The 114,084-nt window shown below is 67.5% G+C and carries 106 protein-coding genes, 6 pseudogenes and 1 riboswitch (1 of these 113 only partly in view); of the genes and pseudogenes, 64 read left to right on the top strand and 48 right to left on the bottom strand.

Annotation, left to right across the window (positions count from 1 at the left end):
* On the bottom strand, window positions 1–785 hold the 5' portion of the coding sequence (locus NC4_RS24050) for an SAM-dependent methyltransferase (protein ID WP_067542259.1). It extends 13 nt beyond the left edge of the window; the window shows 785 of its 798 coding nt (coding positions 1–785); its start codon is at window positions 783–785; the stop codon falls past the left edge of the window.
* 346 nt (window positions 786–1,131) lie between these two features.
* Between NC4_RS24050 and NC4_RS24045 the strand changes: the two genes are divergently transcribed.
* Window positions 1,132–1,362, top strand: coding sequence for a DUF397 domain-containing protein (locus NC4_RS24045; RefSeq protein ID WP_067542256.1), 231 nt, complete (start codon window positions 1,132–1,134; stop codon window positions 1,360–1,362).
* 88 nt (window positions 1,363–1,450) lie between these two features.
* The gene (locus NC4_RS24040; RefSeq protein WP_067542252.1) at window positions 1,451–2,335 is read left to right on the top strand and encodes a Sco1979 family transcriptional regulator; all 885 of its coding nucleotides are present in this window, start codon (window positions 1,451–1,453) and stop codon (window positions 2,333–2,335) included.
* A gap of 95 nt (window positions 2,336–2,430) precedes the next feature.
* Here NC4_RS24040 and NC4_RS24035 read toward each other — a convergent pair whose 3' ends face one another.
* On the bottom strand, window positions 2,431–3,579 hold the full coding sequence (locus NC4_RS24035) for an NAD(P)/FAD-dependent oxidoreductase (protein WP_169814861.1): 1,149 nt from the start codon (window positions 3,577–3,579) through the stop codon (window positions 2,431–2,433).
* Window positions 3,580–3,630: 51 nt separating this feature from the next.
* Here NC4_RS24035 and NC4_RS24030 point away from each other — a divergent pair, with 51 nt between their 5' ends.
* From NC4_RS24030 to NC4_RS23995, 9 genes and pseudogenes are all read left to right on the top strand, one after another.
* Complete coding sequence (locus NC4_RS24030) at window positions 3,631–4,152, top strand: DUF6328 family protein (RefSeq protein WP_067542246.1); 522 nt, start codon at window positions 3,631–3,633, stop codon at window positions 4,150–4,152.
* Between the two features lie 86 nt (window positions 4,153–4,238).
* A complete protein-coding gene (mbp1, locus tag NC4_RS24025; protein ID WP_157555155.1) occupies window positions 4,239–4,493 on the top strand; it encodes a microaggregate-binding protein 1 in 255 nt (84 codons plus the stop codon).
* A 70-nt stretch (window positions 4,494–4,563) separates the two neighbouring features.
* Entirely contained in the window at window positions 4,564–5,136 is a 573-nt protein-coding gene (locus tag NC4_RS24020; protein ID WP_067542240.1) for a hemerythrin domain-containing protein, read from the top strand.
* A 2-nt stretch (window positions 5,137–5,138) separates the two neighbouring features.
* Window positions 5,139–5,309: pseudogene (locus tag NC4_RS45175) on the top strand (phosphoketolase family protein); the annotation flags it as partial.
* A 139-nt stretch (window positions 5,310–5,448) separates the two neighbouring features.
* Window positions 5,449–6,144 (top strand): thioesterase family protein, encoded by a 696-nt coding sequence (locus NC4_RS24015; RefSeq protein WP_067542236.1) that lies wholly within the window; start codon window positions 5,449–5,451, stop codon window positions 6,142–6,144.
* 365 nt (window positions 6,145–6,509) lie between these two features.
* The gene (locus NC4_RS24010) at window positions 6,510–6,800 is read left to right on the top strand and encodes an STAS domain-containing protein (protein ID WP_245721882.1); all 291 of its coding nucleotides are present in this window, start codon (window positions 6,510–6,512) and stop codon (window positions 6,798–6,800) included.
* Window positions 6,801–6,887: 87 nt separating this feature from the next.
* Complete coding sequence (locus NC4_RS24005; protein ID WP_067542680.1) at window positions 6,888–7,568, top strand: PAS and ANTAR domain-containing protein; 681 nt, start codon at window positions 6,888–6,890, stop codon at window positions 7,566–7,568.
* A 139-nt stretch (window positions 7,569–7,707) separates the two neighbouring features.
* Window positions 7,708–8,139 (top strand): ATP-binding protein, encoded by a 432-nt coding sequence (locus NC4_RS24000; RefSeq protein ID WP_067542677.1) that lies wholly within the window; start codon window positions 7,708–7,710, stop codon window positions 8,137–8,139.
* Window positions 8,129–8,929 carry an RNA polymerase sigma factor SigF gene (locus NC4_RS23995; protein ID WP_067542230.1) on the top strand — a complete coding sequence of 267 codons (801 nt, stop codon included), beginning with the start codon at window positions 8,129–8,131 and terminating at the stop codon, window positions 8,927–8,929. The genes NC4_RS24000 and NC4_RS23995 overlap by 11 nt, the downstream gene beginning before the upstream one ends.
* 18 nt (window positions 8,930–8,947) lie before the next feature.
* Here NC4_RS23995 and NC4_RS23990 read toward each other — a convergent pair whose 3' ends face one another.
* A complete protein-coding gene (locus NC4_RS23990) occupies window positions 8,948–9,427 on the bottom strand; it encodes a hypothetical protein (protein ID WP_067542227.1) in 480 nt (159 codons plus the stop codon).
* A gap of 28 nt (window positions 9,428–9,455) precedes the next feature.
* On the bottom strand, window positions 9,456–10,823 hold the full coding sequence (locus tag NC4_RS23985) for an ABC1 kinase family protein (protein ID WP_084529747.1): 1,368 nt from the start codon (window positions 10,821–10,823) through the stop codon (window positions 9,456–9,458).
* Between the two features lie 171 nt (window positions 10,824–10,994).
* Here NC4_RS23985 and NC4_RS23980 point away from each other — a divergent pair, with 171 nt between their 5' ends.
* A complete protein-coding gene (locus NC4_RS23980) occupies window positions 10,995–12,545 on the top strand; it encodes an acyl-CoA carboxylase subunit beta (RefSeq protein ID WP_067542222.1) in 1,551 nt (516 codons plus the stop codon).
* Between the two features lie 43 nt (window positions 12,546–12,588).
* On the opposite strand, the gene NC4_RS23975 is transcribed toward NC4_RS23980, so the two are convergent.
* Entirely contained in the window at window positions 12,589–13,938 is a 1,350-nt protein-coding gene (locus NC4_RS23975) for a lipase family protein (RefSeq protein WP_245721893.1), read from the bottom strand.
* Between the two features lie 221 nt (window positions 13,939–14,159).
* Between NC4_RS23975 and NC4_RS23970 the strand changes: the two genes are divergently transcribed.
* The 3 genes from NC4_RS23970 to NC4_RS23965 all read left to right on the top strand — a co-directional run bounded on the left by NC4_RS23970 (window position 14,160) and on the right by NC4_RS23965 (window position 16,511).
* A complete protein-coding gene (locus NC4_RS23970; RefSeq protein ID WP_157555153.1) occupies window positions 14,160–15,242 on the top strand; it encodes a baeRF2 domain-containing protein in 1,083 nt (360 codons plus the stop codon).
* 89 nt (window positions 15,243–15,331) lie between these two features.
* Entirely contained in the window at window positions 15,332–15,850 is a 519-nt protein-coding gene (locus NC4_RS39290) for a hypothetical protein (RefSeq protein WP_084529717.1), read from the top strand.
* On the top strand, window positions 15,759–16,511 hold the full coding sequence (locus NC4_RS23965) for a hypothetical protein (protein ID WP_169814860.1): 753 nt from the start codon (window positions 15,759–15,761) through the stop codon (window positions 16,509–16,511). The genes NC4_RS39290 and NC4_RS23965 overlap by 92 nt, the downstream gene beginning before the upstream one ends.
* Window positions 16,512–16,515: 4 nt before the next feature.
* On the opposite strand, the gene NC4_RS23960 is transcribed toward NC4_RS23965, so the two are convergent.
* Window positions 16,516–17,121, bottom strand: a complete 606-nt coding sequence (locus NC4_RS23960; RefSeq protein ID WP_067542674.1) for a TetR/AcrR family transcriptional regulator — start codon at window positions 17,119–17,121, stop codon at window positions 16,516–16,518.
* Between the two features lie 106 nt (window positions 17,122–17,227).
* Here NC4_RS23960 and NC4_RS23955 point away from each other — a divergent pair.
* The 15 genes and pseudogenes from NC4_RS23955 (at window position 17,228) to NC4_RS23885 (ending at window position 29,685) form a co-directional block, all read left to right on the top strand.
* Window positions 17,228–18,424 (top strand): annotated as a pseudogene (locus NC4_RS23955) (alkane 1-monooxygenase).
* Complete coding sequence (locus NC4_RS23950; RefSeq protein WP_067542213.1) at window positions 18,424–18,609, top strand: rubredoxin; 186 nt, start codon at window positions 18,424–18,426, stop codon at window positions 18,607–18,609. The pseudogene NC4_RS23955 and the gene NC4_RS23950 overlap by 1 nt, the downstream one beginning before the upstream one ends.
* On the top strand, window positions 18,606–18,791 hold the full coding sequence (locus tag NC4_RS23945) for a rubredoxin (RefSeq protein ID WP_067542209.1): 186 nt from the start codon (window positions 18,606–18,608) through the stop codon (window positions 18,789–18,791). Before NC4_RS23950 ends, NC4_RS23945 begins: the two co-directional genes overlap by 4 nt.
* A gap of 12 nt (window positions 18,792–18,803) precedes the next feature.
* Entirely contained in the window at window positions 18,804–19,490 is a 687-nt protein-coding gene (locus NC4_RS23940; protein ID WP_281186392.1) for an oxidoreductase C-terminal domain-containing protein, read from the top strand.
* A gap of 589 nt (window positions 19,491–20,079) precedes the next feature.
* A complete protein-coding gene (locus NC4_RS23935) occupies window positions 20,080–20,925 on the top strand; it encodes an MlaE family ABC transporter permease (RefSeq protein WP_169814859.1) in 846 nt (281 codons plus the stop codon).
* A pseudogene (locus NC4_RS23930) lies at window positions 20,925–21,794 on the top strand (MlaE family ABC transporter permease). The gene NC4_RS23935 and the pseudogene NC4_RS23930 overlap by 1 nt, the downstream one beginning before the upstream one ends.
* A 3-nt stretch (window positions 21,795–21,797) precedes the next feature.
* On the top strand, window positions 21,798–22,838 hold the full coding sequence (locus NC4_RS23925) for an MlaD family protein (RefSeq protein WP_067542203.1): 1,041 nt from the start codon (window positions 21,798–21,800) through the stop codon (window positions 22,836–22,838).
* A complete protein-coding gene (locus NC4_RS23920; RefSeq protein ID WP_067542200.1) occupies window positions 22,835–23,842 on the top strand; it encodes an MlaD family protein in 1,008 nt (335 codons plus the stop codon). The genes NC4_RS23925 and NC4_RS23920 overlap by 4 nt, the downstream gene beginning before the upstream one ends.
* Window positions 23,839–24,852, top strand: coding sequence for an MCE family protein (locus NC4_RS23915; RefSeq protein WP_067542196.1), 1,014 nt, complete (start codon window positions 23,839–23,841; stop codon window positions 24,850–24,852). The genes NC4_RS23920 and NC4_RS23915 overlap by 4 nt, the downstream gene beginning before the upstream one ends.
* Window positions 24,853–25,773, top strand: coding sequence for an MCE family protein (locus tag NC4_RS23910; RefSeq protein ID WP_067542193.1), 921 nt, complete (start codon window positions 24,853–24,855; stop codon window positions 25,771–25,773).
* Window positions 25,770–26,777: an MlaD family protein gene (locus NC4_RS23905; protein ID WP_067542190.1), complete on the top strand. Its 1,008-nt coding sequence runs from the start codon at window positions 25,770–25,772 to the stop codon at window positions 26,775–26,777. Before NC4_RS23910 ends, NC4_RS23905 begins: the two co-directional genes overlap by 4 nt.
* Complete coding sequence (locus NC4_RS23900; RefSeq protein ID WP_067542187.1) at window positions 26,774–27,724, top strand: MlaD family protein; 951 nt, start codon at window positions 26,774–26,776, stop codon at window positions 27,722–27,724. Before NC4_RS23905 ends, NC4_RS23900 begins: the two co-directional genes overlap by 4 nt.
* Before the next feature lie 13 nt (window positions 27,725–27,737).
* Window positions 27,738–28,409 carry a hypothetical protein gene (locus tag NC4_RS23895; RefSeq protein WP_084529715.1) on the top strand — a complete coding sequence of 224 codons (672 nt, stop codon included), beginning with the start codon at window positions 27,738–27,740 and terminating at the stop codon, window positions 28,407–28,409.
* Between the two features lie 56 nt (window positions 28,410–28,465).
* Window positions 28,466–29,050, top strand: a complete 585-nt coding sequence (locus NC4_RS23890) for a TetR/AcrR family transcriptional regulator (RefSeq protein ID WP_067542184.1) — start codon at window positions 28,466–28,468, stop codon at window positions 29,048–29,050.
* On the top strand, window positions 29,047–29,685 hold the full coding sequence (locus tag NC4_RS23885) for a TetR/AcrR family transcriptional regulator (protein WP_067542181.1): 639 nt from the start codon (window positions 29,047–29,049) through the stop codon (window positions 29,683–29,685). Before NC4_RS23890 ends, NC4_RS23885 begins: the two co-directional genes overlap by 4 nt.
* Window positions 29,686–29,698: 13 nt before the next feature.
* Here the strand turns inward: NC4_RS23885 and NC4_RS23880 are convergent, their stop codons facing one another.
* Entirely contained in the window at window positions 29,699–30,019 is a 321-nt protein-coding gene (locus tag NC4_RS23880) for a DUF6463 family protein (protein ID WP_067542177.1), read from the bottom strand.
* Window positions 30,020–30,072: 53 nt separating this feature from the next.
* On the opposite strand from NC4_RS23880, the gene NC4_RS23875 reads away from it, so the two are divergent.
* Window positions 30,073–30,666: a TetR/AcrR family transcriptional regulator gene (locus NC4_RS23875; protein ID WP_067542174.1), complete on the top strand. Its 594-nt coding sequence runs from the start codon at window positions 30,073–30,075 to the stop codon at window positions 30,664–30,666.
* Between the two features lie 13 nt (window positions 30,667–30,679).
* On the opposite strand, the gene NC4_RS23870 is transcribed toward NC4_RS23875, so the two are convergent.
* A complete protein-coding gene (locus tag NC4_RS23870; RefSeq protein ID WP_067542171.1) occupies window positions 30,680–31,459 on the bottom strand; it encodes an SDR family NAD(P)-dependent oxidoreductase in 780 nt (259 codons plus the stop codon).
* Window positions 31,456–31,896 carry a hypothetical protein gene (locus NC4_RS23865; protein ID WP_067542168.1) on the bottom strand — a complete coding sequence of 147 codons (441 nt, stop codon included), beginning with the start codon at window positions 31,894–31,896 and terminating at the stop codon, window positions 31,456–31,458. Before NC4_RS23865 ends, NC4_RS23870 begins: the two co-directional genes overlap by 4 nt.
* A gap of 696 nt (window positions 31,897–32,592) precedes the next feature.
* Here NC4_RS23865 and NC4_RS23855 point away from each other — a divergent pair.
* Both NC4_RS23855 and NC4_RS23850 read left to right on the top strand, forming a co-directional pair.
* Window positions 32,593–33,066: an NUDIX domain-containing protein gene (locus NC4_RS23855; protein ID WP_067542166.1), complete on the top strand. Its 474-nt coding sequence runs from the start codon at window positions 32,593–32,595 to the stop codon at window positions 33,064–33,066.
* Window positions 33,067–33,090: 24 nt separating this feature from the next.
* Entirely contained in the window at window positions 33,091–34,092 is a 1,002-nt protein-coding gene (locus NC4_RS23850; protein ID WP_067542163.1) for a zinc-binding alcohol dehydrogenase family protein, read from the top strand.
* Window positions 34,093–34,098: 6 nt separating this feature from the next.
* Here NC4_RS23850 and NC4_RS23845 read toward each other — a convergent pair whose 3' ends face one another.
* Complete coding sequence (locus NC4_RS23845; protein ID WP_067542159.1) at window positions 34,099–34,680, bottom strand: helix-turn-helix domain-containing protein; 582 nt, start codon at window positions 34,678–34,680, stop codon at window positions 34,099–34,101.
* Between the two features lie 83 nt (window positions 34,681–34,763).
* Between NC4_RS23845 and NC4_RS23840 the strand changes: the two genes are divergently transcribed.
* On the top strand, window positions 34,764–35,741 hold the full coding sequence (locus NC4_RS23840; RefSeq protein WP_174566884.1) for an NAD(P)/FAD-dependent oxidoreductase: 978 nt from the start codon (window positions 34,764–34,766) through the stop codon (window positions 35,739–35,741).
* Here the strand turns inward: NC4_RS23840 and NC4_RS44085 are convergent.
* Together NC4_RS44085 and NC4_RS44080 are read right to left on the bottom strand one after the other, a co-directional pair.
* On the bottom strand, window positions 35,734–36,135 hold the full coding sequence (locus tag NC4_RS44085) for a class I SAM-dependent methyltransferase (protein WP_281186391.1): 402 nt from the start codon (window positions 36,133–36,135) through the stop codon (window positions 35,734–35,736). The two genes, NC4_RS23840 and NC4_RS44085, sit on opposite strands and share 8 nt — an antisense overlap.
* Before the next feature lie 11 nt (window positions 36,136–36,146).
* A pseudogene (locus tag NC4_RS44080) lies at window positions 36,147–36,590 on the bottom strand (class I SAM-dependent methyltransferase).
* Between the two features lie 224 nt (window positions 36,591–36,814).
* Here NC4_RS44080 and NC4_RS23830 point away from each other — a divergent pair.
* Together NC4_RS23830 and NC4_RS23825 are read left to right on the top strand one after the other, a co-directional pair.
* Entirely contained in the window at window positions 36,815–37,714 is a 900-nt protein-coding gene (locus tag NC4_RS23830) for an expansin EXLX1 family cellulose-binding protein (protein ID WP_067542153.1), read from the top strand.
* A 97-nt stretch (window positions 37,715–37,811) separates the two neighbouring features.
* Complete coding sequence (locus tag NC4_RS23825; protein WP_084529714.1) at window positions 37,812–38,753, top strand: alpha/beta fold hydrolase; 942 nt, start codon at window positions 37,812–37,814, stop codon at window positions 38,751–38,753.
* On the opposite strand, the gene NC4_RS23820 is transcribed toward NC4_RS23825, so the two are convergent.
* Window positions 38,728–40,131: a WS/DGAT/MGAT family O-acyltransferase gene (locus NC4_RS23820; RefSeq protein ID WP_067542150.1), complete on the bottom strand. Its 1,404-nt coding sequence runs from the start codon at window positions 40,129–40,131 to the stop codon at window positions 38,728–38,730. The two genes, NC4_RS23825 and NC4_RS23820, sit on opposite strands and share 26 nt — an antisense overlap.
* Window positions 40,132–40,400: 269 nt before the next feature.
* On the opposite strand from NC4_RS23820, the gene NC4_RS23815 reads away from it, so the two are divergent.
* A complete protein-coding gene (locus NC4_RS23815) occupies window positions 40,401–41,048 on the top strand; it encodes a cutinase family protein (protein ID WP_067542147.1) in 648 nt (215 codons plus the stop codon).
* A gap of 135 nt (window positions 41,049–41,183) precedes the next feature.
* Here the strand turns inward: NC4_RS23815 and NC4_RS23810 are convergent, their stop codons facing one another.
* Complete coding sequence (locus NC4_RS23810) at window positions 41,184–43,211, bottom strand: SDR family oxidoreductase (RefSeq protein WP_067542144.1); 2,028 nt, start codon at window positions 43,209–43,211, stop codon at window positions 41,184–41,186.
* A gap of 429 nt (window positions 43,212–43,640) precedes the next feature.
* Here NC4_RS23810 and NC4_RS23805 point away from each other — a divergent pair, with 429 nt between their 5' ends.
* Window positions 43,641–44,192 carry a Uma2 family endonuclease gene (locus NC4_RS23805; protein WP_169814858.1) on the top strand — a complete coding sequence of 184 codons (552 nt, stop codon included), beginning with the start codon at window positions 43,641–43,643 and terminating at the stop codon, window positions 44,190–44,192.
* 23 nt (window positions 44,193–44,215) lie between these two features.
* Window positions 44,216–45,220, top strand: coding sequence for a PHP domain-containing protein (locus NC4_RS23800; protein ID WP_067542139.1), 1,005 nt, complete (start codon window positions 44,216–44,218; stop codon window positions 45,218–45,220).
* On the opposite strand, the gene NC4_RS23795 is transcribed toward NC4_RS23800, so the two are convergent.
* From NC4_RS23795 to NC4_RS23725, 15 genes and pseudogenes are all read right to left on the bottom strand, one after another.
* The gene (locus NC4_RS23795; protein WP_067542137.1) at window positions 45,213–46,106 is read right to left on the bottom strand and encodes an amidohydrolase family protein; all 894 of its coding nucleotides are present in this window, start codon (window positions 46,104–46,106) and stop codon (window positions 45,213–45,215) included. The genes NC4_RS23800 and NC4_RS23795 overlap by 8 nt on opposite strands.
* Window positions 46,107–46,120: 14 nt before the next feature.
* Window positions 46,121–46,861 carry an SDR family NAD(P)-dependent oxidoreductase gene (locus NC4_RS23790; protein WP_067542135.1) on the bottom strand — a complete coding sequence of 247 codons (741 nt, stop codon included), beginning with the start codon at window positions 46,859–46,861 and terminating at the stop codon, window positions 46,121–46,123.
* Window positions 46,862–46,910: 49 nt separating this feature from the next.
* Window positions 46,911–48,059, bottom strand: a pseudogene (locus tag NC4_RS23785) (glycosyltransferase).
* A gap of 13 nt (window positions 48,060–48,072) precedes the next feature.
* On the bottom strand, window positions 48,073–49,407 hold the full coding sequence (locus NC4_RS23780) for a glutamate-1-semialdehyde 2,1-aminomutase (RefSeq protein WP_245721880.1): 1,335 nt from the start codon (window positions 49,405–49,407) through the stop codon (window positions 48,073–48,075).
* The gene (locus tag NC4_RS23775; RefSeq protein WP_067542129.1) at window positions 49,397–49,762 is read right to left on the bottom strand and encodes a GNAT family N-acetyltransferase; all 366 of its coding nucleotides are present in this window, start codon (window positions 49,760–49,762) and stop codon (window positions 49,397–49,399) included. The genes NC4_RS23780 and NC4_RS23775 overlap by 11 nt, the downstream gene beginning before the upstream one ends.
* Window positions 49,763–49,789: 27 nt before the next feature.
* Entirely contained in the window at window positions 49,790–50,680 is an 891-nt protein-coding gene (locus tag NC4_RS41125; protein WP_067542126.1) for a GNAT family N-acetyltransferase, read from the bottom strand.
* A complete protein-coding gene (locus tag NC4_RS23765; protein ID WP_067542123.1) occupies window positions 50,677–52,056 on the bottom strand; it encodes a glycosyl hydrolase family 28-related protein in 1,380 nt (459 codons plus the stop codon). Before NC4_RS23765 ends, NC4_RS41125 begins: the two co-directional genes overlap by 4 nt.
* Window positions 52,053–53,351, bottom strand: a complete 1,299-nt coding sequence (locus tag NC4_RS23760; RefSeq protein WP_067542120.1) for a GNVR domain-containing protein — start codon at window positions 53,349–53,351, stop codon at window positions 52,053–52,055. The genes NC4_RS23765 and NC4_RS23760 overlap by 4 nt, the downstream gene beginning before the upstream one ends.
* Window positions 53,342–54,745 carry a hypothetical protein gene (locus NC4_RS23755; RefSeq protein ID WP_067542117.1) on the bottom strand — a complete coding sequence of 468 codons (1,404 nt, stop codon included), beginning with the start codon at window positions 54,743–54,745 and terminating at the stop codon, window positions 53,342–53,344. The genes NC4_RS23760 and NC4_RS23755 overlap by 10 nt, the downstream gene beginning before the upstream one ends.
* A 127-nt stretch (window positions 54,746–54,872) precedes the next feature.
* On the bottom strand, window positions 54,873–55,877 hold the full coding sequence (locus NC4_RS23750) for a CgeB family protein (protein ID WP_067542115.1): 1,005 nt from the start codon (window positions 55,875–55,877) through the stop codon (window positions 54,873–54,875).
* Entirely contained in the window at window positions 55,874–57,148 is a 1,275-nt protein-coding gene (locus NC4_RS23745; protein ID WP_067542662.1) for a lipopolysaccharide biosynthesis protein, read from the bottom strand. The genes NC4_RS23750 and NC4_RS23745 overlap by 4 nt, the downstream gene beginning before the upstream one ends.
* A 415-nt stretch (window positions 57,149–57,563) precedes the next feature.
* A complete protein-coding gene (locus NC4_RS23740; RefSeq protein WP_067542112.1) occupies window positions 57,564–58,724 on the bottom strand; it encodes a glycosyltransferase family 4 protein in 1,161 nt (386 codons plus the stop codon).
* Window positions 58,721–59,764, bottom strand: coding sequence for a glycosyltransferase family 4 protein (locus NC4_RS23735; RefSeq protein ID WP_067542109.1), 1,044 nt, complete (start codon window positions 59,762–59,764; stop codon window positions 58,721–58,723). Before NC4_RS23735 ends, NC4_RS23740 begins: the two co-directional genes overlap by 4 nt.
* A gap of 156 nt (window positions 59,765–59,920) precedes the next feature.
* Window positions 59,921–61,129, bottom strand: a complete 1,209-nt coding sequence (locus tag NC4_RS23730; RefSeq protein WP_067542106.1) for a DUF7373 family lipoprotein — start codon at window positions 61,127–61,129, stop codon at window positions 59,921–59,923.
* A 14-nt stretch (window positions 61,130–61,143) separates the two neighbouring features.
* Window positions 61,144–62,340 (bottom strand): DUF7373 family lipoprotein, encoded by a 1,197-nt coding sequence (locus NC4_RS23725; protein WP_067542659.1) that lies wholly within the window; start codon window positions 62,338–62,340, stop codon window positions 61,144–61,146.
* Window positions 62,341–62,447: 107 nt separating this feature from the next.
* Between NC4_RS23725 and NC4_RS41770 the strand changes: the two genes are divergently transcribed.
* The 5 genes from NC4_RS41770 to NC4_RS23700 all read left to right on the top strand — a co-directional run bounded on the left by NC4_RS41770 (window position 62,448) and on the right by NC4_RS23700 (window position 67,432).
* Window positions 62,448–63,173, top strand: a complete 726-nt coding sequence (locus tag NC4_RS41770; protein ID WP_067542103.1) for a serine/threonine-protein kinase — start codon at window positions 62,448–62,450, stop codon at window positions 63,171–63,173.
* Between the two features lie 6 nt (window positions 63,174–63,179).
* The gene (locus NC4_RS43090; RefSeq protein ID WP_067542100.1) at window positions 63,180–63,962 is read left to right on the top strand and encodes a serine/threonine-protein kinase; all 783 of its coding nucleotides are present in this window, start codon (window positions 63,180–63,182) and stop codon (window positions 63,960–63,962) included.
* Window positions 63,963–64,053: 91 nt separating this feature from the next.
* Complete coding sequence (locus NC4_RS23710) at window positions 64,054–65,175, top strand: serine hydrolase domain-containing protein (protein ID WP_067542096.1); 1,122 nt, start codon at window positions 64,054–64,056, stop codon at window positions 65,173–65,175.
* 76 nt (window positions 65,176–65,251) lie between these two features.
* Complete coding sequence (locus tag NC4_RS23705; RefSeq protein WP_067542656.1) at window positions 65,252–66,580, top strand: polysaccharide pyruvyl transferase family protein; 1,329 nt, start codon at window positions 65,252–65,254, stop codon at window positions 66,578–66,580.
* 15 nt (window positions 66,581–66,595) lie between these two features.
* On the top strand, window positions 66,596–67,432 hold the full coding sequence (locus NC4_RS23700) for a glycosyltransferase family 2 protein (RefSeq protein ID WP_067542093.1): 837 nt from the start codon (window positions 66,596–66,598) through the stop codon (window positions 67,430–67,432).
* On the opposite strand, the gene NC4_RS23695 is transcribed toward NC4_RS23700, so the two are convergent.
* Entirely contained in the window at window positions 67,429–68,064 is a 636-nt protein-coding gene (locus NC4_RS23695; RefSeq protein WP_084529710.1) for an MspA family porin, read from the bottom strand. The two genes, NC4_RS23700 and NC4_RS23695, sit on opposite strands and share 4 nt — an antisense overlap.
* 112 nt (window positions 68,065–68,176) lie before the next feature.
* Window positions 68,177–69,271: a transferase gene (locus tag NC4_RS23690; protein ID WP_067542090.1), complete on the bottom strand. Its 1,095-nt coding sequence runs from the start codon at window positions 69,269–69,271 to the stop codon at window positions 68,177–68,179.
* Window positions 69,272–69,285: 14 nt separating this feature from the next.
* Here NC4_RS23690 and rfbC point away from each other — a divergent pair, with 14 nt between their 5' ends.
* Window positions 69,286–69,852: a dTDP-4-dehydrorhamnose 3,5-epimerase gene (rfbC, locus tag NC4_RS23685; RefSeq protein WP_067542650.1), complete on the top strand. Its 567-nt coding sequence runs from the start codon at window positions 69,286–69,288 to the stop codon at window positions 69,850–69,852.
* Here the strand turns inward: rfbC and NC4_RS23680 are convergent.
* From NC4_RS23680 to NC4_RS23665, 4 genes are read right to left on the bottom strand one after another with little or no spacing between them, the layout of a single operon-like run.
* Window positions 69,836–70,864: an NAD-dependent epimerase/dehydratase family protein gene (locus tag NC4_RS23680; protein WP_067542644.1), complete on the bottom strand. Its 1,029-nt coding sequence runs from the start codon at window positions 70,862–70,864 to the stop codon at window positions 69,836–69,838. The genes rfbC and NC4_RS23680 overlap by 17 nt on opposite strands.
* A gap of 2 nt (window positions 70,865–70,866) precedes the next feature.
* Window positions 70,867–71,535: a PIG-L deacetylase family protein gene (locus tag NC4_RS23675; RefSeq protein WP_157555149.1), complete on the bottom strand. Its 669-nt coding sequence runs from the start codon at window positions 71,533–71,535 to the stop codon at window positions 70,867–70,869.
* A complete protein-coding gene (locus tag NC4_RS23670) occupies window positions 71,514–72,296 on the bottom strand; it encodes a glycosyltransferase family protein (protein WP_067542088.1) in 783 nt (260 codons plus the stop codon). Before NC4_RS23670 ends, NC4_RS23675 begins: the two co-directional genes overlap by 22 nt.
* A complete protein-coding gene (locus NC4_RS23665) occupies window positions 72,293–73,525 on the bottom strand; it encodes a class I SAM-dependent methyltransferase (protein ID WP_067542085.1) in 1,233 nt (410 codons plus the stop codon). The genes NC4_RS23670 and NC4_RS23665 overlap by 4 nt, the downstream gene beginning before the upstream one ends.
* A 517-nt stretch (window positions 73,526–74,042) precedes the next feature.
* Between NC4_RS23665 and NC4_RS23660 the strand changes: the two genes are divergently transcribed.
* The 5 genes from NC4_RS23660 to NC4_RS23640 all read left to right on the top strand — a co-directional run bounded on the left by NC4_RS23660 (window position 74,043) and on the right by NC4_RS23640 (window position 78,415).
* Window positions 74,043–75,554 (top strand): sugar transferase, encoded by a 1,512-nt coding sequence (locus NC4_RS23660; protein WP_067542082.1) that lies wholly within the window; start codon window positions 74,043–74,045, stop codon window positions 75,552–75,554.
* Window positions 75,555–75,646: 92 nt separating this feature from the next.
* Window positions 75,647–76,882, top strand: coding sequence for a cytochrome P450 (locus NC4_RS23655; RefSeq protein WP_067542079.1), 1,236 nt, complete (start codon window positions 75,647–75,649; stop codon window positions 76,880–76,882).
* 12 nt (window positions 76,883–76,894) lie between these two features.
* Entirely contained in the window at window positions 76,895–77,623 is a 729-nt protein-coding gene (locus NC4_RS23650) for a TetR/AcrR family transcriptional regulator (protein WP_067542076.1), read from the top strand.
* A gap of 118 nt (window positions 77,624–77,741) precedes the next feature.
* Window positions 77,742–78,005, top strand: a complete 264-nt coding sequence (locus NC4_RS23645; protein WP_067542073.1) for a hypothetical protein — start codon at window positions 77,742–77,744, stop codon at window positions 78,003–78,005.
* Window positions 78,002–78,415 (top strand): hypothetical protein, encoded by a 414-nt coding sequence (locus tag NC4_RS23640; protein ID WP_067542070.1) that lies wholly within the window; start codon window positions 78,002–78,004, stop codon window positions 78,413–78,415. The genes NC4_RS23645 and NC4_RS23640 overlap by 4 nt, the downstream gene beginning before the upstream one ends.
* A gap of 202 nt (window positions 78,416–78,617) precedes the next feature.
* Here the strand turns inward: NC4_RS23640 and NC4_RS23635 are convergent, their stop codons facing one another.
* Complete coding sequence (locus NC4_RS23635; RefSeq protein ID WP_067542641.1) at window positions 78,618–80,807, bottom strand: MMPL family transporter; 2,190 nt, start codon at window positions 80,805–80,807, stop codon at window positions 78,618–78,620.
* 91 nt (window positions 80,808–80,898) lie between these two features.
* Between NC4_RS23635 and NC4_RS23630 the strand changes: the two genes are divergently transcribed.
* Entirely contained in the window at window positions 80,899–81,297 is a 399-nt protein-coding gene (locus NC4_RS23630; protein WP_067542635.1) for a nuclear transport factor 2 family protein, read from the top strand.
* Here the strand turns inward: NC4_RS23630 and NC4_RS23625 are convergent.
* Window positions 81,274–82,671 (bottom strand): threonine/serine exporter family protein, encoded by a 1,398-nt coding sequence (locus tag NC4_RS23625; protein WP_218021280.1) that lies wholly within the window; start codon window positions 82,669–82,671, stop codon window positions 81,274–81,276. The genes NC4_RS23630 and NC4_RS23625 overlap by 24 nt on opposite strands.
* A 133-nt stretch (window positions 82,672–82,804) precedes the next feature.
* Between NC4_RS23625 and NC4_RS23620 the strand changes: the two genes are divergently transcribed.
* Both NC4_RS23620 and NC4_RS23615 read left to right on the top strand, forming a co-directional pair.
* Window positions 82,805–84,724 (top strand): acyl-CoA dehydrogenase family protein, encoded by a 1,920-nt coding sequence (locus NC4_RS23620; RefSeq protein ID WP_067542067.1) that lies wholly within the window; start codon window positions 82,805–82,807, stop codon window positions 84,722–84,724.
* Window positions 84,725–84,998: 274 nt separating this feature from the next.
* Window positions 84,999–86,276: a nitric oxide synthase oxygenase gene (locus NC4_RS23615; protein WP_084529709.1), complete on the top strand. Its 1,278-nt coding sequence runs from the start codon at window positions 84,999–85,001 to the stop codon at window positions 86,274–86,276.
* A 10-nt stretch (window positions 86,277–86,286) separates the two neighbouring features.
* On the opposite strand, the gene NC4_RS23610 is transcribed toward NC4_RS23615, so the two are convergent.
* Window positions 86,287–88,071 (bottom strand): arabinofuranosyltransferase AftB family protein, encoded by a 1,785-nt coding sequence (locus tag NC4_RS23610; protein ID WP_067542060.1) that lies wholly within the window; start codon window positions 88,069–88,071, stop codon window positions 86,287–86,289.
* A gap of 141 nt (window positions 88,072–88,212) precedes the next feature.
* Between NC4_RS23610 and NC4_RS23605 the strand changes: the two genes are divergently transcribed.
* The 4 genes from NC4_RS23605 (at window position 88,213) to NC4_RS23590 (ending at window position 95,392) form a co-directional block, all read left to right on the top strand.
* Window positions 88,213–88,848, top strand: coding sequence for a class I SAM-dependent methyltransferase (locus NC4_RS23605; protein WP_067542057.1), 636 nt, complete (start codon window positions 88,213–88,215; stop codon window positions 88,846–88,848).
* Between the two features lie 85 nt (window positions 88,849–88,933).
* On the top strand, window positions 88,934–91,033 hold the full coding sequence (locus tag NC4_RS23600; protein WP_067542054.1) for an MMPL family transporter: 2,100 nt from the start codon (window positions 88,934–88,936) through the stop codon (window positions 91,031–91,033).
* Between the two features lie 71 nt (window positions 91,034–91,104).
* Entirely contained in the window at window positions 91,105–93,738 is a 2,634-nt protein-coding gene (locus NC4_RS41765) for an ATP-binding protein (RefSeq protein WP_067542051.1), read from the top strand.
* A 1,003-nt stretch (window positions 93,739–94,741) separates the two neighbouring features.
* Window positions 94,742–95,392, top strand: a complete 651-nt coding sequence (locus NC4_RS23590; protein ID WP_157555145.1) for a phosphatase PAP2 family protein — start codon at window positions 94,742–94,744, stop codon at window positions 95,390–95,392.
* On the opposite strand, the gene NC4_RS23585 is transcribed toward NC4_RS23590, so the two are convergent.
* The 3 genes and pseudogenes from NC4_RS23585 to NC4_RS23575 form a co-directional block, all read right to left on the bottom strand.
* Window positions 95,355–96,257: an NERD domain-containing protein gene (locus NC4_RS23585; protein ID WP_067542045.1), complete on the bottom strand. Its 903-nt coding sequence runs from the start codon at window positions 96,255–96,257 to the stop codon at window positions 95,355–95,357. The two genes, NC4_RS23590 and NC4_RS23585, sit on opposite strands and share 38 nt — an antisense overlap.
* 56 nt (window positions 96,258–96,313) lie before the next feature.
* Window positions 96,314–97,690 (bottom strand): annotated as a pseudogene (locus tag NC4_RS23580) (DUF2252 domain-containing protein).
* A 47-nt stretch (window positions 97,691–97,737) separates the two neighbouring features.
* Window positions 97,738–99,438 carry a GMC oxidoreductase gene (locus tag NC4_RS23575; RefSeq protein WP_067542042.1) on the bottom strand — a complete coding sequence of 567 codons (1,701 nt, stop codon included), beginning with the start codon at window positions 99,436–99,438 and terminating at the stop codon, window positions 97,738–97,740.
* Window positions 99,439–99,600: 162 nt separating this feature from the next.
* Between NC4_RS23575 and NC4_RS23570 the strand changes: the two genes are divergently transcribed.
* The 7 genes from NC4_RS23570 to gcvP all read left to right on the top strand — a co-directional run bounded on the left by NC4_RS23570 (window position 99,601) and on the right by gcvP (window position 106,694).
* Window positions 99,601–100,218 carry a CDP-alcohol phosphatidyltransferase family protein gene (locus NC4_RS23570; protein WP_067542039.1) on the top strand — a complete coding sequence of 206 codons (618 nt, stop codon included), beginning with the start codon at window positions 99,601–99,603 and terminating at the stop codon, window positions 100,216–100,218.
* A gap of 60 nt (window positions 100,219–100,278) precedes the next feature.
* Entirely contained in the window at window positions 100,279–100,677 is a 399-nt protein-coding gene (gene gcvH / locus NC4_RS23565) for a glycine cleavage system protein GcvH (protein ID WP_067542036.1), read from the top strand.
* A gap of 185 nt (window positions 100,678–100,862) precedes the next feature.
* Window positions 100,863–101,336, top strand: coding sequence for an oxoglutarate dehydrogenase inhibitor Odhl (odhI, locus tag NC4_RS23560; RefSeq protein ID WP_067542033.1), 474 nt, complete (start codon window positions 100,863–100,865; stop codon window positions 101,334–101,336).
* 44 nt (window positions 101,337–101,380) lie between these two features.
* Complete coding sequence (gene ftsR / locus NC4_RS23555; protein ID WP_157555143.1) at window positions 101,381–102,139, top strand: transcriptional regulator FtsR; 759 nt, start codon at window positions 101,381–101,383, stop codon at window positions 102,137–102,139.
* A gap of 80 nt (window positions 102,140–102,219) precedes the next feature.
* A complete protein-coding gene (locus NC4_RS23550) occupies window positions 102,220–102,693 on the top strand; it encodes a bifunctional nuclease family protein (protein ID WP_067542632.1) in 474 nt (157 codons plus the stop codon).
* Window positions 102,694–102,912: 219 nt separating this feature from the next.
* Complete coding sequence (locus NC4_RS23545; RefSeq protein ID WP_067542027.1) at window positions 102,913–103,479, top strand: MerR family transcriptional regulator; 567 nt, start codon at window positions 102,913–102,915, stop codon at window positions 103,477–103,479.
* A 104-nt stretch (window positions 103,480–103,583) separates the two neighbouring features.
* A riboswitch (glycine riboswitch) is annotated at window positions 103,584–103,690 on the top strand.
* A gap of 166 nt (window positions 103,691–103,856) precedes the next feature.
* The gene (gene gcvP, locus NC4_RS23540) at window positions 103,857–106,694 is read left to right on the top strand and encodes an aminomethyl-transferring glycine dehydrogenase (RefSeq protein WP_174566883.1); all 2,838 of its coding nucleotides are present in this window, start codon (window positions 103,857–103,859) and stop codon (window positions 106,692–106,694) included.
* A gap of 23 nt (window positions 106,695–106,717) precedes the next feature.
* Here the strand turns inward: gcvP and NC4_RS23535 are convergent, their stop codons facing one another.
* From NC4_RS23535 to NC4_RS23500, 7 genes are all read right to left on the bottom strand, one after another.
* Window positions 106,718–108,763 (bottom strand): WD40 repeat domain-containing serine/threonine protein kinase, encoded by a 2,046-nt coding sequence (locus NC4_RS23535; protein ID WP_157555141.1) that lies wholly within the window; start codon window positions 108,761–108,763, stop codon window positions 106,718–106,720.
* Window positions 108,764–108,909: 146 nt separating this feature from the next.
* On the bottom strand, window positions 108,910–109,329 hold the full coding sequence (locus tag NC4_RS23530) for a DUF7144 family membrane protein (RefSeq protein WP_067542018.1): 420 nt from the start codon (window positions 109,327–109,329) through the stop codon (window positions 108,910–108,912).
* Between the two features lie 68 nt (window positions 109,330–109,397).
* Window positions 109,398–111,014, bottom strand: a complete 1,617-nt coding sequence (locus NC4_RS23525; protein ID WP_245721879.1) for a VWA domain-containing protein — start codon at window positions 111,012–111,014, stop codon at window positions 109,398–109,400.
* Window positions 111,015–111,197: 183 nt separating this feature from the next.
* A complete protein-coding gene (locus NC4_RS23520) occupies window positions 111,198–111,464 on the bottom strand; it encodes a WhiB family transcriptional regulator (protein WP_067542011.1) in 267 nt (88 codons plus the stop codon).
* A 38-nt stretch (window positions 111,465–111,502) separates the two neighbouring features.
* The gene (locus NC4_RS23515; protein WP_157555139.1) at window positions 111,503–112,045 is read right to left on the bottom strand and encodes an HNH endonuclease; all 543 of its coding nucleotides are present in this window, start codon (window positions 112,043–112,045) and stop codon (window positions 111,503–111,505) included.
* A 908-nt stretch (window positions 112,046–112,953) separates the two neighbouring features.
* Entirely contained in the window at window positions 112,954–113,157 is a 204-nt protein-coding gene (locus tag NC4_RS23505; RefSeq protein ID WP_067542005.1) for a hypothetical protein, read from the bottom strand.
* A gap of 136 nt (window positions 113,158–113,293) precedes the next feature.
* Window positions 113,294–114,084: aldolase/citrate lyase/malate synthase family protein (locus NC4_RS23500; protein ID WP_501193518.1), on the bottom strand; the 791-nt coding region annotated here is incomplete at its 5' end.

Genomic DNA, 114,084 nt, shown 5'->3' with positions numbered 1-114,084 from the left:
GCCACGCCACCGTAGGCCGCGATATCGGGAATGGCGCCGGGCTTGGCCAGCTCGGCCCGCCAGTGCGCGATGGGCCCGAAGCCGGGGGCGATCAATTCCAAGCCCGCGAAGGCGGCTTCGAGTTCCTCCTTGGGGCGCGGCTCATAGGGCACGCCACCGGACTTGGTGTACTCCTGGCACAGCTTTACATAGGCGTCGCTGTCGGTGGTGCCATCCCAGAAAACCAGATAGCTGCCCGAGGGTACCGCGGCCATGACGGTCCCGATGATGCGCATGGCGTCGCGGTAGCTGCGGGCGTGGCCGAGGACCCCCATAAACATGACCGCCACGGGCTGCTGGAAATCCAGGACTTTCCGGGCATCCGCGACAATCTCCTCGGGATTGTGGAAGTCGCGCTGTATATAGGTGGTGACACCTTCGTCGCTGGCGCTGGTGAGCAGAGCGCGGGCGTGCGCGAGCACCAGCGGATCATTATCGACGTAAACCACTCTTGACTCCGGCGCCACCTCGTGGGCCACCTCGTGAGTGTTCTGCATGGAGGGTAGACCCGTTCCCACGTCGAGGAACTGGCGGATGTCGCATTCGCCCGCCAGCATTCGCACTGCCCGGATCAGGAACTTGCGCGATTCGACCGCCATCGTGCTGATATCGGGATCGATCGCCAGGCTGGCGTCGCCGATCGTGCGGTCGATCTCGTAATTGTCCTTCCCGCCCATCCAGTAGTTCCAGATCCGCGCGGAGTGTGGGACATCGGTACGGATCAGCGGATTGTTCGTTTCGGACATCGCAGCTCCTCGACGACTGTGTGCGCGGCATGTTCTGACTGATATGTCCAGTGACAGTATAAGATTCTCCGGTCGTTGGCCTGACGGATGACTGTTTCCCGCCCTAGTCGACGCTAATCGGACTTACTAGTCTGTTATGTCGGGATGTGTTCGCAACTTCGCACGCCGCTCCCGCATACCCGCTGCAAAACTATTGTGTTGCAAAGAGTAAGCGCAATTGCGGGGATCGATGCGGAGCTATCCGCGTGCTATCGTTCAGGTTGCGGTTGCAACTGTAAGTACATCTGGTCGAACATTTGCAAGTACTGGACCACCGTCTGCGGGCGGTACTGGCAAGGAGTCTGAAATGACGGATACATCGGCAACCCGGATCGATCGCTCGGAACTGTCTTGGCGCAAGAGCACTTTCAGCAATCCCAGTGGTAACTGCGTCGAAGTCGCGGAACTCTCGAACGGCCTCGTGGCCATGCGGAACTCCCTGGATCCGCAAGGGTCCGTACTGGTTTACACTCGCCCCGAGATCGATGCGTTCCTGCGCGGCGCGAAGAGCGGAGAGTTCGACGACCTCGCGCGCTGAGCGGTAGCATTGGCAATCGGCGCGGTGGTTCATCCTACATTGCGGTCGTGGCCCACTGTCGGCAAACCCGAGCATCGGAGTGGACCCCATGATCGCAGTACCCGTTCCCCACGGCCGGGTGGATCCCACCGTTATCGACCGTGGTCCGACCGCCCTGCGGATCGCCGTGGGCGGGCAACTACGGAAACTGAGGGAAGCAAACGGTATTACGAGGGAACAAGCGGGTGAACACATTCGCGGTTCCCATGCCAAGATCAGTCGCCTGGAACTCGGGCGTACCGGATTCAAGGAGCGCGATGTCCGGGATCTGTTGGACCTCTATAAGGTCACCGATCCCGGCGAGCGCGAACAATTCCTGGATCTCGTACGCAAGGCCAATCAGCCGGGCTGGTGGCATCGTTACAGCGATCTGCTCCCGCAATGGTTCGAGACCTATCTAGGACTCGAGCACGCGGCGAAGTCGATCAGAACCTTTGAAGGCCAGTTGGTTCTGGGCCTGCTCCAGACCACCGACTATGCGCGTTCGATCGTTGCCCTGGGTCATGATCAGGACAGCGAACGGCGTGTATCGCTGCGCCGACGGCGTCAGGAATTGCTGACACGTCCTGAGGCGCCGAGCTTCTGGGCGGTGCTGGACGAGGCGGTACTGCATCGGCAGGTGGGCGGGGCAAGCGTGCAGCGCGCGCAGATCGAGTATCTGATCGAGGTGTCGCAGCTGGCGAATGTCACCATTCAGGTGCTGCCCTATGCGGCGGGAGGCCATGCGGCCGCGGGAAGTTCGTTCACGATGCTGCGGTTCGCCGAGCCGGAACTGCCGGACATCGTGTATCTGGAACAGCTGACGAGTGCGCTGTATCTGGACCCCAGGCAGGATCTGGAACTCTACCGCCAGGTTATGGATCAGTTGAGTGTGCAGGCAGAACCGCCCGAACGGTCCCGGAAGATGCTCGCCGAGGTGGCCGCCGCACTCTGACGGCGGCCCCGGTGGCTCCGGCCGCTCGCTATTGCCGGATGAAGCTGGAGGCGATTCGCCAGAACGCCTCCGGCTGCATGGTGTGCAGATCCCAGTCATTGACTATGGCGTGTGCGGCGGCCCTCGCCCTCGGCGGGCGCACCGGGGCCGCGCACGGCATCACGCACCGCGAATCCCAGCCAGCCGGCGGTCATGTGCAGGACCACCGGGCCATTGGTGCGCGCGATGGCCGCCGGGGAGTCGAGATCACGGAGGTTCCAGGTGGCGAACACCGGCGCCCAGTCGGGCGGCTTGCCGGTGATCCGGCCGACGAGGACATGGGCCGCGGCCACCGCATTGGCCAGCCCCCACTTGGCATAGCCGGTGGCGACGAGAACACCGTCCTGCCAAGGCAACAGCGGTCCCGCATACGGCAGCTCGCCCAGCGGGTAGTAGTCCTGGGCGGACCATCGGAACAGCGGTCGCGCGCCCGGGAAGGTGCGCTGGGTCCAGGTCACCAGATCCTCGGCGTGCGGCCCGGCGTGATCGCGCCCGACCTGGTGACCGTAGCCGCCGCGGTCCAGTACGGGTGTGCCGGTCGCGAGAATCACGGTGCGCGCGTGGAGATCTCCCTGCGTGGTCGCCAGGACCCGATCCGCGCCGGACCGATGCATCCCGCGCACCCTGGCGCCCTCGAAGATGGGCACGCCCCGGGCGTCCAGATCGCGCGCCAGCGCCGCCACCAGCTCGATGGCATGCAGCTGCGCCTGATCGTCGAGCTGGACCGCGCCGACGTTCGGGAACGGCACATTCAGCTCGTCGACGAAGCGGGTGGGCAGCCCGGCCGTGCGGGTGGCGTCGAGTTCGGCCCGCAACCGTGGCAGCCCCGCCGCGCTCTGGGCGAAGGTCAGGGCCGGGGCGCGCTGCACGGCGACATCGTGTTCGGCGCAGTAGCGCAGCAGCCACTGCTGTCCGTCCAGATTGGCGCGCACGTACTGGTGCAGCTTCGTTTCGGAATGCCGGTGCAGAATGCGCGAGGCGCGGGTGCCCTGCAGCAGACTCACCTTGCCGGTGGTGTTGCCGGTGGTGGCCGCGCCCAGGCGGACGGCCTCGACCACCGCCACCTGCACGCCCTGTTCGGCCAGCAGCAGCGCCGTCACCAGGCCGGTGAGCCCGCCGCCGACCACGACCGTGTCGAAACGCGACGCGGGTGGTAGGGGCGGCCGGGCGGGCGGGTGGAAATCGTGCATCCAGAATGACGTCATAGTGTCCGGATTGCCTGGCATAGCCGGGTGAAACACGGGTAAGGCCAGCGCATGAACCCCAAGACAGGCGGGCTGCCCGGTGCGCCCGGCGGTTCACGGGCCCGGCACGAAAACGAAGAGGAACGCTTGGACCGCAATTGGGCCAGCCTGATTCAGGAGACCCGGGTGGTGCAGACCGGAGTGCAATTGCTGACCGGGTTCCTGTTGATCCTGCCGTTCCAGCCGCGTTTCGAGACGCTGTCCGAGGGACTGCGGGTGCTGTATCTGGTGACGGTCGCGGCCTGTATCGGGGCGACCGTGTTTCTGGTGGGGCCGGTCTCGGTGCATCGAGTGCTGTTCCGGCAGCATCGTCTCGGTGATGTGGTGCTCGCCGCGCACCGGTTCGCGATCGTGGGCCTGTTACTGCTCGGGATCGCGCTCATCTGCGTGGCGGTGATCATCTTCCAGGTCGTCGCCGGCGCCGCGGCGGGCGTGATCGCCGGGATCTGCTTCACGGTGCTCTTCGGCCTGGTCTGGGTCGCGCACCCGTTGCGGCAACGTACCGGATCGTTGTATTCCCAAGAGCTGCAATGAGATTCGAATCTCCCATGTTTTGTGGCCGCACTGCCGGGTACCGCCGGACTGTCAGGTAAGACACCGACACCATGGAGGTGAATCTCTTGTCCGAGCACGAGAAGAGCGGTTTCCGCGAGGGCTTCGAAGACACGGTGGAAGACGCCAAGGGTAAGGCGAAGGAAGCCGCGGGCACCGTCTTCGGCAATGACGATCTGCGCGATGAGGGCCGGGCGCAGCAGGATCGCGCCGCGAACCAGCGCGAGGCCGCCAAGCGTGAGGCCCAGGCCGAGAAGAAACGCGCCGAAGCCGCGGCCCAGGAACAGCGCCAGAAGGCGTACCAGCGCGGCCAGCGCGACTGACCGCCACTGAGCGATGAACTGCCCGGCGAGAGACTCTCGCCGGGCAACCAACCGATGGAGGAGGAATTCCATGTCCACAGAGCAGGACCAGGACGTCGTCGAACTATTGATGGCGCAGCACAATCGGATTCGCGCGCTGATCGAGCAGGTGAACATCGCGCCCGGTCAGGCCAAACGGCCGCCGTTCGAAGAACTCGTCCGATTGCTGGCCGTGCACGAGACCGCCGAGGAGGAAGTGGTGCACCCGGCCGCGCGGCAACTGTATGTCGCCGACCAGGTCATCGACGACGCGCGACTGCAGGAGGAAGAGGAGGCCAAGGCGGCGCTGGCCGAACTGCACGACCTCGGCGTGGAACACATCGACTTCGATCGCAAGTTCCGCCTCTTCGCCGAGAAGGTGATCGAGCACTCGGATATGGAGGAGAAGGAGGAGTTCGGCATGCTGCTGCAGCACACCTCGCAAGCCGAACGCACCAGCCTCGGCACCGTAGTGCGTATAGCGGAATCGGTCGCGCCCACCCGCCCGCATCCGGGGACCGGTGAATCCGCCCTCGGGAATGTGGCCGCCGGACCGCCGCTGGCCTTGTTCGACCGCGTGCGCGACGCCCTCCGCGATTGGCGTCGCCAGGGCGCGAGCGGCTGACGCTGCTGACCGAACCGCTGCGGCCGGAGCATGTGAAAGCGCGGTTGCCCGGGCACAGCGCCGCCGGGCTGAATGCGGCCGCCTGGCTGGAGGGCGGGGAGCTCGGCTATGCGCTCGCGCACGCCACCGGTGCGGCGCTGGACAATCCGGACCTGACCGTGGCGTGCCTGATTGCGTCGATCTACCGGTCATCAGTGATTGGAGCTGGGGGAAGGGGCAGCTGTAGCTCGGGTGTGGGAAATGCCACCGGCCGCGCACAAGACCCGATATTGATACCTGTTCTAACGGTGTGTTACGTCTGGGATCAGTGGATTGATCAACCTGGACGGAACGGAGCCGTGGGCCGTGGTGGACATGTTCAGTGCGGCGCGGTTCCGGCACACGGTGACGCCGACGGTGCGGGTGCGCGACGGGAATCGGATCCGGGTCGCCGATGTGACCGTGGTGCAGGGCGGGACGGTGGCCGCGCGGGCCTCGGCGGTGCTGCTGCGGCCCTCCGAGCAGCCGCCGGGCGAGCTGTGGCGGCGGGAGCGGGAACCGCAGCCGCCGTCGCTGGATATCGCACCGCCCTGGACCGAATTGCGGCCCCCGATCTTCGACAGCGACGGCAGTGCGCAGGGCTGGTCGCTGCGGCCGACCGATCATGACAACAGCAGCCGGAAACGCACCTGGCAGAACCCGATTCGCGTGGTGACGGGGGAGGAGCTGTCGCCGTTCGTGCGCGCCGCCCTCGTCGGCGAGGCGACCAGCATGATGACCAACTGGGGTGATGCGGGCATCGGGTTCATCAATACCGATATGACGCTCGCGCTGGCGCGGATGCCCGAGGGACCGGAGATCGGCGTGGAGGCCGACAGTCACCTCAGAGAGCGCGGTATCGCGGTGGGGGTGGCCACGCTCTTCGACCGGCGCGGATCCTTCGCCAGCGCCATGGTGACCTCGGTAGCCAATGCCGGGCGGCAGATCAGCAGCGCGCAATTGGACATTGCGGTCGCCGCGCGCTTCTGAGCCGTCGCGGGTCCCGCTCGAAGATCAAGCGCCACAGCGCTTTACGTGGGGTATATGACAGATCCGCTGGTGAGTGGAACAATGTGACCAGGTTGAGACTACAGCCGACCCCGGTTCGCGCACGGTGTCGCCGCGACGGTGGGTTGAGCGTGGTATCGCCGATTCTTACGGAGTATCGCTCACCCCATATCGGCGGGCCTCGGCGCGGAACTGGAAATCCCTCTTCGAGAGGTTTAGTCATGTCCGCTATTGCCGTTCTACAGCGGGGCGTCGGCGCCGCTGCTCTTCACCTGAATGGATCCGGTCCGAGTGATCGCGGCCGCCACCCACCGCCGGGCGGCGGCGGGGAATTCACGTGCTACATCGTGCGTGTCGAAGGTGAACTGGACGCCGCCGTACTACCGGAGTTCTCCGCAGCGCTGGAGCGGGCGGTGACAGCCAGTTCCCGGGCCTTGGTCGTCGACCTGCGGCTGACCCGATTCCTGAGCATCGGCAGCGCCGCGGCGCTCGCCGCCGCCCGGGAGCGGGCCGCGCGGGACGGCGTCGATCTGCGTGTGGTCGCGTGCCGCCGGGAAATCGAGCGTGTTCTCGAGGTGACGGGCCTGCGGTCGCTGTTCCGCTACTACCCGTCGGTTCAGGATGCGTTGGAGGCGTAATTGCCGACCGAGGTCGGGTGGGGCCGAGGCGATCTCGACCCCACCGATCCGCCGTCCCGGGCCTCCGTGACAGCGGATAATCATGAGGTGACGACAGGTGACGAGCTCTCCTCGAGCGATGCCGACGCGCTGGATCAGGTGATCGGATTCGGCCGCCCCCAGACCGTGGGCGCCTTCCGTTTCTGGTTCGCCGATCAGCGGTGGGAATGGTCCGACGAAGTGGCCGCCATGCACGGCTACGCACCCGGAACGGTGCATCCCACATTGGAATTGCTGCTGGAGCACAAGCATCCCGAGGATCGCGCCCAGGTCTCCACCTCCCTTGCACGGGCCGTGGAGAACGGCGAACCGTTCTCCAGCCGGCACCGCATCGTCGACACAGGCGGAGTGGTGCACCACGTCATTGTGGTGGGTGACCACATGGTTGACGAAAAGAACAGAGTGGTCGGCACATCCGGCTACTACATCGATGTGACCGATACGCTCGCCGAACACCGGCAGGAGACCCTCGACGACGCGCTGCCCGAGCTGTACCGGGCCCGCGCGGTGATCGAACAGGCCAAGGGCGCGCTCATGCTCGTCTACGGCATCAATTCCGAGCAGGCGTTCCGGGTGCTGACCTGGCGCTCGCAGGAGACCAATACCAAATTGCGGGTGCTGGCCAGCCAGCTCGTTGCCGAGATCACCGCCATGGGCGGTGCGGCGGTCGAGCTGCGGACCCGGTTCGATCATCTGCTGTTGACGGTCCATCAGCGGCCGCAGCCGTAATAATCTGTTCCGAAGCGTGTTTCGCCGTGATCGGTCGGGGTAACGCGCCAATGACATGCGAAGCAGGAATGGATCGGACAACGGCCGGGCGTGGCGTATTCCGTCTCCGCGACCCGGTGACGGAGTGGTGGAGTTGCGCATGACCGAGTGGATGTCCCGGGCGAAGACCGATACGAGCGCGATCGGAATTCGAATACCGGCCGATGTGGAGCAGTTGACCATGCTGCGCGCGCTCGCCGAAACGGTCGCCCTGGTAGCCGATTTCGCGCTCGACGAAGTGACGGATGTCCGGGTGGCGCTGGACGAGGTGGCGACCGCGCTGATCGTCTCCGCCGTCCCTGGCAGCTGTGTGGACTGCGATTTCGGCTTCGACGAATACCGCATGCGAGTGCGGGTCGCGGCCGTGGTCATCGATAACGAGGCCATGGACAAGGCCGGATTCGGCTGGCACGTCCTACAGACCCTGACCGAATCGCTCACCGCGCAAACCGGCTCGTTCGATCCGATCTCCGGTGGTTATCCCACGGTCGTCGAATTCAGCCGGACGCGAGGGGAAAGCGATGACGGATGACCCCGAGCCCCGGCGGTCACGCAGTCGAGGCGACAGCTACGACAATATCGAACCGCTGTTCAAGGAGATCGCCGATCTCGACCCCGACGATCCCCAGCGAGATGTGCTGCGCGAGCGCCTCATCGGCCGCTGTATGCCACTGGCCGACCATATCGCCCGCCGATTCTCCGGCCGCGGCGAAACCTTCGAAGACCTGCTGCAGGTAGCCGATATCGGCCTTGTCCAAGCGGTCGACCGCTTCGATGTCACCCGCGGCTCCTCCTTCCTGTCCTTCGCCGTCCCGACCATCATGGGCGAAGTCCGCAGGCACTTCCGCGACAACACCTGGTCGGTGCGAGTTCCCCGGCGCACCAAGGAAATCCAGATCGGGCTCGGCGCGTCCATCGAACGCCTGGCCCAGCGACTGGGCCGCCTGCCCAAGGCCCGCGAAATCGCCGCGGATATGGATGTCGACCTCGTGGAGGTCACCCAGGCGCTCATTGCCGGGAACGCGTACCAGCTGACCTCCCTGGACGCGGTCACCGGCGACGACAGCGAAAGCACCCCGCTCTCCCTCATGGACGTTCTCGGCGATATCGAGCCTCGCTACGACCGGGTCGACGAATTCCTGGCGGTCAAACCCCACATCGCCGATCTCCCCGACCGCGAGAAGCGCATTCTCGTCATGCGCTTCTTCGAGTCCAAGACCCAAACCCAGATCGCCGAGGAAATGGGCATCTCTCAAATGCACGTCTCCCGAATTCTGGCCAGAACGCTCACCTGGCTGCGCGAGCAGGCGCTGAAAGACTGAGGGGCGCGGCGGCCGGACTTACCGGAAGGGCAATCCGCGCGGAACCACCCGCACGAAACTGGTATCGCTGTGGGGAATCCGCTTGTCGGGATCGGCACAGCCGATGGTCACCTCGCCCGGGGCGGCCGCGACCGTCCACATGGGCATCCAGACCCCGCCGTGCGCGGCTTCCTCGGGCTGCGCGTCCGAGGGCGGCGGCAGCAGTTCGATCGCTTCACCTGTCGCGCTGGTGGCCGTGCACTGGAGCACGGACTTGTCCCAGTCCTGCTCACCCTTGATATCCAGGACCGCGTCGGCCGGGACCGGGACGACCTTGGTCTGGCCCAGCGGGATCCGCACCCCGCCGCCGGTCTCACCCGGATCGTCGCTGGCATCGTTGACCCGTGTGGTCGGCGAGGGGCTCGCCGCAGGTTCGGACTTGGTATCACCCGAGCATCCGGCCAGGGCGACAACCGGCAGAATACCGGCTGTAACCAGGGCTTTTCTCATCATGATCATGCAAGCCTCCTCGGTTGACGCGGGTGTGTCAGTCGAGGGGCAGCTCGATGCCTTCCTCGGCGATCTTGGCCGCCACCTCGGCGGGGAAGATATTGCGGAAGAGATAGAGGTCCTTGCCGAGCTTCCAGCCCGGCGCCAGGGCCACCGCATAGCGCTCGAAATACCCTAGTTGCTTACCCATGAGAATGAGCTGTTCGGGCCCGGACGCGCCGCGCCGTTTTCCGAATTCGAGCAGGCGGGCGGCCACCACGCCGAGATCGAGTTTGTCCAGGCTGCCGGAGAGCACCGGGCCCAGCGCCACGGCGAGCTGACGGCCGATGGTGGCATCGTCGCCATTGTCGTCGGAGACCAGGTCGAGTTTGCGCAAGGCGCGGGCGACGGGGCGGAAATCGCCGTCGATGGAGCTGGCGTAGAACAGCGAGCGCACGAACTCGCGCCACTCGTTCTCCATGCGGCCGACAATGCCGAAATCGAGCATGGCCACCCGGCAGTCGTCGAGCAGCCAGAGGTTTCCGGCATGCACGTCGCCATGGAAAAGGCCGTGCACCGCAACGCTTTCCATCCACGCCTTGACCAGGCGGCGGATGAGCATCTCGGGGTCGGGGTGCACCTTGCGGATATCGTCGAACCGATCCAGCGGCATACCGCGCATGCGTTCCATGCACAGCACGCGAGGCGCGCAGTACTCCCAATACACATCGGGCACAGCGACATTCACATTGTCGCCGAAGGCGATCAGGTTCTGCCGGGCCCGCGACTGATTGTCGGCCTCGATGAGGAAGTTGAGTTCGGCCACGGTCGCCTCGTACAGATCGCGCACCACGGCCTGGGCATTGGCGACCCGCGCGTTCTCCGAGCGCTTCTCCAGCGCCCGCGCCAGCCGCATGGCCGAGCGCAGATCCACGATCATGCGCCGCGCGATCTCGGGCCGCTGCACCTTGACCACCGCGGGCCGCCCGTCGGCCAGCACGCACGCGTGCACCTGCGCGATGGAGGCCGCCGAGAGCGGCTCGTCGTCGAAGGAGCGGAACAGCTCGGCAATGGGCTTACCGAGATCGGCCTCGATAATGGCGCGCGCGTCGGTGGCCGGGAAGGGCGGCACATCGTCGAGGCAGCGCAGGCAGGCATCGGCCAGTTCCTTGGGGAAGGCGCCCGGCGAGGACGCGATCAGCTGCCCCAGCTTCACGAACATGGGCCCGAGTGTCTCGAAGCCGTCCACGACGCCCTCGGCCACGGCCCGCCGCCGCTGGGCGGGGCGCAACCCGCCGCGCAGTACGCTACGGGTGACCGATCCGCCCAGTACCGCACCCACGATCGCCGTTCGCCGCCACTCGGAGAAGCCGAACGTGTCCAAGTCCGGTCGGATCACCTCGGGCGACCCTGCGCGCACAGTCATCGGTGAGCTCACGGGCGGCAGTGTATCTCCGTCTGTGTCAGGGGTTCGACTGTGGTGGGCGGCACACGTTACCGAGGCGTTCACTGGTTAGCAGTGGGCAGTGCACGGTAGCGTGCATGGTCGGGCCGCGATCCGGCACCAATTCGTAGGCAGGAAGGCAAGACCGAAGTAATGACGGGTACAGCGGAGAAGCTGGCGGAACTGCGCAAGCTCCTGGAAATCGCCGAGGAACCTGCCGGTGAGCGCGGAATCCAGAAGCGTGTCGCGAAAGGCATCCCCAGCGCCCGGGAACGCGTGCACATGCTGCTGGACCCGAAGAGCTTCGTGGAGATGGGCTCGCTCATGCGCCAGCCCGGTGTGCCCAATGCCTTCTACGGCGACGGCGTGGTCACCGGCCGCGGCACCATCGACGGCCGCCCGGTCGTGGTCATCTCGCACGATCAGACCGTGTACGGCGGCTCGGTCTCGGAGATGTTCGGCCGCAAGGTGCGCGCCGTCATGGACTTCGCCTACAACAATGCCTGCCCGGTGGTGTGCATCAACGACTCCGGCGGCGCGCGCATTCAGGACGGCGTCGCCTCGCTGGCCTGGTATGCGCTCATGTGCAAGCTGCAGGAGGACCTGTCGGGGTACGTGCCCATGGTGGCCGTCATGCTCGGCAAGTGCGCGGCGGGCTCGGTGTACGGGCCCATCAATATGGATGTCCTTGTGGCGACCGAAGAGTCGTACATGTTCGTCACCGGTCCCGAGGTCATCAAGGCCGTCACCGGCTCCGAGGTCACCGCCGAGGAACTGGGCGGCGCGCGGGCGCTGGAGCAGAACGGCACCGTGCACCATGTCGCCAAGACCGAGCAGGCCGCCTTCGACTGGGTCCGCGACTACCTGAGCTACCTGCCGACCAGCTGCCTGGAGCAGCCGCCGATCATCAATCCGGGCCTGGAGCCCGAGCTCATCGATTCCGACCGGGAGCTGGACCGCATTATTCCGGACTCGGACAAGGTCGGCTACGACATGCACGAGATCCTACTGCGCATCTTCGACGACGGCGCCTTCCACGAGATCAGCGAGAAGACCGCGCAGAACCTCATTACCGGTTTCGCCCGGGTCGACGGCGCGCCGGTCGGCGTGATCGCCAATCAGCCCGTGGCGCTGGGTGGCGCGCTGGACGCGGCCTGCTCGGACAAGGCGGCGCACTTCATCCGGATCTGCGATGCCTTCAATGTGCCGCTGGTCTACGTGGTCGACACCCCGGGCGTGCTGCCGGGCGTGGACGAGGAGCGCAATCACGTCATCAAGCGCGGTGGCCGCATGTTCCGCGCGCTCATCGAGGCCACCGTGCCGATCGTGACCGTGGTGACCCGCAAGGCGTTCGGCGGCGGCTACGCGGTCATGGGCTGCAAGCAGCTGGGCGCGGATATCAGCCTGGCCTGGCCGACCGCGCGGCTGGCGGTCATGGGCGCGGAGTCCATGATCTCGATCGTGGGCCGCAAGCAGCTGGCGGCGGCGCCGCCGGAGCAGCGCGAGACGGTCAAGCAGCAGATGATCGACTTCTACAACGCGACCGTGGCGACGCCGTGGACGGCGGCCGAGCGCGGCTACATCGACGCGGTGATCGAGCCGTCGGCGACGCGCCTGGAGATTCGCAAGGCCCTGCAGCTGCTGCGCGACAAAGGCGCTGTGCGCAAGCCGAATCCGCGCAAGCACAACCTCTACCCGATGTGATCGGCGCGCACCCGGTCCCGTGTGCGGGACCGGGTGCGCTGCTTCAACATTCGCTGATGGCGGGCTCGCCGCGCAAACGCTCGTCCAGCCACAGCAGTGATTCCGGATATCCGGTGAACGCCGCGATGATGTGCTCTCCGAAGACATCCCGGTACACCGCGTTCACCCCCAGCGCGCATTGCTCGCGATAGAAGTTGCGCGCCCCTTCGGCCGGTACCCAGAACTCCTGCTCGCCGTTGTAGATGTACAGCGGCACAAGCGATTTCTTGCCCTCCATGCGCGTAAGCCGATAGATGTCGTGCGCCAGCGCGCTGTGCAGCGGATCCGGGATATCGGCGGCGAGCTCGATGGGCAGCATGAAGACGCCGGGCAGCGCGAAGATATCCATGCACTGGTCCTTCATGACCAGGGCGATCCACTGCGCCAGCGCGTTCATCCGATCCAGGATCTCCGGGCGCTCCCGCCCGATGGCGAAGGTGGCGGCCAGGAACACCCCCGAGGCCAGATTCCCGTTCATGCTGCTGCCCAGCAGTTCGAAATCGGCGGGGACGCCGCCCATGGCCGCGCCCACCACCACATCGGCGAGTTCCGGCGCGTACTCGGCCATCAGCTTGACCGCGCCATTGGTGGCGATGGCGCCGCCGGAATAGCCGATCATCCCGAATCGACTGTCCCCGAACTCATCCGGTAGGGCGTTGCGCACCGCGCGAATGCTGTCGAGCACCGCGTGCCCGGCCACGTACGGTTCGGCGTAGGCCATGCGCGGGCCCTCGTGATCGGTAATGAGCACGGCGTAGCCGCGCAGCGTGGCCAATTGGGTGGTGGGCGGAATGTAGTCGGTGATGTCGGCATCGCCCGCCCACCCGCGGGCCAGGGTGTAACTCGGATTGCAGTCGCGGCCCAGCCCGTTGATGGGCAGATTGTTCACCACCACCGGGCGCCGACCGGGTCCGGTCCATTCGCCGGGCGGTATCACCAGGGTCGCGACGGCATAGGAGGCGGCGTCGTGGGAGTCGGTGGTGCGGAATTTCAGTTGCAGCACCTGGCGCGCGGGCACGAGCAGCACCTGCTGTGCGGCCGCGGTGACATCGCGCCAGGCGACGATATCGCCGTTGGCGTAGTCCCCGAGCAACTCGGGCCAGGTGTCGACGAAGCCGTCGTCGATGGGCTTGGGCATGGTGGCGGCCCGCAGCGCCGCGAGTTCGAGGGACAGCCCGCCCGCGTCGACCAGCGGGGCCATGGGCGCGGCGGGCAGTACGGGCGCGGGCAGATGGGTTTCGATCCAGCGTTGCAGTGCATCGAAGTCGGAGATCGGCGCCGGACCCGGCCCCGGCTCGGGCGGTTGCGCCTGCGCATGCCCGGCCACGCACCCGAAAATCAAGGCGGCAAGCACAACTCGCAAGCAGAAGAGCACAGCACCCCCACGGCTCGGTGTTCCGGGCATCCCCTCATCTCGGACCATTCGAGCCTAATGGGGCGTCGCGCGGCCGACACCGGAGACACTTCCGGTAGTGACCACATCGAGACCGGTCAGGAACGGGCCCTGGTCAGGTGCGGTTTCCGTCCCGGGCGCGGGCGCTGATTGCCCCCGGGATGCGGGGGTATCCCATTCCTATGGTTCGAACGAGTCTCCGGGAGATGCTCGGCCGGACCGGGCCGTTCGCCTCGGTGTACTTCGACAGCTCGCACAATGCCGGGGACGCGGCCCGGCGGCTGGAGTCGCAATATCTGGCCATTCGCGGGAAGCTAACCGAGGCGGGCGCTTCCGAGCAGGTCATCGGCGCCGTGGGTATCGCGGTCGCCGCGGGCCCGCCCGCGCCCGGGAGATCCGGCCGCGCACTCATTGCCGATGCCGGGACCGTCCTGATGAACGAGCCGCTGACCGCGCCGCCGGAACGGGAGATCGTCCGCGTCTCGCCATTACCCTTCCTGCTCCCGCTGCTCGAGGAGCGGGAGCCGCACGTACCCCACGTGCTGGTGGTGGCCGACGAACTGAGCGCCCGGCTGTCGGCCGTGAACTGTTACGGCGACCGCATCGCCCGCACCGTCGACGTGCTCACCGATCCCGTCCACCGGGTCCGCCGCGGCCCCAAGGGTCATCGTCCACCCCGCGAGTGTGCGCGAATCGCGCTGCGCCGCAGCATCATCGGTGTGTCGGACGCCATCTGCACGCTGGCGGACCGGGTGGGCGCCAGCATGATCCTGCTGGCCGGTGACGCGGCCGCCCGCGCCGCCCTGCGCGCGATCCTGGAGGACCGCTACACCACCGCCGCTCGCCGCTGCCGCACGGTCGATATCGACGGCCACCGCGACGAAGTCGACGCGCAGGTCCGCGCCATCATTGCCGAGGCCGCCGACAACCGCCGCAAGGCCGTGCTCGAGCGTTACCACGCCGAATGCGCCCGCCCGGGCGGCACGGCCACCAGCGGCCTCGCCGCCACCACCACCGCCCTGCGCGCCACCACGGTCGCCCACCTGCTCGTGGACAGCGCCACCCTCGACGACCGCGAGGTCTACACGGGCGACACCCACACGGAAATAGCCACCGCCGCAGCCGAACTCACCGGCCCCGCCCGGGTGCACCGCGCCGACGAGGCGATCCCGGCGGCCGCCCTGGCGGGCGGCAGCGACATCGTGCCGGTGACCGGTCGTATCACGCTGCCCGACGGCGTCGGCGCCCTGTTGCGGCTCCGCTGAACCTGGGTCCGGATGAGTGGAACTTGTCGGTGGGGTGGGGCAGAGTGCTTGGGCGACAGGGTAATTCGAGGGATCGGGAGAAGGCTGGGATGGAGCGGGAGCAGTTCGCGGAGGCGGTGCTGGGTAGTCTGCGGGCGCGCGGGGTGACGGACGGGGAGTACGACGCGGAGGAGTTCGAGGTCCGGCACAGTGGCGGGGAGGTCATGTATCTGGGGAATGTGTTCCGGGAGCTGGCGGGGGAGTCGGTGGAGGAGATGCAGGAGCGGATCGACAATTTCGTGGCGGCGGTGACGAGCACCGATGAGCCACCGGAGGATTGGGAGTCGGCGCGGCCGCTGCTGCGGGCGGTGCTGCGGCCGGTGACGCACGGGATGGGGACCTTCGGACCGGGGGCGGAACGGTTCGTGCGGCCCGCGTTTCCGTTCGTGGACGAGGCGGTGGTGGTGGATCTGCCGCGGACCCGCAGTTATGTGACGCCGGAGATGGTGCGGGATTGGGGGGGGCACGGCCGAGGAGGTGTTCGGCGCGGCGCGGGAGAATCTCGCGGCCATGGCGCGGCCCGGCTCGCCGGAGGAGTTGCAGTTCATCCGGTTCGTCGACACCGGTGACCATTACGTCGGGTCGTGGCTGCTGGTGCCGGGGTGGCTGGCGAGTTATGGCGGTGGCGAGCAGCGGCCGGTGGCGTTCATTCCCGATAACGACACCCTGCTGCTGGTGCCCGACGATGCCGAGGTGCTGGCGGAGGTCTTCGACATGGTCGAGGAACAGTACGGGCAAGCGGCGCGGCAGATCTCACCGCAGGGGTACACCGTCGACGAGGCCGGAATGGTGGTGCCGCTCGACCATCTCGCAGCGCATCCCGCGCGGGCGCTGGCGCTGCGGGCGCGCAGCGGGCTGGCGGTCACCGAGTATTCGATCCAGACGGCTTTCCTGCACGAGGAATTCGAGGACAGCCTGGAACCGGTCCCCGGTGTGGGGCCCCTCTATGCCGGAGCGGTCCTGTTCCAGCCGACCGAGTCCGGTCCGGTCACCGTGACGATTTGGGGCGAGGATGTGGAATACCTGCTGCCCCAGGCCGATTACGTGCATTTCGTGCGCATGGACGAGGACGGCGAGGTGGACGTGGACTGCACCGTACCGTTCGACGCCGTGGTGGAGATCGTGGGCCTGGTGCCGCTGCCCGGGCTGAACCCGCCGCGCTTCGAGGCGCGGCGGTGGCCGGACGAGGCGACCCTCGCGCGGCTGCGCGAGCGCGCGGTCGAACTCTGAGCGGTTATGCGGCGGCCGCGAACGCGGTCGTGATGATCAGCTCGATCTGAGCCACGGCCCGGTCGATCGGCCCGGTCGGCTGGAACAGATGACTCAGGGCCAGGCGCACCAGGATTTCCGTGCGCGTGGCCAACTCCGCATCGGACATCTCCGCGAGCCCGTACTGCGCCCGGATCGTCGCCGTCACGGCGGTGATCGCGGGGCCCAGGACGGGCTCGGGTTCTGTCATGAGGGCGGGCAGCAGTGTGGTGTCCGGGGCCGTGCGCCCCGCCAGCACTGCCTTGAGCAGCGTATTGTCCGCGCCGGTGCGCAGCGTGTAGTCGACCGCCGCGGTCAATCCGGCTATCGGGTCCGCCGGATGCGCGGCCAGGGTGTCGGCGACGCCGACCAGGAACACTTCGAGCTCGCGGCGGATCACGACGACGGCGAGCACCTCTTTGGTGCCGATCTCCTTGTAGAGCACCGGGCGGCTGACGCCCACCTCCTTGGCCAGCCGCGACATGTTCACCGCGCCCCAGCCTTCGGTGCAGACAATGCGGCGCGCGGTATCGATCACCCGCTCCCGCAGGAGTTGGCGCATCTCGGTCTGGAAGTTCGGCGCTGCAGCCACGGCCCGATCGTACATGAGCTCGTCATCCGTCCTGACATTGACAAGAATCTGTCATGTGTATCTACTGAATACACTTCTCGATGAAGTGTATTCAAGGAGTTCGACAATGACGACGTCTCTGCCGCAATGGCGTGATCGCAAGCGCTACCTGTGGCTCTTCGGCCTGGTGGCCCCGACGGCGATATTCCTGGCGACCGGCCTGGTGTGGGCGTTCAACCGGCTGGGCTGGCAGGCCGCCGCACCCGTGTGGTGGTGGATCGGCCCGCTGCTGGTCTATGTGCTGCTGCCCCTCCTCGATCGCTTCTTCGGCCCCGACGGCCAGAACCCGCCGGAGGAGGTGATGGAGATGCTGGAGCACGACCGCTACTACCGCTACTGCGTGTACGCCTATATTCCGTTCCAGCTGCTGAGCGTGGTCTTCGCCTGCTATCTGTGGACCGCGGCCGACCTGTCCTGGCTGGGCCTCGACGGCGGCCTGGGCCTCGCGTCCACGATCGGGCTGGCGCTGAGCATCGGCGTCATGGGCGGCGTCGGCATCAATACCGCGCACGAACTCGGCCACAAGAAGGACGAACTGGAGCGCTGGCTGTCGAAAATCACGCTGGCGCAGACGTTCTACGGTCACTTCTACATCGAGCACAACCGTGGTCACCATGTGCGGGTCGCGACCCCGGAGGACCCGGCCAGCGCTCGTTTCGCGGAATCGTTCTGGAGTTTCCTGCCCCGCAGCGTCTTCGGCAGCCTGCGCTCGGCCTGGGACCTGGAGCGGACCCGGCTACAACGAATGTGCAAGCGGCCGTGGACCATTCACAATGACGTGCTCAATGCCTGGCTGATGTCGGTGGCGCTCTGGGGCGCGCTGGCCGCCGTCTTCGGCCCGGCGGTGCTGCCGTATCTCGTCATTCAGGCCGTCTACGGGTTCACCCTGCTGGAGACGGTCAACTACCTCGAACACTACGGTCTGCTGCGGCAGCGCACCCCGGGCGGCCGCTACGAACGCTGCACCCCGGCGCACAGCTGGAACTCCGATCACATCGTGACCAATATCTTCCTGTACCACCTGCAGCGCCACAGTGATCATCACGCCAATCCGACTCGGCGCTAACAGATCCTGCGCAGTATGGACGGTGCGCCGAATCTGCCCAGCGGTTACGCCAGCATGATCGGCCTGGCCTACTTCCCGCCGCTGTGGCGCAAGGTCATGGACCACCGGGTGCTCGAGCACTACCGGGGCGATATCACCCGCGTGAACATCCAGCCGCGCAGGCGGACTCGCGTGCTGGCGCAGTACGGGGCGCGCTGATGGCCGCCTACCGCTGCCCGGTCTGCGATTACGTCTACGACGAGGCCGCCGGAGCGCCCCGCGAGGGCTTCCCGGCCGGTACGCCCTTCGCGGCGGTGCCGGACGACTGGTGCTGCCCCGACTGCGGCGTCCGGGAAAAGATCGACTTCGAATCCATCTACGCCAGAACGGATCACAACCGATGACCACCGACTACAAACTCTTCCGCTGCGTGCAGTGCGGTTTCGAGTACGACGAAGCCGAGGGCTGGCCCGAGGACGGCATCGAGCCCGGCACCCGCTGGGCGGATATCTCCGAGGACTGGTCCTGCCCGGACTGCGGCGCGGCCAAATCCGATTTCGACATGGTCGAGGTCAGCCGCGCGTGAGCGGGCGCAGTCATTGGCGAATGCTATCGAGACCTGCGCAACGAGCATGGCGTCGAGCTGCGCACCGGGGTCTGTCTGAGTCGCCTCGAATCGGCTGACGGCGGGGTGGCCGCCAGTGCCGAAAGTGGTCGCCGCTGGGTCGCCCGAGCGGTGCTGGTCGCCATTGGCGCGATCCCGGATACGGAGCTCGCCGCCGCGGCCGGTCTGGATATCGGCGACAGTGTTCGCGTCGACGAGCGGTTCTGGACATCGGCTCCGGGCGTTTTCACGGCCGGTGATGTCGCCGCGCGCTTCGATCCGGAATCGGGCGCGCATCGGCGCGAGGAACACTGGGACAGCGCGCGATCGCAGGGTGCGGCCGCCGCGCGAGCCATGCTCGGAACGCCGCCCGAGCATCCGGGCGTCTCGTGGGGATGGTCCACTCGGTACGGCCTCAACCTGCAGTTCGCTGGTCGAATCGCGCCGGATGACGAACTCGTCGTGCGGGGTTCGCCGGGTGGTCGCAGCGTCACGGCGCTCGCGCTCCGCGAGGGTGTGCTGACGGGCGCGGTGGCCCTCGCCCGGCCCGCCGATATCCGCGCGGCACGCGATCTCATTGCGCGGCGCGCGCCACTGGATCCGTACTCCTGTGCCGACGAATCGGTCCCTATTGCCCGGCTTGCCGACTTTGCCGGACAGCGGCGGCCGGGTGGCGCATGATGTCGCCATGGTGTGGAACCGCTGGGGTGCCAGTCGGTATGTTTTCGGGCTTGGAGCTGTCCCAGATGTGCCGCGACCGGTCGTGCGGGAGCGTCTCGATCCGGACATGGACCTTGACTGCGACATGATCGCGGAGTTGCCGCGCCGCAGGTGGCGGAACGGCTGCTGGGCAGCCGGTTGCGGTGCAGCCGAAGGTTGTTGCGCTGGACAGCAAGGCCCTGTGCGTTGGCCCGCGCGCCGGAGCGCGCGGAAAGGCCGGGTTGCTGCGGTTGTACTGCTGCGGCCCGGAACAGGTGGTGGGACGAGGAAAACCACCAACTGTCTGGGCCGCTTCGGGCTGAACGGATGGCGAGCGAATCCCGCGCAACCTTGAAATGCAGGTAAATCAGTCGAGAATGCCGTTCTTCATTTCACATTTGCCAGTTGATTGCTAAAAGTGTTCAAGGAAAGCGAAATTCACCGAAGTCGCGCATTCTTCATCTAAAACCCCAGGTAGGTCAAGCCTTTCACTTGACCCAGTGAAGACTGACACGTCAGTCGGAAAACTGTATTACTGTGACCCAGTCGGCATTCAGCCAACAGTGGGGCAGTGGGGTGGTACGCATTGGTCGACAAGATCATTCGGGGGCCGGAGCCGTTGCTACGGCAGGCAATCGAGTTCGTTCTCTCGGGGTTGCGCACGTTCGGGCGCACCCTGAAACTCGGGGTGGCGGCATTCCGCTACCTGTTCATCGACCTGGTCGGTCTCAAACATCCGTGGCGGGACACGCTGCAGCAGGGGTGGTTCATTGTCTCGGTGACGGCGATTCCCGCTGTGCTGGTTGCGGTTCCGTTCGGCGTCATTGTCGCGGTCCAGGTCGGCAGCCTCACCCAGCAGGTGGGCGCCTCCTCGGTCTCGGGCGCGGCCGGGGGGCTCGGCGTGATCCGGCAGGGCGCGCCCATGGTGACCGCGCTGCTGCTGGGCGGCGCGGCCGGTTCGGCCATCGCCTCGGATCTGGGCGCCAGGACCATTCGCGATGAAGTGGATGCCCTGCGCACCATGGGCATCGATCCGGTGCGCCGCTTGGTGGCGCCGCGGCTGGCGGCCATGATCACGCTGACGCCGCTGCTGTGCATGCTCATCATCTTCATGGGCGTGTTCACCGGCTATGTGATCGCCGTCGGCTTCCAGGGCGTCACGCCGGGCAGCTACCTGTCGGCCTTCGCGGCCTTCGCCAAGATGAGCGATCTGGGCGTGGCCATCGTGAAATCCATTATCTTCGGCGTGATCGTGCTGATCGTCGCGTGCCAGCGCGGCCTGGAGGCCACACACGGACCCAAGGGCGTGGCCAATGCCGTGAACGCGGCCGTGGTGATCGGGGTGATCGCCGCCTTCGGCGTGAATCTCGTGATCACCCAGCTGGTTTCGATGTTCCTTCCGACGCAGGTGGGCTGATGACACAGGTACCGGCCCGCTATCAGCCGCTCGGCGCGGTGGGGCGCATTGCCGAGCGCGGCGCGCAGGCGCCCATTACGGTGTTCGAATCACTCGGCCATCAAGCGACTTTCGTCTACGACGTGCTGGCCGCCATCCCGCATACGCTGCGGTACTACCGGCGCCAGACCATGCCCATCCTCTCCGATATCACCTGGGGTTCCGGCGCCATCATCGTCGGCGGCGGCACCGTGGCGGTGCTGGCCTTCCTGGGCATCGCGGTCGGCGGATCCATTGGCGTGGAAGGCTTCACGGCGCTGAACATGGTCGGCATGGGCCCGCTCACCGGGTTCGTCTCCGCCTACGCCAATACCCGCTAGATGGCGCCCATGGTGGCCGCCATCGGCTTCGCCGCCCAGGCCGGATGCCGCATGACCGCCGAGATCGGGGCCATGCGCATCTCCGAGGAGATCGACGCCCTGGAGGCGATCGGCATCCGGCCCATGCCGTTCGTGGTGACCACCCGCGTCATCGCGGGCATCATCACCATCGTCCCGCTGCACCTGCTCACGCTCATCCTGTCGTACCTGTCGTGCGCGACCGTGGTGAATGTGCTGCACGGGCAGTCGTCGGGCACCTACTACCACTATTTCGACGCCTTCCTGCAACCCGGCGATGTGCTCGCCTCACTGCTCAAGGCGACGATCTTCGTGGTCGCCATCATTCTCATCCACGGCTACCAGGGCTTCTACGCCTCCGGCGGGCCGGAGGGCGTGGGCCGCGCCTCGGGCCGGGCCATTCGCGCCAGCCTGGTGCTGGTCGTGATCCTGGACATGATCCTGACGATCGTGATCTGGGGCCTGGATGTCGGCATCAGGATTTCGGGGTAGATCATGGCCGTATTCAAGGACCATTCCGGCCGCAGCGCCGGACCGTGGGCGCTGCGCGCCCGCGGCGTCGTGATCGCGGTGGTGATCACGGCGGTGACGGTCGTGCTGACCGGTTACGCGCGTGGTAATTTCGCGGACCGGTTCGAGCTGGCCGTCGAAGCCGCCACGCTCGGTGAGGGTTTGGCGCCGGGCGCGGAGGTGAAGTTCCGCGGCTATGCCGTCGGCACCGTGCGCGAGGTGGTGACCGTCGGCTACGGGCGGCAGCGCATCGAGGTGGAGATCGACCGCAAACAGGCGGGCGCGCTCACCGAGGATGTCACCGCCCGGTTCACCTCGTCGAATGTATTCGGTTCCAGCGCCATCGAATTGGTGGACGGCGACGGCGGTGCGCCGCTGCGCGAGAACTCCGTGCTGCAGATCGGCGAGAACGCCACCAATGCCACCGTCGCCGGTGTGTTCCGGCGCGCGGCCCGGCTCACCAAGGTGCTCGACTCCGACACCATGCGCAGGCTCATCGATCTCATGCTCGACAATGCCGACAGTATGGGCCCGGTCCTGAAGTCCTTCTTCGAGACCGCCCGCATGCTGGCCGACGGTCAGCAGGCGCCGCTGTCGCACTACATCGAGATCGGCGCGGATATGACCGGCGCCTTCGCCGATATCACCCCCTCGGCGGGGCGGGCCATTCTGGCGGTGCTCGAACAGAGCGCCTACTTCGGTGATCCGGTCAATCGCGCGCGCACCAACAAGGCCACGGATGGCGTCGATCAGACTGTGCTGCAAGGGATCGCCGACCTGCTGGCGCACAACAACGGGAATCTCGACGACATTCTCGGCGGCATCCTGGACCTGGCCGTACGGGTCGCGGTCTCGGTCGGCACCGTCGCCCCGGCCTACAACCGCATCCCGAATCTGCTGCGCGCCATCGACAGCGCCTTCCCGGTGGTGGACGGCCGGGTGCAGTTGCAATTGGAACTGATCGTGAAAACCATGCCGTATCTGGCCGATTCGCTCGCCCCGGCCGACCAGGGAGGCGCGCTATGAACGAGATCGCCAAATCCTCGGTCAAACTCGTCGTCTTCCTGCTCATCGTCGCGGCCTGCTCGGTCTTCATCGTGACCGCGCTGCGCTCCCCGGTGCCCGGTGACAAGGTGACCTACGACGCCCTGTTCACCGATGTGTCGGGCCTGTTCACCGGTGATTCGGTGCGCATGTCCGGCGTCGCGGTGGGCAAGGTGGAGGCGGTGACCCTGGACGGCGCGCAGGCGCGGGTGAAGTTCACCGTGGATGCCGATCGGCCCGTCTACGAGAACACCAAGGCGGCGGTGCGGTATCAGAACCTCATCGGGCAGCGCTATGTGGAGCTGCTGACCGAGGGGCAGGGGACCGCGAAACTGGTTCCGGGAGCGACCATCCCGGTGCAGCGCACGATTCCCAGCTTCGATGTCTCCAAGCTGTTCAACGGTTTCAAGCCCATGTTCGACACCTTGGATCCCGCGCAGCTCAATCAGTTCGGCGAGAACATCCTGCGGGTGATCCAGGGCGACGGCTCGGGCATCGGCCCGGTGCTGGCGGATCTGGACACGCTCACCAAGAGCGCCCGCAACAGCGAGGCCGTGATCGTGCTGCTCATCCGCAATCTGGGGCTGGTGTCGGAGGAGATCGGCGGCAAGTCCCAGGCGGTCGGGCAGCTGGTGGATCAGCTCGCGGGCATCCTGAGCCAGTTCTCCAGCCGGACGCAGACCATGCTCTACGCCATCGACGAGGCCAATCGCACGCTGAAGCCGCTCATTCCGATTCTGGAGGAGGGGCGCGACGCCTACGACGTGGCCTACGGTCCGGTGGATGGCCTGCTGCGCCGTCTGGTCCCGGCGACCGATCAGCTCACCCAGATCCTGGCGCTGGCGCCGCAACTGGTGACCGGGCTCAATCAGTCGTTACCGGGAAACGGTGTGCAGCCGCGTATTTCGTGTTCCAACGGGGAGGCGGCGCTGCCCGCGGTGGCGGGCGTCATCCTCGACAGCCAGGACCTGGTGGTGTGCAAATGAGAGCACTGGTGCGGTACTTCGGTGAGCTGATTCGCGAGGTGATCGCCGGGCGCGGTGATCAGCCGACCCAATTGCGCTGGGGCATCGCGGGTGTCGCGGTGTGCGCGGTGCTGCTGACGACCGCGGCCCCGCTGTACGTGGTGCCGATCGGGCAGCAGACCTATGTGGCCGACTTCCGGGTCTCCGGCGGCGCGCGGGCCGGTGACGAAGTGCGCGTGGCCGGTATCAATGTCGGCAAGATCCGGTCCGTGGAGCTGGTCGGCGACCACGTCGAGGTCGCGTTCACCGTGAATCGCGATGTGCGCGTGGGTGATCGGGCGGCGGTGGAGATCAAGATGCTGACCCCCATCGGCGGCCACTACCTGGCGCTGGATCCCGCGGGCGACAAGGAGCTGGGCGATCGGCACATTCCGCGGGAGCGCACCACGACCCCGTTCGAGCTCAGCGACATTCTCGACAAGGGCACGCCGATCTTCAGCCAGGTGGACGCCACCACCATGCGCGCCACCATCGGCGAGCTCAATGCGGCGCTGAGCCAGGAACCGGACGCATTGCGGAGCGTGATCGACAATGCCAACGAGCTGACCGGTCTGCTGGCACAGCGCACCGATCAGCTGAACACCACCTTGGACATCTCGGACGAATACATTGCCGCCATTGCCACCGACAAGGCGATTCTGGCGAATTTCGTCCGCCAGCTCGGCACGGTCGCGGATGCGCTCGGCAATCGCAAGGATGATGTCGTCAGCGTATTCAACCTGGTCAAGCGGCTGCTGCTGGTCCTGCATCGACCGATCATGGCCTACGGCGACTCCATCGAGCCGACCGTGACCGAATTCGAGCAGCTGTTCTCGAAGGTGTTAGAGGATCCGAACCGGCTCGACACCGTGATCAACGGCCTGCGCGATGTGATCGCCACATTGAACGGCATGCTCGGCGTCCAAGTGACGGCGGACAATCCGGTGACCGGCGTGCAGGTGTGCATTCCCTACGAAGGCAAGGCGTGCTGAATGAACTGGGGTAGAACAGCACTCGTCGCCGGGGCCGCCGCCGTGGTGGTGGTGATCGGCGTGGGCGGGGTGACGTGGGCGAACACCACGGTGCGCGAGGCGCGACAGAGTGTCTGCGCCGAATTCACCGATACCGTCGGCCTGTACGAGGGCAATAGCGTGACCATGCTCGGTGTCGAGATCGGCACCGTGTCGAAGATCGAGGCGCTCGGTGACCGCATGCGGGTCACCATGGATATCGGCGAGAAGGTGCACCTGCCCGCCGATATTCAGGCCGTCACCATGTCCAGCTCCATCGTGACCGACCGGCACGTGGAACTGACGAAACCGTATACGGGCGGGGCGAAATACGATACCGCCTCCTGCATTCCGCTGGAGCGCACCAAGACGCCCATCGGCATCAGCGAGGCCCTGGACGCCATGGGCGCCCTCGCCGGGGATCTGACCGGCGGGCAGCCCGGCGACACCCTGCTCGACCAGACCCTCACCGCCGCCGACCGGGCCATCGACGGCACCGGGCCGCAGTGGAATCAACTGCTGCAGCGGCTGTCCGCGGTGGTCGGGGATCCGGCGCAGAAGGATGTGGTGTTCCGCAGGCTGGTGGACAATCTGGATGAGCTCACCACCATGTTCATAACCAACTGGACGGATATGGCGGCGGTTCTGGACAATCTGCGCGCCGGTTTGCAGCTGATCGGCGAGTTCTCCATGGAGTTCGCCAGTGCGGTGGATATCGCCGTGGAATTCCTGCCGGTGCTCGCGCGCAATGTCGGTAAATACGATCAGCAGGTCTACGCGCTGCTCGATCTGTATCTGCCGCAGCTCGACGATCTGCTGGCGCGGAATCAGGGCTCCATTACCGAACTGCTGTCGCAACTGCCGCCGCTGGCGGCGAATCTGCCCCAGGCGGGTGCCCGATGAGGCGCGCACTCGTGAAACTGGCTCCGGCGCTGACCGCGGCCACGCTGGTATTGAGCGGTTGCGGCCTGAAGGCCACCGACATCCCGATTCCGGGCACCTACATCAGCGGTGAGACCTATTCCATCCGGATCGAATTCGGCTCGGTGCTGAACCTGCCGGACAAGGCCAAGGTGATCGCCGAGGGCGTGGAGATCGGCATGCTCGAGCGCATCGACCTGATCGGCAATACGGCCGTCGCCACGGTCAAGCTGAAAAGTGATGCCAAACTGCCCCGGACGACCACCGCGGAACTGCGCCAGAGCACCATCCTGGGCGATATCCACATCGCCCTGGAGGCGCCGAAGAACGGCGCCACCGATTTCCTGGTGAACGGTGATGTCATTCCGGTGCAGCAGACCATTCCGGCCACCAATGTCGAGGACATCCTGCGGGCGCTGTCGAATATCATCACCGGCGGTCGGTGGTCGGATCTGCAGCAGCTGGTCGCGGATGTGAACGCCGCCTTCCCGGCCGATCCGGCCGAACTGGACCGGATCAATGCCGCCGGGCGCGCCGCGCTCGACGATATGGCCGGGCACACCGCCGAACTGGAGAGCATTCTCGTTTCGGCGCAACAGATCACCGGCAAACTGGAGTCCGGCCGGGCGGCGGTCGACGATATCCTGACCCTCGGGCCGGATCGGGCGGCCGGTCTGTCCGATGTGCTGCTCAATGTGGTGAAGCTGATCATCACCGGCGGCGGGCTGGCCCGTAATGCGGGCGAGCTGCTGCTGCCCTTCACCGGCGATTTCCGTTCCATCACAGCGATTCTCGCGCCGACCGCGCTGACCGTCGCCTACTCCGACATCACCCTCGGGGCCAATCTCGAGACCTTCCGCACGCTGTTGCGGGAGAAGCTGATCCCGTTCCTGAACAACCCGGATGTGCGGGTGCAACGGGTCTCGGCCGATGTGCAGGCCGATCAGCTCGTCACCACACTGCGTTCCATCGGGATGGTGCCATGAAACTCTCCTTCTCCGGCCCGGTGTCCATGGCGCTGCTGACCGTGCTGACGCTCATCTGCGGCAGCTATATGGCGGTCGGCGTGCTGAATATCGACCCGCGGCGCGAAACCAATACCGTCACCGTGCTTTTGAACACCTCCGGCGGTCTCATGAAGACCTCCGAGGTGACGCTGCGCGGGCTGCCCATCGGCAAGGTGCGCGATATCAGCGCCACCGCCAAGGGTTTGGCGGTGAAGATCGAATACGACGCCCGGTACCGGATTCCGGTCGACGCGCTCGTGCAGATCGCCAATCTCTCGGCGGCGGGGGAGCAGTTCCTGGACTTCCGCCCCGACACCACCGCGGGCCCGTATCTGCACGACGGCAGTATCGTGCCGCAGCGGCAGGTGCGCACCGCCACCACGGTCGGTGACGCGCTGGCCAAGATGGACGCGCTCAGCGCGCAATTGGATCCGGCGCGGCTCGAGCATCTGGCCGCCACCGTCGCCGCGGGTTTCGAGGGCCGTGACGCCGATGTCGAGAACCTCACCAACGCGCTGATCGGCACCGCGAATTTATTGCGCGACAAGCGCGATGCCATCGCACGGCTGTACTCGAACGTGCAAACCCTCGGTGACCGGTTCGACGGCCGCGCGCCGACCATCAGCGCCGCCGCCGGTGATATCGACACCGGATTGCCGGAGCTGCTGCACATCATTGCCGCATTCCAGAACTACTCGTACATAGGCGAGAACATCTTCGACGATCCGCTGGGACCGCTGGTCGCCAAGATCGACGGATATCTGTCCCTGCTCGGTCCGGACCTCGGGCATATCGCCACCGTGCTGAAGCCCGCGACCAGTTCGGTCAAACCCCCGCGTGTGGACGCCGGATCGATCGTCGATCTGCTGTCCACGGTATTCCCCGGCGATGGCGCCACCCATGTCGGTATCGACGTTCCCCGGTAGGAGAGAAGACATCATGAGTGCGAACGACAAGACCCCCGACGGCGCCGCGGCCACCGAAGAGGTTGTGTCACTGGCGAAGCCGATCGCGGACGCCGTAGCGGAGGCCGCGGAGCAAGCCCCGGTCGCCCCGCCCGCCGTCGAACGGAATGTGCGGCCCGCCCAGGGATCGATCATTACCGTGCTGCCGCTGGCGGCCGCCGCGATCCTGGCGGTCGTCTCCCTCGTTCTCGGCGGACTCTGGTACAGTAGCTCCAATGAACTCGATGATCTGAAATCCGCTCAGGCCGACCGGGATCGGGTCGCCGAGGTGGCCCGCGACTACACCCTGCGCTCGCTCACCTACGATTACAAGAACCTGCCCGCCTTCTTCGACGGCGTGCAGCGCGGCACCTCCGACGCCCTGGCCGGGCGGTACAAGGAGGTTCACGACACGCTGTCGGCCATCATGACCGAGGCCCAGGTGGTGGCCACCGGTGAGGTCGCGGGCACCTCCGTCGAGGCGCAGGGCAACGATCAGTACGCCGTCACCGTCTACGCCACGCAGCGCACCCAGAACGTCCAGCACCAGGATCCGGCCACGGTGCCCAATCTGCTGGTGGTCACGGTGGCCAAGAACGGCGGCGACTGGGTGGTCGTGGACTACGGCCCGAAGGACGCCGCCGCCAAGGACGGGGCCGCGAAATAGCCTCCCGCACAGGCCGGCCGCCGCAGCACGAGCTTCCGCTGCGGCGGCGTCGGCAGATGGTCGAAGCCGCCTACGAGGTGTTCACCGCACAGGGCTATGCGGCCACCGCCATCTCCGAGGTGGCCGCGCGCGCCGGGATCGGGCAGGGCACGGTGTACCGGTATTTCGGCAGTAAACGCGAAATCCTGGAACACGTCATCGATTTCGGTATAGAGAAGGTCATGGATTCCGTGCGGCTACCCGAATTGCTCGGCACCGCGACCGGTGTCGGCGGCCTCACGGAGGCGGTGCGCGCGGCGGCGGATCGCGTCTACGATCTCGTCGAGCGGGAGCCGCAGTTGCTGCGGCTGCTGCTGGTGGAGGCCGCGGCCATCGATCCCGAACTGGCACAACGGCTGCTGGGTCTGGAGGCCATCACGGCCGCCCTGGTGGCCGCCGAACTGAGCCGCGGAGTGGAGGCGGGCTGGATCCGTCCCGACCTCGACACCGAGGTGGTCTCGCACACCATTGTCATGATGGTCGGCCCGGGCCTGCTGCGGCAGCTGCACGGCGTGAGCGATCCGCGCGAGCGCCGCCACACCACCGCCACCCTCCTGCAATTGCTGGAGAAAGCGCTGCGCCTGCCGAGCGTCGCCTCGTGACCGATACCGCCGCCCGCACCCGCCGCGCCGCCCGCCTGGAACAGCGCCGCGCCGACCTCATCGCCGCCGCGTACGGACTGGTCATGATCCGTGGCTTCCGCACCATCAGCGTCGACGACATCGCCACCGCCGCGGGCGTCAGCCACGGCACCTTCTACAACTACTTCGACAACAAACGCGACATTCTCGGCGCCGTCATCGATCACTGCTTCGACCGCATTCTCGACAGTCTGCTCGGCCCCGAAGGCGATGACGTCCCGACCACCCTCGCCGCGTTCTCCGCGCGCTACGCCCGCGTCATCGATCGCTGTTTCGACCTGGTCGCCACCGAACCGGGCCTGGTGAATTTCCTGCTCCTGGAAGCCTCTTCGATCGACGACGCCGTGATCGACCGCTGCCTGCGGAACGCCCGCCGCTACGGTATGCAAGCCATCGACCAGGTCTCCCAGAGCATGCGCCACGGCTACCTCGACCCCAATCTGGATGTCGGTATCGCCGGTGAATTCCTGCTCTCGATCCTGGTGTCGGCGTTGTTCTCCGCGCTGCGCGACGGCGCGGAGGGGCTCGGCAGGGACCGTGTCCGCACCCAGCTGACCGGCTTCCTGGCCTCGGCCCTGGGCGCCGCACAGCCCTGAGCAGCCGCCGTGGTCACGCCGCGACCGCGGCCCGGCGATTGCGGAGCCATCCGCGAATCCCGAGAGCCAACGGGATCAGGACGGTCAGGAACCCGGAGACGGGTTCGACGATGAGGCCGAACACGGTGAGTGCGACGATCGCCGCGAGGATCGACGCGGGGATATGGCCGCGCGCCCGCTCCACTTCGATCACGGCGATACCGAAGCCCATGGCGACGACTCCGAACGCGGTGAACCAGAAGGAGAGCTCCAAGGTCTCCCGACCGGACGCCCACACGACAGCGCCGAGTGCGGTGTGCAGCGCGCCGATGAGGGTGAGCAGCACCCCGGACACGGGGAACGCGTTTTTGAATACATATTCCTAAACATTGCCCTAGGCTATCCCGCGTGGCAAGACCCCGACGCTTCAGCGATGACCAGATCCTCGACGCGGCACGCGATCTGCTCGCCGATCCCGCGACGAACCGGCCGACCATCGCGGCCATCGGCGCCGCCTCCGGTGTCCACACGGGCTCGATCTACGTGCGCTTCGCCTCCGTCGACGAGCTGCTCGCGCGCTTGTGGCTGCGCTCGATCCAGCGCTTCCACCTCGGGCTCATCGCCGCCCTGTCCGGGGACGATCCGCTGCTCGCCGCCGCGACGTACCTGATCCGCTACTGCCGAACACACCCCACCGAAGCCAGGGCCATGAAGATGTTCCGGCATGACGAACTGCTCGACGTGGGCTCCGATGCGCTGCGCGCCGAGATCGCCACGGTCAACGACCGCATGAACGACGCGCTGTGCGCCGCCGTCGCCGCGGAGTTCGGGGCCGCCGACGAGCGGCGCATGGCCATTGCCGCGGCCGCCGTCAAAGCGATCCCCTACGGCCTGGTCCGCCAGTACATCGCTGGTGCGCAACCCATTCCGGACTGGGTCGAGGAGGTCACCGCGACGGCGACGGCCGCCGTCCTCGCGCAGCTGCGTGCGGAGAATTCTTGATCGTGGCGAGGCGTCAGTGCGCGGAGAACCCGCCGTCCACGAAGATCGACTGGCCGGTAATGTATCCGGCCGCCGGACTCGCGAGGAACACTGCCGCACCGGCGAAGTCGTCGACCCGCCCATTGCGCCCGACAAGCGTCCGCGCCGCCAGCGCCGCGACTTGCTCGGGGTCCGAAGACAATCGGGTATTCAACGCCGTCGGCACGAATCCCGGCACCAGCGTATTGCAGGTGACCCCGTACGGTGACCACGCCTCCGCCTGCGACCGCGCCAGTGACTCCAGCGCCCCCTTCGAAACCCCGTAGGCCCCACTGTTCGCGAAGGCCCGATGCGGCTGCTGCGAGCTGATGTGAATGATCCGCCCGTAACCCCGCCCCGCCATCTCCGGCCCGAACGCCTGCCCGAGCAGAAACGGCGCAACCAGATTCACGGCCATCGTCGCATCCCACACCTCTGCGAGCCCATCCACCGGCGGCCGCAGATTCACCCCGGCGCAGTTCACGAGAATATCCGGCCCTCGCCCCCACACCTCCCGAGCCTCGCCCGCGACCTCGGCCACCGCGTCCCGCTCGCCGAGATCCGCGGCGATCCACCGAACTTCGCACCCGTTGCCCCGCAGCTCGAGAGTCGTCTCGGCGAGGCGGTCCTTGTCCCGCGCCACGATAATGACCTGCGCGCCCGCCCGCCCCAGCGCAGTGGCAATTGCTTTCCCGATTCCGGAGCTGCCACCGGTGACAAGGGCAACCTTGCCCTCCAGCGAGAACAGGCCCGAAAGATACTCGTGAGCGGTCACGACCGGAACTCTATGTCGTCGAGGCGCTTACAATCAGATCGGTCGGCGCCGCGGTCGCCGCTACAGTGGTCCCGGGACAGCTCGAGGGCCTCGCTCAGTTCTCGAGCGGAAACTCTGAGCCGCCACCGGTAACGTCTCTGAGGGTTCACCGTCAGCGGCTCGGCGAAAGCGGTCACTCGCCTTGCATTTCCGCCGATATGGATCAGGTCTGGTGTGATCACGTACGCCGAATCAACGTGTCGGGCCAGTCGATACAGCATCCCTGTGCGGTCCTGGTTGGAGTTGTCCGTGACCAGGACGCTGGCAACTCGCAGGTCCAGCGCCTCGGCCCGTTGCCGCGCGTAGAACTCAGCCCAGTCCAGATCCGCCTTGCTGGTCAGCAATGGCCGATATATGTAGATGATCGCCTTGTGCCGGTTATGCGCTTTGTCGCTCACATCAGCCCCTGTCGTCGAGGTATGGCGGCTCGGAAATCAAACGTAGGGACCTGCAGCGGACGCTTGAACTGTGTCAAGGACGCTTTGCGGGACACTGCAAACGTCCTCCATGTCCACGAAATGCCCCGTAGGGTTCAGGTATGACCCAGCGCCTCGAGTCAGCGATGCTCCGGGCCGGACTCGACTCCGCAGGCTTGGCGGCACGAGTTCATGTCGATGTGAAGACCGTGAACCGTTGGCTGGCCGGGCGCGTACCGCATCGCAGGACACGGCTCGAGGTGGCTGCGGCCCTCGGTGAGACCGAGGAATCGTTGTGGCCGTCGGCTCGACCGGACATGCAAGCAGGGGCACCTGCTACCGCAGAGTTCGCGGCGGCTTATGCGCACCGGGCGGAGATACCCAACGATCTCTGGATCTCGTTGGTACACAAGGCGAGCCGGGTGCGTAGTGCGGCTGGGGTTCGCTGATCCCGACTGTGATCACGTCATGGAGAGGGACATGCTCGAGCAGATGGGTGGAACTCTGCCCACTCCGACATGATCGTTACCCCCTACCTGTTTCGTGCCAGGGGCTACCAACACACCGCGCTGTACCTGCGGCGATTGTCGCCGTACGGGATATTCGAATCCTTCGCTGACCAGTTCGAACAAATCTGGGGAACAGCGACTCCGTACACGACGACGCAAGGATTTGCCGATGGGCTCACGGCGTGACTACTACAAAGACCCGAATGCGCCGAAGGCGAACAGTTTGGTGCCCGGTGGGTCGGCGCTGGTTGCGGATGATCATGGTGCGATCCTGATGCAGCGCCGTGGCGACTCCGGGAACTGGTCGCTCCCCGGGGGGATCATGGAGATCGGCGAGACGCTGGAGCAGTGTGTGATCCGTGAGACCAAGGAAGAGACTGGTCTGGACATCGAGATCACCGGTCTGCTCGGTATCTACACCGATCCAGAGCATGTCATCGAGTACGCCGACTGTGAGATACGGCAAGAGTTCGCCATCACGTATTACGGTAAGGCCATTGGTGGAAGCATCCGGGTGAGCGACGAATCAACCGCTGTTCGGTTCCTGAGCTTGGATGAACTTACAGAATTACCGGTGCACCCCACCGTCCGGCTCAGGCTGCAGCATCACTCCGAGCAGCGCTCCGTGCCCTACCTGGGGTAGTGGCCTTCTGAACAGGAGTCGGTGATGATGGCGTGGCGGGTACGGGAGCCGGGGCGGATCGATGCGGGGCCGATGCGGTGGGAGGCCGGGGACGTGCCTGTCGCCGGGGTGGGGGAGTTGCTCGTACGGGTGCTGGCGTGTGGGGTGTGCCGGACGGATCTGCATGTGGCGGAAGGGGATCTGCCGGTGCATCGGGTGGGCGTGACGCCCGGGCACGAGGTGGTGGGGGAGGTTGTCGCGGTGGGGGACGGGGCGGGCGCGGAGTTCGGCCTTGGCGATCGGGTCGGTATCGCGTGGTTGCGGCATACGTGCGGGGTGTGCCGGTTCTGTGTGCGCGGGGCGGAGAATCTCTGCCCCGAATCGCGGTATACCGGCTGGGATGCCGATGGTGGGTATGCCGAATTCGCCACGGTGCCTGCGGATTACGCACTACCGCTGCCCGCGGGGTATGCCGATGTGGAACTGGCGCCGCTGTTGTGTGCGGGGATCATCGGGTATCGGGCGTTGCGGCGGACGAGCCTGCCGGAGGGTGGGCGGTTGGGGATCTACGGGTTCGGCGGGAGTGCGCATATCGCGGCGCAGGTGGCGTTGGCCGAGGGGGCGGAAGTGCATGTGATGACCCGGGATCCGCAGGCTCGGGCACTGGCGGCGAAGCTGGGGGCGGCCTCGGTGCAGGGGGCGGCGGATCGGCCGCCGGTGCCGTTGGATGCGGCGATTCTGCTCGCGCCGGTGGGCGAGTTGGTGTTGCCCGCCCTGGCGGCGCTGGATCGCGGCGGGATCCTGGCCGTTGCCGGAATCCATCTGTCCGACATTCCCGTGTTGAACTATCAGCGGCATCTGTTCCAGGAGCGGGAGATTCGCTCGGTGACCGCCAATACCCGGGAGGATGCGCGGGAGTTCCTGGCCTTCGCGGGCAGGCATCGGATCGAGGTCACCGTGCATCCGTATCCGCTCGATGCCGCGGATCGGGCGCTGGCCGATCTGGCGCACGGGCGGTTCGCGGGGGCGGCGGTGCTGGTGCCGTGATCGCGGTCAGCTCTTCTTCGGCTGCGCTCGCACATGCGCGCGTTCGCCCTGTTTGCCGAAGAGGCTGAGGAATTCGACCGGCTCATTGTCGGCCGCGCCGAACCAGTGCGGAATGTGGGTGTCGAATTCGGCCGCCTCGCCCGGCGCGAGGATGAAATCGTGCTCGCCCAGAACGATCCGGAGTCGGCCATTGAGCACATACATCCACTCGTAGCCCTCGTGCACCTTCGGATCCGGTTCCTGGTGCCTGCTCCGGGCCGGAATGACCATCTTGTAGGCCTGGATACCGCCCGCCCGGCGGGTCAGCGGGACCATGGTCATGTGGTTGTGCTTGATCGGGCGCAGATGCACCCGCGGGTCGCCCGTGAGCGGCGCGTCGACCAGTTCGTCGAGCGTCACGCCGTGCGCGCGGGCCAAGGGCAGGAGCTGTTCGAGAGTCGGTCGCCGGGAACCGGATTCGAGGCGGGACAGCGTGCTCACCGAAATGCCCGTCGCGGCCGACAGATCCGCCAGGGTGGTCTGGCGTTGTTTCCGCAGCGCGCGCAGTCGCGGGCCGACCGCGTCGAGTGTCTCGTCGATATCGTCCATGCCCGCTAGTTTGCCAGATCGGCAAATTGCATTGCCAGGTTGACCGAGTCTTGGGCATGGTGGGTTGCGAGGAAGTGGTCACGATGACCGAGGAGTTGCAGAACACCTATGACGTGGTGGTGATAGGCGGCGGCGCCGCCGGACTGAACGGGGCGCTCATGCTCGCCCGCTCGCGACGGTCGGTGGTGGTGATCGACGCGGGCGCGCCGCGCAATGCCCCGGCCGAGGGCGTGCACGGGCTGCTGGGCCGGGAGGGCATGCCGCCCACGGAACTGTTCGCGCTCGGCCGCGCCGAGGTGCGGCAGTACGGCGGACATGTGGTGCACGGCGAGGTCGTGGCGGTGGCCCGCGACGAGGACGAGTCCGGGACACCGGAATTCACGGTCGCCCTGGCCGACGGCCGCCCCGTCCGGGCCAGGCGATTGCTGGTGGCGACCGGCGTGGTCGACGAGCTGCCCGATATTCCCGGATTGCGGGAGCGCTGGGGACACGATGTGCTGCACTGCCCGTACTGCCACGGTTGGGAGGTCCGGGACAGGGCCATCGGCGTCCTCGCCACGAGCCCGATGGCCGTGCACCAGGCGCTGTTGTTCCGGCAGCTGAGCGATGACGTCGTGCTGTTCACCCACGCCACCGAACCCCCGTCCGGTGAGCAGGCCGAGCAGTTGGCCGCACGCGGGATCCGGGTGGTGACGGGCGAGGTGACCGCAGTCGAGGTCGAGCACGACCGGCTGGCCGGTGTGCGACTGGCCGACGGCACGGTGGTGCGCCGGGACACGCTGGCCGTCCAGACCCGCGCGGTGGCGCGGGCGGGGCTGCTGGCGGCGCTCGGCCTGGATCCGTCCGAACATCCCAGTGGGATAGGCGAATACATTCCCGTCGACGCCATGGGCCGCACCGCGGTACCCGGTGTCTGGGCGGCCGGTAATGTCACCGAGATCGCCGCGCAGGTCGGAAACTCCGCTGCGGCAGGCGCATTCGCGGGGGCGCAGATCAATGCCGATCTGGTCACCGAGGACACCCGGCTGGCCGTTGCCGCGCAACGGGTTCCGGCTATTTGATCAAAGTGAACTGCATGACGTCGAGGTGCCCCGCGCGGAAGTAGTGCGCACAGCCGGTGAGGTATTTCATGTACCTCTCGTAGATCTCCTCGGAGGTCAGGCGCACGGCTTCCGCACGATGGCGCTCCAGGGCGCGCGCCCAGTGATCGAGCGTGCGGGCGTAATGCGGTCGTAGCGCGTGGATGCGCTGCAGATGGAATCCGGCCTGGGCGGCGTGGCTGGTCACCAGCTGCGGCTGGGGCAGCTGCCCGCCCGGGAAGATCTCCTGCTTGATGAAGATGTGGAACAGCGCGTCCGCCCGGGGGAGATGTTCCGGGCCCGCAGTTCGGCCAGGGTATGGCCGATGATGGTGTGCAGCAGCATGCGCCCGTCGGTCGGCATCATGTCGTAGCAGCGTGTGAAGAACTAGCCGTAGCGCTCCTTGCGGAAGTGCTCGAACGCGCCGATGCTGACGATCCGGTCCACCTCGCCGTGGTATTCCTCCCAGCCCTGCAACCGCACCTCGGCGATATCGCTCAGGCCGAGCCGCCGAATACGTTCGCGCGCATGGTCCTACTGATTGCGGCTCAGTGTCAGCCCGACCACGCGCACGCCGCGATCCTGGGCGGCGCGGATCATGGTCGCGCCCCAGCCGCATCCGATATCCAGCACGGTCATCCCCGGCTGTAGCCGCAGCTTGCCGAGCGCGAGATCGATCTTGGCCTGCTGCGCCTGTTCGAGCGTCATGTCCGGGTGGGCGAAATAAGCGCAGCTGTAGGTCATGGAGGGGTCGAGGAACAGCGCGTAGAAGTCGTCGGACAGGTCGTAGTGGGATTGCACCTGCTGATAGAAGGGGGCGAGGTCGGCCATGCGGGACGCTCCTGGAATGTCGAGGGGTACCAGGACATACGGAACATGGCGCCCACCCGTTCTAGGTCGAGGCCCGGCCGTGCCGGATCCGTGACACACCGGCGACACGCCGAGTCTTTCACTCCGAGTTTCCGATTCGAGCCCGGCACGACCGGTCCGACTGCTTTCCTGAAGATAATTCAGCATCGTTGCAGCAAACATCATTCGGAGGTTGGGGAACACCCATGCACCGCACGGGTCACGAAGAGGTCCGCAACGGTCGGCCGTGGCTGTGGACGGCCCTGGCAGGAGTGGTGGTCGTGGGGGCGGTGACCTGGGTGATGCGACCGGCGACGGTGGCCTGCCGCAGCGCGCCGGACACCACGACGGTGGTGACGCTCCCCGCGCCGACAACCAGTTCGGTTACTCCGCAGCAGCTCTCAACCATCGAGCAGCCGCCCTCGGAGACCCGGGAGGCGCGGTACTACGCCTTCACGCCCGGTGTGGCGTGCTCGCTGCCCGAATTGCCCCTCGACGGCTATTACATCGGCGTCCCGACCGACGAGTACGAGGGTTCGGCGGCGTGCGGGTCCTATGTCGATATCGATGGCCCGCTCGGCAGCGTGCGCGCCATGATCGTGGACCGCTGTCCCGGATGCGGTCCCCATCAATACGATTTGAGCCGAGCCGCTTTCGAGGAGATCGCGCACGTCTCCGATGGGGTCGCGCCCATTCGGATCACCAAGGTGCGCGATCCCAATCCCGCGCCGGAACTGTTCTACCGCGTGCAGCCGGGTTCCTCGGCGGACTGGATCGGGGTGTTGTTCTCCGGCAATGGTAATCCCTTGCGGCAGGTGTCCTTACGGCCCGACGGCGGTGAGGATTGGATTCCGCTTCGGCGCGGCTACGACAACTACTGGTCGGTCTCGGGCGCGGGGCCCGGACCGTTCACGGCCCTGGTGACCGATGTGTACGGCCACGAGGTCCTGGTCGGCGGTGTGACCCTCGATGGCGGGGAGGTGCGCTTCACCGGCGTCCGGCTCTATCCCATACCGGAACTCCGGCCCCCGGAGCCGACACCGGAGCCGCCGCCGGTCATGGTGGTGACCACTGTGATTCCCGGGCCGCGGCACTGCGATTCGTGACTCGCCCGTAGCGCAACTTTCCGGCGGAGCTATGGCATCATCGAGTGAAACGTGTTCCAATTCGCCCGCTGGGGGCGGTGCGCCGGGAGGCCATTCGATGACGAACCGCAGTGTGCAGCTTTCCGCGGAATCGCCCACCGACGCGAGTCGGCGCGGGCGTCGCCTGTCGCAACGTATTTCCAGGTTGACCGAGGTGCCGACCGGATCCATGGTCGAACTGCCGGGGCGCGGCAGTACCTATGTGGTGGACCTGCCGGGACCGTCGGCGAATGCCCCGACCGTGGTGCTACTGCACGGAATGGTCACCACGGCCATGCTGAACTGGTTCCCGTCCTTGCGGGAGCTCACCGAGCGGTACCGCGTGGTGCTGTTCGACCAGCGCTGGCACGGGCGCGGAATACAGTCCGAGCGTTTCGATCTCGACGATCTGGCCGACGATGTGATCGCTCTCGCCGATGTGCTCCGCATCGAGCGGCCGATCCTGGTCGGCTACTCCATGGGCGGGGTCATCGCGCAGCTGACCGCGCACCGGCATCCGGATCGGGTGGCCGGGCTCGTGCTGTGCGCCACCACCTATCGCTTCCAGGAGAAGTGGCGGGAGCGGGCCTTCCATCGCGCCTGGGGCGCGGTCGCGGCGTCCATGTCGGAGACCGTGTACCGGCGGGCGGTGGTGCGCTGGGCGAAACTGCCCGTGCTGCCGGAATCCTCGTGGCCGGTCGGGCGGATGGATCGCTGGGCTATGGGGGAGATGCGCAGTCTGAGCGGCTGGGCGCTGACGCAGGCGCTCGCCGTGATCGGGCGGTTCGATTCGTCGGAATGGCTCGCGACACTGAAGGCGCCCACGGCCGTGGTGATCACCACGCGGGATCGGGCGCTGCCCGTCTACCGGCAATTGGAAATGGCGAAAATGATTCCGGGAGCGGAGATTTTCCTCGCGAAGGCCGGTCACGCGGCCTGCGCACTCGAGGCGGACGTCTTTGTCCCGGTGCTCCTTGAGGCCTGTGCGGCGGTGGTCAGTTCTGTTCGCGAGCTGCCTTGAGCAGTTCGACGATGACTTCGGGAATGGCGTCGGCGATCCGATCCACATCGGGGACCAGTTCCTTACAGGCGATGAACCCGAAATCCAGGTGACCGTTGGTGGAGATCACCGTGGCGGTCAGACCGGCGCCGTGGAAGACCGGGCCGAACGGATACATCGAGGCCACCCGCACGCTCAGGAAGTACATGGGGAAATTGGGCCCGGGGACATTGGAGACCACCAGATTGTGCACCACCGGATGGCGCTCGGCCAGCTTCAGCGAGGAATACGCGCGCGCCGCGAGCTGAAAGGTGTTGGGCGGGGCGTACTTCGCCCAATCCTGGAGGAAGTCCGCGCCGATCATATTGTGCTCCTCCTTGGCGCCGCGATTGTCCTCGGCAATGGCGAGCAGGCGCGCGACCTGATCCTCGATATCGGTGTGCAGGCGCGCGAAGATGGTGGACACCTTATTGGTCCCCTCCGCGTGCCGGGAGGTGTCGTGCACCGAGACCGGAACCGAGGCGATGAGCGAGGATTCGGGCAACTCGTCGTGTGATTCGAGATAGCTGCGTAGCGCGCCGCCCACTATGGCGAGCACCGCGTCGTTGACCTTGACGCCGAAGGCCGACTTTATCTCCTTGATATCGGCCAGATCGGTCTGGACGAAGGAGACACCGCGATGCGGGGTGATTGCGCGATTGAACGGGGTGCGCGGGGCGGTGAACGGCAAAGGCATTCCGCGGCCGCCGTTTTCGCCGCGGCGACGCTGGACCAGACCGCCCAGGATGCCCACGGTCTTGGGCACCATGCCGAACATGCCCAGCTTGCCCGGGAACTTCACCACGGCATCGGCGGCCAGCAGCAGATCATTGGGTTCCGGTTCGGCCACGGGGGTTTCGGCCGGTGGGGTGTAGGAGACGCCCGGTTCGACATCGCACAGGTGCATCATCATGTTCGTGCCGGTAATGCCGTCGACGATGGCGTGGTGGTACTTGGAGATGACGGCGACCTTGCCGTGCGGCAGGCCCTCCACCACCCACATCTCCCACAGCGGGCGGGTGCGGTCCAGCGGGCGGCCCGCGATATCGCCGGTGAGCTCGGCCAGCGCGGCGCGGTCGCCCGGTGCGGGCAGGCCCACGCGGCGAATGTGATAGTCGAGGTCGAAGGCCGAATCCCGCACCCAGACCGGGTGATCGAGATTGAACGGCACGGTGTGCAGGCGGCGGGTCATGGCCGGAATCAGGTGTAGCCGCCGACCCGGCTCGCCCTTGAATCTGTCGAATTCGAACTCCACGCCGTCCGCCGGGGGATCCACGATGAGCAGCGCGCACACGTGCAGGAGTTGGGTGTCGGTTTCGAGATAGAGGAAGCTCGCATCGAGCCCGGTAAGTCGTTCCATACCAACACCCTATGAGAACGGGTTCCACTTTGCGCGCCGATTGTGGTGGGCTCCGACACCTCCCGTATGCCTTGTCGTTGCCTCAAAGTAGCTTGTAGATAACAAGTTTGAATGGGATACGGTTGGGAATCAAAAGGATATCGCTCCAGTAGAATTCGTTGCCGCTCTCTGACGGTCTCCCTACCTTGGGTCACATAGCCCGGTGAAGTGTCACTTGTCACTGACAAGAGTCACCGGGCTTCTCACAACGGCGTGAGAGGGTGAGGACAATGGGCGACCGGAAGGTGTTGCTGTCTGTAAATTGGCGTACAGCTTGGGTATTCGCCGCGCTACTGGTGGCGGCGAGTGTGTTCTTCCCGCAACCCACGGTCCGCGCGGACTGGTGTGCCGATGTGGATGTGATAGCGGTGCGGGGCACCGGGGAACCCGGATGGCTCGGCGATGTGGTCGGGAATCCGCTGTACGGCATGTTGCAGGACCGGTTGCCCGTCTCGACGAGCGCGTACCCGGTCGCCTATCCCGCCGACCACAGCTTCAATCTCGGCGCGGGAACCCAGGATCTGTTGGGGCACATGAACTATCAGGCCGCCGCCTGCCCCGGGCAGCGCTTCGTTCTGATTGGCTACTCGCAGGGCGCGGCGGTCATTCACGCGGCGCTGGGCACCGGGACCGTGAGCTGGTATCCGGGCCGGGTGCAGATGCCGGGTGAGCTCGGCTGGCGGATTTCCGCGGTGCTGCTGTTCGGCGATCCCATGCGGGCCGCGGGCGCAGGCGTGCCGGGCGAGTACGCCGGGCGGACCGGGAACTGGTGCACCGGAGGTGATCCGGTGTGCGGCGCGGGCACGAATGCGGCCTCGCACGTGGCCTATGGCGACAGCTTCGTCGCGGCGGCGAACTTCGCGGCGGATCGGATCTGAGCCGGGGAGGGGCGGGGCCCCAACGAAGCGGGATCTGTCAGCGGATCACTCCCTGCAGCCCGAATGATCATATGGGCGCGGCCCCAAGACAATTCGGCCCGGCGGGAATTCCCGCCGGGCCGAATTGCGTGTGTGCTACCAGTGCAGGCCGGGGATCTTGTTGGTGATCCGGGCGGCCGGGCTGGGCATGCCCATGAGCGGCTGCACGATCGGGGCCAGGGCCAGCAGCGGGCTGCGCGACTCCGGCTTGGCGGCGGTCTCGGCCGGGGCGCTCGCCGCCTCGGCGCTCACCGGCTTGGCGGCCTTGGACTCACCGAACATGCGGAAGCCCTGCGCCAGGATGGCGCGCTTCACCGACGGCATGACCGTATCGACGAACTGGGCGAAGGTGCCGATGGGGGTGTCGATGCGGCTGGGGCGGTGCTCCAGCGCGCGCACGACGATATCGGCGGCCTGCTCGGGGGTGTGCACTGGAATGGACTTGTACAGATCGGTGGGTGCGATCATGGGCGTCCGCACCAGGGGCATCCGCACCGAGGTGAAAGTGATTCCGGCATCAGCGTTCTCGACCGCGGCGATCTCGCTGAAGTTGTCCAGGGCCGACTTGCTCGCCACATAGGCGGCGAAGCGCGGGACCTTGGTCTGCACGGCGATGGAGGAGATGTTCACGAAGTGGCCGAAACGGCGCTCGCGCATGGAGGGCAGCAGGGCCAGGATCAAGCGCACCGCACCGAAGTAGTTCACGGCCATGGTGCGCTCGAAATCGTGCATCCGGTCGGTGGAATTGAGCACCGAGCGGCGGATGGAGCGACCGGCATTGTTGACCACGAAGTCGACGTGATCGTGATCCGCGAGGACCTGCTTGACGAGCAGCTCCACCGACTTCTCGTCGGTGATATCGCACGTGTACGCCTGGGCGGCGCCGCTTTCCGCACGGACCGCCGCGGCGGCGGCCTCCAGATCCTCGGGGGTGCGGGCGACCATGAGCACGGTCGCGCCGCGGCGGGCCACGGCATGCGCGGTGGCCAGGCCGATGCCGGAGGAGGCGCCGGTGACCAGGACGATGCGGCCTTCGAGGGGTTCGCCCTCGATGCGGCGGGCGCGGTCGGGGTCGAGGTTGGCGTGCCAGTAGTTCCAGAGGGTTCGGGCGTAGGTGTCGAAGGCCGGGACCTCGATGCCCGCGCCGCGCAGCTGGGCCTGGGTGAAATCGGAGGCGAACTCCGATTCGAAGGCGGTGTGCGGTGCCACCTCGGCGGGAATGCCGAAGCGCTCCAGCACGAAATCGCGCGCCGCGGTGACGCCGGGGATGCCGCCGAGCAGATTCAGGGCGGCGTGGCTGCCGGGCACGGTGCCCAGACCGGTGGGCGCGCCCGCGGCGCGGGCCAGCGCGGCGTACACCTCGGTGAAGGGCTGCGGCCGCGGGTTGGTCAGGTGGAAGGTGCGGCCGATCAGCCCCGGCTTGTTGACGAGCTCGACCATGGCGGCCGAGACGTAGTCGACCGGAACGATATTGGTCGCGCCCAGATCCGGCATGGGGACCGGGAGTTCGGACGGCAGCGCGGCCAGACCCGCGATGGCGGGGAAGAAGTAGTACGGCCCTTCGATCTTGTCCATCTCGCCGGTGCGGGAATCGCCGACCACGATGGCCGGGCGGTACACTCGCCAGCGCAGGTCCTTGCTCTCGCGGACCAGCCTCTCGGCCTCGAATTTGGTGCGATGGTAGGGCGATTCCAGGTTCTGGCCCAGATCGAAATCGTCCTCGAAGAACTTGCCCTTGTGATCGCCCGCGACCGCCACCGAGGACACGTGGTGCAGGACCGCGCCCAGCTCGCGCGCCAGGTCGACGACCGCGCGGGTGCCCGCCACATTGGCGGCGTAGGTGCTGTCCTCGTCGGCGGTCATATCGTAGACCGCGCCGAGTTGCGCGATGTGATCGGCGCGGGGCGCCTCGTCGGCCAGGCCGAGTCCCGGCGCGGTGAGATCGCCGACCAACGGGAAGACCCGATCGGGTGCGCCCCAGTCCTGTGCCAGCTCACGCAGCTCGGCGACCGACGCCTCGCGCACCAGCGCGTGGACCACGGCGGTCTTGTCGCGGTTCAGCAGCCCGGCGACCACGCGCCGCCCGAGAAAACCGGTTCCGCCCGTGACGATGTAGGAAACCATCGTCCCCTCCTTTTTTGCGAACCTGTTGGTGCCCAACATTGTTCGTCCGACATGCGTCGGTGGATGCGGACGGTGATTGTGCGGCCCCCTATCAGAATGTCGGGCCGAGGTAGGAACACCTTCGTGCCTAACTGGTGAGTAACTTTACGTGTCCTCAATTGCGGCTTCAACCGAGAGTGGCCCCTGGAGCGTGTGTGAATGGTCACCATCGAGCTACCCCATTCTTTGTGTGTAACAACAGGTTTGGTGTAACCGGCGGGCGCATCTGGCAATCCTTCAGTTACTGGTCAAGCGTCCGGCAGGGCTGCTGGTCGGGCGACTCGCGAATCGCCACGCCGACGGCCGAACCTGCTGGTGAAAGCCTTGCCCGGGAAATCTGAGGTTATGGTGTTCCAGTCTTGTCGGCGCCGGTACCGCAGGAGGGAGTCGTTGCCCGAACAGCTGGACCTTCCGATGACCGGTGTGCGCACCCGCGCCGAATTCGACGCCCTCCCACGCGTCCCGCGCGGCTGGGCCTGGGAACTACGAGCCGGTCGATTGGAGCTGACCCTCATGCCCGTCACGTTCTGGTACTCGCGGATCGTGTTCCATCTCCTCGAGTACTGGCGTGCGCACGGCTACGAGGTGGCCGGTGACCAATACGTCGCCGATACCGGCTTCGCCCGCGGCGATCCCGGTCACCACAATTTCGTGGCCGACGGCGTGGTGTTCCGCCCCGAGCATCGCCCCGCCAAACACAGCACCACCCACGCTCCCGCGCATCTGCACGCCGTCATCGAGGCCGTCTGGCAGGACGCGCAGGTCCGCGAGGCCATCGACAAACTCTGCGTCTACGCCACCCTCGGCGTCCCGCACTGCTGGATCGTGCGCGGCGACACCGGCTCCGACGATCTCGACGGTTTCGTGAGCATGTACGAGCTGACCGGCGCCGACTACAAACTCACCGGCAGCCGCCTGGTCTCGGAGCTCATCGCCACCTGACGCCCCGGGCGCACACTGGAGTCATGGATCCTGTCGTAGCTCTACGCCAGATTGCGTTCTTCAAGGACCGCGCCCGCGAGGACTCCCGGCGGGTCATGGCCTACCGCAATGCCGCCGACATCATCGAACGGCTCGACGACGCGCAGCGGCAACAGCTGGGAAAGTCGAACGGCTGGCAGTCGCTGCCCGGTATCGGGCCGAAGACCGCGGCGGTGATCGCCCAGGCCTGGTCCGGCGCCGAGCCCGACACCCTGGTCGAATTACGGTCCGCGGCCCGGGATCTGGGCGGCGGTGCGCTCCGATCGGCCCTCAAAGGAGACCTCCACCTGCACTCCAACTGGTCCGACGGCTCGGCCCCCATCGCCGAGATGATGGCCACCGCCCAGGCCCTGGGCCACGAATACTGTGCCCTCACCGACCACTCACCCCGCCTGACCGTCTCCAACGGCCTGTCCGCCGACCGCCTCCGCCACCAACTCGACGTCATCGACGAACTCCGCGACCACGTCGCCCCCATGCGCATCCTCACCGGCATCGAAGTGGACATCCTCGACGACGGCTCCCTCGACCAGGACCCCGCCCTCCTCGACCGCCTCGACATCGTGGTCGCCAGCGTCCACTCCAAACTCACAATGGACTCCCCCGCCATGACCAGACGCATGGTCCGCGCCATATCCAACCCCCGAGTCACCATCCTCGGCCACTGCACCGGCCGCCTCGTCGAAGGCAACCGCGGCCTCCGCCCCGAATCCGAATTCGACCCGGACAAGGTCTTCACCGCCTGCCGAGACCACGACACCGCTGTAGAAATCAACTCCCGCCCCGAACGCCGAGACCCCCCAACCCGCCTCCTCGAACTAGCCGCCGAAATCGGCTGCCACTTCTCCATAGACACCGACGCCCACGCCCCCGGCCAACTCGACTTCCTCGGCTACGGCGCCCAGCGCGCCCTCGACAACGACATCCCCGCCGACCGCATCATCAACACCTGGCCGGTGGACGAACTCCTGTCCTGGGCGGCTAGTTAGCCGGGTCGTCGATACGAGCCGGGGACAGGCCGTAGGTCTCGGTGGCGTTGGTGCGGTAGAAGAATTCGGCTTCCTGGTCGGTGGCGTCGGAGGCTACGAGGTGGTCGATGGTGGTGAGGAGGGTGGAGTAGGGGCCCGCGAGGGTGTCTATGGGCATGTTGGAGGCGAACATGAGGCGGCGCCAGCCCCAGAGGTTGAGGGCGGGTTCGAGGCAGGAGGAGAGGGTGGGCCAGGTGAGGTCGGGGGCGATCATGCCGAGGCCGGAGAGTTTGCAGAGCCATGGGGTTTCCTTGGCGGCCAGGGAGAGGGCGTTGTGCCAGGCGGTGCGGCTGTCGGGGTCGGTGCCCTGGGGGAGGCCGAGATGTTCGAGGACTACGCGGAGGGTGGGGTAGCCCGCGAGGAAGTCGATCCAGTCGAGCATGGTGGCGGGGTGGGCTACCAGGTCGAAGACCAGGTCGCGGTCTTGGAGCCAGCTCGCTATCGCATCGGCGGCGGCGGTGTTGGGGGACAGGCCCTGGTAGACGTGGATGCCGCGGAAGTGGCGGGAGTGGGACTGTTCTTCGAGGTGGGCGAGGAGGTCGGGGAGGGGGAGGGTGGGGTCGACGGTGGCGATGATGGCCATGGGGAGGTTGGACTTGGTGGCTATGGCGTCTATCCAGCGGGTTTCGGCTAGGTAGGCGTGGGGGGCCGTGGCGGCGGAGATGTGGACCAGGCCGGCTAATTCCGTGGGGGCCGCGGCGCGCAGGTAGTCGGGGAGGAGGAGGTTGTCGGCCAGGTCGGGTTTGCCTGCGGCGGTGAGGAATTCGCGGAGGCGGGGGGTGTACCAGGGGTGGGTTGCCGTGTCCCAGAGGTGGAGGTGGGCGTCGACTATGGGGGTGGTGGGCATGGGGTGTCGTTCCTTCAGTGCATGGTTATGCCGCCGCTGACGCTGATCAGCTGGCCGGTGAGGTAGCTGGCTTCGGGGCTTGCGAGCCAGGTGATCAGGGAGGCGACTTCGTCGGGGTGGCCCAGGCGTTTGAGGGGGATGGCCTGCTGGAGGGCGGCGAGTTTGGCCGGGTGGTGTTGCATGGTGCGGTCGACCATGCGGCCTTCGATGGGGCCGGGGCAGACCACGTTCACGGTGATGTCGTGCCGGGCCACTTCGCGGGCCAGGGATTTCGCGAAACCGAAGAGGCCGGATTTGGAGGCGGCGTAGGCGGCTTCGCCCGCAGCGCCCGCGCGGGCGCCGTCGGAGGAGACGAAGACGATTCGGGCGCCATCGGATCGGCGCAGGGCCGGGAGCAGTCGCTGAGTCAGCAGCATGGGGCCGCGCAGGTTGACCTGGTGCATGAGATCCCAATGCGCGACGGGGCTGGTGTCGAACGGTTCGACAATGGCCGCGCCCGCACAATGGATCAGGGCGGCGATACCGTCGCCGACCGCGGCGGCCGCCGCGTCGATACTGCCGGAGTCGGTGAGATCCAGGTGCAGCGCAGTGGCTTTCGGGCCGAGGTCGGCGGCCAGCCGCGCGGCCGATTCCAGGTCGACATCGGCAATGACGACGGCGCGGTCGGCCGCGACCAGGCGGCGCGCGACCGCGCCGCCGATGTCGCCCGCGCCGCCGGTTATGAGAGCGCCGGTCGCGCTACCGGATTCAGCCACTGATCACCCGCTCTGTTCATGGATCGCCTCGCAATCCATGAATAGTCGGTCAGCGGCTGAATTGCGACACAAGTTCCGCAATACGGCTGCGGAATTCCTCCGGGGAGAAGGTGGTGGCGTGTTTGCGGATGGAATCCGGGTCGTAGACCGCTGGATCGAAATCGCGCATGACGCGGGCGAATCCAGAAACTACCGACTCGTCGGTTCCATGCGGAATGTGCTCACCCGACAGGCCGGGCACGACGGTATCGAGCGCACCGCCCGCACCGACCGCCAGCACCGGCGTGCCACAGGCCATGGCCTCGACGGGAACAATGCCGAAGTCCTCGATCCCCGGCATGAGCAGAGCCCGGCAGCGCCGGTACATATCGAGCAGGACGGCATCGGAGGCCCCGCCCAGAAAGGTCGTTTCCGGACCGGCCAGGGCTTCGAGCTGACGGCGATACCGCCCGTCGCCGAGCACGACCAGCCGCACACCGGCTTGCCGCGCCGCGCGGATGGCCAGATCGGGCCGCTTGTAGGGCACCAACCGCCCGGCGAACAGGAAGAAGTCCTCGCGGGGCAGCGCCGGATCGGGGGAGAAAAGGCCAACGCGCACAGGCGGATTCACCACCGAGGCCGGTATGCCTCACCACTCGCGCACCCGATCGGCCACCGCCTGGGAGTTGGCGACCACATGGGTCAGATGCGACGCCGCGCGCAGTTCGCTCCGGCGCGCCAGCGCACCCAGCACGGTGAGTGCGAGCTGCCCGGCCCGCCCCCCGGCCTCGCGGGCGCGAAAGGCGCTGTCCCAGGCCCACCGTGCGGGACTGTGCACATAGGCGATCACGGGCGCGGTGGTCGCCAGCGCGGCCTGTGTGGCGAACGCGTGATGACTCACCACCACCGCATCGAAGTCGCGCAATGGCAGACCGCGAAATGCCTTGGGCGCGAACGGCAGCAGCGGGGCGTGCGAGCGTCGGCCCGTCACCGCGTAGGCCCGTGACAACCAGGTGTCATGGACCCCGGCGGAATCGTCGGCCCGCATCCCGTCCGCACGGCGTGCCGCGTCGAAAAGTGTACGGGTGCAGTCCTCGTCGACGATCGGGGCGAAGACCCGGGATCCGGGCCAGGTCTTGAGGAATTCGGCGACGACGGCTTCGGAGCCGCCGTATTCGGTGAAGCGCTCGTGCACGATCGCTACGCGGGGCGCGTCCATCGGGTTCTCCTGTTCAGCCGTCGCCGCGGTCGTCGAGGTGGCGGGGTGCGGCGGTGCGGCGCAGGGCGGGGGCGACCGGGCGGCCCGCGAGAAGTCCCGCGACGCTCCGGTTGTCGATGGCCGTGCGGTAGACGGCGGCGGCCTCGCGGCACGCCTCGATGGTGAGGTCGATATCGGCGTCGGTGTGTGCGGCCGAGACCACGAAGGATTGGCCGAGAACGCCGCGGTGCAGCAGTTCCTGGAGGAACAGGGTGCGGTAGGGCTGGGAGGGATTGCCGTCCGCGTCCTTGGTGTGGAAGACCAGGCAGGAGGGCCGCCCGGCGACGTGGAGGTGGTCGGCGATGCCGAGTTCGGCGGCCGCGGCATTCACGCCGTCGGCTAATCGGCGCCCGGCCTGCTCCATCCGGGCGATGGGATCGGTGCTGCGATACGCGTGGACCACCGCGCGGAAGGCCGCCAGCGCACCGGTTTCCGGGCCGTGCGTGGTGGAGAGCAGGAAGACGCGATCGGCGCTGGTGCGCAGCCCGCCCAGCTCCATGTATTCGCGCTTACCCGCGAGCGCGGAGATGGGAAAGCCATTGCCCATGGCCTTACCCCAGCAGGACAGGTCGGGCCGGACCCCGTAGAGCTGCTGACCGCCGCCGACCGACCAGCGGAACCCGGTGATCATTTCGTCGAAGACGAGCAGCGCGCCGTGCCGGTCGCACAAGGCGCGCACGCCTTCCAGGAATCCCGGCGCGGGTTCGGCGAGTGAGGTGGCCTGTTCCAGGATCACGCAGGCGATCTCGTGCGCCGCCAGCACCGCCGCCAGCGAATCCAGATCGTTGAACCCGAACTTCACCGTCGGCACGGCCGGAACGCCCGCATTCATGGCGGTGGTGCCGATGAACCAGTCGTCGACGGAGAAGAACGGCTGATCACAGATCGCAACCGTCTCCCGCCCGGTCACCGCCCGCGCCAGCCGCACCGCGGCGGTGGTGGCGTCCGAGCCGTTCTTGGCGAACTTCACCATATCCGCGCCCGGCACCAGGCTCAGGAAATCCTGCGCGGCGAGCACTTCCAGCTCGGTGGGCCGCGAGAAGTTGACCCCGTCGCCGATGGTCCGCCGCACGGCCTCGACCACCGGCTCGTAGCCGTGGCCGAGGGTCACCGACCGCAGCCCCGTGCCGTACTCGACGTATTCGTTGCCGTCGCAATCCCAGACATGAGCGCCCTTGCCGCGCACCAGGATCGGCGTCATGGACTCCGGATACTGATCGGCGCCGCGCGCATAGGTGTGCGCGCCGCCGGGCACCAGCTCGTGCAGCCGGGCCTGCAGCTCGTTGCTGCGGGTGAAATCACGCGCCACGGAATCCTCCGGCGGTGATCGCCCAGAGGTCGTGGTCGCCGCGGTGACCGGTGGGGCCGCGGAAATTGCGCATGGTTCCTTCTTTCAGCAGCCCCGCCCGGGCGGCGACGGCCGCCGATGCGGTATCGGCGGAATCGATTTCGGTGGTCACGCGAATCAGTCCGAGCCGGTCGAACGCGTGGTTCAGCAGGGCTCGCAGGGCCGCCGCACGGACCGCGTCGTCGACGTGGGCGGGATCGGCCCAGATGTGCACCCGGGCATTGTGGTCGAACATACCGAGGTCGAACAGCCGGGCTTCCCCGGCATAGGCGCCGCCGACGTCGATGACGAGCAGCAGGCCCCGCGGTGCGCGCACTCCCGCTGCGTGCCGGGCGTATTCCCGCTACCAAGTGCCACTGGATGATTCGGCGCCGAGGGCCCGCGCGTTACTCCGGGCGGCCCGCCAGCCCGCGGCATCGCCGGGCCGCAGCGTGCGCAGGATGGCGCCCGGCCCGCCGGGCACCCGGAGCCGGACGGGCCGGGCGGGCAGTACGGTGCGCAGGAACCGCCTGGCCTCCCCGGCGCGGAACCGCGCCTCGACGAGCAGGATGGCTGCCGCGCCGGGCATTCCGCCGCAGGTCGGCATGCTCTGTTCGACCGGTCCGTTGCGCCGCGCCAGCACATGCTCGATCCACCGCTCGGTGAATCCCTTGGGCGGGATATCGTCGCGCGTCGCCGCCCACAGATCGTGATCCGAGCGCGCCCCGCCCACATCGAAGTGCTGCGCCATGCGCGCCTCCCGCACATAGCCGACCTGCGCGGCGCCGTGCGCGGCGGCCACATTCGCCGGTGATACGGGCGCCACGATCCGCTCCAGCCCCAGCACATCGAATCCGAAGTCGAGCAGCAGCGCCGCCGCCACCCCGCCGAATCCGTGCCGCGCCAGGTGCGAATCGATCCAGATCCCCATTTCGGCATGCCGCGCCCGCGCATCGATGCCGCCGATCTCCACCTGCCCGGCGAAGAGCCCGTCGATCTCGATGACGGTGGCCAGCCGCCGCCCGCCGCGCGCCTCGGCCGCCGCCTCCAGGCATTCCCGCACCCAGGCCCGTTTGGTGTGCCGCTGTTCCCAATTCAAGGGCGAGGACAGCCAGAACGGTTCGATGAAGGCCCGATCCCGCAATCGCAGGGCCCGCCAGGCCGCATGATCGGCGAAGCGCGGCGGCCGCAGCACCACGGTGCATCCGTGCAACTGCACCGGCCCCAGCCGCACCCGCTCGAGCCGGGCGGTCACGACCGCGGTCGCTGCTTGCCCAGCGACGAGGTCTTGACCGATCCGTCGGTGTCCACCGACAGCCGCCAATAGGTTCCCGCCGAATCCCGTAACACGATTCCCCCTTCGCTGCGTTCGGATAGGTATGCGCCACTGGGCAGTACGGCGGAGACGATGCCCCCGTCGCGATCCTGGGCCTGGAAGATGTCGGTCTCGGTGCGCCCGGCCTGGACTTCCATGGTTCCGGCGAACCGCGCCCCGTGTATCCGCCCGCGCCCGATGACATGCCAGCCATCGGGAAACGCGCGCGGATCCACATCCTCGTAGGACCCGGAGATGATATTGATGGCCGTGCCCTCCGGCGTCCCCGCCGCATCGATACGGATCTTGACCGGCGGAGTGTTCAGATCCGGATCGAATTGCACGTTCGCCAGATACGGCTGGCGGCAGTAGATCAGATCCAGGCACACCTTGCGGGCCGCCACCTTGCAGTTGACCATGCCGAATTGCGCGGGCCCGCCGCCCGGCGCACCGACGGAGATGGCGGTGTCCGCGCCCTCGAACCACACATTGGTCAGCCACCAGTCGTTGGCGGCCCCGTCGATGCTGATGTGCCGGTCGGTGGTGCGCGGGTCGGAGTCGGAGACGAATTCGACATTGGTCAAGGCCAATCCGGCATTGTGATCGCTCCCGGCGCCCAGCACGCTGATCCGATTGTTGGTCAGTTTGGAGCTGGTCACATAGTTCTGGATGCAGGAGGTGACGATGCCGTAGCCGAAGTTGTTGATATCGCTGTTGAGCACGGCGGTGCCGCCGGTGTTCTCGTCCAGCACCAGCCCGCGCTGCTCGTGATACCGCGGCGCGTTCTCGCTCAGGTGGTTGCCGCGCAGCACCACCGCGTCGAGCGAGCACCGGAAGCACTCCGACAGCCGCATGGCCGTGGCACGCGCGCCGGTCAGGTAGAAACCCATGCGGGAGAACCGAACCCGCTGTTTGCGCTGCAACGCGATGAGGGTGTCGTCCCCGTCGTAGTAGATGGTGGTGATATCGGCGCCGTCGCCGAGCACGGTGGCGAAGTCGTCGAGCGCCGGGAAACTCTTCAGCAGATAGTGCCCGGCCGGAATGTAGAGCACCAGCGACCGGTCGCCGTCGACGGCCGCCGCCTTCGCGAAAGCCGCTGTGTCATCGGTGTTTCCGTCGCCGACCGCGCCGAAGTCCTTGACATTGCGTGCCGCGGGTTGATCGGAGACGTCCGGCGAGCGGAAGCCGTCGCCCGGCGCCGGATCCGCGCTGCCGCAGGCCGCCGCGAACGGCACCAGGGCGGCCGCGCCGAGACCGGCGGCCAGCAGCCGCCGTCGGCGCACCGCGTCGGGCTTACCGCCGTCGTCTTCCGTCACCGCTTCACCAGCGTCAGCGGATTGCGCAGCACGTGCCGGAAACCCTTGTGCGGCCGCGAGAATGCCACCGCGCCGACGAGCCGGTCATTGTCGTGCCCGAAGGTGGCCAGCGCGCCGCGCACCTGATCGGAGGTGGTGGTTCCGAGTTTGATGACGCCGACCGTGGCATCGCAGCGCCGCGCCAGTGCGATGGCGTCCGCGGCGGCGGTCACGGGCGCGGCCTCGACGAGAATGATGTCGAATTCGGTGCGCAGCTTGGAGATGATGTCGCCGAGGCGGTCGGAGTCGAGCAGATCCGGTGTGCGCAGATCGATGCCGCCCAGCGGCAGTACGCTGATGCCGACCTCCGGCCAGGTCGAGACCGCCTCGGCCGCGGAGGCACTGTTGCGCAGCAGTTCCGACAGCCCCGTCGCCGCCCCGGCGGCCGATCGGCTGGACCCGTGCCCGGTGGTATCGGCGTCGACCAGCACCACCCGCGCGCCGGTATCGGCGAAGGTGCGCGCCAGCCCGATGGCCACATCGGGTTCGGAGCGCTGTGACAGCGAGGTGAGCAGGACCGTGGTCCGGTCGGGATCGGCGGTCAGGCGGGTGCGCAATCGGCGCAGTTCGCCCGCGGCATTGGGCCGTCCGTCATCGATGATGCCGAGAATGGGCACCGGCAGAATGGCCTCGAGATCATTGGAGGTGCGTAGTCGCTTGTCGAGCCGGTCGCGCACGAAGGCCGCCCCCACCCCCAGCGCGAGCCCGGCCAGCATGCCCAGCAGGTAGATCCGCTTCGTCTGCGGCGCGGTCGGCTGCTGGGGAGTCCTCGCCTTGTCGATCACCTCCGCGCGTGCGGCGGGCGCGGCTCCGGCCTGTATGGCCTCCAGTCGCGACACCAGCGCGCGGAATTGTGAGACCACCTCGTCGGCCAGTATGCGCGCCCCGTCGGCGGTGGCATCGGTGGCCGTCACCACGATGATGGTGGTGGCCGGTGGTGAGGCGGCGGTGATCTTCCCGCGTAGCTCGTCCACCGAAATGGTCAGTCCGAGTTGATCTTTCACGAATTGCGCCACGGTCACACTGGTCGCCAGATCGACATACGAGCGCACCCGCTGCTGCGCGGCGAGCCCGCCCTGATAGGAGTCGTTCACCGAGGTGCCGGTCGCCATGGACACGTACACCGAACTGGATGCGGTGTAGGTGGTGGGCAGCGTTCGCGCATACCCGGCCGCCGCCGCGACACAGAGTACGACTCCGGCCACGATGATCGGCCACCGCCGCCGCAGCAGATGCCAGTAATCGATCAAACCCATTGCGCTGTCCTCGTTTCCCCGGATAGTCGAGCCGAATCGGGCCGCCGGGGCGCGCCCGATAGTTCGTCCACCCGCCTGCGATATTCCCCGACGACGAGATAGGTGAGCCAGGCCAGCACCACGGCCTGCAGGTATTTGCCGAGTGTTTCGACGGTGCCGAGCAGGCCGCGCTCGAACAGCACCGGCACCTCGATCAGGGCCAGACCGAGCACGGCCAGGGCCAGGGAGCGACTGTAGAGGGCGCGCGCCCAGAGGAGCACGAGCACGAAGGTCAGCGTCACGCCCAGCGCCACGCCGAGATAGCCGCCCAGCACATAGCCTTCGTTGATATTGCCCTCGGCCAGCGAGACCGACACCGTCGACATGTCGACCGAGCCGCCGCGGACCTCCACCGCCCAGGCCGCGCCGGACCGGAATTTCTCCGCGCCCAGCAGCTGTGTCGGAATGAGGCTCTCCAGGGCGTGGCGCGCCACCTCGCCCGGCGTCAGCCAGGAATGCGGTCCGGCGAACCAGGCGTCGGTGGCCGCCTCGAGCAGATCGAATCGGCGCAGCAGTGACAGGAAGGGCTGCACCGTCTCCGGATACTGCGCGTCGACCTGCGCGGCCTCGGCCTTGGCGGCCGCGGTGGTCTTGAACGATTGCAGCCAGCCGAAACCGATGACCGCCAGCACCGAGATCGACAGCACCCCGCCCACTTTCGCGCGGGTCCAGCCGGTCATGGCGAAGCGGACGGCAATGGCCAGCGCCGCGCCCATAATGGGCGTCTTGGACTGCACGAGGGCCGTCCACAGCAGTTCACCGCAGACGATCGCGCCGAGTACCAGCGCGGTGGTGCGCCCGTTCGGGCTGCGGAAGAACACGATCAGCCCGACCGCGCCGAGCGTGGCCAGAATGGTGATGAGGTTGATCATCGGGTTCGGGCTCTCCAGCTCGCCCGCGGTGCCGGTATTGCCCGTCGCGAAGGCGGCCAGCCGCCCCAGCGTGCCGAGGCCGTAGAGCACGAAGAGCGTCTGCACGAATACCGGATCACCGGCGAAAGGCGCTGTGCACCACACGGTCTCCGGATGCCGCCTCGCGCGCATGCGCGTCCACACCGTATAGGCGACGACCAGCGCGGCATAGAACCACAGGCCGAAGACCACGGGCCGGAGCACCATGGCGATGCTGTCGTCGTAGCCGAATTGCGCGAGCCGCGGATCGGGCACATTGTCGCCGTAGTGCGGTTCGGGCTCGGTCCACAGCAGCACCACCGGTCGGGCCACATACGACAGCGACCAGTACCCGGTCTGCGCGATCAGGAAGATGCGCACCACACCGGGCACAAACAGCGCAGCGGCGAGGATCGTCGCCAGCGCACCGGCGACGAGCAGAACCTCGGAGTGTGCGGGGGCCATCAGCTGTCCTCCATCACTCGTATGTCCGCGTCCAGTCCGTTGTCGTTACGAGTCATGCTGTATCTATCTCGGAATGAGCGGGGGCCCTGCGTGGTTACGCAAGCTGCCGCCTCCGGGCCTGACCCGCTCATCCCAGGGCGTCGATGATTTCGCGGGCCCGATCGACATAGCGATGCCCGTCGGCGAGGATCCGCCGATGTCCCGCCTCGGCGATCTTGGCGACCTGCTCCGGATAGCGGGCGCACCGGTCGAGAATCTCGCGCAGCTCGGTGGGTCCGGAGAACAGGAAGCATTCGGTGTCGTCCTGCAGCAGCTCGGCGTGCTCGTCGGTGCGTTCGCCGACGAAAAGACCACCGGCGGCGGGTATTTCGAAGGTGCGGCAGGTGTGGGTATCGCGATTGTCCGAATTCAGCAGCACCAGATTGGCGGTCACGGCGGCGACAGCGGCGGAGAAATGCTCGCCGTACACCGGCCCGCCGATATCCGCGCCGGTGCCCCACAGCGGGCGCACCCGCCGCCAGCCCGGACCGCGCAGCAGCATATCGCCGTGGAAGTCGCGCGCCAGGGAAACCAAGAGGTCTTGACGATCGGGCCGGACCGCGCCGATGAAACCGACCAGGAACCGCCGCGCGCCCCGGCGCGCGCAGGGCCGATGCCAGGCCGGATCGTAAGCGCTACGAACGAATTTCACGGACCGCGCGCCGCGCGCCGCCAGTTCGGGCACATTGTGCCATTTGGTGGTGACGATGAGATCCCACCGCGATTCATGCGCCAAGTACTCCGGACTGGTGTTGTACGGATTGGACACATCGTCGGGGCTGTAGTGCACGCGCAGGGCGGCGGGGGTGGCCAGCAGCCGCTGCTGATCGAGATGCACCGCCTTGAAGGCGAACAGCACATCCGGTGCGAATGCCGCGGCGGCGGCCTCGATATCGCGGTGCACGGCCTGCACATCCCAGGGCGCGCGCTGCCGGGCGAGTTTCGAGTACACCCACGGCGGCGACAGGCGCGCGGGCAGCGTGACCGGGGTGGTGTCGACGACCACCACCTCGTGCCCGGCCTGCCGGAATCCATCGGCGAGCGAGCGCGCGTTACTGCCCACCCAGTCGTCGCCGACGAACAATATCCTCATGCCAAGTCCCCCTTGCGCATCAGCACGGTGGCTGGTCCTGTCGCCCCGCTGCGCACCGCCCGTTCCCGGACGATCAGCCACCGTACTCGGATGATGTACCACAGTGCGACGCCGATTTCCGCGGAAACGGTGCCGTAGACCAATGCCCAGACCGATTCGGTCCGCACCGCGCACACCAGGGCGACCGCCGCGATGCAGGTCCCGATGATCGCGCCGATGAGAACGCCGATGGTGTCCTGTTTGACCGGCAGGATGGCCGTCGTCACATACGAGGTGACGGTGGTGGCGGGCAGGATGAGCACTTCGACGCGCAGCAGCGGTATCGCGCCATTGAACTCCTCGGAGAAGATGAGGTGGACGAGCATCGGCGCCAGCGCCCAGACTGCGGCCGTGGCCAGACAGGCCAGCCCCACGCACATGGCCAGCGCCTGAATGGAATTGCGCCAGAATCGATCGCTCTTGCTGCGCTTGGCCATGCGGGGCAGCAGGGCGAATCCAATGGGGTCCAGGGTGGATTGAATGGCGCGCACCAGCCGGTCCCCGGCCGAGTAGAGGCCCAGGGAGGCGGTGGCAAGGAAGGCGCCGTAGACCGCGGCCGAGCCCTGGCCGTAGCCGGTGACCAGCAGCCGGGAGGTGAAAATCGGTGCGGCCATGCGCATGATGGCCCTGATCCAGTGCGGGCGCGCGGGCGGGCCGTAGGTGCGAATGGAATCCCACCAGGTCAGCGCGACCGTCGCCACCGAGGAGACCAGCAGGCACAGCAGCGCCAGTGAGGCATGGGGAAATCGCGGCAGCAGGGCGACCAGCAGGACGAGATATCCGATGCGGCCCGCGCCCTGATACATGGTGGAGGAGCCGAACCGGCCCTGCCCGATGAGCAGCCAATCCTCCGAGATCGACCAGAACCCACCGGCGAACAGTCCGAGCAGCACCATGTGCAGAACCGGATGCGCGTCGACGGCCAGGTTGCCCAACAGCGCCGCGCCGATGACGGTCAGCGTGGCGGCGCGCACAGCGAGATAGGTCCCCCGCAAACGATTGATATCGGCGGTGCTGGTGCCCTCCTCGTGGACGCGCGCCGCCAGGAATTGGGTGACACCGAGATCGACCAGCAACGACCCGATGAAATAGGACGACATGCCGATCGCCAGCAGGCCGGTCCCGTGCGGTCCGAGCGTTCTGGCCAGCAGCGGCACGGTGACGAGGGTGATGACGTACTGCCCGTATTTGCCGAAGGTGACCAGGCCGATATCGCGCAGAATCCCCCAGATACCACCGAATCCCGAAGCGGTCCCCTTGCGATGGCGGCCGCGCCGCGCGGCGGGGACGGGACCGGCTGCTGGGCTGTCGGTTTCCGCGGGCGCGAACGCGCCGGTCCGATCGCGCTGCGGCCCTTCCTCGCCCAGCAGGGCGTAGTCCGCGGCCGCGCGCTCGGCGTACCGCGCCGATGCGGGCGGCGGTCCGGCATCGGCCGCGAACATCCACCCGGTGGGTTGCGGACCGGGTGCGTCGCGGGCATTGCCGGACCGGACCATGGGGCCGGAATCGCGCGTGGAGTAATCGTGTTCGAAGCCCCGCGGATCCGCCGGAGCGATGCCCTGCCGCATCTGGCGGCGCTGCCGCAGCCGCCCCAGCGTCCGCAATGGCATGGTCGGCGGATCGACAATGGGTAGCGGCTCGGTCGGGTCATCCACGGCGGCACTGTTTTCCGGATTGTCGCGTGAGGAAGTCCGTGACGGTGCGGGCGGTTTCGGCCACATCGAAGTCGCGGGCGCGCACGCGGGCCGCATCGGCGAGTTTGGTGCGCAACTCCTGATCGGTAATGAGGGTGTTCAGGGCGTGCGTGAGCTGTGCGCGGTCGCCCGCGTCCACCAGCAGGCCGTTGAGACCGGGCTCGACGATCTCCTCCGGGCCGCCCGGCCGGGTGGCGATGACGGCGCACCCGGCGCGCATGCCCTCGACGACCACCTGCCCGAACGGTTCGGGCAGCACCGAGCAGTGCACGAGGATGTCCGCGTGCCGCAGATAGGGTTCCGGATCCTCGACGTGGCCGGTGAAGGTGACCGGCAGATCCAGCGCGGTGGCGTGCACCTCGAGTTCGGCCCGGTAGCTTTCCTCGTCGAAGAAGGTGCCGCCCACCAGGTACACATCGCGCGGCAGCACGCGGACATCGGCCAGGGCGCGCAGGAAATGGTCCTGGCCCTTCCACGGCGCCAGGCGCCCGACCACCACGATGACGGTCTCCGCGGCGGGCCGCTGTTCGGCCGGTTCCCCGGATCGGTCGTCGTCGGCGGGGAATTCGACGCCCGGATAGGCGACCACGGCCGGGGTGCGCCAGGTCCACAGCGAGGCCAGCGTGCCGCGGCTGTTGGCGATATATCCGCGCGCCGCCACCCAGCCGAGCAGCCGGATGACCAGCGCCAGCCGCGGCCCGAAATAGTCGGCCGAGATCCGGTCGTGCACATGCCAGACCAGCGGCACCCGTGCCCGCCGTGCCGCCACCGCGCCCATGAGCAGCGCTTTGGAGCTGCTCGCGATCACCACCGTCGCCTCCAGTTCGCGCATCGTCGCGCCGAGTGCCCAGCCCAGTTTCAGCAGGCCGGTGGCTCCGGCGAGCAGGGTGCGCACTCCGGCCTTCTCGATGGTCATCGCGCGGGAGTCGAAATCATTGCGCACGAGCCGGGTCTCGATGCCGCGCTCGGCCATGCGGGACAGCATGGGCCCGTCCTCGGTGTAGACGACGGCGGTCTGTCCGGCGGGCATGGCCGCCACCATGCGCAGCGTGGCGAGTTCGGCGCGGGAGGGGGCCGCGGTGTGCGCGAGGAATACGGCTTTGAGCGTGGTCATGGCCCGACCAGCTCCGCATAGAGGTCCAGGTGCCGCCGGGCGGCGGCGGCCCAGGAGAACGTCTCGGCATGGGCCCGGCACTGTTTCGCGTCCGGGCGCACGCCCGACAAGGCGGTGCACAGCCGGGCGGCCAGGGCTTCGGGATCACCGGGCGGCACGACGAGGGTGGGGTCCAGTCGCCGCACCGAATCGGGCAGGCCGCCGCAGTCCGCGACAATGGGCGGTCGCCCGGCGGCGAGGGATTCGAGGGCGATCAGGCCGAAACCTTCGAGCGCGAGGGACGGCACGACGGTGAGATCGGCCCGCGTATACAACTCGATGAGCCGGTCGTCGGTGACGGGACCGGTGAAGGTGATGGAGTCGTCCCCGGCGGCCAGCGCCCGCAATTCCGATTCGGCGGTGCCGGTTCCGACAATGACCAGGCGCGCCTCCGGATGCGTGCCGCGCACCCCCGGCCACGCCCGGATCAGCACATCGATGCCCATGCGCCGTTCGAGGCGGCGCACGCACAGCACCGTCCCGGAGTCGGCGGCCGGTTCGGTGGCGGGAAAGCGGTCGAGATCCACACCGGGCGGAATGATCCGGATCCGGCGCTCGGGAACCCCGTAGTCATCGATGAGCAACTGCCGGAAGCGCTGGGAGAGCACGACGAACCGATCGGCGCGGGCGTACCGGATTCGTTCGATCAGATACTTGGCCCGCACCGCCGCGGCGCCTTCCCCGGCCATCCGGCTCTCCGCCGCCCACGGCCCGTGAAAGTGCACGACCAGCGGATTTCCTACCGCGGCGGGCCCGTACAGGCAGAAATGTCGATCCACCACGGTCCCGCGCGGCAGCGGGGGCCGGTCGGCGAAGGCGGTTCGCACCCGCCGCGCCGTGCTGCCGCCGATCGCGCCCCAGGATCGCGCACCGACCGGTGCGTTTCCGAAAGCGCTTGCCGTAACGTCGATTTCGGGAATTCCGGACAGCGCGAAATACAGATCGGTGAAATACCGATTGAGCCCGCCCGGTGCCGCATCGAACCACTCGGACCCCGTCATATGCACGCGGAACGGCACACTCAACAACCCTCACCCCCAGGGTCCATCGCCCACCCGGGCCGTTGCACGGCCCGAACACCATTGCAGCGCAAGTCTATGTCAAACGGCTCGGCCAGGCGGGCAATCGATCCGCAACGAACCGACCGTCCAGCAGCGTCACAGACTATTGGCGAGCAGGGCATATTGCGCCGCTGCCCGCTGCCGCACATCCGTCTCGTCCTCGCTGTCCACGAAGGCGGCATAGCGTTTGTACGAGACGTAGCAGCGGTAGGCCGCATTGGTGGGATCACCACGCGAATTGCGCGCATAGCATTTCGCACCCGGCACCCCCACGGGTCCGTCGATGGCGTCGAAACCCGTTCCGATACTGGCGGAAATCCCGTTGACCAGCGCCGTCGCACCACTCGCATCGCGGGCGCGCAGAATCCAGGCGCTGTCGACAACGGCGAACCGATCCGTGCCCGCCTCGGTGAGCAGCCGTTCGGTCGATGCCGAATCCAGCATCTGGTGCACGAAACGCGACGGCCCGTAGACGGCGAAGGTATCCGGATCCGGGCGGCGGAAGGCGCGCTGCGCGGTGACCACCCGGGCCAGCAGGTTATCGGGATCCACGAGCAGGGAGTCGAGTTCGCCGGTGGCAGTCGGCCGGAAGGCGTCCAGTAGCGCGCGCTGGGCGTCGAGCGTCTTGCGCACCCACTCCAGCAGGTCGGCGGAGTCCGCGCGGGGCCGCTGGATGAAGAGCGAGACGACGAACGGGCCGTAGGGCAGGAACGCCCCGATGGTGGCGACGGACGGCCGCCAGTGGATGTAGGCGTCCGGGAATTCGGCGAGGCTCAGCCGCTGGTTCTGGTCGGGGGCGTAGGCGAAGTCGACATCCTCGAGATCGCGGGCCGCCACCTTGGCCGCGGCCTCGGAGGGAAACCGGATGACGAAATCGACGACCGCCGTGGCGGAAGGGGTTTCATCGGACCGCGCCAAGGTGTCGGAGCTGCCCGCGGCATAGCCGACGACGAACTCGTGGCGGGTCAGCACGTCCGCGGAGCCGACCGCGAGAAAACCCGCTTCGGCCTCCGTCGCCTCGGTGATCACCCGCGCGCCCTGGCCCACCGACAGCGTGGCATCGATGCGCGGGCCGGTCGCCACCGCCTCGGACATGCGCATGCCCTCCAGCAGCGCGCCCTCGCCGTGCGAATCCTGTTCGTAGGTTTGGCGATCCACCGCGTACGCGCCGGCATCCAGAGACCGCACATCGGTTTCTCTCGCCACCGGGGAGCCCGGTACCGCGCAGCCCGCCACACCCGTGAGCGCGGCGGCCAGCAGGCACCCGGCGAGACGGTGGGTGCTCCGGAACGACCTGCGCGACATGGCGGGACCTCGGTTCAGAGACTATTGGCGAGCAGGGCGTACTGGGCGGCTGCCTTCTGCAGCACATCCGTCTCGGTATCGCTGCGAATGACGGCGAGATAGCGCTTGTAGGTGACGTAACAGCGGTAGGACGATTCGATCGTGTCGGTGCCGCTGTAGAGGAAGCACTTCGCGCCCGGCACCGACTTCGGGGCGGGAATGCCGTTGTACTCCGACGGGAGTTCGCCGACGAAACCCTCGAGCAGTCCGGTGGCGGCCGCGGTGTCACGGGCGCGGTGCAGGTACGAATCATCCAGCACCGCAATGCGATCCACTCCGGCGTCGGTGAGCTGGCGGGTGGCGAAGGCCTGCTCGTAGGCATTGTGGATATAGCTGGAGGGACCGTAGACGGCGAAGGTGTTCGCATCGGGGGTGCGGTCGCCGCGGTCGGCCGCGACCATGCGGGCGAGCATATTGTCCGGATCGACCTTCAGTCCGTCGAGCTTGTCCTGCGGGGTCGCGGCGAAGGAATCCAGCCTCGCCACTTGCGCGGTCAGGGATTTGCGCACCCAGTTCAGCAGGTCGGCGGAGTCGGCGCTCGGGCGCTGGATGTAGAGCGAGACGACGAATTCCTTGTGCGCCACGAAGACCCCGATACTGGCGATCGAGGGCCGCCAGTGAATGTAGGCGTCCGGGAACTCGGCGAGGTTGAGCCGCTTGTTCTGATCGGCGGCGAAGGAGAAGTCGACGTCCTCCAGTTCGCAGGCCGCCAGTTTCGCGGTGGCCTCGGTGTCGAAGCGCATGAGCAGATCGCTGATCGTGGTGGTGGTCGGCGACGGCTCGTCGGGCGGATCGTCGGCATCGGCGGTGTCCATACCGTACGCGGTGATCATCTGGTGGCGGCTGAGCACGGCCGCGGAACCGTAGGCGAGGTAATTCTCCTCGGCGGCCTTGGCGTCCATGACCACATAGCCGCCCCGGCCAACAATGAGCGAACTGTCGATGGTGGGTCCCGTGGGCAGCGCCTCGGACATTTGTATGCCTTCCAGCAGCGCGCCCGCCCCGAGCGAATCCTGGTCGTAGGCATGCCGGTCCACCTCGTAGGTGCCCACGTCCAGCCCCCGCACATCGGCCTCACCGGCCACCGGCGTACCCGGGACGGCACAGCCCGCGGCGATCACCACCGGAGTGAGCAGGAACAGGACAACCGATCGATGCGTCCGCAGTGACATGCGCGGCATGACAAACCCCCATATGCGCCTCGGTCCAGCGGACCGCTGTCCCTTCGATTGTGCGTTACCGTGATCGGCAGCATGTAGTACTCGGAGGTAGTGGGGTCGTGGCGAGGACTCTCGCGCAGGGGCAGACATTCGCGGGCTATCGCATCGAACGGCTGCTCGGCGTCGGCGGTATGGGCGAGGTGTATCTGGCCCGGGATCGGGGTCTGCCGCGCCCGGTGGCATTGAAGCTGCTCAGTCCCGCCCTGGCGGGGGAGCCCGAGGTGCGGGAACGGTTCCTGCGCGAGGCCGATACCGCGGCGCGGCTGGGACATCCGAATATCGTGGCCGTGTACGCGCGCGGGCGCGAGGCGGACCGGCTGTGGATGGCCATGCAATACGTCGAGGGCACCGATGTGGCGGCCGTGCTGAGCGAGGGCGCGCTGCGGCCCGACCACGCGGTACGCATTCTGGGGGAGACGGCCAAGGCGCTGGATCACGCCCACCGGTCGGGCGTCCTGCACCGGGATGTGAAACCGGCCAATATCCTGCTGGAGTGGGGCCCGGAACAACGGGTTTTCCTGGCGGACTTCGGGATCGCCAAGGCGCTCGACCAGACCAGCGGCATGACCCGCACCGGTGAGATGTACGCCAGCTTCCAATACGCCTCCCCGGAACAGTTCGAGCTGCGCGCCGATGTGGATCCCCGCGCCGATGTGTATGCGCTGGGCTGCACGTTCTTCCACATGCTCACCGGTGAGCTGCCCTATCAGGGCGGCAGCACCGCACAGCTGGTGAACGGCCATCTCAACGGCCCGATTCCACGGCCCAGCCAGCGGAATCCGTAGGTGCCCATGGCCTTCGACCAGGTCATCGAGCGCGCCCTGGCCAAGAACCGCGAACACCGCTACCGCAGTTGCGGCGAATTCGCCGCCGCGGCCGCCCAGGCTCTGGCGGCACCGGCGCACTACGCCCCGCCGGGCGCGCCGACCGACCGGCACACCAGCGCGACCACGCAGGTGGGCTATGCCACGACCCAGCCCGGCCGCCCGCCGACACATCCGGGCGCACCGCCACCGGCACGGCACAGTCCGATGGCTCCACCGCGTCGCCGCGGCCGGAATCGACTCATGGCCGCCGCGGCAGCCGTCTTCGTCCTCGCTCTGGCCATCGGCGTGGGATTCGGCACCGGCGCGCTGCACATTACATGGGGCGCGGCCGATCTGGGCGGCGGCACGACCATTTCCGCCACCGACCCTTCGCGCGACGCCGCCATCCGGGCGGCCTGCGACCACGCCCTGCTCATGTCCACCTACGACTACGCCAATGGCGACGCCTGGCAGGAGAAGGTGCTGGCGGGCGCGACCGGCGGCTGGAAGACCCAGGCCCAGACCATCCTTCCCGCCGTCCGCCTGCTGGTCGAATCCGATGCGGAGAAGAGCCGCGGCACCGGCGCCCAGTGCACCGTCACCTCCGGCGACGGCACCCACTACGAACTCGCCGCCGTCGTCACCGTCCTGAACCAAACCCAGGGCAAAGCGGACACCACCGAGACCGAGAACATCACCATGGCCATGGATTACGTCGACGGCCGCTGGCTGTGCAGCAAGTTCACCAGCCCGCTCTTCCCGAGCTGACACCGAATTACCCTGGGTTCGAACCCTTTCGGAACATCGCCCGTATGACCCGGTGGCCGGTGCGCCGACCGGTCCCGGTGCTGGAGGACGCATGCGGATTGCTCTGGGAATCGCCGCCGCGGCGGTCGTGCTGCTGACCGGTGGCGGGAGCGCCGTCGCGCAGCCCGCGGTGCCGGACACGCTGCGCACCGGGCTGGATTCCATCGTCTCCGGGGTCGATGTGCCGGGCGCGCAACTGGTGCTCACCGAGGGCGGCGTGGATACGCATATCACCAGTGGGGCAGGTGATCTCGGTACCGGAGCGCCATTCCCGGAGCACGCGCAGATGCGCATAGCCAGCAATACCAAGTCCTTTGTGGCCGCGGTGGTACTGCAACTGGTGGCCGAAGGGCGTGTCGAACTGGACGCACCGGTGGATCGGTACATACCCGGCGCGGTGCACGGGCCGGGGGGTGACGGGAATGTCGTGACGGTGCGAAACCTGTTGCAGCACACCAGCGGTATTCCCGACTACCTGAACGGCCTGGATCTGGAATCGGTGGAGGCGCTGCGGGCCGGGCGGTCGATCGAGGAGATGATCGAGATCGGCATGGCCAAGACCGCCGAGTTCGCGCCGGGGGAGAAGGCACAGTACTCCAACACCAACTATCTGCTTGCGGGGCAGGTGATCACGCGGGTGACCGGGATGGCGGTGGGCATCGAGGTGACCCGGCGGATACTCATACCCCTGGAACTGCACAACACCTACTGGCCGCTGTATCCGGCCGAACAGGTGCTGCGCGTCCCGCATGCGCGGGCATATCACGAATTCAATTGCGCGCGAGTCGATATCACGGATATCGATCCCGGCTGGGGCCTGCCCGACGGGGCCATGGTGTCCAGCGGTGCGGATCTGAACCGCTTCTTCATGGCCTTGCTGTCCGGGCGCGTCCTCGCCCCGGCGCAACTCGCGGAGATGCAGGCCACCGTGCCCAGCGGCGATGCGCGGCGCTCGGAGGAATTCGGGCTGGGCCTGTTCCGCTGGACCACGTCCTGCGGACTCGAGGCCTGGGGCCACGGCGGCACCATGCACGGCACCTTCGTCTACGGCGGAGCGACCACGGAGCGTTCGGTCACGGTCGGCATGAACCAGATTCCCGATATCCTCGGCGCGCGCTCCCGTAATATCGATCTCGACGAGGTTGTCGATGCTGCGCTGTGCGCACCTCGATGATCTGCGATAGATTCGTTTCGGATTCGTGCTCGGCATTGGACTACCGGCGTGGCCGGGTTCCGGAAGGAATCTCGAGTTGGGGACATCTGGCGCGGGGGATGGTGCCGGGTACCGGATACTCGTCGACAACGGCGAGTACTGGTTACGCAATCGCGGGGATATCGCCATGATGGTGATGACCGTGCAACGGCTGCGCGAACGCTGGTCGGCCGCGCGTATCGGCATGCTCACCGATCAGCCACGGGTGCTGCGGGCCGTCCTGCCCGAGGCGGAGCCGGTCTTCGCGGCCGCGGGCGGGTACTGGGGCAGAAGCGGTATGGCCGGACAGGTCGACGCCCTGGTCGGAACGAAATTCGTGGGCCCCGCGGCAGTGCAGTGGCGGGCCGCGACCGAGGTGCCCAAACATCATCTGCGCGGTGCGCGGCAACAGGTGCGCACCCTGCTCAGCGGCGAACGGGAACCGGAGCCCTCCGGTATGCCGCCGCTGCCGCCCCCGCCGCGGGCGGTCGAGACCGCCTCGCTGGTGATCGCACAGGGCGGCGGATATATGACCGATGTCGATCTGTACCAGGCGCATCGCACGCTCAACCTGCTCGACAAGGCGCAACGGCTCGGGATTCCGACCGTCATGCTCGGGCAGGGGCTCGGGCCCATGCGGAATCCGGAACTGCTGCGCCGCGCGGCCGAGGTGCTGCCCGGCGTCGGCCTCATCGCGCTGCGCGAGGGCGTGCGCGGGCCCAAACTGCTGGCCGAACTCGGCGTACCGGCGGAGTCGGTGGTGGTCACCGGTGACGACGCCGTCGAATTCTCCTATCGCATGCGGCGTCCGGAGATCGGCGGGGATCTGGGTGTGTGCCTGCGCATCGCGGACTATTCGAAGGTCAGCGATTCGGCGCGCGACACCCTGGGCGCGGTGGTGCGGGCACGGGCCGAGGAGTTCGAGGTGGCGCTGGCGCCGCTCATTATTTCCGAGTACGACTCCGAGGACCGCACCTTCACCCTGCCGCTGATGGCGGGCGCGCCGCGGGTGCGGCCGGTCATCGGCCGGGCGGGCAGTGCGGAGGAGGTCGCCCGCCAGGTCTCGCGCTGTCGGGTGCTCGTCACCAGCGCCTATCACCTGGCGGTATTCGCGCTCTCCCAAGGTATTCCGGCCGTCGCTGTAACAGCCTCGCAGTACTACGACGACAAGTTCTATGGGCTGGCCGACATGTTCGGCGCCGGATTGCGGATCGTGCACTGCGACGTCGACAACCTGGAGTCCGAACTGACACGCGCGGTTCGGGAATTATGGGCGTCGGCGCCGGAACTGCGGGATACGCTGCAGCAGAAGGCAGTCGAGCAGATCGACGCCGACCGCGCGGGTCTGGAACGGGTGTTCCGGCTCGTGCCCGCCGCTGCCGACTGACCCGCAGGGGGAACCATGACCAACTTGTCGGTGTGCGTACCGGCCTACAATTCGGCACGCACGCTCGAAACCACGCTGCGCTCGATTCTGGCGCAGGACACCGAGTGCGAGGTGCTGGTCCTCGACAATGCCAGCGCCGACGAGACCGGGACCATCGCCAAATCCTTCGACGATCCGCGGGTGCGGGTGCATCGCAACGAGGCGACGCTGCCGATCGGGGAGAACTGGAACAAGGCGGTATTCCTGTCCAGCGGGCGCCTGGTGAAGGTGGTGTGCAGCGACGATATCCTCGTGCCCGGTGCGCTGGGGAAACAGCTCGAGGTCATGGGGGACAACGGGATCGCGATCTGCTCGGCCAAATTCGAGGTCATCGACGAGGCGGGCGAGGTCGAGGAGACCGGGCTCGGGCTGCCGGATCTGCTGGGCCGTCAGGATGCGCGCACGCTCATGCGCACCATTGTGCGGCGCGGTCCCGCCGATTTCGGGCCGACCGCGGCGGCGGTGTTCCGGCGGGCGGATTTCGACCGGGTGGGCGGCTTCCGCGGGGATCTGGTCTTCCCGATGGACGTGTACCTGTTCGCCCGGGTGTGCGCCTTCGGCGACTTCTTCGGTATGCCGGAAGTGCTTGCCGCCTGGCGTAATTCGAGTTTCAACCTGTGCAGCAACACCTCCACGGTCAGCAAGCTGACCGAGATGCTGCGCTTCCATCACCGGCTCGGCTCGGAGTATCCGCAGTTCGTCGGCCGGGGTTCGGTCCTGGGCGGCGATTTACGGCTGGCGCGCGCGGCCGCCGAGCGGGTCCGCATCCGGGCGACGGCCACTGTCCTCCGCCGCCCGGAACTCCTGCGCTAAATGGTCCAGAGCGGACCGTAGGTCACGACGGTGTCGCCGCCGTCGCTCACCACGGCGACCCACGGGCGAATGGTGACCTGCCCGATCACGCCGCTGACCGTGCCGTGGAAGCCGGACATCTGAATGAAGCCCTCACAACCCGAGATATCGCCGCTGGCGGCCTCGACGGTCTGGATGCCCGGGCCGAAGCCGACCGACAGCTCCACGCCGACCTGCGGGATGAGCTGGCCCAGATTGACACTGGGGGTGTCGTCGAGCTCGAGGCCGAGACTGGGACTCCACCACTGGAAACGGATCTTGCCGTCCAAGGTGGCGGGATAGCCGACCTGATAGCCCAGGGTGATCTGGCCCGACCACTTCTTGCAGTCCGCGCCGGACACCTGGTTCGAGGCGCGGCCGTCATGGAACCATTCGCGGGTCAAGGGATTGCCGTCCAGCGGCGCCACGAAGTTGATGCGCGTATCGGATTGGATCGCCTCCACCGTGCGGTTCTGCCGGTCCACAATGGAGTTGGAGCTGTCGATGCCCGCCCCGGCGGGGCTGGCGCCCAAGGCTAGGCCGACGGTGAGGGCCGCCGTGACGGCCATGGTGCGCGCGGTGGCGCGGGTACGGATGTACTGCGAACGCTTCATGATGTCCCCATTCCCTCATCAGGTATTGCGTCGCGTAATGACTACGCGTACAAGAATTCCCCTACCAACAGTTGATTATTCTAGGCCGATCGGCCATCAATGACATTGACAGTCAAGGACCTTCGGGAGGATCCACAATCCACCTCCCCTCCAACCGGGGCCACCGCGACCGCACTTCGGGCAATAGATCGGGCAGCGTGAGCAGCACCCGATCAGGTTGTGCGGCAACCAGTTCCGTCGGGCTGATGATCGGAACATCGGTGCCCGGCATGCGGCGGCCCTGTTTGGCGGGGGAAGCATCGGCGACGGCGGTCAGGACGGTGGAGTCCACGCCCGTCAGGTGGAACAGCGCGACCGCCCGGGAGGCGGCTCCGTAGGCGTAAACACTGCGGCCCGAGGCGTTTTCGCGGTCGAGCCAGGAACGCAGGGCGCGCGCTTGGTGATCGGCGGCGCGTTGCAGCCGCCCCACCGTTTCCGGGTGTACGACCGCGGATTCGGCGGCGAGGATGCGGGCGATCGCCGCATCCGGCGTGATCGGGGGATGGACCACGGCGACGAGAACGGTTCCGCCGTACAGATCGAACTCCCACGCCGTCGCGAGGTGCATTCCGCAGTCCTCGAGCAGGCCGCGCAGGGCAGCCAGCGAGTAGTAAGCGAAATGGCCGTGCCGCAACGCATTCCATTGCCCCTGGCGGACAATGGCGTGCAGCGAATGGAACTGGAGCAACAGCACGCCCCCGGCCGCGGTGGCGGCCGCGCGCGCCGCGAAGGCGGCGCGCTGATCGGGCTCGTGCATGATGCCGAAACAATCGATCACGACATCGGCGGGCGCGGTGTCCTCGGCGGTCTCGGTGAAGCCGCGCTCGGCGAGCAGCGGCAGCCAGCTGCCGCCGTGCGGACTGCCGAATTCCCGCACGGTGCGCCCGGGCAGCCACCCCGCCGCGGCCACCCGGCGCAAGGCGTCGGCGGCCTGATCGCGCAGGGCCTGCGGCTCCACGCCGCGGGGTTCGGCGGTCACGGTGTCGTCCTCGGCCAGCTGCGCCAGCTCGCAGCTCCCGCACAGGTCCATGGCCAGCGGATGCAGGGTGTCGGCGACCGTGCCGATGGCCGGAAAGTCGTCTGCCGCAGGCATTTTGCCGAGATCGCGCACCCGGTGCAGGGTGTGCGCGCCACATGCGCGACATCCGCGCGCCACCGGCGCCCTCATGGCACCATGACCTGGTGCGCATCGAACCCACCACGCTGGCCGACGTGCTGGTGCTGACCCCGCAGCCCTTCCGGGACGGCCGGGGCCTGTTCACCCGGACCTTCGACGCCGAGGAGTTCGACGCCTTCCTCGACACCCCGGGCCTGGCCGCGAGCTTCCTGCAGGATTCGCAGTCGCGGTCCTACCGGGGCGTGGTGCGCGGTATGCACGGGCGGCTGGGGCGCGGTGAGGCCAAACTGGTGCGCTGCGCGCACGGCGCGGTGCACGACGTGCTGGTCGATATCCGCCCGGATTCGCCGACCTTCGGGCGGCAGCAGGCATTCCTGCTGGACGACAACGACTTCCGGCATCTCTACGTGCCGCCGGGCTTCCTGCACGGCTTCCAGGCGCTGAGCCCGGTGGCCGACGTCTGCTACCGCATCGCCCGGCCGCACGATCCCACCGAGGACATCGGCGTCGCCTACGACGATCCGGAACTGGCCATCGCCTGGCCGCAGCCGGTGACCGTGGTCTCCGACCGGGATGCACACGCGGGCTCCTGGCGCGAGCTCCTCGACCGGCACCTCAGGCCCCGATCCTGATCCGGCGCAGCTCGTCGTCGAGGACGCCGGATTCCTTGAGCGCCGTCAGGTGCGCCAGCCGGGTGAAGCGCTGGAAGAACGCCTCGGCGGTGAGCCCGCGCGCGGTGTACTCGCGGTACAGCTCCGCCGCGCCGTCCGGAATGCTCCAGCCCGCCTCGAAACCCAATTCCTTACGGGCGTAACCGAAGTCGACCCGATAGGAGCGCGGGTCGGCGCCGCTCTCGCCGGTGATGCGCAGGGTGGACCCGGGTACGGCATCCACGACCGCCCGCGCGATCTCGGCCACCGTGAGGTTATTGGCCTCGGCGCCCACGTTGTAGGCGCGGCAGTGGATGGCGTCGATGGGCGCGGTCAGGCAGGCGTCGAAGGCGGCGGCGATATCTCGCGCGTGCACCAGCGGCCGCCAGGGCGTGCCGTCGGAGAGGACCTTCACCTCGCCGGTGAGCACCGCGTAGCCGACCAGATTGTTGAGCACGATATCTGCGCGCAGCCGCGGCGAGAAGCCGAAAGCGGTGGCATTGCGCAGGAACACCGGGGCGAACCCGGCATCGGCGATGGCGGCCACATCGTCCTCGACGCGCACCTTGGATTCGGCGTACGGGGTGAGCGGGCGCAGCGGTGCGTCCTCGGTGACCAGCCCGTCGCCCGCGGCGCCGTAGACCGAGCAGGTGGAGGCGTACAGGAAACGCCGCACCCCCGCCTGTTTGGCCAGCTGGGCCAGCCGCACCGACGCGTGATGATTGATGTCGTAGGTGATCTGAGGCGCCAGCGCGCCCAGCGGATCATTGGACAGCGCGGCCAGGTGCACCACGGCATCGAATCCGGATAGCTGATCGACGGTCACATCGCGCAGATCCACCGCGAGCGCGGGTGGGGCGGGCGGGGCGTCGCCGAGTACGCAGTCGGCGAAATAGCCGGTGTCCAAACCGATGACCTCGTGCCCGGCGGCCTGTAGCTCGGGCACCATGACCGTGCCCAGGTAGCCCTGGTGACCGGTGACCAGAACACGCATGATCATGCACCTCCGAAAGTAATGGTGGCCTTGTCGAGCAGGAACGCCTCCGCGTGCGGCGCCCGGCACTGCACGCCGCGCAGCCGGGTGAGCGCCAGGAAGGACTGCTCGTCGAACCAGTCCCGATGACGTTGCGAGGGATAGTGCTTCAGCAGCAGCGCGGCCTTCCGCTCGGCGACCCCCTCGGGCAGCGGATGGAAGACCGAGGGCTGCGGAGTGTCGTTCTCCCACTTGAGGATTTCGTATCCGAGCAGCAGGTGATCGCGGAACTCGGTGGGCGCCAGCTCGGCCAGCAAGCGGTGATCCTGATGGGCGTCGCCGCGCTGCGGGGCGAATACGGCCTCGGCATTGCTGCCGCGCCGCAGCGCCGCCACCGCATCCTTGACCCGCTCCCAGTGCGCGGGCGCGTACCCGTCGGGCACATCCAGAATGCGCAGATCCAGATCCGCGTCCGGGCAGAACGACGCCAGCGCGTCCTGCTCCTCCCGGGCCCGCTCGGTCCCGGCGCCACTGAGCACCAGCGCCCGGATGCGCACGCCGGGAACGGCTTCGGCCAGGGTCAGCAGGGTGCCGCCCAGGCCGATGGCCAGATCGTCGCAGTGTGCGGCGAGCAGTGCGATCTCCCGAATCGCGCCGGTGTGGAAACGGATCATGGCCTGGACTGCTCCCATACCATCCAGGGGCGCTCACCGCGCTGATAGCCGGAATCCAGTTCGGCGCGTTCTTTGAAGGTGTCGGCCGGTTTCCAGAAGCCGTGGTGCTGATAGCCGAACAGGCGACCCTGGGCGGCGAGCGCGCCGCAGGCGTCCTCCACCAGATCGCCACCCGGCGGCAGCAGGTCGAAGACCTCCTGGGTGAGCACGAAGTAGCCGCCGTTCTCCCAGATGGGCAGGCGCGCGACCGGGGTGATGTTCTTGACCTCGCCGGTGTCGGTCACATCCACGCAGTGGAACGAGGATTGCGGCGGCACGATCATCATCGACGCCGCGGCGCCTGAACCCTGGAAGTCGCTGATCATCCGGTCCAGCGGGGCATCGGTGAGGACGTCGGCGTAATTGGCCAGGAAGAACTGCTCGCCCGCCAGATGCTCGCGCACGCGGCGCAGCCGTTCCCCGATGGGCGATTCCACGCCGGTGTCGACGAAGGTGATGGTCCAGTCGCTGATATCGGACTGCAGCAGCTCCACCGTGCCGCCGCGAATGACGAAGTCGTTGGAGACCGACTCCTGATAGGTCAGGAAGAAGTTCTTGATATGCGCCGCGCCGTATCCCAGGCACAGGATGAAGTCCTTGTGCCCGAAGTGCGCGTAGTAGCGCATGACATGCCAGATGAGCGGGCGCGGGCCCACCATCTGCATGGGCTTGGGGATCATGTCCTCGGTGCCGTTGCGCATGCGCATTCCGTAACCGCCACAGAAGAGTACGACCTTCATTTCGCGTGCCTTTCCGCACTGTGGAGTGTCGGGAGGGGGTAGATCAGCGCGGCGCCGCGGTCCAGGACGTGCGCCAGTTGCGCGGTGATCTCGGCCTCCAGATTCCAGGGCAGGACGACCACCACATCCGGCTCGTCGTCGGTGAGCCGCTCGGGGGCGTGGATGGGAATGCGGGTGCCCGGGGTGAATCGGCCGTGCTTGTAGGGATTGCGGTCGACGGTGTACTCGAGCAGATCGGGGCGGATGCCGCAGTAGTTGAGCAGGGTATTGCCCTTACCGGGCGCGCCGTATCCGGCCACGCGTTTGCCGGAAGCCTTGGCGTCCAATAGGAATCGGAGCAGGTCCTGGCGGACGCGCTCGGCGCGGGGACGCAGTTCGAGATATCCGGCGACCTCGTGCAGACCGGCCTCGGCCTCCACGCGCAGGACCTCCGCCACGCGCGCGGCGGGCTCGGCCACCGCATCGGGCCGGGCCCACAGGCGTAGCGAGCCGCCGTGCGTCTGGAGCAGTTCCACATCGACCACGGTGAGACCGGCGGTGGCCAGGGCCCGCTGCGCCGAGAGCACCGTGTAGTACTGGAAATGCTCGTGGTAGATGGTGTCGAACTGGCCGAGCGCCACCAGGTTCAGCGCGTGGTGCACCTCGATGGAGAGCCAGCCGTCGTCGGCGAGCAGGGTGCGCAGCGAGCGGGTGAAGCCCAGCAGATCCGGTATATGGGCATAGACATTATTGGCCACCACCAGATTCGCGGGGCCGTGCTCGGCGCGGACGCTGGCGGCGAGGGTCTCGTCCAGGAAGGCGGTCACGGTGGGCACGCCCTTCTCCCGCGCGGCCGCACCGACATTCACCGAGGGCTCGATCCCCAGGCAGCCGATCTCGGCGGCCACGGCGTGCTGGAGCAGATAGCCGTCATTGCTGGCGACTTCGATCATGAAAGACGAGTCTCGCAGCGCGAGGCGTTCGATTGCCTGCTCCACGAAGAGCTTGGCATGGTTGACCCAGCTGTCCGAGAACGACGAAAAGTAGGCGTATTCGGTGAATGTCTCTTCCGGCGTGATCAGCGCCGGAATCTGCAAGAGCAGGCAGTTCTCGCACAAGCGCAGGTGCAGGGGATAAGTCTGTTCCGGAAGGTCCAGTTCGGCCGCGGTCAGAAACTTCTCGCAGGGCGGTGTCGCACCAAGATCGAGAATGCTTATCAGGTTGCTGGACTCACATAGACGGCATTGCACGCAGTTTCCCCACCTTTCACCGAGACCCGAACCACCGGAAGGTCGCTGCACTGTGGTCGGATCGGTCCGGCCTTACGTTACAACAGGTTTGACCTGCGCCCCGGCCGTCTCGGAAGGATCCGAAGGTGATCAGGGGGTGAATTTCTGCGACCCGCAGAACCGTGCGTTCGCTTGGCAAACTTACGAGTCATGCGCAATAAGGGTTACATGCTGGTTACGGTGACTGTCCAGTGCTGCCGGACCTGCGATTTTGCGAATAGGTGGAATAGGGGGGTGGAAACGGGAAACCGGTCGTTACGCTGCCCGCGACTTCCCGGAAACATTGGGGCTACGCATATTTGGCTGTTTCGGTCAGGCCGGGTGTGTAACATTCGGCACCTAGCCACCGAAGTGATCGGTGGCCCCATCGGTTGTCATGAGCCTGAAAGCCCTTGGGGAGCCGGCATCAGCCCGTTCTGTGGAACTGATCAGTGGGGATCGGAACCGAGTTCTCCCGTGGGGGAGGTGCGTTCGTTTCATGAGTTACGAAGTTTCCGCCGGCCGCACTGTGCGCGCGAGCCGGTTGCCGCGGCCGGAGCCACGTTCCGACAGGGAGCGCTGGCAGGGGGATTACGCGCGCCGATTGGCCGTGAGCGATGTGCTGGTCGTATGCCTGGCCATTGCCGCGGCCCAGATCATCCGCTTCGGCGGACCGGCCTCGCCGCCGCTCGCCTCGACCTTCCCGGTCGAGGTCGGCTACACCATGGTCTCGGTGGTGCTGGCGCTCGCCTGGTGCCTCACCCTCTCGGCCACCGGCACCCGCTCGCTGCGCGTAATCGGCAGCGGCACAGAGGAATACCGCCGCGTGGTCTCGGCCTCGCTCCGACTATTCGGCGGCGTCGCCATAGTGTCGCTGCTGCTCCGGGTGGATACCGCCCGGGGCTATCTGGCCATTGCCCTCCCGCTCGGCATGATCGGGCTGATGCTGGAGCGGCGCATCTGGCGCAGTTTCGTCGCCAAGCGCCGGGCCCGCGGCGAATACCGCACGGCCATGCTGGTGGTCGGCAGCCCGGATGCGGCGCGCGCCATGGTGGCGGCCTTCTCGCGCGATGCCGAATCCGGTTATCAGGTCGTCGGCGTCTGCACGCGGGAGGACGAAGGGGATGTCGCCGAACGTTCGCTGGAGGTGGGCGGGCGCGAGATTCCCATTGTGGGGAGCGATCGTTCGGTCATCGCGGCGGTGCGCCGCACCGGGGCGGACACCGTCGCGGTCACCGCGACCGACAATCTCGGCCCGGCCGACTTCCGGCGCATGGCCTGGGAACTGGATCCGCTGGGCGTGGAACTGATCGTCACGCCCGGGCTGGTGGATATCTCCGGTACCCGCCTGACCCACCGCATCGTGGCGGATATGCCCATGCTGCACGTGGAGAAACCGCAGTACGACCGTGCGAAGTCGATTCGCAAGGAGGTCTTCGACTTCGGCTTCGCCCTGCTGGCCCTGCTGCTCACCGCCCCCACGCTGCTCGCCATCGCGCTGGCGGTGAAGCTGGACAGCCGCGGGCCGGTGTTCTACCGCTCCGAGCGCATCGGCCGCGACGGGCAGCCCTTCCGGATGATCAAGTTCCGCAGCATGTACGCCGATGCCGACGCGCACATCAATGCGCTCATCGCGGGCAATGGCGGGAACCCGGTGTTCTTCAAACTGCGCGAGGATCCACGGGTGACCCCGGTGGGCCGGATCATCCGCAAGTACTCCCTCGACGAACTGCCGCAGTTCTTCAATGTGCTGCGCGGCGAGATGAGCATTGTCGGCCCGCGCCCGCAGGTGCAGCGCGAGGTGGATTCCTACGACGGGGTCATGCGGCGGCGGCTGCTGGTCAAGCCGGGCGTCACCGGCCTATGGCAGGTGAGCGGGCGCTCGGATCTGACACCGGACGACGCCATGCGATTGGACCTCTCGTATGTGGAGAACTGGTCCATGGTGCTCGATCTGCTGCTGATCGCGAAGACCATCGGGGCGGTCACCAGGGGCGAAGGCGCGTACTGACGCATCAAGTGAACAGGATTTACTAATACCAGTTCACAAAGCGGTGTGTGGTGTGGTTCACTCCAGTGGAACGTGTTCCAAAGGAGGTACCCGTGTCCGCGCCGTCCATCCCGTCGGGCTTCGATTTCACCGATCCCGATCTGCTCTCGCAGCGCCTTCCCGTCGAAGAGTTCGCCGAACTCCGCCGCACCTCGCCCGTCCACTGGGTCCCCCAGAAGGACAGCGGCTTCAAGGACGACGGCTACTGGGCCGTCACCCAGCTCGAAGACATCAAGGAGATCTCCAAGACACCGGAGGTGTACTCCTCGGAGGAGAACACCGCCGTCATCCGCTTCTACGGCGACATCCTGCGTGAAGAGATCGAGGTGCAGCGCTTCCTGCTGCTGAACCAGGATCCGCCCCGGCACACCAAGCTGCGCCGCATCATCTCCAAGGGTTTCACCCCGCGCGCCGTGGAGAGCCTGCGCAATGCGCTGCGCGACCGCGCCGAGCGAATCGTGCACGAGGCGAAGAAGACCGGCAGCGGCGACTTCGTCAAGGATGTCGCCTGCGAACTGCCGCTGCAGGCCATTGCCGAGCTCATCGGCATCCCGCAGGAAGATCGCGGCAAGATCTTCGACTGGACCAATCAGATGATCTCCTACGACGATCCGGACTTCGACGGTGATCACAAGGTCGCCACCGCCGAGGTCATGGGCTACTCCTGGAACCTCGCCGAGGAGAAGCGCAAGTGCCCGGTGGATCTGGGCGGCGCCGAGGACATCATGTCCACCCTGCTCAATGCCGATGTCGACGGCGAAGCCCTCGCGTCGGACGAATTCGCCTGGTTCGTCATCCTTCTGGCGGTCGCCGGGAACGAGACCACCCGCAATGCCATCACCCACGGCATGAAGGCCTTCGTCGACAATCCGGAGCAGTGGGAGCTCTACCGCGAGCAGCGCCCGCGCACCGCGCCCGACGAGATCGTGCGCTGGGCCACCCCGGTCATCGCCTTCCAGCGCACCGTCATGTCCGACACCGTGCTCGGCGGCCAGCAGATCAAGCAGGGCCAGCGCATCGGCATGTTCTACAGCGCAGCCAATTTCGACGAGCGGCACTTCGAGAACCCGCACCAGTTCAATGTGCTGCGCAACCCGAACCCGCATGTGGGCTTCGGCGGCACCGGAACGCATTACTGTGTGGGGGCCAACCTCGCCCGCCTGGAGATCGACCTCATGTTCAATGCCATCGCCGATGTCATGCCGAACCTGCGCCAGATCTCCGAGCCGGTCCGGCTCCGTTCGGGCTGGCTCAATGGCATCAAGAGCTGGCAAGTGGCTTACGAGTAAACGGAAGTACGAATGACAGAGACCAAGCGACGCGGCCGGATGCCCACGGTGAGCGATGCGGACATCCGGCGCGTCGCGCGGTCCCTTCTGGTGGAGCAGGGCCTCGATGCCATCACCCTGCGCGCCATCGCCCGGGAGCTCGGGATCACGGCCCCGGCGCTGTACCGGTACTACGAATCGCGCGAGGCGCTGGTCGCCGCCGTGCGCAGCGATGTGTGCGTCGATCTGGCCCGCGATATGGCCGCCACGCTGAACGGCATCCCCGACGATGCGGGCGTGCGGTTCTTCGCCATCTGCCGGGGTTTCCGGCAATGGGCGCTCACCCACGCGCGCGAGTTCACCCTGGTGTTCGCCTCGCCCGCGGCCGCCGGAATCGACAGCGCCATGCGGCAATTCGGCGAGCCGGTGGGGCGCCTCTTCCTGGAGGCGGCCGGACGCCTGCTCAACGAGTACGAGATCGTCACCCCGCCAACCGAACTCATTCCGGCCGAGCTCCGCGATGACCTGATCCGCTTCCAAGCGGATCTACTTGCCGTGCTGTCGGATTCGGGCCAGAAGTTCCCCGCCGAGAAGCTGGATCTGGGCGTCAGCTACGTGATGATCCAGTTCTGGGCCCGCCTGTACGGTCACGTGACCCTGGAAGTCTTCGGCAACTATCCGCTCCACGTCTCGCACCCCGATGTGCTCTTCGACGCCACCCTCGCCGATATCGGCCGCAGCATCGGCCTCGTCGGCGGCTGAGGCAGCTGCTACCTCGGGTTGACGCGCCATGGGATCCAAAGGTGATTGCACCCGGCCGCCCGCGGCGCGCCGACACACGGCAGCGCCATAGGCCTTCTATAGCTGCTATAGTATCCCTATGGCGAAGACAACGATTCAAACGAGCGTCGCGACCCGTGACAAGTTGCGGGCGCGCACCCCCGAGGGCTCCACTCTAGAAGACACGATCCTCGCTCTCCTCGCTCACGATGATGCGCGTCGCGATCGGCGAAAAATTCTGCTGGAGCAGCGCTTTGCCGAAGCCGCTGCCAATTCCGACTCTGTCGCGCGCGCCAACCGGATGGCCGACGAACTCGCACAGCTCGCACAGCTCGCACAGCTCGCCACTGACGAGGCCAAATGACCGGCTACGTTCTCGACGACACCCTGCTGCGGGCTTTAGCGCAAGGCGACGACGATGTCGCCAACCTCATCGCCAGCTTGGACGCTCGCAACGTCCGCATGGCCGTGCCCGTCAACACCCTGTTGATGGCGCAGGCCGGGTTGTCCGACGAGCAATCCGAATACCTGAACGCTGTCGTTGAACGCGTTCCCCACATTCGACTCGACGACCTCACTGAGCTCGACCACATCAGTGCCATCGCCAGGGTGGAGGCCTGGATCCGCGAACCTGAGGACATCGCTGCCGCTCACGCGCTGGCGCTGGCGAAACTGCTCGACTGTCCGATCCTCACTCTGGACTTGCAACGCTGGAAACGCCCGCAGACCGCCGTGCCCTGGCAGGTGCGGCTGATCGAGTACCGTCAGGAATGATTCGTCCTGCTCGCCGTCGAACCGCGAGCCGACTCTCCAGCAGTGACCTGCACCAGCACCTCACCCCCGGTGCCCCACAGCGACTTCCGCACACCCGAATACACCGGCTTCGACACCGTTCAGGACACCTACTGGCAGCAGGATCGCGGAATCGGCGGCTCCTTCGGCTTCAACAGCCGCGGGGCGAGCAGGGCGGCGGCTGTCATGGGGCGGTGCGAATCAGTGCCGGGCGTTCGTCGTCGAGCACCGGTTCGCCGAGGCCGACCCGTTGCTGAATGCGCTTCATCCACGCGGGCGCCCACCACACGCGGTCACCGAGCAGTTTCATGACGGCGGGCACCAGCAGCATGCGCAGGATGGTGGCGTCGATGAACAGCGCGGCGATCATGCCGTAGGCGATGTACTGCATCATCACCAGATCGGAGAATGCGAACGCGCCGGTGACCACGAGCAGGATGAGGGCCGCCGCGGTGATGATGCGGCCGGTGTGGGCGGTGCCGGTGCGGATGGCCTCCTCGGTGGTGGCGCCGCGGGCGCGGGCTTCGACCATGCGCGACAACAGGAAAACCTCGTAGTCGGTGGACAGACCGTAGATGATCGCGATGATCAGCACGAGGATATTGGACTGGATGGGCTGCGGCGTGAAGTTCAGGATGGTCGCGCCGTGGCCGTCGATGAATATCCAGGTGAGGATGCCGAGGGTGGAACCCAGACCCAGAGCGCTCATCAAGGCCGCCTTGATGGGCAGGATCACCGAACCGAAGGTGAGGAACATCAGCAGACCGGTCAGCAACAGCACCAGCGCGATCATCATGGGCACCCGGGTGAGCAGGGCCTCGATGCTGTCGTGCTGGATGGCGGGGACGCCGCCCACCAGCAGGGTCATGCCGTCGGGGACGTCGATGGACCGCAGATACTCGATGGTGGCATCGGCCTTGCCGGAATCGGCGAGAAAAGCCTTGGCGCGGTAGATCTCCGGCTGACTCACCGACCGCATGGGCAGATCGAACTTACCGGCCAGACCCGGCGCTTTATTGGCGGCATCCCAGGCCGGGCCGATATCGCTCGGCTTACCGGAGACCAGAATCAATTCCACCGGATCGGATTTGCGCAGCGGGAAGTGCACGTCGATCTGCTGCTGCGCCAGGCGAGCGGGGTTGTCCGGCGGCAGGTACTTCTCGCTGAACCCGCCGAAGGCGATGCCGCGCATGGGCAGAATCAGCAGGAACAGCCCGAGCACAATGGGCACCGCGATCTTCACGGGATGTCGCATGACCCAGTCGGTGGTGCGGCCCCAGAAGCCGCTCTCGATCTCCTCGGCGGTCTTGGTGCGGCGGAATCGCTTGAAGCCCAGCGCATCCACGCGCGGGCCGAGTACCGCCAGGGCGGCGGGCAGGATGGTGACCGCGGTCAGGGCGGCCAGGGTCACCGTCGCGATCACACCGTAGCCCATGGACTTCAGGAAGCCCTGCGGGAACAGCAGCATGCCACCCAGACTGACGACGATCATGGTGGCGGAGAACACAACCGTGCGGCCCGCCGTCATCACCGAGCGCCGCACCGCCGCCTCGGTGTCGTAGCCGTCGGCGAGCTCCTCGCGGAACCGGCTCACGATGAACAGGCCGTAGTCGATGGCCAGGCCGACGCCGATCATCGAAACCACCGGGCCGACAAAGGAGTTCACCTCGGTGACGGTGGTGACCAGGCGCATGATCCCGTTCGCGCCCGCGACGGTGAGCAGTCCGAGGATCAGCGGCAGCGCGGCCGCCACCACCCCGCCGAAGATGAAGAACAGCAGGATCGCCACCACCGGCAGTGCGAGCAGCTCCATGCGGTGCACATCGGCCGCGGCCGTGTCGTTGAGCGCGCCCGCCAGGCCCTGCAGACCGCCCACCTGCACCTTCACGCCGGGAACGTCGAAGGCGTCCTTGACCTTCCGATAGTTGTGCATCATGGCGGTGTCGTCGTCACCGCGCAGCGCGATGGCGGCAATGGCGTGCTGCCGGTTCTTCGTCGCCAGCGCCGGACCGCTGGCCCGCCCGGTCTCGGTCGGCCAGTACGCGCCGTTGATGCCGGAGATCTCGCCGGGATACTCCTGCGGCAGGCTGTTTAGATTGCCGACGATGGCGCGGCCGAGGTCCGGGTCGTCGACCGTCTTGCCCTCGGGTGCGGTGTAGAGCACCACCACGTCCACATCGTGACTGCGCCCGAAGGCCGCATCGGCCAGCCGCGAGGCCACCGCGGACTCCGAGGACGGATCATCCAACCCGCCCGAGCTGAGTTCCCCTTCGAGTCCGGAACCGTAAGCGCCCAAAGCCAATAGGCCCGCGGCCACCACGCCGATGACTCCGAACCGCCACCGGCACGCGAAATCCCCCCAGCGGGCGAACAGGTTCATGCAGCACGGTAGCAAGCAAGATCGGACTCGGCACCCGTTCCCATTCATCCAAGGCGCCCACGCGATCCGGCGGTAGCGTATGCGCATGACCGAGACGACCGCGCGGCAGGCTGCCGCCGAGAAGGAGATCCTGGCGGCACACGAGAACTGGCTGGCGGCCATTGTCGCCAACGACGCTGTGCGCATTGCCGAATTCGTCACAGCCGATTGGGTGATGGTGTCCGAGCGCGGTGTCGCGCCCGGCACCCAGTTCCTGGACCTGGTGGCCGCGGGCGAGCTCACCCATTCCGCCATGGACCGCGTCGGCGAACCGCGCATCCGGGTCTACGGCGAATCCGCGGTGCTCACCGCGCGCATCGTGAATACCGCCCACTACCAAGGCAATCGATTCGACGCCGACGAATGGACCACCGACCTGTACCTGTACCGCGACGGGCGTTGGCTGTGCGCGCTGACGCAGTTAACGAATGTCGCCCCAGCCTGAGAACTTGTTGCGAATGCCGAAGCGCTCCATGATCGCCGGGCGGCGCAGATCGCGGGCGATCCACTCGCCGAGGGTGACACCGGCGGCCAGGGCGCAGCCCACCGCGCCCGCGCTGAACAGCTGGTTGAAGCCGATCAGGGTCTCACTGTTGAGCAATGCATACAGGCCGCGGTAGACCTTGAGGCCCGGCAACAGCGGCGTGATGCCCGCGACCGCCACCACCAGCGGCGGCGTCAGGGCGCGGCGAGCCAGCAGGCCACCGGCCAGGCCTACCACGACCGCGGCCACACCGGAGGAGACCACCGGACCGAATCCCGTGTGCTGCACCAGCAGGTACACGCCGATGGCGGCCGTGCCGCTGAAGGCCGCCGCGGTCAGGGCCCGGCGCTCGGCATAACAGGCGAGGGCGAACGCCAGCGAGGTGACCGCACCCGCGAGCAGCTTGAGCGGGAGATTCTCCAGATCGCGCGTCGGCGACATATTGACGGTGGGCACCGTGAGATCGAGCCGCTCGGAGATGCGCAGCGTCAGGATGATGCCCGCGATGATGCCGCCGGTCATCATGACGACCTCGAGAATGCGGGCCGACGCCGTGATGGGAGCGCCGGTAATGGCGTCCTCGACCGCGCCGACCAGCTGTAAACCGGCCAGCAGCACCGCGATTCCGGCCGCGATGATGAGCGCCGGATCCAGTTGCAGCCCGCTGGCGAAGGTGGAGATGAGCACCGCGGGTACGGCCGCGATCGCACCGCCCACCATGTGCTGGAAGAAGAAGGGCAGACCGCGCCGGTTGAGGCGGCGGTTGGCGCGGTCGATGGCGGTCGTGGTGGCGAAACTGATCAGCGCGATGAGCAGCCCGCCATTGAGCAGCAGCGCCACCGCCGCCGCCATGAGCGCCCAGCCGAAGGTGGACCACCAGCGGTTGTACGGATGCGGCGCGGAGGTGATCTCGTCGAGCGCCGCGAGGGCCACCTCCGGGGGCAGCAGCTCCCGGCGAATGCGACGGGTCAGCCGGTCGACCGCCGCGAGCCGGGTGAAGTCGAGCGAACGGGCGTGGACCACGCTCATGGTGCTGGCGGGCGGCAGATTCGGGCCGCGATCGACGGAGATGCGGATGGAGTTGTAGGTGACGTCGATGGCGATATTGGTCAGGCCGTAGGTGGAGGCGACGAACTCGATCTGGGCGGAGGTGTCGGTGACCGCGGTACCGGCGTCGAGGACCACCTCGCCGACCCGCTCGGCCAGATCCAGGACCTGGGTCACCTTGGCGTCATCGGTGAGGTCGATGGGCTGCAGCGGCGCGGGCGCCTCGACCACGGTGTCCACGGTGGCGCGGCGCTCGGCCACCACCCGGTCGGTCAGACCGTTCAGCAGCCGCCGCCACCGTTCGCGCAGCCCGGCCGGGCGGCCTTCGAGTTCGGTCGCGAGGTCGTTGCTCACACCGAAAACGTACACGGGTGGGTGGGATCACCCGGTTGTACCGAGCGATGGCACTACTGTTTGAAGCATGGCGAGCGACGGCGATCGGACAGCGGACCACATACGCGCAGCCCTCGACGGCCCCTGGCGGGAAGTACGGGAGAAGGCGCGCGAACACCTCGACGACGAACGGCTCTACGGCGATCCCTCCCTCGATTTCCGGGCGGCGCGCGCCCGGGTGCTCGAGCAGATGCGCCTCGTCTCCACCTTCGGCTGGGCCGCCAAGGGCTTCCGGGAATCGGGCAGCGATATCTGGGATCCGGGCGCGGCCGTCACGGCCCTGGAAATGCTCGCCTACACGGATCTGTCGCTGTGGGTGAAATGCGGTGTGCAGTGGGGACTTTTCGGCGGGGCCGTGGAGAACCTCGGCACCGAGCGGCACCGGGAGTACATCGATCGGCTGCTACCCCTGGATCTGCTGGGCTGCTTCGCCATGACCGAGACCGGGCACGGCAGCGATGTGGCCAATCTGGAGACCACCGCCACCTATGATCCGGCGGCCCAGGAGTTCGTGGTGCACAGCCCGACTCCGTCGGCGCGCAAGGACTACATCGGCGGCGCGGCCGAACACGCCCGCGTGGCAGCGGTTTTCGCACAACTCGTCACCGGTGGGAAAAGCCAAGGGGTGCACTGCTTCCTGGTGTCCATCCGCGATGCCCAGGGCAAGGACCTGCCCGGCGTCACCACCTCCGACTGCGGTCTCAAGGGCGGCCTGCCGGGCGTCGACAATGGCCGGATCATGTTCGACCAGGTGCGAATTCCGCGCGAGAACCTGCTCAACCGCTATGCCGATGTCGCCCCCGACGGCAGCTACAACTCCGAGATCGAGAACCCCAGCCGCCGCTTCTTCACCACCCTCGGCACCCTTGTGCGCGGCCGGGTCAGCGTGGGCGGCGCGGCGGCGGCCGGAGCGCGGGTGGCGCTGAGCATCGCGGTCCGCTACGCCGAGCAGCGCCGCCAATTCGCCGATCCCGATACCGGCGAAGAAACCGTGCTCATGGACTACCGCAGCCATCAGCGCCGGTTGCTGCCGCTGGTGGCGCGGGCGTACGCCCTGTCCTTCGCCCAGAACGACCTGGTGCAGCGCATGCATCTGGTGCAGACCGGGGAGGACACCGAGCCGGGCGCCCAACGCGCACTGGAGAAGCGGGCGGCGGGTCTGAAGGTCGCCCAGACCCGGCACGCCACCCAGGCCATCCAGGAATGCCGGGAAGCCTGCGGCGGCGCCGGATATCTCACCGAAAACCGTTTGGTCACACTGAAAGCCGACACAGACGTCTTCACCACCTTCGAAGGCGACAATGTCGTCCTCACCCAGCTGGTGGCCAAGGAACTGCTGACCGCCTACTCCGATGAGGTCCGCGACCTCGACGCGCTCGGCTGGGTTCGCTTCGCCGCCACCATGACTCGCGATGTGGTCCGCGACCGCACCGGTGTGCGCCAGCTCATCCAGCGGCTGCGCGACCGCTCCGATCAATCCGTCGACGAAGGCGATCTGTCGCGCCGCGATGTGCAACTCCAGCTCTTCGCCGACCGCGAGGACTATCTGACCCGCACCGCGGCCCACCGCCTGCGCGCCCGCGCCAAGGAGACGGGCCCCTTCGAGGCGTTCAACAATGCCCAGGACCACATTCTCGCCGCCGGGACCGCGCACATCGAACGCCTTGTGCTGGAAGCCTTCATCGACGGCATTGCCGAGATCGCCGATCCGGGGGCGCGTGAACTCGCCGAGCAGGTCTTCGACCTGTTCGTCTACACGACCCTCGAGGACAACCAGGCCTGGTACATCATGCACCGGTTCATGTCGGTGGAGCGGGCGAAAGCCGTGCGGCGCGGGGTGAACGAGCTCGTCGACCGCCTCCGCCCGCAGGCCCTGACCCTGATCGAGGGCCTCGGCGTCCCGGAGAAGGTGCTGCATGTGGCCATGCTGGACACGAAGTCCGGCTAGAGACCGATCGGCATGATCGCGCCCGCGGACATGCCAGGAGGCTTGACTGGGAAATGCTTGCGTTTCCGGGGATGCGGTTGATCTAATCTCGGTCGCCGGTGACGGATCGGTTGTGTCGCTGGTGATTTGCCTGCGGAGGTTCTCGGCCTAATCGGCGAATCCGGGCAAATATCCGGCAGTGGCGTGCGATATTGGTCTGCGGGAAGGGGCATGTGAAGTAGGTGGTCCCGTGCACGGGGCCGCCACCGGCACAACCCATGGAGGCACCGGTTCAATGACGACCCATACCGTGGCCGCGCAGTCTGAGCTCGTCGCCGCGGCTGATCTTGTTTGCCCACACCGCAACTCACCGGCGCACGCCTTGCTGGGGCGCACTCCGGTCTCGATCGACGAGCGTGTCGAGGAGTGTCAGCGGTTCTTCGCCCAGCCCGAGTTGGACCATCTGGCGCCGGGACGCGGGGAGGACGCGGCCCGGCGGCTACGACGGACGGGGACCTATCGCCACACCCTCGACGAACTGCGGATCGGGACCAAACTGGCATGGCGCAATCACGATCGGTGTGTGGGCCGCAGGCATTGGCGCGCACTGGATGTGCGCGATGCGCGCACCGTCACGACCGCCGCCGATCTCGCCCTCGCCTGCTGGGAGCACCTGAGCCTGGCGACCAATAACGGCGCGGTGCGCTCGACCATCACCATCGGCCCGCCCGCCGATCTCGACGGTCGCGGCTTCCGCATCCTCAACCCCCAGCTCATCCGCTACGCCGGGTACCGCACCGAGCGCGGCGTCCTCGGCGATCCGGCCAATGTCGGCCTGACCGACCTCGCGCAGACCCACGGCTGGCGGGGCGCGGGCGGGCGATTCGACCTGCTGCCACTGGTGATTCAGTGTCCCGACGGCAGCGTCCAGGCCTTCGACGTCCCATCCGAACTCGTGCTCGAGGTGCCGCTGCACCACCCCGAACTCGCCTGGTTCGCCGACCTGGGCCTGAAATGGCATGCCGTCCCGGCCGTATCGAACATGGACCTCGCGATCGGCGGCCTCGACTACGCGTGCGCGCCCTTCAACGGCTGGTACGTCTCCTCCGAGATCGGCCGCAACCTCGGCGACAGCGACCGCTACAACATGCTCCCGGTCATTGCCGACCGCATGGGCCTGGACCGCAGCAGCGACCGCACCCTGTGGCGCGATCAAGCCCTGATCGAACTCAGCCGCGCAATCCTGTACAGCTACAAACGATCCCGCGTCCACCTCGTCGACCACCACACCATCGCGCGCCAGTTCGTCGACCACGTCAACCGCGAACAGGCCGCCGGTCGCGCCTGCCCCACCGACTGGACCTGGATCAACCCCCCGCTCTCCGCCAGCCTCACCCCCACCTTCCACCGCTACTACGACCCGCCGAACCCGGACATCCGCCCGGCCTTCATCCGCCGTGATACGCCGCCGCCCGTGCCCCACCCCGAATCCGCGACCGCACCCGAGGCCGCTCCCCGCCGCGCACCGTGGCGCGACGCCGTCCGCAATCTGGTGCGTTCGGGAAAGCGGTGACGGGTGAAAGCTATTGGCAGAAATGGGTTTCGGTGATGAAGGGGTCGGGGGGTATGCGGAGGGCGGTGCGGGACAGCGCCCCGGTGAGGTTCGACCAGAAGCGGCTCGGGGTCATGGGCTGGTGGACGGAGTCCATGAGTTCGGCGAGGGCGCCGCAGGACAGGGCCGCGCGTGCCGCGAAGACCTGAGCCTTGGTGACGTCCCGGGTGTCGTGCATCCGGGGAATCACGGCCGGGTCGGCGTATTGGGCCACGACCCAGGCCGTGGGGAGCCATTTTTCGTGACCGGGGCGGCCGGGTTTCTCGAGGAGGAGGTGGCCCGCCAGCGGGGAGGCCAGGCCGTTCACGTCTATGAACGTGCCCCGCAGCGGCATGACCGCCGCGGCGATTCCCATATTGTTGTAGAAGTAGCCGCTGCGGTCGGGGACGGTGGGGGACAAGGGGATCAGCCAGAGGTCGCCGTCGGCGGTCATGCGGGTTCGCATGACCAGGGTGCGGTCGGGGCGGTCGGTCAGGGTGGCGAGGGTGGCGGGGAGGGGGGTGTCCTTCCGGCGGGAATCGGCGGTGGGGTGCGGGTCGCGGTAGACCGCCGTTTCATAGCTGCGTTCATCGGTGATGCCGGTGGAGCTGAACTGTCTGCCCTCGTAGGGCGGTCCGAGGAGGAGACCGGCCAGCAGGGCCCAGGCGGCGACGAGCGCCACGCCGATCGACTCGGGGCGACGGGCGCGGGCGACGGGGGCCATCAGCAGGGGGAGCAGCAGGGCGAACAGCACGGGGACCCAGAGCCTGGCATGCATGTAGTCGCCGCCGACCGGCACCAGATAGAGGCCGAGGGCGAGGGCCGCGAGCACCGGGGACGCCATGAGCGCGGCGGTGCGGCGGTCGACCGCGGTGCGGTCGAGCATGCGGGTGGCGAGCACGGCGATCACCAGCAGCGGGATCCACAGCAGGTAGGCGCCCATGAAGTCGTTGAGATACGACACGCCCTGGGTCCATCGCGCGCTGCTCGCCTCCTTGGCCAGGGCCGGAAGCGGTACGAGAATGCCGTAGTAGCCCGCGCGGAAGATCTCGTAACCGACCGGCAGGACCAGTCCCGCGGCGCAATACGCCGCGCCGCGCCGCCACCCCGGGCGCGCGATCACCAGCGCCGTCGCGCCGAATACGGCCGCGGCGATGGCGAAGTCGGGGCGGACCAGCGGGCCCGATCCGATGATCACCATGGTCGTCACCAGATGCGCGCGACCGGACTGTTCGGTGGTCGAGACCATGAGCCACCACACGACGCCGAACCAGCACAGGCTCAGCCCGGTCTCCAATCCCGATGTGGCGTAATCGCGGAACCCGCCGACCGCGATCGGCACCAGGACGCCCACCGGCAGGAGCACGCCGGTCTCACCGCGTTGCCGATGCAGTTTCGCGCAACCGGCCAGCCCCGCCGCCAGTCCGGCCAGCGCGAGCACCAGGCCGAGCCCGACCGCCGAATCGGCGATATCACCCGGACGCAGGTAGGCGAATCCCGCGAGGACCCACACCCACAGCGGACTGGTGGCCGCCTCGGCGCGGCCGAACGGGTTGTAGTTGGGTCCCTCACCCGCCAGGATCTGCTGCGCCACGCGGACCACGATCATGCCGTCGTCGCTGATCCAGCGGCGCTGGAACGCCAGCACACCGAACAGCAGTAGTACCAGCGCGGCCGAATAGAAGGTGATTCGACCCGTCCACGCCCCGGCCGCCCTGTCGGGTATCGCGACCGCCGGTTCGGCTGAGCGTTCGGCACGGTCGATCGCCGCGGTCATGGGGTCGGGCTCCTGTCGCTCGGGTCGTGGACCGCCCGCGCAGGGGACACCACCCTCCGATTGTCGAGGGGTATGGACACGCCGGGAAGACCTGAAAACCTGGGCCCCGCAGCCCGGTCCGGCACGCAGTAGGCTCCGCATGTGCCGTCCGACGCGCCGCTGCCCGCCGACCGCCTGTTCGACCTGCTCGGGGCCGACTACGAGCGGGCCTTCGGTCATCTGCCCGAACAACATGCCGCGCTGGCCTGGCTGTGCGAGCGGCTGCCGCCGGGCGCCCGGGTGCTCGATGTCGGCAGCGGCACCGGCGTCCCCACCGCACGGATCCTCGCGGACAACGGGTTTCGGGTGGCGGGCATCGACGTCTCGCCCGTCATGGTCGAACTCGCGCGGCGGCAGGTGCCCGAGGCGGTCTTCCAGCACGCGGATATTCGCGAATTCCAGGTCGAGCCGGGCAGTCTGGATGCCGTCTGCGCCTTCTTCCCGCTCTTGCAGATGACCCGCGCCGAGATCGACGCGGCGTTGCAACGGATGGCGAGCTGGCTGCGGCCGGGCGGCTATCTGGTGCTGGCCACCATCCCGGCCGAGGTGGAGCAGATCGACGTCGTCTTCATGGGTCATCCCGCCCGCGTGAGCAGCTATGCCGCGACCGAGTTCCCGGATCTGCTGGACCGGGCCGGGCTGGAGGTCCTCGAGTTGCGCGAACGCGGCTTCGTACCCGATCACCCCGATGCGGTGGCCGAGCAGCACCTGTTCGTATACGCCCGCCGCCTCGGCTGAGACCTGCGCCACATTCGTTCCACTACAGGCTGTCGTAGACCAGGATGAGGTTCGTATCGACGACTGTTCGAGCCCGGGGGCGGGAATGATCACGAAACTGTCCGGCATCGCCGTTCGCGCACCGAAATTGGTGCTGATCGTCGTGGGCGTGGCCTTCCTGCTCTGCGGCGCGCTCGGTGCGGGCGTCACCTCGAAGCTGACCAATGGCGGATTCGTGGGCACCGACTCCGAATCCGCGCGCGTCGCCGAGATTCTCGAACGCGACTGCGGCATGTCCGGCATGCAGTTGATGCTGACCGTCGAATCCGAGGGCGGCGTCCAGGGCGCGGCGTCGACGGCGCGCGGCCGGGCGATCGCCGAGCGGCTGAAGGCCGACAACCGGGTGGCACAGGTGGTTTCGCCGTGGACGGAGCCGCAGCTGGCCGGGACGCTCGTCAGTCGCGATGGGGATATCGGGCTCATCGTGGCCACCGTGCGCGGGGACGAGAACCACGCCCCGGCGACGGCCGACGAGATCGCGCGGGGACTGGACGGCGACGGCCAGGACGGCGTCACCGTCCGCGCCGGTGGTCAGGCGATGGTGTGGCACGAGACGGGCACGCAGACGCAGCAGGACCTGGCCGTGGCCGAGGCCATCGCGCTGCCGCTGACCTTCCTGCTGCTCGTCTGGTTCCTGAGAAGCCTTGTGGCCGCCGCCATTCCATTCGTCACCGGGGTGGTGGCGATCGTCGGCAGCACGGCGATCCTCTATGCGCTGACCTTCGTGGTGGAACTGTCGATCTTCGCGCTCAATATCGTGACCGCCATCGGGCTCGCCCTGGCCGTCGACTACTCACTGCTGATCATCGGGCGCTATCGCGAGGAGATCGCCAACGGCCGCGATCGCACCGAGGCGCTGCGCATTGCCGCCCGCCGGGGCGGGCGGGCCGTGGCCTTCTCCGGGGTCACCGTCGGCATCGCGCTGATCGGAATGTCGTTCTTCCCCTTGAACTTCCTGCGCTCACTGGCCTTCGCGGGGCTGGCGGTCGTGGCGCTGTCCATCGTGCTGGCGCTGACCCTGGTTCCCGCCCTGCTGGCGGTGCTGGGGGAGCGCCTGACCCGGAAACCGTTGCGGGAAGCCAAGCCTGTGGGGGAGAGCGCGCTCTATCGGATCGCGCGGACGGTGCAGCGCAGGCCCGCGCTGTGCGCCCTGCCGGTGGTGGGGCTGCTGCTGGTGCTCGGTGCGCCGATCCTCGGGCTGAAGCTGAGCCTGCCCGACGACCGCGTCCTCCCGGGAACCGTGCAATCGCGGCAGGTCGGCGATCTGCTGCGAGATCGGTTCGACGGCAATGCGACCGGGACGGTGCACATCCTCGTGATCGAACCGGTGGATGTGGGCGCGTACGCCGGAGTACTGGCCACGGTTCCGGACGTGCGCGGCGTGACCGTCGAAACCGCGGAGGACACAGCGCATTTCACCGTCGCCAGCGGACTGGACCCGTATTCCGAAGCGGGGCAGCGGCAATTGGACGCACTGCGCGCCGTCGAAGCTCCCGCGCCCGTGCTCTTCGGCGGGCTGGCGCAGCAGACCGCGGATTCCGCGTCCGGCATCGGACAGGGCTTCCCGAAGGCGCTCGCCTGGATAGCGGTCACCACCTTCGTGCTACTGCTCCTGCTCACCGGCAGCGTGGTGCTCCCGCTGAAAGCCCTGGCGCTCAATGTCCTGTCGCTGTCGGCGGCCTTCGGTGCACTGGTGTGGGTGTTCCAGGACGGCCATCTCGGCGGCCTGGGCGCCCTCGCCACCGGCTACACCATCGCCACCCTGCCCGTGCTGCTGTTCTGTGTCGCCTTCGGCCTGTCCATGGACTACGAGGTGTTCCTCCTGGCCCGCTTCACCGAGGAATGGGAGAACTCCGCGAAGACCCGCGCCGACAACGACAATGCCGTCGCCCTCGGCATTGCCCGCTCCGGGCCGATCGTCACCGCGGCCGCCGTCATGATGTCCGTCGTCTTCGCGGGCATAGCCGCCAGCGGCGTCTCGCTGAACCGCATTCTCGGCCTGGGCCTCACCCTCGCGGTGCTCATGGACGCCACCCTCGTGCGCATGGTGCTGGTCCCGGCATTCATGCGCGTCCTGGGCACCGCCAACTGGTGGGCGCCCGCCCGCATGCGCCCGGTCCTCGAAAAGGCCGCCGTCCGCGAGTGATCCACCGCGGCCGATCCGGTGGCCGATCGTAATCCGTTACGCCGCGCCGAATTCTCGGCGATACTCCGGCCGTGGTGGAAATCAGCGTCCTCGGCGCGTTCGGCCTGACGGTCGACGGCGCACCCGCGGAACTCGGGGGAACGCGGCAGCGCGCCGTGCTGGCGCGGCTGGTCGCGGCGCGCGGCCAACTGGTTCCGGTGGACCGGCTCATCGCCGATCTCTGGGGTGATGACGCACCTCCCCGGGCGCTGGGCGGGATCCAGGTCTTCGTCTCGCATCTGCGCCGCGCCCTGGAACCCGGGCGCGCCCCGCGCACGCCCGCCCGAACCCTGGTCACCGCACCCCCGGGATACGCCCTGCGCCTGCCCCCGGCGGCGGTGGACGCCTGGCGCTTCGAGGACCTCCTCGCCGTCGACGGCACCGGCGCACCCGTTGCCCGAGTGGCCGCCTACAGTGCGGCCCTGACCCTGTGGCGCGGCCCGGCCTACGCCGAATTCAGCGAACTACCCTGGGCCGCAACCGAGGCCGCCCGCCTGATCGAACTGCGCAATACCGCCGTCGAAAAGCGCGCCGCCGCCCTCCTCGAAACCGGAGCGGCCCCCGCCGTGGCCGCCGAACTGGAGTCCCACCTCGCCGACGACCCCCTGCGCGAGGAACCCTGGCGCCTCCTCGCCCTCGCCCTCTACCGCAGCGGCCGCCAAGCCGACGCCCTCGCCGCCCTCCGCCGCCTACGCCACACCCTGGCGACCGAACTGGGCGTGGATCCCAGCCCCCCGCTGCGCACGCTGGAATCCGACATCCTCACGCAAGCGCCACATTTGGCCCTGCCCAACGACCCCGTGGTGATCACGACGGGTGCGGCAGCCCCGGCCCGCCATCCCGCCGCGGACCCGGACGCGAACGGCCCGCGACCCGCCGACTTCTTCGGCCGGGAAACGGAACTGGCCGCACTCGTGGACTCCGCCCGCGCCGGTGCCCGCCTGGCCCTGATCGCCGGAGAACCCGGCGCAGGCAAAACCGCCCTGGCCCGCCGCCTCGCCACCGCCCTCCCCGACTGGACCATCGCCTGGGGCCCCACCCCGGAAACCGAAGCGGCCCCGGCAGGCTGGGCCTGGGGAGAAATCCTCCGGGAACTGAACTCCCGCTGGCCGGTCACCGACCCCCTGCTGGCCCCCATGCTCGGCGGCAGCCGCGCGACAGCCACCAACGCCCCCGCGGCAATGAGCTGGTCCGAGCAACCGAGTCGCGGCGGCTCGGGTGTGACGGGCCGGGCCGAGGCTCCGGCTGGGGACGGTGGCGCGGGTGGCGGAACCGGCGGTGCCGCGGTGGCGGGCGGGGATCCCGCGTCGGTGCGGTTTCATACCCATCGGGCCCTGGAGCGGTATTTGGCCGGGGTGGCGGCGGAGGCACCGCTGTTGTTGGTGCTCGAGGATCTGCATCGGGCCGATGAGGAGACGCTGTCGCTGCTCGCGGTATTGCCGCGGCGGGTGGCGCGGACTTTTCTGATTGCCACGTATCGGCCTGGGGAACTGCCGGAAGGTTTCACGACCACGCTGGGTGAGCTCGCGCCACTCGAGCCGGTGCGGATCGCGCTGGACGGGTTGGCGGAGAGTGCGGTGGCGCAGCTCGTGCGGTCCTGTTGCACGGGGGACCTTGATCCGGAGGTGGTGGCCGCGATTCGGGAACGGACGGGCGGGAATCCGTTCTTCGTGCGGGAGACCGCGCGGCTGCTGGCGGCGGCGGGGCCGGAGGCCGCGTTGCAGGAGGTGCCCAGTGGGGTGGCCGATGTGCTGCGACGGCGGATCGCGCGATTGCCCGCGGTCGCGCAGACGGTGTTGCGGTGTGCGGCGGTGGCGGGGCGGGATGCGGATGTGGATCTGCTGGCCGCCGTGACCGGGGAGTCCGAGGACACCGTGCTCGATGCGCTCGAGGCCGGGGGATTGACCGGGCTGCTCACCGAGCGCACCGATTCGGACGGGCAGCTGTGGGGCGTGCGGTTCACGCACGTACTCATACGGGACACGTTGTACGACAGTGTTTCCCGGCTGCGGCGGGCCCGCATCCACGGGCGAGTGGCCGATGTGCTGGCCCGGCGGGCGGGCGTCGACCCGGCGCGGCTGGCACAGCATTGTATGGCCTCGGGCGATCCGGCGCGGCTCGCGGATGTCGTCGAATACTCGTGCCGGGCAGCGGAACTCGCCGAATCGCGATTCGCACACCGGACCGCGGTCGGACTGTGGGAGCAGGCGCTGACCGCCTTCGATCAGGCCGAGACCGGCCGGGAGGAGCGGCGCGCCGAACAGGCGCGTCAGCGAATCGAGCTGGAGGTGGCCCGAATTCGTAGCTGCGCCCTCTCCGGCGACATCATCCGGGCGCGGGTGCTCCGGGACCGCGCACTGGCCGCCGCACTGCGACTGGATGATTCACTGCTGGCTGCCCGCGTCATCACCGGATTCGATGTGCCCACACTGTGGGTCAACCGTCTGTACGGCACCCGCGAGACAGCCGTCATCGCCGCCGCCGAAGCCGCCCTGCCCACGATCACCGAACCGGTACTGCGCGCCGCCTGCTCACCAGCCTGGCCATGCAGCTCGACAGCGAACCCGGCCCGCGCGGCCGCGAAGCCGCCGCCGAAGCCGTCGCCCTGGCCCGCGAGATCGGCCGCCCCGAACTGCTCGCGCACGCCCTCAACGGCCGCTACCTGAACCTGTACCACAGCGCCGACCTCCTCGACGAGCAACAGCGGGTGGCCACGGAAATCCTCACGCTCGCAACGGCACACGACCTCGGCCTCTACCAGGTCCTGGGCCACCTGCTCCTGCAACAGGTCACCTCCGCCCGCCTCGACCCGGCCGCGGCGGAGCACTGGACCGCGGGCACCCGCCTGGCCGAAGACATGGACCTTCCACTCCTCGGCAAAATCGGCGACTGGGGAAAATGCATGCGCCAGACCCTCGCCGGGCGCTTCGCCGCCGCCGAATCCGCCTACCTGGAAACCGCCGCCCGCATCCGCGGCGGCAGCGCCTTCGGCGGCGAAGTGGCCACCGCCTGGGTCGGCATCTACACCATCCGCTACGCCCAAGGCCGCCTGGGCGAACTGGTCAACGACACCCTCCGCCTCCACGAAACCCTCGGCCGCCTCCCCGGCACTGCCGACATGTACGCCCTGGCCCTCCTGGAAGCGGGCCGCAGCGACGAAGCCGCCGAAGTCGTCGCAGCGACCCCGCCCTGCCCCGCCGATATCCGCGCGGACTTCCACCGCGACCTCCACCTGACCATCCGCGGCCTGGTGGCCGCCGGTCTCGCCGACAAGCCCCGCGCCGCCGCCGTCTACGACGAACTACAGCCGTACGCAGCCAGATTCGCCGGAACCATGACCGCGGCCCTGGCCCTGTGCCCGGTGGCTCTGGTCCTCGGCGACCTGGCCGCTCTCCTCACCCGCGACGACCCCCGCGCCCACTACCACCACGCCGCCCGAATTGCCCGCACCGCAGGCTCCCAACACTGGGAGCTGGCAGCCCTCGACCGAATCCGCAGCTTCCCCCACCCGCCCGACCCACCCACAAAGCGGGAGTGCACACCCTTTTCCGTGGGTTCACACCCTCTATACCGGGTGTGAACCCACGGAAAAGGGTGTGAAGTCCGCGGGAGCTGGTGGCGGGCGGGCGCGTGGTGGGAGGTGGGCGGGTAGGTCGCTATCGTGCTCGGGTGACTCGATCGACTGTTGCCGCGGACGGTGGGCTCGTGGGATGGAGGCGGCGGGCGGCGCTGATTGTGGCGGCAGTGGTGGTGACCGTGTTGGTGCCGTGGTTCTTTCCGGTAGGTGGGGGACCGACGGGGTTCGACCGGGCGGTGGGGGAGCACGTTCATTCGTCGTTCGACGGGCACGCGTGGATCTATCGGGTGCTGGTGGCGCCCAGTGTTGCCGTGGTCGTGGTGTCGCTGGTGGTGGCGGGGGCAGGATGGTTCGCGTATCGGCGGGAGTGGTGGCGGGCGGGGTTCGTGCTCATTGCGCCCGAGGTCGCCATGGTGGTGAATGCGCTGGTGCTCAAGCCGTTCTGGGATCGGCCGCTGGAGGGGTACCTGGCTTATCCGAGCGGGCACACCGTGCATCTGGTGGCGGTGGTGACGGCGTTCGCGCTGGCCGGTGAGTCGGCGCGGGTGCGGGTTACGGCGGTGGTCGTCATGGCGGTGGTGCTGCCGGTGGTGCTCGTCGGGATGGTAGGCATGGGCTATCACTATCCGACCGATGTGGTCGGCGGTGCGGCGGCGGCCGTCGCGCTGGTGGCCGCGGTCTACCTGCCGGTGCGCTACCTCGCGGTCAGAGCGGGCCGTACGCCACGATCCCCGCGACAATGAACCAGACCACCCAGAGCACGGCGATCACCATGCCGATCGTGAGCATCAATCGCATGAACCCGCGGCCGAGTTCCAGCTCGCCCTGCCGACGCGGATACAGCTTGCCGGGGCTGAACCAGGGCGAGGGCACCGTCATCCGGTGTCCGCCCTCCATGGCCTCGCGTTCCTTGCGCGCCTGCTCCTCGGCATAGGCCTCGGCCTGCGCCTGCTGCGGCCCGCCGTGCCACAGCGTAATGTCCACCGGCCCCAGGAAACCCTCGTTCAGCAGGTCCTGCGGCGCGGGCAGATACGGCAGAATGCCCAGCCCGCGAAACGCCCACGCCACATCATTGGCCGACCACTGCGGGCGCCCCCGCGAGGACAGCGTGGTGAAGTAGTCGCGCAGCCGCCGCGGATCATCGCCGAGCAGCACCTGGAAGCTGGGATCGCTCCACAGCTGCTGCACCTGCACGGTGGATCCGGAGGTGGGCACCACCAGCACCACGCCGTGCACCACCCGCTGCCCGAGTCCGCGCTCGGCCAGCCAGTTCTGTAGCGCGAAGGTGTGATCGCGGGATTTGTCCAGGGGCGTGCGCTTGTCACCGCCCTCGAAGGTGATCAGCTTGTCGCCCATCCGCCAGGGGCCGTTGAGCGGGACCTCCAGCTCGCCCTCGCTGCGCTCCACCAGCGCCTCGGCCTCGATGACCATGCAGCTGGTCGGCGTCCAGACCACCGCGTCGAACGGGTAGAGCCGATCACCGTGGAACAGGCTGCAATTGACGGTGGCGACGCCCTTGGGGTCCCCACGGCCCTTCCAGGTGCGCAGCCAATCGATGAGCACCTTCTCGGCATGGGTACCGGCGGTGTTCTGCACGCGGACGAGCATCGGGTCTCACCTTCGTCGTCGAGAAGACACGGCTGAATGAATGGTACGCGGCCGGATCACTCCGTTTCGGCCGCCACGCGGCCTTCTTTCACCGCGGCCACCAGTTCGGCATGGTCGGCCTCGGTCCGATCGGCATAGCGCACCGCGAAGCGCGCCACCGCCTAGTCGAACTCCTCGGCCTCGGCGAGATAGCCTGCGACCAGGCGCGGATCGAGCGACCGATGGTGCGCCCGCGCCAGCAGCGCCCCCGCCAGCCGCCCGTAATCGTCCAGATCGCCGGGTTCCACGGCCGCCGGATCGATACTGCCCTTCAGATTCCGGAACTGCCGCACGATGAACGGCAGCTCCTCGCCCCCGAGCCGCAGCGTGGTCCAGCCCAGCAGAATGTCGGATTCGGCCTGAACCATCCTGGTGGACTGCACGATTCGCTCACCCTCGTGCCGGGCGGGCGCGGGCGGCAGATACGGCGACAGCGCCGAGGGCCGCGCCTGCTTGATCTGCAGGACCAGCGCCTCGTCCTGATTGCCTTGCAGCAGCGCCAGATAGGAATGCAGCCCCACGCTGCCGGTGCCCACGATGCGGAAGGCGATATCGGACACCGAGTATCGCGCGATGAGCTGACGCCGCGATTCCCGCAGTGTGCCCGCGTATTCGGTGAGCCCATCGATCACCGCCTCCGCGATATCCTCCTCGACGGTGGTGAGGATGGGCGGATCGGCCACGAACTTGTGTGTGCTGATCCCGGTTTCGTGATCCTCGAGGTGCTCGGTCCATTTGCGCGCCACCTTGGCGCTGGTGTTCTTGCGCGCCTTCTTGGCCGCCTTACGGAAGTCGTCGAGCAGCGCATCCGCCCGCACCCGCCCGATGACCGATTCGTCCGGGAGCGCGTTCCAGGAGGTGAGGAACGGCTGCTCGGCCAGCGCCGCCATGGCCAGCCGATACGAACGGGCGCTGTCGCGCGCGGCATCGAAACAGTCCTGTTCCGACGCCCCGCCCTCGCGGCCCGCCAGCACCAGACTGGCCGCCAGCCGCTCCAGATCCCATTCCCACGGTCCCGGCACGGTCTCGTCGAAATCATTGATATCCATGACGATTTCGCCGCGCGGCGTGCCGTACAGGCCGAAATTGGCGGCATGCGCGTCACCGCACAGCTGCGCGGTGAGCCCGCTGGCGGGCCCGTCGGCGAGATCGGCGGCCATGAGCCCCGCCGCACCCCGGAAGAAGGTGAACGGCGAGGCCGCCATGCGCCCGTGCCGCAAGGGAATCAAATGCGCGAGCCGCCCCTGATTGCTGGTCTCCAGGAACTCCAGCACGCCGGGCCGATTCGCCCCGGCCGCCGCCCGATCCCGCGCGTCCACCGGGGTGCGATCCCGCAGCGCGCGGCCGCGCGCCCGCACCTCCTCGGCCGAGACGGGGGAGCGGAAGTCGATCATGTTGGAGCCCACGGCAACACAACCTACCGCCGGTCTCTATTCGGTGCCTAGTTGACCGGAATGGCCGGGTCCGACGGGAAGATCGGCAGCCGCAGCGCACCCGGGGCAAACTCCGGCACGGTCGGCCCCTTGGGCGCCACCGGGCGAATCCGGCGGTAGGGCGCGCCGAGCTCCGGACGCGGATCCGCCTCGCCCCGATTGGGCCAGAACGCCATCGCCCGCTCCGCCTGCGCGGTAATGGTGAGCGAGGGATTCACGCCCAGATTCGCCGTCACCGCCGACCCGTCGGCGATATGCAGCCCGGGATGGCCGAACACCCGCTGATACGGGTCCACCACACCGGATTCCGGCCCCTCGCCGATGACGCAGCCGCCGATGTAGTGCGCGGTGGCCGGGATATTGAACACATCCATGATCAGGCTGTGCACATCCCCGTTCACCTTCTTGCCGAAGCGCCGCCCGATATCGTGCGCCAGCGGAATCCAGGTCGGGTTGGGCTGCCCCGTGCCCTGCTTGGTCTTGAGCTGCCCCCACTTCCGATACGAGGTCAGCGAATTGTCCAGGGACTGCATGACCAGCAGGATCACCGACTTCTCCGAGGCCCGGTGCGCATTGAGGCTGCGCGCGAACACCACCGGATGCAGCAGGATGGCCAGCAGGAAGCGCAGGAACCGGAAGGCGCCGCCGTCCACGATCGGCACCGACAGCGGGAACAGCCCGTTCTGTCCCTTGCCGTAGTGGCACACCTCGATATGGGTGCTCTCCTCGGGATGAATCGAGGAGGTGATGGCCACGCCCTGGGCGAAATCGTCGCGCTCGTTGCTCACCACATTGAGGATGGCCTCGGAGTTCGACCTGGTCAGCTCGCCCAGCCGGGGCGACAGATTGGGCAGCACATGCTCGTCGCGCATCTGGTGCAGCAGCTTCTGGGTGCCCAGCGCCGCGGCCGCGAACACCACCTGCTGGGCGGTGAACACCCTGCGCTGCTTGCGAACCCAGCGATCCGAGCGCGCGGTCTCGATGGCGTACCCGCCGTCGTCGCCCGCCAGCGGCCGCACCTTGGTGGCGGTGGTCAGCTCGAAGACGTGCGCCCCGGCCTGTTCGGCCAGGTACAGGTAGTTCTTGGGGGTGGTGTTCTTGGCATTGTGCGGGCATCCGGTGAAGCATCGCGCGCAATGAATACAGCCGTTGCGGCGCGGCCCCGCCCCGCCGAAGTACGGATCGTCCACCTCGGCGCCCGGATCGGCCTCGTTGAAGAACACGCCCACATTGGTGGCGTGGAAGGTGTCGGCGACCCCGAGGTCCTCGGCCACCGCGCGAATCACCTCGTCGGCGGGTGTCATGCGCGGATTCGGCGTCACGCCGAGCATGCGCTGCGCCTGGTCGTAATAGGGCGCGAGCTCGGATTTCCAGTCGGTGATGTGGGCCCACTGCCTATCGGTGTAGAAGTTCGGCAGCGGCTCGTAGAGGGTATTGCCGTAGATCAGCGATCCGCCGCCCACGCCGGAGGCGGAGAACACCGCGCACTTGCCCAGCACGCTGATGCGCTGGGTGCCGGTCATTCCCAGGCGCGGGGCCCAGATCGCCTTGCGCACATTCCAGTTCGTCTTGGGAATGTCCTCAGCGTTCCAGCGGCGGCCGGATTCCAGCACGGCCACCCGGTAGCCCTTCTCGGTCAGGCGCAGCGCACTCACGCTCCCCCCGAACCCGGAGCCGATCACAACGACGTCGTAGTCGAAGTCGGGCATGGTCTTTCCTCTCGCAGGGCTGACTGACTACCTAGGATGAGAGGGAGCTGTATTTATTCTCTCATCGGTTCGGTATGGCGGAGACCATATCGTTTCGATGCGGCCTGGGCGAAACGGCGTGCCCGGATGGTGGGGTCGTCGCCGGTGGGGTAAGACCGGGGGGTGGCATCCGAGCGGAACGCCGAACCGGTGTACAGCGACCGCATCTTCACCGTGCCCAATGCGTTGTCCGTGCTGCGGCTCATCGGCGTCCCCGTCTTCCTGTGGCTGCTGTTGGTCGAGAAGGCCGACGGCTGGGCCTTCGCCCTGCTGGTCGTCAGCGGTGTCACCGACTTCCTCGACGGCAAGCTCGCGCGGCTGCTCGATCAGTCTTCCAAACTCGGCGCGATTCTGGACCCCCTGGTGGACCGTCTTTATCTGCTGGCGACCCTGGGCGGCTTCCTGATTCGCGGCATCCTGCCCTGGTGGGTGGTACTCGTACTGGTCGGTCGAGACCTGATCTTGACGCTGCTGCTGCCCGTCTACAAGCGCCGCGATCTCCCCCCGCCGGAGGTCATCTACCTGGGCAAGGCCGCCACCTTCGCGCTCATGTCCGCCCTGCCCTGGCTGCTGGCCGGGCAGATGGATTGGGCCGCCGCGGGTTTCGGCCGGGCCTTCGGCGGTGCATTCTTGATCTGGGGCACCGCGGTGTACGTCTGGACCGGCATTCTCTACGCCGGTAAGGCCGTCGCCGTGGCCCGAGCGATACCGCCCGTGCCGCACGAAGATCAGCATCGATAGGGTGTGGCACACGGATCGACGACGATCCCGGAAGGACCGCCCGTTGAAAGGACACCATCTGTGACCGACCTACCCCAGGACCTGCGCTACTCCGAAGAGCACGAATGGGTTCGCACCGTGGCACCGACCCGGGTGCGGGTGGGCATCACCGACTACGCCCAGTCACAGCTCGGTGACGTCGTCTTCGTGCAGTTGCCCGATGTCGACAAGAAGGCCGACAATGGCGAGAGCATCGCCGAAGTGGAATCCACCAAGAGCGTCTCGGACATCTACGCCCCGCTGGCCGGGAAAGTTGTTGCGGTGAACGAACTTCTGGCCACCGAGCCGGAGACGCTCAACACCGATCCCTACGGCGACGGCTGGCTGTTCGAGCTCGAGGTCGACTCGGCCGAAGCGCTCGACGCCGCGCTGGGCGGTCTGCTGGATGCCGCAGGTTATCAAGGAGTTATCGGAGGCTGAAGGAGCCTTCACAGTTCTACCTGCACAGGTGCGACCTGGCAGGGTACGGTCAATGCCAACAGATGTGCCGGCAGCCGGTGCCCGGGACTTTCGGGACCTATCCGACAGCTTGAAGGGCCGGTGGCCGTGACGCTGAAGGCATCAACTGCTTGCATGGATTATTCGGTTCGAGGAGGAGAGCAAGGGTGAGCGAGAACAAAGACCCGGGTTACCAGGAGACGGCAGCCGAGACCACTTCGGTGTTCCGTGCCGATTTCCTGAACGAGGTCGACACGTCGCGCACCGAGCAGACCGGCGAGCAGCCGGTGCAAGGGGTCGAGGGTCTCCCGACGGGCGCGGCACTGCTGGTGGTCAAGCGCGGCCCGAATGCCGGTTCGCGGTTCCTGCTGGATCAGCCCACCACCTCCGCGGGGCGCCATCCCGACAGCGACATCTTTCTCGACGATGTCACCGTCAGCCGTCGCCATGCGGAGTTCCGCCAGGACGACGACACCTTCCAGGTCGTCGATGTGGGCAGCTTGAACGGCACCTATGTGAACCGGGAACCGGTGGATTCCTCGGAGCTGCAGAACGGTGACGAGGTGCAGATCGGCAAGTTCCGTCTCGTGTTCCTGACCGGGCCTCGGGCAGCGTCATCCGAGGCCGCGGGCACGCTATAGGACCATCTGGAATGACTGGCGCAGCGCAGTGGACACGCGGGGGCATGTCGATCGGCTCCGTGTTGGATCTGCTGCGTCCGGATTTCCCGGACATCACCATCTCGAAGATCCGGTTCCTCGAGTCCGAGGGACTGATCAGCCCGGAGCGCACGCCTTCGGGATACCGCAGGTTCCATATCGCCGATGTGGAGCGCCTGCGGTTCGTGCTGACAGCGCAGCGGGATCAGTACCTGCCGCTGAAGGTGATCAAGGAACAGCTCGAAGCGATCGACAGCGGTGCGGCGACGCTCGGGGTGCGGGAACGCGAAGCCCGTGCCCGGGCGGGCGTCGACGTAGGTGGGGAAGCCATGTCGGCCAATGGGGGGAGCCGCCTGCGGCGGCTCGGCGTCGTGCCCGGTGAGGTATCGCCCGAGGAACTCCGGTTCGATCACGAGATCCGGATTCCGCGGGCGGACCTGCTGGAGCAGGCGGGAATCGACGAGAAGTTCCTGACCGAGCTCATCCGCGCCAATCTCATCACCCCCGGCGCCGCCGGGTATTTCGATTCCGATGCGGTGACCTTGGCCCGCACCGCGAAGGCGCTGAGCGAATTCGGTTTGGAGGCAAGGCATCTGCGCGCCTTCAAACTGGCCGCGGACCGCGAGGCCGCCATGGTGGCGCAGATCGCCGCGCCCATTGCCAAGAGTCGCGATGCCGATGCCCGCGCCCGCGCCGAGGAGACCGTGCGCGAGTTGGCGGCGCTGTCGCTGACACTGCACACCTGCCTGGTGAAGACCTCGGTGCGTGCTTCACTCGGCGGCTGAAATCATCGCCTAGACTCGGTGTTACGGCTCGCTCCGCTGTCGCGTGGCTGGGCGGGTCGCGAGTAATGGGAGGCAGTGCGATGAGCGAAATGCGCGTGATCGGCATCCGTGTCGAACAGCCACAGAATCAACCCGTGCTGTTGCTCCGCGAGGTGTCGGGGGACCGGTACCTACCGATTTGGATCGGCCAGGCCGAGGCGACCGCCATCGTGCTCGAACAAGAGGGCGTCACGCCCATCCGGCCGTTGACCCACGATTTGATCAAGATCCTCATCAAGGAGCTCGGGCACACCTTGAAAGAGGTGCGGATCGTGGATCTGCAGGAGGGCACCTTCTACGCCGATCTGGTCTTCGAGAACGATCTCCGGGTCTCCGCGCGCCCGTCCGATTCGGTCGCCATCGCGCTGCGGGTGGGTTGTCCGATCTACGCCGAGGAGCCGGTGCTTGAGGAGGCCGGTCTGGTCATGCCGGACGAGCGCGAGGACGAGGTCGAGAAGTTCAAGGAGTTTCTCGAATCGGTCTCGCCCGACGACTTCAAGGCCACCGACAGCTGATCTTCGGCAGGTCGCGGCGGCCGTTGCGAAAACGTGTCTCGACCTGAGGTTGAGGTAGAGAAACACGCGGTCCGTAAGGCTTGGTGGGACCCGATACTCCCGAGACAATCAGGAGAGTAGCCTCGACAGTTAGGCCAACGCTCCAGCGTCGATGCAGTATCCGGACAGAGCAGTGTCCAGGACACGAGCCCTGATAGGCCAGCAGTAAGGGAGTAGTCAGTGGGAGATCAACCGCACTCGCAGGATGTGGTGCAGCCTGGGCTGTTCCCCGACGACACGGTGCCGGACGACCTCGTCGGCTACCGGGTGCCCAGCGCCTGCCAGGTGGCCGGGATCACCTATCGTCAGCTGGATTACTGGGCCCGTACCGGGCTGGTGGTGCCGTCCATTCGCAGCGCGACCGGATCCGGCAGCCAGCGGCTGTACTCCTTCAAGGACATCCTGGTTCTCAAGATCGTCAAGCGGCTGCTCGACGTCGGCATCTCCCTGCAGAACATCCGCATTGCCGTGGATCATCTGCGCAGCCGCGGCGTCGAGGATCTGGCCGGGATCACCCTCTTCTCCGATGGCGCGACCGTCTACGAATGCTCCTCGCCGGAAGAGGTCGTCGATTTACTGCAGGGCGGACAGGGCGTCTTCGGCATTGCCGTCAGCGGCGCCATGCGCGAGCTGACCGGGGGCATTGCCAACTTCCCGGCCGAACGCGCCGAATCGGGCTCCGCCTCGGACCGTCCCGAGGACGAACTGGCCTTCCGCCGCAAGGCCCGTATGAGCAAGACCGGCTAGGAATCGATTCGACAACGCGCGCTGCCACGGGCAGCGCGCGTTTTTTGCGAAACCAACCCAGGCAACACGCCCGTAACTTGGCGCGAACTACACTGGCGTTGCGTCGCAGCCGTGCGGGAGAGTTCTGGGTTCGTCCATGGGTCGGGCACAGGCGCCGAAGGAGCAGCACCTCCCCGTCAATCTCTCAGGCACAAGGGACCGTGCGGAGTTTCGGCGCCTCTGGAAAGTGGTGGTCGCGAGCCACCCGCCCATGGTGAAAGGGTCACCGGCGCTTGCGCTGTCGATGACCTGAATCTCTCAGGCGCCCAGGACAGAGGGGGAGGGCAGACGACCGGTCGGCCCGCGTGGCCGACTTCCCGCCCACCCTTGGAGCTGCCGTGCAGACCCGTTCCTTCGCCGACCGCCACATCGGGCCCGATAAGGGCGAACTCGACCGCATCTTGCAGGTCGTCGGCACCGAATCGCTGGACGATCTCGCCGCGAAGGCCATTCCGGCCAGCATTCTCGACGCCGCCGCGGGCAATGGCCTGGACGCGCTGCCGCCCGCCGTCAGCGAGCACGAGGCGCTCGCGGAACTGGCCGCACTGGCCGGTTCGAATACGGTGGCCACCACCATGATCGGGCTCGGGTACTACGACACCCTGACGCCGCCGGTGCTGGTGCGCAATCTCATCGAGAACCCGGCCTGGTACACGGCGTACACGCCGTACCAGCCGGAGATCAGCCAGGGCCGCCTGGAGGCGCTGCTCAACTTCCAGACCATGGTGTCGGGTCTGACCGGCATGGATGTGGCCAATGCGTCCATGCTGGACGAGGCGACCGCGGCGGCCGAGGCCATGACGCTGCTGCAGCGGGCCAATCGCAAGTCCAAGTCGGCGCGGCTGCTCATCGACTCCGATCTGTTCCCGCAGACGCGGACCATTCTGTTCACCCGCGCCGAGCCCCTCGGCATCGAGATCGTCGAGGCCGACCTGTCCGGCGGGGTGCTGCCCGAGGGCGAGTTCTTCGGCGTGATCGTGCAGCAGCCGGGCTCCTCCGGGCGGATCGTGGACTGGACCGCGGTCATCGCGGCCGCCCACGAGCGCGGCGCGCTGGTGGCCGTCGGCGCGGATCTGCTTGCCATGACGCTGATTACGCCGCCCGGCGAACAGGGCGCGGACGCGTGCTTCGGCACCTCGCAGCGCTTCGGCGTGCCGCTCGGCTTCGGCGGCCCGCATGCCGGATATCTCGCGGTGCGCTCCGCCCATGCGCGGCAGCTGCCGGGCCGCCTGGTCGGCGTGTCCGTGGACGCGGACGGCGATGTCGCCTACCGGCTCGCGCTGCAGACCCGTGAACAGCACATTCGCCGGGAGAAGGCGCCCTCCAATATCTGCACCGCGCAGGTGCTGCTGGCCATTGTGGCCGCCATGTACGCCTCCTACCACGGTGCGGACGGGCTCAAGCAGATCGCGCGGCGCGTGCACGGGCATGCGCAGTGGCTGGCCGCCGGGCTGGGCGACGCGGTCGTGCACCAGACCTTCTTCGACACCGTGCTGGTGAACGTGCCGGGCGGCGCGGAAGCCATTGTGGCCAAGGCCAAGGGGAGCGGGATCAACCTGCGCCTGGTCGACGCCGATCACGTCGGTATCGCCTGTGACGAGGCGACCACCGACGCGCACGTGGTGGCCGTGCTCGACTGCTTCGGCGCCGAGGTCCCGGTCGGACCGGAGGGCGCGCTGTTCCACGGCAGGCCGCGCCCGCACATCGAGGTCCGCACCTCGGAATTCCTGACCCACCCGGCCTTCACCCGCTACCGCACCGAGACCGCCATGCTGCGCTACCTGCGCTCGCTGTCGGACAAGGACATCGCGCTGGACCGCAGCATGATTCCGCTGGGCTCGTGCACCATGAAGCTCAATGCCGCCGCGGAGATGGAATCCATCACCTGGCCCGGGTTCAACCGTGTGCACCCGTACGCGCCCGTAGAGGACGCCCCCGGCCTCATCAAGCTCATCGAGGACCTCAAGGGCTGGCTGACCGCCGTCACCGGCTACGACCGAGTCTCCTTGCAGCCCAATGCCGGTAGCCAGGGCGAGTACGCGGGCCTGCTGGCCATCCGGCGCTACCACCTGGATCGCGGTGATACGCACCGGGATACGTGCCTCATCCCGTCCAGCGCGCACGGCACCAATGCCGCCTCCGCCGCCATGGTCGGCATGCGCGTGGAGGTCGTGAAGACCCGCGAGAACGGCGATGTCGACCTCGACGACCTGCGCGCCAAGATCGCCGACCACGCCGACCGCCTGGCCTGCATCATGATCACCTACCCGTCCACGCACGGCGTGTACGAGCATGAGGTCGCCGAGCTCTGCGCCATGGTGCACTATGCGGGCGGTCAGGTCTACGTCGACGGCGCCAACCTGAATGCCCTTGTCGGCCTTGCCCGTCCGGGCCGTTTCGGCGGCGACGTCAGCCACCTGAACCTGCACAAGACCTTCTGCATCCCGCACGGCGGCGGCGGTCCGGGCGTCGGCCCCGTCGCGGTCCGCGAGCACCTGGCGAAGTATCTGCCGGGCGACCCGCTGGTGCCCGGTTCGCACGCGGTCTCGGCTGCCAAGTACGGCTCCGCCTCCATCCTCCCCATCACCTGGTCCTACATCCGCATGATGGGCGCCGACGGCCTCCGCAAGGCCACCCTCACCGCCATCGCCTCCGCGAATTACATTGCCCGCCGCCTGGACCCGCACTTCCCGGTCCTCTACACCGGCGACAACGGCATGGTCGCCCACGAGTGCATCCTGGACCTCCGCGAAATCACCAAGCGCACCGGCGTCACCGTGGACGACGTCGCAAAGCGCCTGGCCGACTACGGCTTCCACGCCCCCACCATGAGCTTCCCCGTCGCGGGCACCCTCATGGTGGAACCCACCGAAAGCGAAAACCTCGAAGAGATCGACGCTTTCATCGAAGCCATGATCGCCATCAAGTCCGAAATCGACCAGGTCGAAGCGGGCGTCTGGCCCGTCGACGACAACCCCCTCCGCGGCGCCCCCCACACCGCGGCCTGCCTCGTCGGCGACTGGAACCACCCCTACACCCGCGAAACCGCCGTCTACCCCCAGGGCCTGAAGCACCCCTGCCCCAAGGTCTGGCCGTCCGTCCGCCGCATCGACGGCGCCTACGGCGACCGCAACCTGGTCTGCTCCTGCCCGCCCCTGGACGCCTACAGCGAGTAATCACCGCGGTTCGGCACCGGCTGCTATTGCAGCCGGTGCCGAATGTTCCAGAGGCACAGGGAGGTGTCCGCGGCGACCGAGGCGAGCGTCGCGCCGTCCGGGCTGAAGCAGATCGAAGTGATCGCGCTGTCGTGCCCCTTCATCGGATCGCCCAGCCGGGTACGTGTTCGGTGCGACCAGAGCTGGAGGGATCCGAGATCGTCGACGGCCGCGAAGATGTCGTCGGTGGGGCTGAAGGCCACGCAGGAAACGGACCACTTGCCGAGATACGGGTCGCCGTCCGGAGTGCGGGTATCGGTGCGGAACATTTGGGTGGCATTCTCGGAACCGCCGACGGCCAGCAGTGATCCGGTCCGATCGAAGGCGACGGTGTAGACCGCGGCGCTGCTGTCACCGATCGTCCCGATCTGCTTGCCGGACTGGATATTCCACAGCCGGGTCGCGCCATCCCGGCTCGCGGTGGCGAGGGTCGCGCCGTCGGGGCTGACCGCGAGGGCGGTGATCCCCGCGCGATTGCCCGTGATCGGCTCTCCGATCCGGCCACCCGTCCCGGTATCCCACAACAGGACGGTTGTATCCGAGCCCGCCGTGGCGACGACGGATCGGCCCGGCACGAAGGCCGCCGCGGTCAGTGACGCGGTGTGGCTGGTCAGGGTCAGGCCGATCTGCTTGCGAGTCCGCGTATTCCACACTCGCAGAGCGGCGTCGGCGCCCGCGCTGACGAGCGTCGCGCCCTCGGAATCGAATGCCACGGACGCGACCGTGCCCGAGTGACCGGTGAGCGGTGCGCCGACGGTGGCGCGGGTAAAGGAATCCCACAGTTGCACGGACCCGTCCATGGATCCGGTGGCGATGATGGAGCCGCCCGGATGGAACGCGACCGATCGCAACTTGGTCGCGCCGTCGGAGAGCAGGGCATCGCCGGATACGCCGTACCTGGTATCCGGCGGGTCGTCGCGGGAGGCACGCACCAGCAGCGGAATGCCGACCGCGGCCGCGACAACGGGCGCCGCGACCCCGGCGCCGGTGAGCAACCGCCGCCGGGTGAACACCGATCGGGGCGGTGGCTCGGTGAGGTGGATCGGCGGCGGAGTGATGCGGGTCGGTGGTGCGGCGCTGTAACCGGGCGGCGGGGTGATCTCGGTCGGTGGTGCGGCGACGTAGCCCGGCGGCGGGGTGATGGAGCTCGGGGGTGGGGTGAGAGGGTGCGGCGACCCGCGGATCTCGTCGACCGGTGGAGGCGGCCGGAGTACGGAGCGCGCGGCATCGGCGAGGGCGGTGCAGGTGGGGAAGCGGAGGGTGCGGTCCTTGGCGAGCGCGATGGCGATCACCTCGTCCAGAGCAGTTGGGAGGTACGGCCGTAACGCGCTCGGCCGGGGCGGCGGCTCCTGGAGGTGGGCGTGCATCACGGCGGCGAGGTTGTTGCGCGGGTACGGGAGTGCGCCGGTGAGCAGGTGGTACAGCGTCCCGCCCAGGGAGTAGACGTCGGCGCGCTGGTCCAGTGGCTCACCGGCCAGCAGTTCCGGCGGCGCGTAGGCCAGGGTGGCCCGGATGGAGGTGGTGAGGGTGGCGGTGTCGTCGAGGCTGCGGGCAATGCCGAAATCGGTGAGGTAGAGGTGGTTCCGCGGCTCCCCGTTCGACGCCACCAGCAGGTTGGCGGGTTTGATATCGCGGTGCAGGACGCCGTTGCGGTGGGCGTAGTCGAGCGCTCGCGCGGCCTGCGCGATGAGGTCGACGGTGGCGTGCGGATCGAGCGGACCGGTCCGCAGGAGTTGCCCGGCGTCGGGTCCGTCGATGTAATCCATTGCGATCCAGAGGTGTTCGCCCTCGGAGCCGCGGTCGTAGACCTGGACTATATTCGGATGGCGCAGGCGCGCGGCGATCTCGGCCTCGCGGTGGAAGCGGGCGCGGGCGTCGGAATCGCGGCCGAGGTCGGGATCGAGAATCTTGAGGGCGATATCCATGGGCAGTCGCGGATGGCCCGCCAGGTAGACCGCGCCCATACCGCCCGCGCCGATCCGGCGGCGGATGAGATATCCGGCGAAAATCGTGCCTGGTTCGACTGCCAACGACGCTGCCACCTCCCCATGTCAGCAGCCGCGATCCTAACCCCGAATCGGTTCCCGTGCACGCGAATGGCGAGACGGGCGGACAGCACGGCGCCCCACCGGCGGCGAAACCGGTGGGGCGCTGCGGTATTGCGGTGACGTCGGGGCTAGGCCGCGGTGTCGTCGGTCTTCCAGGTGGCGACGGCCCAGATGACGACCACGCACAGGGCGATGATCAAGATGGACCAGGCGGGGTAGTAGGGGATCCAGAGGAAGTTCTCCACGATGGCGATGGCGGCCAGGACGATGGCTGCCACCTTGCCCCAGGTGGTGCCTGCCAGCAGGCCGATGGCGGCGATGATGATCACCGCGCCGACGACGATGTGGATCCAGCCCCAGGTGGTGGTGTTGAACTTGTAGACGTAGTCATCGGAGACCACCAGCAGGTTGTCCGCCGCGACCGCGGAGATGCCCTGCAGGATGTCCAGCACGCCGATGATGAGCAGCAGGATGCCCGCCGCGATGGATGTTCCGGCCGCAAAACCCTGTTTGACCGAAGATTCTTCGGTACCTGAACTGTGTGCCATGCCGTGAATATGCCACGAGGTTGCTGGCTGGCGGTGACATCGTGACCGTCGTGTTGCAAACAGTTGGATCAGGGTGTCGTCAAAGCGTTGGCCACTGCTGTTGCAAATGCAAGGTCATTGGATGAGGTGACCTTCGTATATGTGCCGCCTGTTCGCTGGCTCAGCGTTTGCAGGGTTTGCGTGCCATTGCCGCCGACCACGATCACATCGATGCGAATCGGCTTGGCCGGATTGCCGAGCCCGGCGATATCGGTGAGCAGCTGTTCGCCGGTAATGGTCGAGTCGTCCTGGGGGCCGTCGGTGATCAACAGGATGGAATTGGTGCGGCCCGCCTTGCAGTTCTCGACCGCCGAGCGGTACGCCGCCTCCAGTGACGGATACGTCAGGTCCGGGGCGATGCTGGAGGCGGTCACAGTGCCGAGGGCCTGGGTGATGGCGGTGCGCTGCTGATCGGTGAGCGCCGCCGTCGGCGCGGCAATGCGGTACGGATTGGAGCCGTCGGTGGTCTTGGCGTAGGTCCACACGCCCAGGCCGAACTCCGGCGGCATGACCGTCATGGTGGACTGCAGTGCGGCAAGGGAATTCGCCAGCCGGGTCATGGCGCCCTCCTGCGTCGACATGGACGCGGAGGTGTCGACCAGGGCGGTGGCGTGCACGCCGAGAATCGGATTGGCGAGGACCTGCTGTACCTGGGTCAGCACGGCCTTCGCGGGCACCGCCGAGGTGGCCGGGGGAGCGGCGCCGAAACCGTTGTCGGTGAACAGCTTCGACTGTTCGGTGGCCCGCAGGAAGTCGACGAACAGTCCGGCGACCAGGTTCTGGGTCTGGTTCACCCAGTTGCCGACGATCTCGGCGGCCGGATAGTCGTTGACCGGGCCGTTGCCGACGGGACGGAAGGCGGTCAGGTCGGGATGGGTGCGGATCTGCTGTTCGGTGGCCGCCACCGCGTGCAGCGGCGCGGCGGCGGGATCGGCGGCCGCCGCCAGCTCGGTGAGGGCGGCGGTGAGGTCCGTGGTCGGGGGCGCGGTGGCCGCGAGCTGGGAGACGGCCGAGATGACCTGACCCGACCGGGCAGCCGTCTCATCCAGGGGATCGGTGCCCGAGACGCCCGACCCGACCGCGGTGGCCACCGCGAGCGTCGGATCCCCGGTCGGCATGGCCATGCGCAGCGGGCCCCAGGTCGCGAGGCCGAGATCGCTCAGCGAACCCTGTTGCAGCCGTGGTAGATCCGCCCACTTCGTCTGCGCGGTCTCCATGGCGCGCCGCAATTCGTCGGGAACGGCCACCGCGATCGGGCTCACGGCCACCGGCAGTGGCGTGCCCGCGATGAGACCCGGAATGCGCATGAGTTCCACCGAACGCGACGAATCGGGAATCCACAGGCCGGGTTGCGGGCCGAGCGCCGGATCCCATGGCGTATTCGTGGTGACTCCCGCGAAGGCCGTCACCATGGCGGCCGAGGGCTGCGCGGTGACGGCAACCTGCGCGCAATGGTCGCGCATATGCGGTGTGGTGGCATTGAACCGCTCGCCCGCCGCCTTGACCGATTCGGCGATGGCCGGGTCGATCGTGACATTCAGCGTCACCGTGCCCTCGACGCACGCCGCGGCGGCCGCGCTGTCGCGGTCCTTGGAGCGTTCCTGGAGCCAGGCCCAGCCGACGACGGCGAGGGCTAGCACGATCACCGCTATCACTGCGATAACTGGTCCCTTGCTGACACCTCGTGACCTGCTCGCGGCGCGATGAGTACCCACGATCTTCAGTGTATGGTCACGCGAAAATAGCTGCTGACCCGGTCTGTTACGCAGCATCCGACCGGCACGAAAGCGGCGGCCGTCCCGGTATGGAATGGCCGCCGCTCGATCCGCTCAGTCGCGGATCATCTTGCCGCGGTCGTACTCGTGCCCGCCCCACACACCGGACTGACCGGTGCGCGACGCGAATTCACCGCATTCGCGGCGAATCGGGCACCCGGCGCAGATGCCGCGCGCGTAGTCGAAATCCTGCGACGGGTAGGGGAACCACGCCTCGTGGTTGGGGTCGCCCTTGCACGCGGCGTGCGCCCAGTAGTCCTTCGAATCGGAGATGGGGAGCAGATCCGCCAGGTTCAGCTCCCGAACTTCAGTGGTAGTCATCGGATCTCGCTCCTTTCACGCCCGATCACTTCGTTTCACTACGAGGCAGCGAGGTCCTTCCAGATCTGACGCTGCCGTCTTTCCATGTCGTTGGGGGCCTTCGGCTCCCAGAGCAACCGCATCCCGGCCTCCTCCGGAGTCCGGTCCGCCTTGTAGGTATTGCACGGCCCGCACGCCGCAATGAGGTTCGCCCAGGTATTCGGCCCACCCCGCGATCGCGGCCGAATGTGGTCGACGGTCCGCGCCCACCCGGCGCAGTACCCGCACCGGTACCGGTCCCGCCGCAGAATCGCGGGCAGGGTCGCACGGCTCTCGTCGTGCACCAGCACCCGATGCTCGAGGTATACGTACCGGGTCAGCCGGATGGTCTCCGGCAGCGCGATCTCCACATGCTTCGAGCGAATCGGGAAGTACGGCTCCCGATCGGCCACGGTCTCGGCCGCGCCGCTCAGCAGCAATACCACCGCGCGTTCGGCGTGAATCTCGTGCAGCGCCTCGAACGAGGCATTGAGCACGAGCATGCCCCGGTGTATCCAGTTGTCGACGGTTATCTCGGGGTCGTCAGCATGACGGATCGGCATGGGAGTCACCATGTTTCGTGAAAAGAGGGGAACAGAAAGGAAGAGTCGGAAAGCGCTAGACGAGCGCCTGGAGACGGCCGATGCTCCGGCCGCAGCGCTCACTGCGCTTGGTATCGCCCGCCACTAGGGCGCGTCGACCCGACAATGTCGGATGCTGTTCTGGGAAACCCGGATTCATGCCGTCTCCTCCTTCCTGCCGGTAGCGGCCCCGCGGGACCGGATTATTGATCTCGAAACTGATGGTGACACAACGGACATCCCGTTGTCGCTGACTTTTTCGCCCCGCCGGTACTCGCCGTTAACAGCAGCAAGCCCCCACGCCGTACCAGGACAACGAGGGGGCTCGCGCTTTTGTTCCGGGAGAGACCCGGCTAACAGGTCTCAGAGTGGCATCGGCCCCGAAGACCCACTGGAAGCCCACGACCACGCCGCATTGATACGGGCCAGGACCAGATTCACAACATCGAGGACGGTAGAACCCATCGACTTACCTCACGTTCGGGCGGATATCGCAGCGCAGCGTAGCCGCGATCGCGGGGGTGCGGAATGGGTTGGCGCAAATGGGAATCCCTGTGACCGGACGGGGTTGAACGGGCGGCTAGAGGTCATACCGAGCGCGGAGGCCCTTCTTGACTTGCTCGAGAGTCTCAGCGGGGATAACGCCTTCGAACTTGGTGAAGTTCGACAGCGGGTATCCGACAAGATCGTAGACGGCGACTATCCGAGAGGTGCCAGGGATCGGGATGGACAGCAGGAGGCGTTTGGACGGGACCTCGCGCGCTTCGTGAACCGTCGCCGTCTGAATGAGCCCGCCTTGGTGGATCATCGCAGGAGTATCGACGACGACGATCGTTCGAGTTCGCCCGAGAGGGCCGGTAACTGTCCAGATCTCCCCTTGCCGCCCGGGCTCACTCATCGCCCTGCCAGGCGAGTATCTCGGCCTCGGCGAGGCCCTCCTCATCCTTGGGCTGCTGAATTATCGCGGCCATTTCCTCGGCGACCATTTGCTGTCGAACAGCGCGGGCCACGTAGTCGCTCTGCTTGCCCTGGGGAAGTGTCTTGAGGTGATCGGAGATCTCATCTGGAAGGCTTAGCGTCACGCGTACGGTCATGCATACGAGTGTATGACGATGCTGCGCCCTGCGCCGCGGTTTCGGGGCATGACCTACCACCGTTCGTGCCCCCAAATGCGAAACCCCGGCCGACTAAGGTCGACCGGGGGTCCGTGAACTGCTCCGCCAGTGCGAATTACGCCGAGAACTTGGCGTTGTACTCCTTGGCCTCGCGGCGGCGGCCGTGCAGGATGGGCTCGGTGTAGCCGTTGGGCTGCTTGGTGCCCTCGAGGAGGAGTTCCTTGGCGGCCTGGAAGGCGATGGAACCGGCGAAGTCGGGGGACATGGCGCGGTAGCTCGAGTCGGCGGCGTTCTGGCGGTCGACGACGGGGGCCATGCGCTCCAGGGAGGCGATGACATCGGCTTCGGAGACGATGCCGTGGCGCAGCCAGTTGGCCATCAGCTGGCTGGAGATGCGCAGGGTGGCGCGGTCCTCCATGAGGCCGATGTCCTTGATGTCGGGGACCTTGGAGCAGCCGACGCCCTGGTCGATCCAGCGGACCACGTAGCCGAGGATGCCCTGGGAGTTGTTGTCGAGTTCCTGCCGGATCTCCTCGGCCGACCAGTCGGTCTTGGGGGTCAGGGGGATCTCGAGGATCTCGTCGACGGTGGCGCGGGGGCCGCCCTTGGCGATCTCGGCCTGCCGCTTGAAAACATCCACCAGGTGGTAGTGGGTGGCGTGGAGGGTGGCGGCGGTCGGAGACGGCACCCAGGCGGTGTTCGCGCCGGACTTGGGGTGGCCGATCTTCTGGACGAGCATCTCGGCCATCAGATCCGGCATGGCCCACATGCCCTTGCCGATCTGCGCCTTACCGGGCAGACCGGTGGCGATGCCGGTGTCGACATTCCAGTCCTCGTAGGACTTGATCCACTGCTGGGCCTTCATCTCGGCCTTGCGGACCATGGGCCCGGCCTCCATGGAGGTGT

It is taken from the genome of Nocardia crassostreae (assembly GCF_001613405.1).
GTDB lineage: Bacteria > Actinomycetota > Actinomycetes > Mycobacteriales > Mycobacteriaceae > Nocardia > Nocardia crassostreae.
This window is presented reverse-complemented; position numbering and strand designations above follow the sequence as displayed.

Excerpts from the sequence above, each read along its gene's own strand:
- NC4_RS24045 (WP_067542256.1), top strand. The coding sequence starts at position 1,132 with ATGACGGATACATCGGCAACCCGGATCGATCGCTCGGAACTGTCTTGG.
- NC4_RS24040 (WP_067542252.1), top strand. The coding sequence starts at position 1,451 with ATGATCGCAGTACCCGTTCCCCACGGCCGGGTGGATCCCACCGTTATC.
- NC4_RS24035 (WP_169814861.1), bottom strand. The coding sequence starts at position 3,579 with ATGACGTCATTCTGGATGCACGATTTCCACCCGCCCGCCCGGCCGCCC.
- NC4_RS24030 (WP_067542246.1), top strand. The coding sequence starts at position 3,631 with ATGAACCCCAAGACAGGCGGGCTGCCCGGTGCGCCCGGCGGTTCACGG.
- NC4_RS24020 (WP_067542240.1), top strand. The coding sequence starts at position 4,564 with ATGTCCACAGAGCAGGACCAGGACGTCGTCGAACTATTGATGGCGCAG.
- NC4_RS24000 (WP_067542677.1), top strand. The coding sequence starts at position 7,708 with ATGACCGAGTGGATGTCCCGGGCGAAGACCGATACGAGCGCGATCGGA.
- NC4_RS23995 (WP_067542230.1), top strand. The coding sequence starts at position 8,129 with ATGACGGATGACCCCGAGCCCCGGCGGTCACGCAGTCGAGGCGACAGC.
- NC4_RS23990 (WP_067542227.1), bottom strand. The coding sequence starts at position 9,427 with ATGATCATGATGAGAAAAGCCCTGGTTACAGCCGGTATTCTGCCGGTT.
- NC4_RS23985 (WP_084529747.1), bottom strand. The coding sequence starts at position 10,823 with ATGACTGTGCGCGCAGGGTCGCCCGAGGTGATCCGACCGGACTTGGAC.
- NC4_RS23980 (WP_067542222.1), top strand. The coding sequence starts at position 10,995 with ATGACGGGTACAGCGGAGAAGCTGGCGGAACTGCGCAAGCTCCTGGAA.
- NC4_RS23970 (WP_157555153.1), top strand. The coding sequence starts at position 14,160 with ATGGTTCGAACGAGTCTCCGGGAGATGCTCGGCCGGACCGGGCCGTTC.
- NC4_RS39290 (WP_084529717.1), top strand. The coding sequence starts at position 15,332 with ATGGAGCGGGAGCAGTTCGCGGAGGCGGTGCTGGGTAGTCTGCGGGCG.
- NC4_RS23950 (WP_067542213.1), top strand. The coding sequence starts at position 18,424 with ATGGCCGCCTACCGCTGCCCGGTCTGCGATTACGTCTACGACGAGGCC.
- NC4_RS23945 (WP_067542209.1), top strand. The coding sequence starts at position 18,606 with ATGACCACCGACTACAAACTCTTCCGCTGCGTGCAGTGCGGTTTCGAG.
- NC4_RS23925 (WP_067542203.1), top strand. The coding sequence starts at position 21,798 with ATGGCCGTATTCAAGGACCATTCCGGCCGCAGCGCCGGACCGTGGGCG.
- NC4_RS23920 (WP_067542200.1), top strand. The coding sequence starts at position 22,835 with ATGAACGAGATCGCCAAATCCTCGGTCAAACTCGTCGTCTTCCTGCTC.
- NC4_RS23915 (WP_067542196.1), top strand. The coding sequence starts at position 23,839 with ATGAGAGCACTGGTGCGGTACTTCGGTGAGCTGATTCGCGAGGTGATC.
- NC4_RS23910 (WP_067542193.1), top strand. The coding sequence starts at position 24,853 with ATGAACTGGGGTAGAACAGCACTCGTCGCCGGGGCCGCCGCCGTGGTG.
- NC4_RS23905 (WP_067542190.1), top strand. The coding sequence starts at position 25,770 with ATGAGGCGCGCACTCGTGAAACTGGCTCCGGCGCTGACCGCGGCCACG.
- NC4_RS23900 (WP_067542187.1), top strand. The coding sequence starts at position 26,774 with ATGAAACTCTCCTTCTCCGGCCCGGTGTCCATGGCGCTGCTGACCGTG.
- NC4_RS23895 (WP_084529715.1), top strand. The coding sequence starts at position 27,738 with ATGAGTGCGAACGACAAGACCCCCGACGGCGCCGCGGCCACCGAAGAG.
- NC4_RS23890 (WP_067542184.1), top strand. The coding sequence starts at position 28,466 with ATGGTCGAAGCCGCCTACGAGGTGTTCACCGCACAGGGCTATGCGGCC.
- NC4_RS23855 (WP_067542166.1), top strand. The coding sequence starts at position 32,593 with ATGGGCTCACGGCGTGACTACTACAAAGACCCGAATGCGCCGAAGGCG.
- NC4_RS23850 (WP_067542163.1), top strand. The coding sequence starts at position 33,091 with ATGATGGCGTGGCGGGTACGGGAGCCGGGGCGGATCGATGCGGGGCCG.
- NC4_RS23845 (WP_067542159.1), bottom strand. The coding sequence starts at position 34,680 with ATGGACGATATCGACGAGACACTCGACGCGGTCGGCCCGCGACTGCGC.
- NC4_RS23840 (WP_174566884.1), top strand. The coding sequence starts at position 34,764 with ATGACCGAGGAGTTGCAGAACACCTATGACGTGGTGGTGATAGGCGGC.
- NC4_RS23830 (WP_067542153.1), top strand. The coding sequence starts at position 36,815 with ATGCACCGCACGGGTCACGAAGAGGTCCGCAACGGTCGGCCGTGGCTG.
- NC4_RS23825 (WP_084529714.1), top strand. The coding sequence starts at position 37,812 with ATGACGAACCGCAGTGTGCAGCTTTCCGCGGAATCGCCCACCGACGCG.
- NC4_RS23820 (WP_067542150.1), bottom strand. The coding sequence starts at position 40,131 with ATGGAACGACTTACCGGGCTCGATGCGAGCTTCCTCTATCTCGAAACC.
- NC4_RS23815 (WP_067542147.1), top strand. The coding sequence starts at position 40,401 with ATGGGCGACCGGAAGGTGTTGCTGTCTGTAAATTGGCGTACAGCTTGG.
- NC4_RS23810 (WP_067542144.1), bottom strand. The coding sequence starts at position 43,211 with ATGGTTTCCTACATCGTCACGGGCGGAACCGGTTTTCTCGGGCGGCGC.
- NC4_RS23800 (WP_067542139.1), top strand. The coding sequence starts at position 44,216 with ATGGATCCTGTCGTAGCTCTACGCCAGATTGCGTTCTTCAAGGACCGC.
- NC4_RS23795 (WP_067542137.1), bottom strand. The coding sequence starts at position 46,106 with ATGCCCACCACCCCCATAGTCGACGCCCACCTCCACCTCTGGGACACG.
- NC4_RS23760 (WP_067542120.1), bottom strand. The coding sequence starts at position 53,351 with ATGGGTTTGATCGATTACTGGCATCTGCTGCGGCGGCGGTGGCCGATC.
- NC4_RS23755 (WP_067542117.1), bottom strand. The coding sequence starts at position 54,745 with ATGGCCCCCGCACACTCCGAGGTTCTGCTCGTCGCCGGTGCGCTGGCG.
- NC4_RS23750 (WP_067542115.1), bottom strand. The coding sequence starts at position 55,877 with ATGAGGATATTGTTCGTCGGCGACGACTGGGTGGGCAGTAACGCGCGC.
- NC4_RS23740 (WP_067542112.1), bottom strand. The coding sequence starts at position 58,724 with ATGACCACGCTCAAAGCCGTATTCCTCGCGCACACCGCGGCCCCCTCC.
- NC4_RS23735 (WP_067542109.1), bottom strand. The coding sequence starts at position 59,764 with ATGACGGGGTCCGAGTGGTTCGATGCGGCACCGGGCGGGCTCAATCGG.
- NC4_RS23730 (WP_067542106.1), bottom strand. The coding sequence starts at position 61,129 with ATGTCGCGCAGGTCGTTCCGGAGCACCCACCGTCTCGCCGGGTGCCTG.
- NC4_RS23725 (WP_067542659.1), bottom strand. The coding sequence starts at position 62,340 with ATGTCACTGCGGACGCATCGATCGGTTGTCCTGTTCCTGCTCACTCCG.
- NC4_RS43090 (WP_067542100.1), top strand. The coding sequence starts at position 63,180 with ATGGCCTTCGACCAGGTCATCGAGCGCGCCCTGGCCAAGAACCGCGAA.
- NC4_RS23710 (WP_067542096.1), top strand. The coding sequence starts at position 64,054 with ATGCGGATTGCTCTGGGAATCGCCGCCGCGGCGGTCGTGCTGCTGACC.
- NC4_RS23700 (WP_067542093.1), top strand. The coding sequence starts at position 66,596 with ATGACCAACTTGTCGGTGTGCGTACCGGCCTACAATTCGGCACGCACG.
- NC4_RS23695 (WP_084529710.1), bottom strand. The coding sequence starts at position 68,064 with ATGAAGCGTTCGCAGTACATCCGTACCCGCGCCACCGCGCGCACCATG.
- NC4_RS23690 (WP_067542090.1), bottom strand. The coding sequence starts at position 69,271 with ATGAGGGCGCCGGTGGCGCGCGGATGTCGCGCATGTGGCGCGCACACC.
- NC4_RS23680 (WP_067542644.1), bottom strand. The coding sequence starts at position 70,864 with ATGCGTGTTCTGGTCACCGGTCACCAGGGCTACCTGGGCACGGTCATG.
- NC4_RS23675 (WP_157555149.1), bottom strand. The coding sequence starts at position 71,535 with ATGGGAGCAGTCCAGGCCATGATCCGTTTCCACACCGGCGCGATTCGG.
- NC4_RS23670 (WP_067542088.1), bottom strand. The coding sequence starts at position 72,296 with ATGAAGGTCGTACTCTTCTGTGGCGGTTACGGAATGCGCATGCGCAAC.
- NC4_RS23660 (WP_067542082.1), top strand. The coding sequence starts at position 74,043 with ATGAGTTACGAAGTTTCCGCCGGCCGCACTGTGCGCGCGAGCCGGTTG.
- NC4_RS23650 (WP_067542076.1), top strand. The coding sequence starts at position 76,895 with ATGACAGAGACCAAGCGACGCGGCCGGATGCCCACGGTGAGCGATGCG.
- NC4_RS23645 (WP_067542073.1), top strand. The coding sequence starts at position 77,742 with ATGGCGAAGACAACGATTCAAACGAGCGTCGCGACCCGTGACAAGTTG.
- NC4_RS23640 (WP_067542070.1), top strand. The coding sequence starts at position 78,002 with ATGACCGGCTACGTTCTCGACGACACCCTGCTGCGGGCTTTAGCGCAA.
- NC4_RS23630 (WP_067542635.1), top strand. The coding sequence starts at position 80,899 with ATGACCGAGACGACCGCGCGGCAGGCTGCCGCCGAGAAGGAGATCCTG.
- NC4_RS23620 (WP_067542067.1), top strand. The coding sequence starts at position 82,805 with ATGGCGAGCGACGGCGATCGGACAGCGGACCACATACGCGCAGCCCTC.
- NC4_RS23615 (WP_084529709.1), top strand. The coding sequence starts at position 84,999 with ATGACGACCCATACCGTGGCCGCGCAGTCTGAGCTCGTCGCCGCGGCT.
- NC4_RS23610 (WP_067542060.1), bottom strand. The coding sequence starts at position 88,071 with ATGACCGCGGCGATCGACCGTGCCGAACGCTCAGCCGAACCGGCGGTC.
- NC4_RS23600 (WP_067542054.1), top strand. The coding sequence starts at position 88,934 with ATGATCACGAAACTGTCCGGCATCGCCGTTCGCGCACCGAAATTGGTG.
- NC4_RS23585 (WP_067542045.1), bottom strand. The coding sequence starts at position 96,257 with ATGCTCGTCCGCGTGCAGAACACCGCCGGTACCCATGCCGAGAAGGTG.
- NC4_RS23575 (WP_067542042.1), bottom strand. The coding sequence starts at position 99,438 with ATGCCCGACTTCGACTACGACGTCGTTGTGATCGGCTCCGGGTTCGGG.
- ftsR (WP_157555143.1), top strand. The coding sequence starts at position 101,381 with ATGTCGATCGGCTCCGTGTTGGATCTGCTGCGTCCGGATTTCCCGGAC.
- NC4_RS23550 (WP_067542632.1), top strand. The coding sequence starts at position 102,220 with ATGAGCGAAATGCGCGTGATCGGCATCCGTGTCGAACAGCCACAGAAT.
- NC4_RS23530 (WP_067542018.1), bottom strand. The coding sequence starts at position 109,329 with ATGGCACACAGTTCAGGTACCGAAGAATCTTCGGTCAAACAGGGTTTT.
- NC4_RS23520 (WP_067542011.1), bottom strand. The coding sequence starts at position 111,464 with ATGACTACCACTGAAGTTCGGGAGCTGAACCTGGCGGATCTGCTCCCC.
- NC4_RS23515 (WP_157555139.1), bottom strand. The coding sequence starts at position 112,045 with ATGCCGATCCGTCATGCTGACGACCCCGAGATAACCGTCGACAACTGG.
- NC4_RS23505 (WP_067542005.1), bottom strand. The coding sequence starts at position 113,157 with ATGACCGTACGCGTGACGCTAAGCCTTCCAGATGAGATCTCCGATCAC.